Genomic DNA, 111438 nt, shown 5'->3' on the forward strand with positions numbered 1-111438 from the left:
CTCAGGTTGGCCTCGCCCTGGATCACGTTGATCAGGTCGTAGACCACGCGCCGCTCGCAGCCCATGATCAGGTCCAGGTTGCGCAGGCCGACGTCGAAGTCGATCACGGCCGTCTTCTTGCCCGCCAGCGCGAGCCCCGATGCAAAGCTCGCGCTCGTGGTCGTCTTGCCGACGCCGCCCTTGCCCGAGGTCACCACCACAATCTTGGCCATTCGAATCCTTCTCTTCTGTTTCGTTTGTTCAGGTGCGCGCATGCGCGCGGATGGGCGCTTCATTCGATGGCGCTCATCACGATCTTCTTTCCGTCCAGCGAGATCTGCGTCGCCTTGCCCGCGACCTCCGCAGGCAGCGCGACCTCCGCGGTGCGGTAGATGCCCGCGATCGCGACCAGCTGCGCTTCCATGCAGGTGGTGAAGATGCGCGCCTCGGTATTGCCGCGAGCGCCCGCGATCGCCTTGCCCCGCAGCGGCGCGTAGACGTGCACGTTGCCGTCTGCGATCACCTCGGCGCCGAAGCTGACCACGGCGGTCACCACCACGTCACCGCCGCGCGCGTACACCTGCTGGCCCGAACGCAGCGGCTTGTCGATGACCAGCGTGCCATTGGCGGGCACCGGCACCTCGCGCACGATCTGGGGCTGGGGTGCCTCAGCCGGCGGCGGCGCCGGCCGAGGCGTCGGTGAAGGCGGAACCGGCATCACCGTCACCGACAGGCCGGCCGCGCGCGCGGCCGCATTCTGCGCATCGCTCCCGCCGCGCACCGCCACCGGCTGCGTCTGGTGGCGCGCCAGCAGCGCGCGCAGCGCAGGGAAATCGAGACTCGCCGCCGCATCGCTCTGCTCCAGCTGGGACAGATCTATCACGACCGGCTCCTGGTCGAAGAAATCGGGGGAATCGGCGAGCTGGGCGTCCAGCGCCTCGGCCAGCACGCCCAGGTCCGCGGTCTTGAGGATCACGGCGATCAGCGGAAGCGTCGCGCTCTTGAATTCGAAAACCGCTCGGGTGCGCGCGGCGGATGCATCTGCCATGGAAAACGTGGGTGCGAAAAGCGTTGGAGTCTAACGGGGAGTGGCGGGCAACCCGCCGATGCTTCCCGGAAAGATCACGGCGCACAACACTTCTTGCACTGGGTTTCACATTGATTCACCCAAGCAACACCGGCAAGAAGGCGCGCTTGACTCCTACAAACACCCAAGCCGTCTTTTCTCAGACTCACGCGCTTCGGCCCACGCAGGGCTGCTCATCGCTACGCCATGGAACCCATCCTCGACATTCGCTCAGTGCGGCCGGACCTCTACACCTACAGCCTCGGCGCTGCGCCGGCCGCCGAGCTCCAGTGCGGCGACTTCTTCGAAACGGCCGAGCGCTGCCTGCTCGATGCCGGGCAAGGCCTGCATCGCTATTTCGACCAGGTCCAGATTCGCTTCGCCGGGCTCGCGCTGGGCAGCTGCACTGTCGCGCGCATGCTGGAAGATCCGCTGGGCCTGTTTCAGGAGCTCGTGGGAAGCACCCTGCCGGTTTGACCGAAGGGCGCCCGTAGACGCTGAAGGACGGGCTCAGGCGGGACGCGAGCGGTTCAACAGGGCGTACAACAGAATCGCACCGAAGGTCGCGGTGCCGATGCCGCCCAATGCGAACTGACCGAACTTGAGCGTGAAGTCGCCGGTGCCCAGGATCAGCGTGATGGCCGCGACGATCAAATTCCGGTTCTGCGAGAAGTCCACCCGGTTGTCGACCCAGATCTTGGCGCCCGCGACCGCGATCAGGCCGAAGACCACGATGCTCACGCCGCCCATCACCGGCAACGGAATGGCCTGGATCAATGCGCCGAACTTGGGGCTGAAGCCCAGCAGCAGCGCGATCAGCGCCGCCACCACGAAGATCGCCGTGGAATAGATCTTGGTGGCCGCCATCACGCCGATGTTCTCGGCATAGGTGGTGACACCGGTGCCGCCGGCCGCGCCGCTCACCATCGTCGCGATGCCGTCGCCGATGAAGGCGCGCCCCAGGTACGGATTGAGATCGCGCCCCGTCATCGCGCTCACCGCCTTGATGTGGCCCAGGTTCTCGGCCACGAGGATCACAGCAACCGGCGCGATCAGCAGCATGGCGTTCGCCTCGAACACCGGCGCCGCGAACGTCGGCAGGCCGAACCAGGGTGCCGCCGCCAGCGGGCCGAAATCGATCGGCTTGCCCAGGCCCAGCCCGTTGGTGAGCACGGCGTAGATCAGGCTGGCCGCAATCAGTCCCATGAGGATCAGCAGGCGTTGCACCATGCCGCGCGCGTAGACCGCGATCAAGCCCACGCACAGGAAGGTCAGCGCCTGCATCCAGGTGTCGAAGCCGGTCGGCGCCATGTTCTTGATCGGGACGCTCGCCAGGTTGAGCCCGATCACCGCCACCACCGCGCCGGTCACCACCGGCGGCATCAGCCGCTCGATCCAGTGCACCGCGACGTCGTGCTCGATCTCCTCCACCTCGACGCCCCGGATCGGCGCCGACTTGTGGTGCCGCTCGTTGGTGAACGCGACCAGCACCCCGATCAGCACGTAGACCGCGCCGCAGGCGATGATCCCGCCCAGTGCCACGCCGAGGTTGGCGTTCGGCCCCTGGCCGGCGTAGCCGGTGGCCGCGATCACCACCCCGATGAAAGCGAAGCTGGACCCCAGGTAGCTCGGCACCCGGCCGCCGGTGACCAGGAAGAAGATCAGCGTGCCGACGCCGCTCATCAGGATCGCGATGTTCGGGTTGAAGCCCATGAGGATCGGCGCGAGCACGGTCGCGCCGAACATCGCGATCACGTGCTGCACCCCCATCGCGGCCGTCTGCGGCCAGGGCAGTCGCTCGTCGGGCGCCACCACGGCCGTGTTGCCGGCACCCACCTCGCGCCAGCGGGGAAAGTAGGAATCGCTCATGTCTTTGCTCCTCGGTCGTTGTTCTTCGGCCGCCCGGCGGCAGCGCTCGCGTGTCCTCAGTTCTGCGGGATCAGCACCGCCATCGTCAGCCGCGAGACGCAGGTCAGCTCGCCCGCATCGTTGGTCAGGTCGATCTGCCAGACCTGCGTGCTGCGGCCGCGATGCACCGGACGCGCCACGCCCGTGACCCACCCCGAGGTCGTGGCCCTGATGTGGTTGGCGTTGATGTCCAGCCCTACGGCACGGTGGCCTTCCGGCGCCGAGTAGTGCGCGCCGCAGGAGCCCAGCGTCTCCGCGAGCACCACCGACACCCCGCCGTGCAGGATGCCGTAGGGCTGGCGCGTGCGCCCGTCGACCGGCACGCGGCCGCGGATGAAGTCCGGACCGATCTCGAGGAACTCCACGCCCAGCGTTGCGACGGCCGTGTTCTCGTGGCTGCGGGTCAACTCCTCGATCGAGATCTCTTTCTTCCAGATGGCCATTCGCTTGCTCCGATTCGGTTGGTCGTGCCAAAACTATAGCGACTGGTCCTGACACGGCCACGAGCCAAAGGCCGATGCGCCCGGCGGGCGATGCATCTAAGCTCGGCGCCATGAAGCTGACGCGTGCCCGGCGATGGGTCATCGGCTCGGTGATCACGCTGCTCCTGCTGCTGGGCGGCGGGGCATGGATCGCGTGGCGGCTGCTGCCGAGCGACGAGCAACTCGCGGCCCGCGTCAGCGAGAGCTTCGAGCGCGCGAGCGGCATCGGCCTGCGCGTAGGCGGTGCGAGCTGGTCGCTGCGCCCCGCGCCGGTCGTGGTGCTGCGCGACCTGGCCACCGACCAGTCGCGGCCGATCACCGTGCGCCGCGTGGTCCTCCGGCCGCGGCTCGCGGCGCTGTTGCGGCACACCATCGCGATCGAGGCGGTCGACGTCGAAGGCGCCGTGCTCCCGCGGGCCTCGGTGCGCGCCTTCCGGGGGCGCTGGAAAACCGATGAACTCTCCGGCGCCATGCCCTGGATCCCGGCCGACACGCCGATCGAGCGGCTTCGGCTGAACGACGTCGTGTGGATCAATCGCCAGGACATTGCCCTCGCCTATGACGCCGACGTGCGCTTCGATCCCGGCTGGCGTCCGCGTGAGGCGGAACTGCAGCGCCCCGGCGTCTCGCCCACCACTCGCCTGCACCTTGCGCGAGAAGGCAACGAAGACCGCTGGCGCGTGGAGATCGATGCCGGCGGCGGCACGTGGAACGGCGAGGCCGAGCTGCACACCTCTGAACAGGGCCACCTGCGCCTCACCGCGCAGCTGGAACCCCGGGGCGTCGATGTGGGCGAACTCGTGGGCGCCTTCCGCCGCCATCAGGCCGTCCAGGGCCGCTTCAACGGCCGCACCGAAGTGCGCAGCGAGGGCGACGATGTCGGCGAGTTGATGCGACACCTGAACACCCGCACCCGCTTCGTCATGCGGCCCGCGACGATCAAGGGCTTCGACCTGTCGAAGGTGGTCGGCGCACCCAACGCCGCGCGCGGCGGCCAGACGGTGCTCGACGAGCTCACCGGCACCGTCGAGACGCAGACCACCGAAGACGGCATCCTGCTGCGCTACATCGGACTGAAGGCCCGCTCCGGCGTGCTCAGCGCCAGCGGAAGCGCCAGCGTCCTCAACCGCCGCCTCGACGGGGAAATGGCGATCGACCTGGTCGACGGCATGGTGGGCGTGCCGCTCAAGCTGGCCGGCACGCTCGACAACCCCCAGGTGTCGATGACCGGCGGCGCGCTCGCCGGTGCCGCGGTGGGGACGGCCGTGCTCCCCGGCGTGGGCACCGCCATCGGCGCGCGTGTCGGGCAGCAGGTGGAAAAGCTCTTCGGCGGCGACGACGAGAACAAGCCGCCGCGGCGCCCGGCGCCCTCCAAGGCGCGTTGAGCCGGCGCCCCCTCCATCACGCGGGCCTGAACCCCGGCAGTGCATGCATGCGCTGCTTCAAGGCCTCGATGAAAGCCGTCACCCGCGCCGGCCGGTACAGCCCCGGCGGCAGCGCCACGTGGATGCCGATCGGCTCCAGCCACCAGCGCGGCAGCACCCGCTTGAGCCGGCCGGCCTGGATGTCCGCATGGCACATCCAGGGCGCGGCTGCGCCGATGCCGGCGCCGTTGAGGATCGCGCGGTAGCTCGACAGCAGGCTGTCGGTCTTGATGGGCGTGTCCAGCCGCACCATGCGCGAGCGGCCCGAGCTGTCGAGCAGGCGCACGCTGCCTTCCACATAAGGCACCAGGCCCACGCAGGGCAGCATGGGCAGCCGCGCGAGGGTGACCGGGCCGGTGCGCTTGAGCAGGCCCGGCGTGGCGATCAGCACGCGCTCCATCGCGCCGAGGTGGCGGCTCACCAGCCCGGGATCGCGTACCTCGCCCACGCACACCCAGCATTCCGCGCCCGAGGCCGCGAGGTCGACCACGCGATCGGTCAAAGTCAGTTCGATCCGCAGTCCGGGGTGCGCGGCCCGCAGGTCCGTCACGGCGTCCGTCAGGAAGCCGGTGCCGTAGCCCGAAGGTCCGATCACGCGCAAGGTCCCCTCCGGCCGGCTCTGGCCGCCCGAGAGCCGGTGCGACAGGCCCGACCACCGATCGGTCAGGTCGTGCGCCTCGGCCAACAGCGAACGGCCTTCGTCGGTCAGCGAGAAGCTCGCGGTCGTGCGCAGCGCCAGCTTGCAGCCCAGCAGCCGCTCCAGCTCCAGCAGCCGCCGGCTGACCGTCGGCTGCGTGGTGTCGAGCAACCGCGCCGCCTTGCTGAGCGACCCGCTCTCGCCGATGCGGATGAAGGTGGCAAGCAGGTCCAGGCGGTCGTGGGTGTACTTCATGCGCATGACGTATAGCACTTCATCGCTCGATACGTCTACCCGCCGGGGCGCTCTGTTCGTATCGTCCGCGGCATGAACAACACGGCCCCCATCGCCCGCACCGTCGGCGACACGCCCCAGGGCGGCACCGTCCTCGGCTTCTACGCGCCCAAGGGCTCACCGCGCCCGCCGCGCATTGCGCGCGGCGAGGGCATCTTCCTGTGGGATGCCGACGGCCGGCGCTACCTGGACGCGACCGCCGGCGCCGTGGTGGCCAACATCGGCCACGGCAACCCGCGTGTGCTCGCCGCGATGGCGGAGCAGGCCGCGAGGGTCAGTTTTGCCTACCCGCGCTTCTTCGAGAGCGAGCACAACATCGCGCTGGCCGATCGCGTCTGCGCGCTGGCGGGCGAGGGCTTCGACCGCGCCTTCTTCGTCTCGGGCGGCTCGGAGGCCAACGAATCGGCCCTCAAGCTCGCGCGCCAGTACGCGGTGATCACGGGGCAGGGCAGCCGCAGCAAGGTGATCTCGCGCGACCCGAGCTATCACGGCTCCACGCTCGGTGCGCTCGCGGTCACCGGTGATGCGAACACGCTGAACTTGTACGGGCCGATGATCCGCGCGATGCCCAAGGTGCCGGCGCCGCTGTCGTACCGCGTGCCGGAGGGGCACACGGTGGCGTCCCACGAGATGGCGTGCGCCGACGCCCTCGAACAGACGATCCTGCGCGAAGGCCCCGAGACCGTGCTCGCCTTCATCCTCGAGCCCATCGGCGGCCTCTCGACCGGCGCGGTCGTGTCCTCGCCCGCGTACTTCGAGCGTGTGCGGCAGATCTGCGACCGCCACGGCGTGCTCGTCATCTACGACGAGATCATGAGCGGCGCCGGCCGCACCGGCGCCTTCCTCGCCGCGCACCACTGGCCCGCCGCGCGGCCCGACCTGGTCACCCTCGCCAAGGGGCTGGCCGCGGGCTACACGCCGCTGGGCTGCCTGCTGGCGCCCGACCGTATCGTCGACGCGGTGGCCGGCAGCGGCGGCTTCGTGCATGGCCACACCTACTTCACCAACCCACTCTCGTGTGCGGTCGCGCATGCGGTGGTCGACGAGGTGATCCGCCAGGACCTGGTCACGCGGGCGCGCGAACGCGGCGAGCTGCTGATGGCGCGGCTGCGCGACATCGCGGCGCGCTCGCCCATCGTGGGCGACGTGCGCGGCAAGGGACTGCTGACGGCCATCGAGATCGTGGCCGACAAGGCCACGCGGCGGCAGCTGCCCACGTCCTTCAACGCGCCCGCGCGGCTGACCGAGCACGGGCTGAAGCATGGCATCGCGCTCTACAACCGGCGCGCCAATCTCGGCGCCTTCGGCGACTTCCAGATGATCACGCCGCCGCTCACCATCAGCGAGGCCGAGATCGACACGCTGGCCGAGCTGCTCGAGACATCGCTCGCGGATCTTGCCGACGAGATCGCGCGCAAGGGCCTCGCGGCCTGACCTTTTCCCATCCTCCAAAGGCTCACCATGATCCATCGTCTCCTGCAGACCGCGCTGGCCTGCGCCAGCCTCGCCTTCGCCGCTGCCGCGCCCGCGCAGATCGCCGCCAACAAGGGCCCCGTCAAGCTGATCGTGGGCTACCCGGCGGGGGGCTCGGCCGATGTGCAGGCGCGCACCCTGTCCGACAAGCTCGCGGCCGAGCTCGGCACCACCGTGGTGGTCGACAACCGCACCGGGGCCGGTGGCCAGATCGCGGCCGACTACGTGCGCAACGCCGCGCCCGACGGCCTCACCGTGCTGCTGGCCAACATGCACATGATGGTGATGCTGCCCCTGACCTCGAAGTCGGTGCGCTACGACCCGGTGAAGGACTTCAAGGCGGTGGGCCGTGTCGCCAGCTTCTACGAAGGCATCGCCGTGCCCGCCGCGCTGCCGGCCAAGGACGTGAAGCAGTGGCTGGCCATCGCGCGCGCCGATCCGCAGAAGGCCAGCTACGGCGTGCCCGCGCCGGGCAGCGTCGCGCAGTTCATGGGCTACCGCCTCGGTGCCGAAGCCAAGGTCAACCTGGTGGCGGCACCCTATCGCGGCGCGGCGCCGCTGGTGCAGGACCTGCTGGGCGACCAGATCGCTGCCGGCATCACGCCCATCGCCGACCTGGTGGCCTACCAGCAGGCCGGCAAGCTGAAGGTGCTGGCGGTCAACGGCGCGAAACGCGCCGCGCTGCTGCCCGACGTGCCCACGCTCAAGGAGCTGGGCCAGCCGCACTTCGACAACCTCGAATGGACCGGCCTGTTCGTTCCGGCCGGAACGCCCAAGCCCATCGTCGACCAGCTGCATGCGGCGCTCGGCAAGGCGCTGGCCAACAAGGAGGTGCAGGAGCGGCTGCTCAAGCTCAGCAGCGATCCGCATCCGAGCACCGGCGAAGAGCTGAGCCGGCTCATCGAAGACGACCTCAAGCGCTGGGGGCCCGTGGTCAAGGCCTCGGGCTTCACCTCCGAATGAGCAGCCTCCCCCCGCACAAGCCGCTTCATCTCCCCGGGGTCCATGGCTATGCCGACCACAAGAGCGTGGCGGCCGGCGAACTGCTGCGCTTCCACGTCAGCAACGACCGGCCCTGCCAGCTCTCCATCTGCAGGCTGGGCAGCGACGTGGAAGGGCGCAGCGACGACGTGGTGCTGCATCGCTTTGCGCCGATGGCGGCGCGGGTGCAGCCCATTCATCCGGGCTCGTATGTGCATGTCGACAAGGGCTTGCCCGCCGCCCTGCCGTTGCGCGGCCTGACGGTGGAATGCTGGGTCAAGCCGTGGCGTGTCGACGTGCGGCAAGGCCTTGCCGGCCAGTACGATTTTCCTGCGCATTGCGGCTGGGGCCTCTTCATCGAGGCAGGCGGCGCATTGGGCTTTCATCTCGGCGATGGGGGCGCCTTTCGCGCCGATGCGCTGCAGGCCCGGGGCCGCCTGGTTGCGCGGCGCTGGCAGCATGTCGCGGCCACGTGGAACGGCCGCGTCGCCGCGTTGTGGATCGATGGCGCGCCGGCCGGGCAATGGGAGGCCGCGCGGGAAGTGCGGCCCGGGTCCGCACCGCTGCGCCTCGGCGCCGCCGCCATCGATGGCCTGGCCGACCTCTTCGCGGACGCCGACCTGCTGATGCCTGCGCTGTACGACCGCGCGCTGGACGCGGAGGAGATCGCGCAGCGCTTTGCGCAACGCGGCCTGGTCGTTCCCACCGGCCGCTCCGTGCTGGCGTGCTGGCCGCTGCGCGAGGAACGCGGCGCGCTGGTGGCCGATGCGAGCGGCCACCAGCGCACTGGCCGCATCGTCAACCATGCCACCTGGATGATCGTCGGGCCCGCCTTCGAACCCGCCCGGGTCGGCGCCCGCGAAGACACCGAATCGAGCTACGACCCCTTCAGCGATCCCACGCGCGGCCACGGACTGCGGCTGGCCAGCGATGACCTCTACGATTGCCGCTGGGACGCCACGCACGAGTTCCGCGTGCCGGAGGACGCCAGGTCCGGCCTCTACGTCGCTCGCCTGCGCTTCGAGCTCGACGGGCGCGAGGCGGACTACGACATCACGTTCATCGTGCGCAAGCCTGTGCATGCGGCGCCCGCGCCCGTCCTCGTGCTGTGCGCCGTCAACAGCTGGCTGGCCTATGCGAGCACGCCCTTTGCGAAGAACGTGGTGGACGATCCCGTGTGGCCGCGCCGCTCGGCCGGCCTGGAGAGCTGCCACCCGCAGGCACCCGCCTATTGCAGCTACACCTATCACCGCGCCGGCCAGCCCTGCTACCAGGTCGGTCTGCGCATGCCGTGGCCCAACGCGAGCCCCAATGCGCTGTACGACCCCGAGGGCAGCGGCTTCAGCCAATGGGCGCGGCTCGAACGCCGGCTCCATGTGTGGCTGGAGCGCGAGGGCTACGACTTCGATGTCATCGGCGACATCGATCTGCATCGCGACCCGTCGCTGCTCTCGCGCTACCGCACGGTCATCGTCAACGGCCACAGCGAATACTGGTCGACCCCGGCCATCGATGGCCTGGACGACCATCTTCGCCGCGGCGGCAGCGCGATCGTGCTTTCGGGCAACACGATGTACCTGCGCGTGAGCTACGACGAGGACATGAGCGTCATGGAGCAGCGCAAGGTCAACGGCCCTGGCCATGACGAAAGCGTACCGCCGGTGGGCCCGCCCGCGGGCCCCTTCGGCGAGCAGTACCACAGCCAGGACTGGGCGCGCGGCGGCCGGCTCAAGGCTTCGGGCCGCTCGGCGGCCGACATCATCGGCCTCGAAACCGCGGGCTGGGCCTTCGCCGACGGCGAGGACTTCGGCGTCTACCACGTGAGGCAGCCGCGGCACGCCTTGTTCAACGAGCCGCATCCGCTCGGCCTCGCCGAAGGCCAGACCTTCGGCCATGCACCGGACGGCGGGCTGCCGCGCGCGATCGGCCACGAGTGGGATCTCACTGTCGCCACCCTGGCACGCATGACGAAGCAGGTGCCGCCGGGCGCGTCGCTGCCCGAGCCGCAGCGGGGCATCGAGGTGATTGCCCAGGGTCTGCGCCGCGTGCCCGGCCCGCTCGACACCTACCTCGACTGCTTCTCGAACGTCACCGAATCCATCGACGGCCTCTCGGCCGAAATGATCTACTGGGAGCGCCCTCAGGGCGGCCGCGTGTTCCACGCCGGCGCGGTGGGCGCGGCCTGGGTGCTGGGCAGCGACCCGGTCTTCGGCCGTTTGCTGCGCAACGTGCTGTACCGCTTCGGGGTGCAGCCCAGGGAGTGAAGCTCAGCCCGCGAGCAGGGCGCCCAGGCGCTCCACATCGATATTGCCGCCGCTGATCAGCACGCCCACGCGCAGGCCGCGCAGCTGCGCCTTCATCTCGCGCGCCGCCGCGAAGCCCAGGCAGCCAGTAGGCTCCACCACCAGCTTCATGCGCGTGGCGAAGAAGCGCATGGCCTCCACCAGCTGTGCGTCGCTCGCCGTCAGCACGTCGTCGACATCGCGGCGGATGACGGCAAAGGTGTGCTGCCCCAGGTGCTGCGTCTGCGCGCCGTCGGCAATCGTCCTGGGCGTGTCGATGTGGACGATGCTGCCGCTGCGAAAGGACTGCTGCCCGTCGTTGCCCGCCTCGGGCTCCACGCCGTAGAGCTTGCACTGCGGCGCGAGCGCCCGCGTGGCCAGCGCGGAGCCGGAGAGCAGCCCGCCGCCGCCGAGCGGCACGAACAGCGCATCGAGCGGGCCCGCTTCCTCGAACAGCTCCTTCGCCGCCGTGCCCTGGCCGGCCATCACGTCGGGGTGGTCGTAGGGCGGGATCAGCGTCATGCCGTGTTTCTGCGCCAGGTCGCGCCCGATCTGCTCCCGGTCGTCCTTGTAGCGGTCGTAAATCACCACCTGCCCGCCGTAGCCCTTGGTCGCCGCCACCTTCGCGGCTGGCGCATCGTGGGGCATCACGATGGTGGCGGGCATGCCGAGGATGCGCGCCGCCAGCGCGATCGCCTGCGCATGGTTGCCCGAGGAGAAAGCCACCACGCCGCCGCGCCGTTGCTCGTCGTCGAACTTCGCGAGCGCATTGAAGGCACCGCGGAACTTGAAGGCGCCCATGCGCTGCAGGTTCTCGCACTTGAAGAAGAGCTGCGCGCCCAATTCCTCATCGGCGGTGCGCGAGCGCAGGACCGGCGTGCGATGGGCGTGGCCTTCGAGCCGCCGCGCGGCGGCGGCGACATCGTCGTAGGTGGGAAGGTTCAGGGTGCCTGGCATGGCGATGGTTCCTGTGTCCTGGACGGATTGCTATGTGTGGGCGAATCGTCGAAGCCGCCTCGAATCGCCGGCCATTCTATTGAGACGATGGCCTGATCGATTCGCCGCGCGCGTCGTGATTTTTCCCTTGCTGCCCTGTTCGCAGGACGCCGACCTGCCGATACACAAGCATGAGCACGTGGAAGACGCCGGCCATGGGCGCGCCGAACTACCGAATCCTGCAGCGCGAAGGCTGCACGGTCGTGTACGGCCACATGCCGCTGGGTGCCTGGCTGCGCCTGTTGCGCCAGGCCAGCGACCTGCATGTGCTGCATGCCGACGTGGCGCGCATGCTGGGCGCCACCGCCGTCATCGGCCCGGCCGAGGGGCTCGCCCGCATCCGCGAGCAGGAGGCCGCTGCCGCAACCGGGCGGGTGCGCGCGCAGCTGGGGCGCGCCGCGCGCCGGCTGGACGCACAGGCCGTGCGCTGGCTGGCGGCCGGTGAGCAGGGACTGTCGAGCCTGGCGCTCTTCACGTTGCTGACCGGCGTGCGCCCGCCCCACTACGGCGGCAGCGCGCTGGACCTCCCGCGCGACGCCCGGGAGTTCCGGCGCTGCCGCCTGCTGGTGGAACAGGTGCCCTCGCTCGAGCGCCCGCTGCAGCAACTCGCGCGCCGCGTGGCCGACCCCGAACTGGTTTCCTGGGCGGCCCTGGCCGAGACCTGGAAGGACCTCTGCGCCCAGATGGACCATGAATGGCCATCCTGGCGCACACAGGCTGGCCGGGCACCGGGCGTGAACGCGATGCTGGCTTGCTTCCAAGAGGTCGAGACCGATCGCGCCGTGCTCCAGGCCAGCCGAACGACCGCGTCGCTGCCGCTGTCCCATGGTTTGTCGAATCGATTCGCGGGCCCGGGCGATGCGCGCTGGCTGATGTAGCGTCGCGAGGGAATGCGAAGGCCGAGCGCAGAAAGCGCGAAACCTTCGCTCTTCGCGAAGGCAGGGGACGGGCGGCTCCGCTGGCCGCGCATTCGATCGAGTAGATCGGAGGCTTTCTGACGCCGCTGCCGCGATTGCGGAGGTGCGCTGCAGAATCCGGCCCTTTTCAAGAAGAACAAGGGTCGATGTGATGACTACGAGGGGAGGTTCCGAGCCTCAATCGATTCGCACGACCTCCCCATCCTGCGCATCCCCATACACCCGCTCCACCTCCACCGCGCGCCGCACCAGCACCGCGCGCTGATTGACATACCCCTTGTCGGTGATCTCCCCCGCATCGATATCCGGTGGCGATTCCAGCACCAGCGCGCGCACCGGGCATCGCGAGGAGCCCGCGCCCTCGTCGCGCAGGGCGATCATCGTGCGCCGCAATGCGGCCATCAGTTCCTCGCGTGGCCGCTGTGCAGCTTGCGCGCTCGGGAACACCAGCATGCCGACGGCATCGCGGTCATGCCCGGTGATCACCACGTCCTGCACCAGCGGCGCCAGCCGCGACACCAGTTCCACGCGCAGCGTGCCCACCGACACCCAGGTGCCACTTGAGAGCTTGAAGTCCTCGGCCACGCGGCCGTTGAACATCACGCCGCACTCCGGCCGCTGCGCATCGACCAGATAGCCCGCGTCGCCGATGCGGTAGTAGCCCTCTTCGTCGAAGGCCTGCGCGGTCTCGCGCGGCGCGTTGCGGTAGCCGGGAAAGACGGAGACGCCCTTGACGCGCATCTCCAGCTTGTCGCCGCTGGGCACGAACTTCAGCTCTAGCCCCGGCAGCGGCGCGCCGATGCAGCCGGCACCGTCGAGCTTCCAATGGGCCGAGGTGACGGCCGGCGAGGTCTCGGTCGCGCCCCACGAGGTCGTGAGCCACAGCGGCGCAGCCGGCCGCGCGCGCTTGGCCACCGCCTCGAGCCGCTGCCAGGTCGAGGGCGCGAGCGCCGCGGCGGCATAGAAGCACAGCCGCAGGCGCGACAGCACCTCGGCCGCGAGCGCCTCGTCGGCCTCGAGGAAGGGCAGCAGCATGTCGTAGCCGCGCGGCACGTTGAACAGCAAGGTGGGCCGCACCTCGCGCAGGTTGCGCACCGTCTTGTCGATCAGGCCCGGCGCCGGCCGGCCTTCGTCGATGTAGAGCGCGCCTCCACGGCTGAGCACGATGTTGAAGTTGTGGTTCGCGCCGAAGGTGTGGCTCCACGGCAGCCAGTCCACCAGCACGGGCGGCTCCTGGTCCAGGAAGCGCCAGGTCTGCGCGATCATCTGCTGGTTGGCGCACAGCATGCGGTGCGTGTTGATCACCACCTTGGGCCGGCCGGTGGAGCCCGAGGTCAGCAAATACTTGGCGTGGGTGTCGGGCAGGATGGCGTCGAAGGCCTGCATCACGGCCGGCGTTTCTTCGGTGGCCAGCAGTTCGTCGAAAGCGCGCGCGCCGGGATGCGCGTCGGCGTTGCGGCTGAAGACGGTGATGGCGTCGACGCCGCAGCCGGCCAGCACGCCGCCGTAAACCTTCGCGTCCGAGGCATAGATCAGCGCGGGCTCCAGCGCCTGCAGCATGCCGTGCAGCCGCGACGGGTCCTTGGCCATGCGCGAGTAGGCGCTGGAGAGCGAGCAGGCCGTGCGGCCGATGTGCATGGCGGCCAGCATCAGCACCGCATGATCGATCGCGTTGTCCGAGAGGATCACCACCGGCCGATCCTGCGGCACGCCCAGGTCGAGCAGGCCTTGCGCTACCGCGCCGACGGCATGGCGCAGCGCGCGGTAGTCCAGCTTGCGCCAGCCTTCGCTGCTCTCGTCGCGCTCGGCCAGCGCAAGTGCGGCGGGCGTCTCGCGCGCCCAGCGCTCCAGCCATTCGCCGATGCAGCGGGCGTACGGCCGCAGCGCCACGGGCGAGCGCAGCGCAAAGGAACCGTCGTCGAAGTCGATGCGGACCGTGCGGGGCGGGGCGAGCTGGGTCTCGTCGTCGAGGAAGCCGGTGGCTTTCATCGCTGTCTCCTGGCGGTCGAAGGCCGCTTTGTTATTCCAGTGTGCCGGCGGCCGCCTTGGCGCGAATCAGGTCCAGCAGCAAGGTGTCGCGCGTGCGTTCGAGCTCGCTGGTCCGGCGCTCGCCGAGTTCCGCGGCAACGCCTTCGGCGACCCGCTGCCTGAGTTCCGGCGTCATGGACGGCGAACCGAGGTCGTGCCACCAGTCCTCGATCGGCCCGCCGAGGTGCGCCAGCACATGCGCGATGCCGCCGGCGCCACCCGAGAGGTGCAGGTTCATGAAAGGCCCCATCACGGCCCAGCGCAGCCCGGGCCCCTGAGAGATCGCGGCGTCGATGTCGGCCACCGACGCCACGCCCTGCTCGACCAGGTGGAAAGCCTCGCGCCAGAGCGCCGCCTGCAGCCGGTTGGCGATGTGGCCCTTGACCTCGCGCTTCACGTGGATCGGCCGCTTGCCGATGCCGGCATAGAAGGCCATCGTGCGCTCCACGACATCGGCCGAGGTGCGCTCGCCGCCGATCACTTCCACCAGCGGGATCAGGTGCGGCGGATTGAACGGGTGCCCCAGCACCACGCGCTCCGGGTGCGCGCAGCCTGACTGAATGCCGCTGACCGTCAGCCCCGACGAGCTGGAAGCCAGGATGGCGTGCGGCGGCGCCACGGCGTCCATGCGCCGGAACAACTCGATCTTGAAGTCCATGCGCTCGGGGCCGTTTTCCTGCACGAAGTCGGCTTCGCGCACCGCGTCTTCCAGCGACGCATGGAAGCGCAGCCGCGCGGTGGAGGCGCCCTCGGCCAGCCCGGAGCGCTCGAGCGTGGGCCAGTGCTGCGCCACGGCCTCGCGCAGCCGCGCCTCGGCGCCCGGCGAAGGGTCGGTGGCATCGACATCCAGCCCCTGCGCGAGGAACCAGGCGGCCCAGCTGGCGCCGATCACGCCGGTGCCGACCACCGCGACGCGTGCAATGGCGACCCCGCTCACGGCGCGAACTCGGGCTTGGGCAGACCCATGCGCGGCAGGCCCATCATGTCGCGCGCCTCGGCCGGCGTGGCGGGTTCCAGGTCCATCTCGTGCAGGACGCGCACGATCCGCTCGGTCAGCTGCAGGTTGGTGGCGAGCTCGCCATGCCGGTAGTAGAGGTTGTCCTCCAGCCCCACGCGCGCATGGCCGCCCAGCAGCAGGGCACTGATGTTGGCCTCCAGCTGCGAGGGCCCGATGCCGCTGACGCCGAAGATCGCGCCCTTGGGCAGCGTGTCGACCATCATCTGCAGGTGGCGCGGCGAGAAGGGCATCGCGTTCTGGAAGTTGCGGTGCACGTTCATCACCAGGTTGATGAAGTAGGGCGCCTCGTCGAGCCCTTCGTTGATCAGCGTGGTCGTGTCCTGCAGGATGTGGGTGGGGCTGAACACCTCCCACTCGGGCTTGATGCCGCGTGCCTTCATGCCGGCGGCGAGTTCGCGGCCCTTGCCGAGCGGCGTGTCCATCAGGATCTCGCGGCCCTCGAAGCTCAGGTTGAGCGTGGTCGCGTCCAGCGTGCACATCTCGGCGCCCGCATCCATGCCCTTCACGCGCTCCTCGAAGGCGATCTCCCAGCGCCCGCCCGGCAGCGGCTTGACCATGTCGCCATGCACGCCGCCGCCGGTGGAGTTGTTGATCACGATGTCGCAGCCGGCATCGCGGATGCGCTGGTTGATCTCGCGGTACACCGCCGCGTCGCAGGTCGCGCCGTCGTCCGGCCGCCGCGCGTGGATCGCGGCCACGCTGGCGCCGGCCTTCCAGCAGCGCACCACGTCGGCGGCGATCTCGGCCGGCTGGGTGGGAAGATGGGGGTTCTGCGATTTGTGCGCCATGCCGCCCGTGGGGGCGATGGTCACGATCACCTTGCGCTTGGACATCGATCGGTCTCCTTGGATGAGCGCGCTATTATTTTTGGCCGCCGCCGAGCCCACAGTCATCGCGACGACATTTGGTGTCAGGGTTTACGCGGCAGGAGCGTCGATGCACAACAAGCCGAGCCGCAGACAGGGCGCCTCTCTTTCCATCCCCGACCTGCTGCAGCGCTCGGGCTGGTTCCCGCTGCTCGACGCCGCGGCCCAGGCGCGAGTGCTGGACGAAATGCGCGAGCTGCCTGTGGCCGCCGGCAGCGCGCTGTGCCGGCGCGGCGACACGCCGCTGCACTGGTATGGCACGCTCGAAGGGCTGCTCAAGTGGTCCGTCACCGCCGACGACGGGCGCACCGTCACACTGGGCGGCCTCTCGGTCGGCAGCTGGTTCGGCGAGGGCACGCTGCTGCGCGCGCTGCCGCGCTCGGCCGATATCGTCGCGCTGCGCGACAGCCGCGTGGCGCGCCTTCCGGTAGAGACCTTCGAGTGGCTGCACCAGACGCAGCTGAGCTTCAACCACTTCCTGCTGCGCCAACTCAACGAGCGGCTGCACTGGTTCATGGGCAACTACGCGGCGCACCGGCTGCTCGACGCCGACAGCCAGGTGGCGCGGGCACTGGCGGGGCTGTTCCACCCCTGGCTGCACCCAGGCAGCGACGTGCACCTGCAGACCTCGCAGGAGGAAATCGCCAACCTCTCGGGCCTGTCGCGCCAGCGCTGCAACGCAGCGCTCAGCCGGCTGCGCGAGGCGGGGCTGCTGCACATCGAGTACGGCGGCATCACCGTGGTCGACCTCGAAGGCTTGCGGCGCTACGTCGAGTAGCAGGCTTCGACCGTGCCGGCGCGGACGGCAAGCTTCAGTGCTGCTGCTGTTGCGTCTTGCGCAGAGGCTTGGCGCCGGGACTCTGCGGCTGCTCTCCAACGTCGGCAGGGCCCGCGTGCGGTCGGAGCGTGCGCCGCTCGCCGTGTTCTTCTTCGAACCGGCGCATGTATTCGTCGCGCCACCGCTCGGAGTCCGGGTCGCGCTGCGGCCGGTGCATTTCCGGACGGCGGGGGACGGCATGTCTTGGCATCGAAGGTTCCTGGAGGAGCGACTGCCCTCAAGGTAGCGAACGCGCGGTGCGGCGATGTCAGGGTGCCGCGAAAGCGGCCGTGGGAGAACTCGCACGCGCCCCTCTGCGAAAGCTCAGAACTTGTGCGTGAGATGAGGCGGGCCGGCCTCGTCGCCGGTGCTCTCGTCGTCCACGGAGGCGAGCTTGAGGCGGGCGGCTTCGTGCCGTACCTTCAGCTCCGCGTAGCGATCGCGTTGTGCGAGCCTTGCAGGCGTCTGTTGCATGCAGGCAATGTAGAAGCGCGACTCCTCCGCATCCATGCCGAGCAGCACTTCCTGGCCGCGTCCATCGATGGCCAGGGCGCTGCGGCCTTGCAGCTCGGTGCGTTGTGCTTCGGGCATTTCGAGCATGTTCATCATCGGCTCCTCGGACAGGTTGGCTCCAGGCATTCGTAACAGTCTGCCATCGCATTCCGTGCAGCGCGAGGGAGTTGCCGCACTGCCGACGCGGTCACCGCTGACATCGTCGAGCTCATCCATGGACTCGAATCGCGGTCCCCACGCACACAACCAGGAACCATCTGATGCCGACCTCCAGAAAAACCCCCGCCGGCGCCGCTGCCGGAAAGACTGCGGCCAAGTCCGCTGCGCGAAACACCGCCAGTGGCCCTGCGCGTGTGCAGAGCGCCGGCGACGATGCGCTCGCTGCCCACGCCGCAGAGTCGAACGCCATGGCTGCTGCCATGCCGTACAACCCGAACAAGATGCTCGATGCCGGGCGGGAAAACGCCGTGGTGCCGCCCGAAGGCACCACGACGAAGCCACCGTCCGCGCAGGCCGGCGCGAGCACATTGAGCGAGGCGAATGTCTCGCCCAAGACCGGCAAGGGCGCCGCGCCCGGCGAGAACCGCACCGCCGGCTCGCTCGACCGCGTGCGCGTCGATTCGACGGGGCAGGTGCTCACCACCAACCAGGGCGTGCCCATCGCCGACAACCAGAACTCGTTGAAGGCGGGGCTTCGCGGGCCGGCGCTGCTCGAAGACTTCATCCTGCGCGAGAAGATCACCAACTTCGACCACGAGCGCATCCCCGAGCGCATCGTGCACGCGCGCGGCTCGGGCGCCCATGGCCACTTCGAGGCCTACGAGTCGCTCACGGACCTCACGCGCGCCGCCCCGTTCCAGGAAAAGGGCAAGGTCACGCCGGTCTTCGTGCGCTTCTCGACCGTTGCCGGCGAGCGCGGCTCGGTCGACACCGCGCGTGACGTGCGCGGCTTTGCGGTGAAGTTCTATACCGACGAAGGTAACTGGGACCTGGTGGGCAACAACATCCCGGTCTTCTTCATCCAGGACGCGATGAAGTTCCCCGACCTCGTGCACTCCGTCAAGCCGGAGCCGCACCACGCCATGCCGCAGGCGGCCAGCGCACACGACACGTTCTACGACTTCATCTCGCTGTCGCCCGAGTCCACGCACATGATGATGTGGACCATGAGCGACCGCGCCATTCCGCGCAGCTATCGCATGATGGAAGGCTTCGGCGTGCACAGCTTCCGGATGGTGAATGCGGCGGGCGAGAGCCGCTTCGTCAAGTTCCACTGGAAGCCGAAGCTCGGCACGCACTCGCTGGTGTGGGAAGAGGCCGCCAAGATCCAGGGCGCCGATGCCGACTTCCACCGCCGCGACCTGTGGGAAGCCATCGAGGCCGGCGAGTACCCGGAGTGGGAGCTGGGCCTGCAGATCTTCACCGAGCAGGAGGCCGCCAACTGGAGCTTCGACATCCTCGACGCCACCAAGATCGTTCCGGAAGAACTGGTGCCGGTGCGCATCGTCGGGCGCCTGGTGCTCGACCGCAATCCCGACAACTTCTTCGCCGAAACCGAGCAGGTGGCTTTCTGCACCGCGCACGTGGTGCCGGGCATCGACTTCAGCAACGACCCGCTGCTGGCAGGCCGCATCCATTCCTACAAGGACACGCAGATCCTGCGCCTGGGCGGCGCCAACTTCCACGAGATCCCGATCAACTCGCCCGTCGTGCCGGTGCACAACAACCAGCGCGACGGCATCAAGCGCCAGGCCCTGCACCGCGGACGCGTGGCGTACGAGCCCAATTCGCTGGCCGGCGGCTGCCCGTTCCAGGCCGGGGCCAAGGGTTTCGTCTCGTTCCCGGAGCCGATGCAGGGCGACAAGCTGCGCGGCAAGCCGGAGAAGTTCGCCGAGCACTACCAGCAGGCCACGCTGTTCTGGAACAGCCAGACCGAGTGGGAAAAGGCGCACATCGTGGGCGCCTTCCGCTTCGAGCTGTCCAAGTGCACCGTGCCGGCGATCCGGGAGCGCATGGTCTCCAGCCTGGCCAACGTGGCACCGGAACTCGCCGGGCGCGTGGCGGAGGGCCTCGGCATCGCCGTGCCCGCGCCCATGCCGCGGGCCGTGGAACAGCCGCAGGCGTCCGAGGTCGCAAGCTCGCCTGCGCTGTCGCTCACGGCACGGCCCGGCGATGGCGGAATCCGCACGCGCAAGATCGCGCTGCTGGCGGCCGATGGCGTGGACGGCGCCTCGATCGAGGCGCTGCAGGCCGCCCTCGTCGAGGCGGGCGCGATCGCGCGCATCGTCGCGCCGCGCATCGGGCCGGTGCGCACGGCCGAGGGGGGTACGCTCGATGCCGATGCCTCGCTCGAGAACACGCCGCCCGTGCTGTTCGACGCCGTCGTGCTGCCTGATGGGGCAGCGGGTGTCGAGTTGCTGGCACGCGTCGGACAGACCAGCGAATTCGTGGTCAACACCTACCGCCACTGCAAGACGCTGCTGGTGCTGGGTGCCTCGAAGGCGCTGACGGACAAGCTGGGCATGCCGGCCACGCTGCCCACGGGCGAGCCTGATCCGGGCATCCTCTTCGCCGGTGCTGGGGCAGACATGGCGGCGGACTTCATCGCCGCGGTCGCGCGCCACCGTCACCCCGAACGCGACTCCGATCCGCCGCGCTTCTGAGATCGACGCCGCGCGCGCACGCCGCGCCGCTCAGGCCACGCCGTGCGCCTGCAGCAGCGCGTCCCTGAAGGCCAGCGCCGCGCGCGAGGGCGCCGGCGAGCGACGCATCACGCAGACGAAGCCGCAGTCGTAGCGGAACATCGACTTGCGCACCGGCCGCATGCGACCGCCGACCTCGAAGATGCGCCCGTAGTGGTCGGGCAAGAAGCCCAGGAAGCGGCCCGACAGGATCAGCGTGGCGATCGCCTCCTGATCCAGCCCCGTGGCGGCGCGCTTGAGCCCGGCACGGTGGCTGGCCTCCATGTTGGGCGAGTGGTAGCCCAGCCCCGCGAAACGGTGCGCGCGCAGGCCCTTCCAGTCGAGCCCGGCGTTGCGGCCCGTGAAGAGCGGATGGCCAGCGCCGCAATACAGCAGCATCGTCTCGTCGAACAACAGGTCGTAGGCCAGGCTCTCCGAGCGCCGGTGCGCCGGGATGACGCCCACGTGAAGGCTGCCGTCGATCAGTTGCCGCTCGATGGCGTTGATGGTGCCGATCTGTATTTGCAGCGCCACCTCGGGCGCGCGTTCGACGAAGGCGGCGATGGCTTCGCCGACGCGCGCCTTCGGGTTGGTGGCTGTCTTGTCGAACAGCCCGATCTCCAGCTGCCCGCCCATGCGCTGGTGGATGTCGTCCACGCCGCTTCGAAAGGCGTCCACCGCGCTCAGCAGGCGCATCGTCTCCTCGTAGATGCGCTGGCCTTCGACCGTCAGCGCGAAGCCGGCGCGCCCGCGCCGGCACAGCGTGAGGCCGAGGCGCGTCTCCAGGTCCTTGATCTGCCGGCTGATGGTGGAGGTGCCGACGTTGAGTTCCAGCTCGGCCGCCGCCATGCCGCCGCAGTCGGCGACGGCCTTGAACACCTTGAGCATGCGCAGGTCCGATTCGCCGAGCTGGCCGAGCTGACCGGGACGGGATGGGCCGGGCGCGGTGGAAGGGCTGGCAGAGGAGGGCGTCTTTACTTTCATGAATGAGCAAGTGAACGTGGATATTTCAACATTGGACGAAGTATCCGGCCTGCTCAGAATCAATGCCACCTCCCACCGCCGCGCGCGCCCCGCGCCTCCTGCCATGACCCATCTCGCCGCCGACACGCCCGCCCATGCCCCCACGGTCCGCACCGACGCCGCCTGGCTGGACGCCCACTGGATGCCCTTCACCGCCAACCGCCAGTTCAAGGCCGACCCGCGGCTGATCGTCGAGGCCAAGGGCCTGTATTTCACGGACAGCAACGGCCGCAAGATCTTCGACGGCCTGTCGGGGCTCTGGTGCTGCGGCCTGGGCCATGGCCGGCCGGAGATCACCGAGGCGGTGAGCCGCCAGGTTGCGACGCTGGACTACTCGCCCGCCTTCCAGTTCGGCCACCCGCTGTCCTTCGAGCTCGCCAACCGGCTGCGCGAGCTCACGCCGAAAGGCCTCGACTACGTGTTCTTCGCCGGCTCCGGCTCCGAGGCCGCAGACACCTCGCTCAAGATGGCGCGCGCCTACTGGCGCACCAAGGGCCTGGCGGGCAAGACGCGGTTGATCGGCCGCGAGAAGGGCTACCACGGTGTCAACTTCGGCGGCATCTCGGTCGGCGGCATCGCCGGCAATCGCAAGACCTTCGGCCAGGGCCTGGAGGCAGATCACCTGCCGCACACGCAGCTCGCCACGAACGCCTTCTCGCGCGGCGAGCCCGAGCAGGGCGCCGAGCTGGCCGACCGCCTGCTGGACCTGATCGCGCTGCACGACGCGAGCAACATCGCGGCCGTGATCGTCGAGCCCTTCGCGGGCTCGGCCGGCGTCGTGATCCCGCCCAAGGGCTACCTGAAGCGCCTGCGCGAGATCTGCACCGCGAACAACATCCTGCTGATCTTCGACGAGGTCATCACCGGCTTCGGCCGCGCCGCCGCCATGACCGGCGCCGAGGCCTTCGGCGTGACGCCGGACATCATGAACGTCGCCAAGCAGGTCACCAACGGCACCCAGCCGCTGGGCGCCGTGATCGCGAGCAAGGAGATCTACGACACCTTCATGGCCGCCGGCGGTCCCGACTACATGCTGGAGTTCGCGCATGGCTACACCTACTCGGCGCACCCGGTGGCCTGCGCCGCAGGCATTGCTGCGCTGGACGTGCTGGTCAAGGAAGACATGGTCGGCCGGGTGCAGGCGCTCGCGCCGCATTTCGAGGCCGCAGTGCACAGCCTCAAGGGCAGCAAGCATGTGGCCGACATCCGCAACTACGGCCTGGCCGCAGGCCTGACGATCGCCTCGCTGCCCGGCGAGCCGGCGCGCCGGCCCTACGAGATCGCGATGGCTTGCTGGAAGAAGGGCTTCTACGTGCGCTACGGCGGCGACACGATCCAGCTGGCGCCGCCCTTCATTGCGGAGAAGGCGGACATCGATCGGCTGGTCGATGCACTGGCCGACGCGCTGGCCGAGGCGGGCTGATCCCGCTCGAGGCGCAGCCAGGGAAGACTCCCGAAGCGCCCCGCCGCTCGTGACAACACGCGGCGTGCCTCCCCGGCGGCCTCTTCAGGAGCACCCAACCGCCCCTGCGGCCGTCTGACATCCGCCACACGCCGTCAGCCCTGACCGGCGTCGCGCAGTACCATGGCCGCGCCATGGCCTGTCCCTCATGTGGATACGACGTCGACCGCGACTTCGCCTTCTGCCCGAAGTGCGGGACGCGGCTCGTCGCCGCACCGCCGCCGCCCGCGCCGGATTCCGACCGCCGCATGGTCACCGTGATGTTCGCGGACCTGTCGGGCTTCACCGAGCTGGCCGGCACGATGGATGCCGAAGACCTGCGCTCGCTGCAGACCGAGCTCTTCGACCAGATGGCCTCCACCATCCGCCGCTTCGACGGCTTCGTCGAGAAGTTCGTCGGCGACGCGGTCATGGCCGTCTTCGGCGCACCGGTCGCGCACGAGGAAGACCCCGAACGCGCGCTGCGCGCCGCGCTGCTGCTGCACCGCAGGGCCGGGGCACTCGGCGAGCGCTGGCGGGCGCGCACCGGCCGGCCGCTGGCCCTGCACATCGGCATCCACACCGGCGCGGTGGTCGCGGGCCACCTGGGCTCGGAAGGCGATGCCGCCTACGCGGTCACCGGCGACACGGTCAACGCCGCGTCGCGCCTCCAGAGCGCCGCCGGCCCGGGCCAGACCGTGGTCAGCCATGCGACCTGGCAGCTCACCCGGCACGCCTTCGGCTTCGAGCCGCTGGGCGAGCTGACGCTCAAGGGAATCGCCCAGCCGATGGCCGCCTACCAGCTCGAGGCTGCGCTGCATGCCCCGGAGCCGACGCGCGGCCTGCAGGTGCACGGGCTCACCAGCGAGCTGGTCGGCCGTGAATCGGAAATGAACGCACTGGGCCTGGCCTTCGAGCGGATGCACGCGGGGCGGGGAGAACTCGTGCGCATCGTTGCCGAGGCCGGCAGCGGCAAGACCCGGCTGCTCTCGGAGTTCCTGGATCGCCTGCGGGTGCACGGCGGGCTGGAAGATGTGGCCCTGCGCCGCGCCGCCTGCTCCCCCCTCGGCGAGCGCGCCTACGGCGTGCCGGCGGCGCTGCTGCGCGACGCCTGGGGCCTGGACACGAGCGACGCAGACGCCACGGCCCGGCAGAAGATCGCAGCGGCGCTCGCCGCCCTCGGCCTGTCCGAAGCCGAGATGCAGGCGCTCGGCGCCTGCCTGGGGCATGTGCTCGGCCTGGAAGACGAAGACGCGCACACCCGTTACCTCGACCCGGAACAACTCAAGCAGCAGATCTTCTTCGCTGTCCACGCGGTGCTCGAGCGCCAGCTGCAGCAAGTCCCCGTGGTCATGATCGCTGAGGACCTGCATTGGACCGATGCCGCTTCCCTGGAGCTGCTGCGATTCCTGCTGGAGCGGCTGCGCGACCGCCCCTTCATGCTGCTGGTCACGCAGCGCCCGGCGCCCGCCCTGGAAGCCTGGGCCGCAGGCGCGGCGGCGCAGACCGTGCTGCGCCTCGAGCCGCTGTCGGCGCGCCACAGCGACGCCATGCTCGATTCGCTCTTCGGCCCGCGCACCCTGCCGGGTGCCCTGCGGCAGCGCATCGTCGAGCATGCCGGCGGCAATCCGCTCTTCCTCGAAGAGATGGCGCGCGCGCTCATCGCCGATGGCCTGCTGTCACGGTCGCAGGGGCGTTGGATCTACAGCTCCGGCACCGCCACCGTGCAGGTGCCGCAGACCATCAACGGCTTGCTGCTCGGCCGCATCGACCGCCTCGCCGCGTCTGTGCGCGCCGTCTTGCGCGAAGCCGCCGTCATCGGCCCCGAGTTCGACGAGGCCCTGCTGCGCGACGTGGCGAGCGCGCCCGAATCCGTGCCGCACGCGCTGGATGCCCTGGTCGAGTCCGGCCTGCTTGCGGCCCTGCCCGCCGAGGACGGCCGGGAGTTCCGCTTTCGCCAGGGCCTGGTCCAGGAGGTCGCCTACCAGAGCCTGCTGCTGCGCCGCCGCAGCGAGCTGCACACCCGCATCGCCGAGGCGCTGGAGCGGCGCTGCGGCGGGGCGCCCCGGCGGCTCGAGGAACTGCAGGCCCTGGCCCACCATTTCCGCCTGGGCGCCGACAAGGCGCGCGGCGCGCACTACCTGAACGCCGCCGGCGACTGGGCCCGCGGCACCTACGCCAATGCAGACGCCATCCGCGACTACACGCTCGCGCTGGAGACCCTGGCTCCCGGCGAGGGCGCGGACGAGCAGCACCTGGTGGTGCGCGAACGCCTGGCTGACGTGCTCGCGCCCGCCGGCCGCATTGCCGAGGCCACCCAGCACCTGGCGGCCGCCCGCGAGGGCCGGGCGCAGCGCGGCGACCGCATGGCCGAGGCCCGCCTCCTCGGCAAGATCGCCGCCCTGCGCTGGGAGGCCGGCGAGCGCGCCGAGGCCCGCCAGTGCCTGGCCACCGGGCTCGCGCTCGTCGAAGGCGAGGCGCCGCACATCGAGCGCGCCTGGCTCTACCAGCGGATGGGCGAGCTGCTCTTTCGCGATGCCGACAACCGCGGCGCCCTCGAATGGACCCAGCGCGCGCTTGCCCACCTGGAAACGCTCGACGCCGGGCCGGCCATGAATGAGGAAGAGCGCCGCAACGCGCGCACCGCCGCCGCGCTCGCGCTCAACACCCAGGGCGTGGCGCTGGCGCGGCTCGACCGGCTCGACGAGGCCGTCACCCAGCTGGAGCGCAGCGTTGCGGTCGCCCGCGAGGCCGACCTGCCGCAGGCCGAATGCCGCGGGCTGTGCAACCTGGGCGTGCTCTACAGCTCCAGCCACCCTCAGCGCGCCATCGAGGCCTGCGAGCGCGGCCTGGAGACGGCCCGGCGCATCGGCGACCTGGGCCTGCAGTCGCGCCTGTCGGCCAACCTCGCCGTCGCCTACTGCACCCTGACCAGCCGCTGCGACGAGCGCGGCGTGGGCGCCGCCCATGCCGCCATCGAAATCGACCGCAGCACCGGCCAGCTCGACCACCTGGCCGTCTCGCTGGTCGTGCTGGCCCAGATCTACCAGTGCCACGGCGAATCGGCCCGCGCGCTGCGGCACTACCAGGAGGCCCTGGCCCTGGCCGAGAAGAGCGACGAGCCACAGTTACTCTTTCCTTGCTACGAAGGGCTTGCAACCCTCTACCTCGATGCCGATGATGGTGTGCAGGCCGAGCGTTACATGGGGCTCGCCCGGGACATCTGCGATCGCGCGGGCCTCGATCCCGATGCGCTCGTCGTGCTTCCGTTCCTTTGCTGATCACTCTGCAGGAAGGAGTCGCTTCAATGAACTCGACGATGCATCCCGTGGCGCCCGGCGAACTGGCGCCGAACTTCGCCCTCCCGGCCGTCGCCGGCTCCGGCGTCATCTCGCTCGACGACTACCGCGGCCGCAGCCCGCTGTTTCTGTCCTTGATGCTGGGACTGTGGTGCCCCTTTTGCCGCCGCCAGCTGGCGCAGCTCGGCACCTTCGAGGACAGGCTCAAGGGCATCGGCGTCGAGAGCCTGGCGGTGGTTGCCACGGCGCCGGAGAACGCGCGGCTGTACTTCAGGTTCAGGCCAACCAAGGTCCCGCTGGCTGCCGACCCCGATCTTTCCACCCACCGCGCCTACGGCCTGCCCAAGCCGGAGCCCACGCCGGCCATGATGGAGGCGTTGGACACCGTGCGCATCAACCCCTTCGGCGACCTGCCCGAGCCGCTGCCGATCTCGCAGGTCGGCAAGGTGCTGCAGGAGAAGGATGGCTACCAGTACACGCCGGCCGACCAGCACGATGTCGAGAAGCAGTGGCCGCAGCTCAAGGGCCTGTTCATGATCGACCGCACGGGGCGGGTGCGGTGGGCCTACGTGGAGTGCGCGACGGAGGGGCTGGCAGGGCTCGGGAAGATGCCTTCGGAGGAAGAGATCGTGGAAGCAGCGCGGCAGTGCGCGGCTTGAACCCTGGGGCGTACGGTTGTATCGCCCTTGACCAGTATCTTGCATTTATCGCTCCAGGGCGATAAAGTGCGTTTACTGGCCAAGGCCGATAAACACGCACGCCCATGGACTACGCCATCCGGCTCACCGACCAACTCAAACCGCACCTTCAGGCCCTTCGCAAGCAGCGCGGGCTCACCCAGGCCCAGCTCGGGCAGCGTCTGGGCCTCGGCCAGGCGCGCATCGCAGAGATCGAGGCGAAGCCGGGCTTGATCAGCGTTGACCAATTGGTCCAGGTACTCTCCGCGCTCGGCGCAACCCTTGTTCTGCGCGAACTCACTGAAAGTGCCGCGTCCTCAGCCGTGCCGGCCCAGCAGCCGCCAGTGAAGACCTTGGTGAAGGCGACCGGCAAACGACCCTCGGCCCGCGCGCAGACCCCGACCCTCGTCATCCCGCCGAAGAAGGGCTCCTGGTGAGCACCGCCCTCGGCTGCCCGAAGGCATGGCGCCGCTGGGCTGGGACCGGATCGAATGCGAGCCGTTGAGCGATGCGCAAGTGCGCCGGTTGCTCGATGCCGTGCCTTCAGACACGCCGCTGGGCCAGGCCGTGGACGATGAAGACCTGTTCCGCATCTCGCTTGCGGGTGCCCACGAGAAGACGGCGCTGACGCGCATCGACAAGCGATGGTGCCGGCCGCACGGCGCCACGCCGACCACGCACATCTTCAAGCTGCCACTGGGGCTGGTGGGTGGATCGCGGCGCGTCGACCTGTCCGATTCCATCGAGAACGAATGGCTCTGCGCGCAGCTGGTCCGCGAGCTGGGGCTGCCCGTCGCGCCCTGCGAGATCGTGGAGTTCGACGGCCGGAAGGTGCTGGTTGTCGAACGTTTCGATCGTGCGTGGGCCGACGGTGGCAAGTGGATCGCGCGATTGCCTCAGGAAGACTTCTGCCAGGCGCTGGGATATGCCGCCGAAAAAAAATACGAAAAAGATGGCGGGCCCGGCATGGAAGCCTGCCTGAAGCTGCTGGCCGGCAGCGCCGATGCGCAAGTGGACCGGCTCGCGTTCCAGCTGACTCAACTGGCATTCTGGTTGCTGGCTGCGACCGATGGACATGCGAAGAACTACTCGATCTTTCTCGGGCAGGGAGATGCGTACGCGATGACACCGCTCTATGACGTGATCTCGGTGTGGCCGTATGTCGGGGACAGGCCCGATCAGTTTCGATGGCGCAGTGCGGGGCTTGCCATGGCGCTTCGCGCCAAGAACGCCCACTACGCACTTCATACGATTCAGGCAAGGCACTGGCACGGCTTGGCGATGAAGAACGGTGGAGAGGCTGTGTGGGGGGCCATGAATGCGATGGTCCGGGAGGTGGAGCCCGCGATTGCGAAGGTCGAGGCGCGGCTTCCGGCTTCATTTCCGAGGAAGGTCTGGACGCGCATCGTGAAGGGAATGCGAGCGCAGGTTCGGCAGTTTGAAAGCGGGCTGCTCGCAGTGGCCGCCTGAACACAGCGGCAAATGGATGTCGATCCTTCGCCTGCAAGCGCCTCAACCCCAAAGCAAGGCAAGCCGATGTCGCACAAACCCGTGGGATTGATCTATGGGGTCGACGAGACCCCTCCCCTCGGCGTCAACATCTTCAGCGGCCTGCAGCATGTCGGGCTGATGTCGATCTTCCTGGTCTATCCGGTGCTGATCGCGCAAGCGGCCGGCAGCACGGCGGAGGTGGCGGCAGCGATGGTCAGCGCCACGCTCATCGCCATGGCCGTCGGCACGGTGCTGCAGGTGATCACCATCGGGCCCATCGGCTCCGGCTACCTCTGCCAGCCTTCGCCCAGCGTCGTCTACGTCGTTCCGTCGCTGATCGCTGCGCGCAACGGCGACCTGTCGGCCGTCTTCGGCATGACCATCCTGGCGGGCCTCTTCGAAATGGCCTTGGCCCGCGCGCTGCCGCGCCTGCGTTCGCTCTTCACGCCCGAGATCACCGGCCTGGTCGTGCTGCTGGCCGGCATTTCCGTCGGCGTCGTCGGCCTGCGTACCGCACTGGGCAGCGCGCAAGCCAACGTGCAGCCGGCGCAGATCGACCTCTTGCTGGGCCTGGGCACACTGGCCCTGATGGTCGCCCTCGCCGTCTGGGGCCGTGGCGGCATGCGTGTCTTCAGCGTGCTCATCGGCTTGGGCGCCGGCTGCTTGGTCAGCGCGGTCCTCGGCCGGCTCGATGCCCTCGACATGAGCCGGGTGGCGACGGCACCGTTGCTGGCGCTGCCTGCGTGGAGACCGGTCGGCTGGTCTTTCGATGCGACGCTGGTGCTGCCCTTCGTCATCGCGGCGGTGGCCGCCGTGCTGAAGGTGATCGGCAACGTCACGACCGCGCAGAAGGCCAGCCACGCCGGGTGGGTGCGCGCCGACATGCGCTCCATCAGCCGCGGCGTGCTGGCCGACGGGCTGGGCGTGGTCGCGGCCGGATCGCTGGGCGCGCCCGGCATCAACTCGTCGACCGGTGCGGTCGGCCTGGCGACCGCGACCGGCGTGGTCAGCCGGCGCATCGGCTGGTCGGTGGCCGCGATCCTGCTGTTGTTCGCCTTCATGCCGAAGCTGGGCATGCTGTTCAACCTCATCCCGCGGCCGGTGCTCGGGGCAGCGCTGGTGTTCTCGTCGACCTTTATCGTCATCAACGGCTTGCTGATCATGACCTCGCGGCTGCTCGATGCCCGCAAGACATTGGTGATCGGGCTGGCCATCGTGTTCGGCCTGGCGGTTGAAATTTTTCCTGGGCTGGTGATGGTTTTGCCGGCGGCCCTGCGGCCGTCGTTCGGCAATTCGCTGGTGCTGGGCACACTGGTGGGACTGGGGCTGAACCTGCTGTTTCGCATCGGCCTTCGACGCAGTGTGTCGATGACGGTGGCGCCGGGCGCGATCGATCCGGTTGCGCTGGAACAGTTTCTCGACGAGCACGGGGCTGCGTGGGGCGCGCGCAGCGACGTCATCGGGCGCGCCAAGTTCAACCTGGTGCAATCGGTGGAGACCTTGCTGTCGCTGGGCATTGCCTCGGGGCCGCTTGCTATTCAAGCTTCATTCGACGAGTTCAATCTTGACTTGCAGCTGTCGTACGAAGGTGCCGACCTGGAGCTGCCGGAGCAGCGGCCGACGGTGGATGAAATTGTGGATTCGGAGGATGGGGAGCGGAGGCTGGCCGGGTTTCTGTTGCGGAACTTTGCGGATCGGGTGACTTCGCGGCGGTCGGGGGTGCGGGCATTGGTGGCGTTTCACTTTGATCATTAGCTGCGTGGGGGCGCTGGTGCGATGCGTGGCTACGATCGGGAACGCTGGAGCAGCAACCAACCTGAGGGGGTGATCTCGGTGACTACGACGCCGACCTGTGGACCACCGCCGAGTGGATCGACTACGACACGCATTACGGCGTCGACATGACCCGCTCGGAACAATGCACTGACGGTCAGCAGGTTTTCGTCACCCGTTAGAACGAGAGGGAGAGGTTCGCTGGAGATGTGGCGGAGCAAGGCGTGCTCGCTGCGCTTTTGCCGGGTGCGCGACTGAAGTAATTTCGCAGGGTCGTTTTTCACCAGGTGATCGTCATCAAGTGAGGACGATGAGTCTACGGACTAGAGTGCTCATTTGACGCGACGCAGGCCGTCGTCGCCACCAAACGGACCTGTCCGCTACGCAGCGGTTGCTCCCTCTGGCAAAGGCAGGACACTCGCCGCTGACTGCACAGGGCGGTCACGGGTGGCGCAACCAGCGCGAGAGCCAACGGGACGCTGTACGAGGTCAACGGTTGCACACACCATGTGCGCAGCTATCATTCGGCGAACCTGCAGTCCGACTAATCAACCCTCCCTTAAAAAATGTCAGCGCTCGGAAGTCTGTGCTTCTTCAACAACAAGGGAGGCGTCGGGAAGACCACGCTCGCGTGCAATGTCGCGTCATACCTCGCCGAGATGGAGAGGCTCAACGTCCTCCTCGTCGATGCCGACCCGCAGTGCAATGCCACGCAGCTGGTTCTTCCAGACGAGACGACAGAGCAACTGTACGAGTCCAGTGCCGGCCTGTCCAACATGGACTCGCTCAAGCAGGTATTACTTCCCTTACTAAAGGGAGATGCATCGCTCGAAGCGACGCACAAGATCGCTGGGCCGGAAACGAACCGGTTCGGTATCTCGGTGCTGCCGGGGCACCCGCACGTCGCGCTTCTCGAGGATCGCCTGAGTACTAACTGGACACAGTTCATGGGCGCGGATCTAGGCGGTGCGCGCGTATCCAACTGGAACACCCAGCTCCTCAGCCAATTAAAGCCGCAGTACGACCTTATCGTGTACGACGTTGGGCCGAGTCTGGGCGCACTGAATCGATCCATCCTCATCGGCGTCGACTACTTCATGGCGCCTATGGGCTGCGACATCTTCAGCCTCATCGGCATTGAGAACATAGCGAATTGGATCGATCAGTGGCGGCGGTACTACGATCAAGCCTACGCCCAGGTGACCTCGCGACACGAGGCCACGCTTCAGGACTACGCTGGGCAGGTGCGCACTACGTCGGGTGTGATGGCGCGGTTCGTCGGCTATACGGTGCAGCAGTACATCACCAAGACAATTCGTGACGAAAAGCGAGCGACCGGCGCATACGAGGCCATTTTGGCGAAGATCCCAAAGGAGATCTTGGACAGCCTTGGTCCGTTCATAGCTCCGCCGCTCACCGTCAACGACGTGCGACTTGGCGACGTGCCGCACATGTTCAGCCTCGTCCCTCTGGCTCAGTCCGCACATACACCAATCCACAAGTTGACGCGACGTGAAGGGCTGTCGGGTGGACAATATCAGCAGCAGCGGCAGTATCAGGAGTTCATCCGTGCGCTGGCGGAGTCGCTCATGCGAAACCTGCGCCGTAGCGCGGAGCTTCGGCATGATTGAGTGGCCAACTGACCTAGTGCGGGACATCGCCGCCCGACGTTCGGTGCTTTTCTTGGGGGCCGGGGTCTCGCGGAATGCGGAAAGCGCGCAGGGAGTGCATCCGCGTGAGTGGAAGGACTTTCTCCGCCATCTGGCGTCGTTGATGATCGATGCGACGCAGCGCGCTGAAGTGGAGCAGTGCGTCACCGATGCAGATTTGCTCACCGCGTGCGAGCTGTGCCGCAAATACTTGTCGCCTCCCGTCTTCAAGACTGAGATGCTCAAGGAGTTCTCGGGTAATGGTTACCGGCCTGCGAAGATCCACGACGATCTGAGTCTGGTGGATTCGCGTTTGGTGATGACGACCAACTTCGACAAGCTATACGAGAATCGGGCAAATCAGCTCCAGGACAATACCGTCATCGTTAAGAACTACTACGACAAAGACGTCGCAGACGTGTTCCGCCGTCAAGATCGAGTCGTTCTGAAGGTGCATGGCACCATTGACGTACCCGATCAGACCATCTTCACCCGTAGTCAGTACGCCCTAGCGCGGCGCGATTACGGCCATTTCTACCAGCTCCTGCGGGGACTGTTTGTCACTCACACGTTTGTATTCCTCGGCGCATCGATGCGGGATCCGGACATGCAGCTGCTGCTAGAAGATCACGCGTATCGCTTTGAAGGTGCACGCCCCCATTACATCGCAATGCCACAGAACTCGGTGCGCGCGGGCACGCTGCGGGTTATGGAGGAGACGATGAACCTTCAGGCGCTGCAATATGACCCCGCGCACAATCACCAAGCGCTCGCCTCGTCCGTTGCCGCGCTCGTGCCGCTGGTCGAAGCGGCTCGGGAGGAAATCGCGGGGACTGCCGGGTGGTGACGATGGCCACGCTACTTGCGGTCGGGGCGGAGCGAGCGCCCGTTGAGTGGAAGGCATCCGCCTCGACCGCGGACTCTCGGCTGCATCAGCTCGCGCCCTACATTGGGAAGCTCAAGCCGGTCATTGCGCGACAGCTGCTGCTCGAGTTCACCGACCCTGATGACGTAGTCCTGGACTGCTTCTCGGGTTCGGGTACGGTGCCTCTCGAGGCGGCGATCCTCGGACGACGTGTGCTGGCGTTCGACTCGAATCCGTACGCGGTAACGCTCACGAGGGCGAAGCTGGAGGCCCCAGGATCGCTTCAGGCCGCGAATGAGCAACTGGCGGTGAGACTCGCCGGGGCGAAGCTCAGACCACGTTACGCCGAGGACTCCGTCCCGAACTGGGTAAGCAAGTTCTTTCATCCGGAGACGCTACAGGACGCCCTGCGTTTTGCGGATGAGTGTTTGGAGCAGGACGATCCGTTTTTGCTCGCCTGTCTCCTCAGCATCCTGCATCATCAACGGCCCGGGTTTCTCTCGTATCCGAGTAGTCACCTAGTCCCGTATCTCCGAGATCGGAAGTACCCGCGCACCCAATATCCGGAAATGTATGCGGAACGCGCGCTGCGGCCGCGGCTAGAGGCCAAGCTGCAGCGAACGTACAAGGCCGGCGGTGTGATCGAGCGCGATCGAGTGCTCCAAGTCGGCCGGGTGGACGTAGCTGCATTGTCACTCGACCGCGAGGTGGACGCGATTGTGACGAGCCCTCCGTACATGAATGCACTGGACTACGTCCGAGACAACAGACTTCGGATGTGGTTCCTTGATCGCAGCACCGCCGACTACTCGCCGGAGCCGACAGAGAAGCAGGGTCAGTCCGACGCAATCACGGCGGCTTTCGCCAGCAACGCGCTGAAGTACCTGCGATCTGGTGGGCACTGCGTACTGATCATCGGCGAAACGGTGCTTCGCAAGCGCGTGACGACGCATCCCGCTGAGCGGATGTTCGCAAAGCTTGTCGCGGAATACCCGACGCTTCAAGTCAAGCAGGTCATCGAAGACGAGATCCCGGACGTTCGGCGCTCGCGGAGGACGGGAGCTGCCACCAAGCGTGAACTCATCCTCGTGCTGAAGAAGGCATGAGGAGACGACGAGCGCCCTTCGCGCGGGTACGGTGTGGCGCGTCGAAAACGCTGTGCCTGCGCGAGAGGCGGACGGGCCGCCATGGTCCCTTTGCATGATCAAGCCAATAAAGACCTAGTCCATGATTGCGCCGAGCCGCTCGCCGGCGCCGTCGACGTTTGCGACAAAACCCTCCCCCCGATGTGTGAATCGAGGAGCGTGATGCGCTTTGTCGGTCAAGGAATGCGAAGCCGCGCTGCTGCGCGTTGCGATAAAGAGCTGCTGCTTGCCAGATGCTCGGATATCGCGCACCGACAGCGAAGTTCCGAAGGTGCGCGCTAGATCTTTACAACACGGTATGCCAGCGGAAGGCCTCGAGCCTGCTGAAGATTTTGCAGAAAGTCTGAAGCCCCTTCAGATAGGGGAGACCTGCCAACGGCGATCAAGGTGACGGTCTTCCGGTCAGGGTTTGGCATCCGATGCGAGTACTCTAGCAACTGGCCAATCGCCTGACGCAACACACTCCTCGGCGAAAGATCCGACTTGATTTCGTAAAGAAAAATGCTCTCGCCTGTCTCGACTAGGACATCAATGTAGTCCTGTTCTCGCACAACACGCGCATCAGGATTCTCGTTCTGCAACTCCCACATTAACTGGGCTTGCATCTTGGCGTGCTCGGGCGAGACTTCACGCGCGGCACTCCCTTTCCGAATAAAAGACCGAATAGTAGGTGGTAACTCGCAGCCCGCACGGGTGTGACTGTTGACTCCCGAAGGTGAGGGAGCGACCTTGTAGAGCTGGTAACGATTCAGCTGCAGAATCGGGTCCCCTGCTTGGGCATAGGCCTCAGGGGGGAATTGCGTGAGGTTTTCGACCTTGAACCGCACGTTGAGAATGTGTGACGCCCATCGCGCATTGCCAAGTGCAGCAGGTTCACCCCCCACTGCGGCAATCTCATTCTGCATTGTCGCGAGCCAGCCTGCTTGCCTAAACGCGTACACAGCCGCATCGGCTTGTTGATCGTCCAGAGCCTCTGCTTCGCGTATGTACGCTACGTATCGCCGGCGCTTGTTGGAATCAACGGTAAACAAGGTCAGGTCGACCGGCTGGAGGGTTTTAACTAAAGCCTTCCTACTCTTGCTAACGCCTTGAATAAATGCGTAACGCCAACCATTGATTGTCCACTCATTCCGAAACAACCAATCTTCATGACCAAAGCCGTTGATGCTGTTGTAGGTTTTGCTGTGCTCCTGCGTAGCCGCTTCGCCCGTGGGATGGTGCCAGCCGGCTGAGTTGTATGAGATTCTTGTGATACGTTCGAGAGTGACTTCATCGGGCCCCTTAAGCTCGCCGGGCCCAACTCCCCCTTGCGGGTTCCGGTCGCGCTGATGGTCATCATCAGGATTCGACCCGGCCTTGGAGTTTTGATCCCCGTCATCCGCCGCAAGGTTCATCGGAAGCTGGATCCCGCGCGCGTTCGCTGACGCGCGAACTATTTCGATCTCCTTCTGTACCAGCATCCGGAGAGCTTCCGAGCTGCCATCAAATGGTCCGTCTATAGAACTTTGCTCGTCGCTGCTCGGTGGGCGCGCCGATGCCACCTTCTTCAAGTAAAAGTCGCTCCTCCTTACGCGGACGACGCGCCCTATGTCCCGAGGCAGGCCCGGAATCCAGAACGATGTTTGGCCCGAAGGCGGGTTGCCCGATGGAGGGTCTGTCGTAAGCCCAGGAAAAAGTGACGAGATCGCCCGTACTAGGCTGTCATGGTTCATAGCTGAAGCATAGGCGGTGCGCGAAAATTTTCTCGTCGGGGAAAACCTCGGCGAACTGGATCATGCGGCGCAGGTTCTTATCGCTGAAACCGCTACCGTGCTCGGCGCTCAATTGTCGTGACAGCGTTACGACAATCTGCTCGCCGTACTCCGCACGATCCCCGCCAAGCACCTCGGTGCGAATGCGTTGCCCGACGCGCCAATACAGCAGCGTCAGCGTTGCATTGGCCGTCGTGGCAACGTGAAGACGAGCGTCCGCGATCAGGCTTCGTATGTCGTCAACAAGCGCCTGCGCGCCAATTGGTTTTTGCGACTTTCGCGAGACAGGCGACTTGCGGGTTGCCATCGGGTCAGCTCGCAAAGCAAACAGAGCGGCTTGATGCATGCCCTGCGTCTTCCCTTGTCTCAGAACCAACTCTGGATTTCTCATGCTCCGGCTCGATTCCCTCGTTGTCGGCCGGGGAGGGTAGCGCATTTTTCCTGCTGCATCCCCTCTTGGTCACACCCCCAACAACTCCTCCAACACCTTCGGCTCCGCCAACAACCCCGCCGAAGGCCCCTGCCTGACAATCTTCCCCTTCTCCATCACCACAGCCTGCTCGGTGTGCCCCAGCACCTTCCGCCAGTCCCGATCCACGATCAGCGTCGCAATCCCCGTAGCCCGGATATCCGCAATCACTCGCCAGATCTCCGCCACGATCAGCGGCGCCAGCCCTTCAGTCGCCTCATCCAGAATCAGCAACCGCGGATTCGTCATCAACGCCCGCCCGATCGAAAGCATCTGCTGCTCCCCACCCGACAGCTGCTGCCCGCCATGCGACAGCCGCTCCGTCAGCCGTGGAAACGTCGTCATCACCCGGTCGAAGGTCCACTCCCGCTTGCCATCGATCCCGGCCCGCGCGCTCATCACCAGGTTCTCGCGCACCGAGAGATTGGGAAAAATCCCGCGGCCTTCGGGCACATACCCGATGCCGCGACGCGCCATCTTCTCGGGCGCCCATCCGGTGACGTCATTGCCGTCGAGCTTCACCCGCCCCGACGCAGGCCGCACATAGCCCATCAGCGATCGGATCAGCGTGGTCTTCCCCATGCCGTTGCGCCCGAGCAAGCCCACGGAGGTCGCTGACGGCAGCGAGACATCCACGCCGCGCAGGATGTGGCTGTCGCCGTAGTAGGTGTTCAGCCCTTCGATCTGCAGCATCTCAATGGTCCTCGCCCAGGTAGGCCGTGCGCACTTCAGGATTCACGCGGATCGACGCCGGGTCGCCGGTTGCAATCACGGTGCCGTTGACCATCACGGTGATGCGGTCGGCAATGCGGAACACCGCATCCATGTCGTGCTCCACCAGCAGGATCGCGTGCGTGGCCTTCAGGTTCGCGAGCAGGGCCAGCATGCGCTCGGTCTCTTCCGCGCCCATGCCGGCCAGCGGCTCGTCGAGCAGCAGCACGCGCGGCTTGGTGGCCAGGCACATCGCGACCTCGAGCTGGCGCTTGGCACCGTGGCTCAAGGTGCCGGCGATACGGCCGGCGACGGACGAGAGGCCGGCGGCTTCCAATGCCTCGCGCGCGGCGCCGTTGCTGTAGTCGCAGCTCTGTGAGGCCTGCCAGATGGCCCACGGCTTCGGCGCCGCGGCCTGCGCCGCGAGGCGGCAGTTCTCCAGCACGGTGAACTCCGGAAAGATCGTGGTGCGCTGGTAGCTGCGCCCCACGCCCGCCAGCGCGCGGCGGAACTGCGCGCGCCGGGTGATGTCCTCGCCGTCGAGGGTGATGCGCCCGTCGGAGGCAGCGATCTCCCCCGAGAGCATGTTGATCAGCGTGGACTTGCCCGCACCGTTGGTGCCGATCACCGCATGCACTTCGCCGCGATGCAGGTCCAGCGTCACCTTGTTGACCGCGACCAGGCCGCCAAAGCGGCGCGTGAGCGCCTCGACCTCCAGCAACTTCGTCATTGCAATCCCTTCGCGTCGGCTACGGTGCCATTCGTCTTCGGAGCGGCCGTGCGACTCATGCCGCAGCCTCCTTCTTCGGCATCACGCGCACGCGCAGCCCGACGATGCCCTTGGGCAGCAGTGCGACGAAGGCGATGATGGCCAGGCCCAGCGTCAACTGCCAGTGGTCGGCGAGCGGGCCGACGATGGCATGTGTGGACAGCAGCTCCTTCAGCAGCGTGAAGGCCACCGCGCCGATCACGGCGCCGCGCAGGTGGCCGAGGCCGCCCAGGATGATCATCAGCAGCACCTCGCCCGAGTTGTGCCAGGCCAGCAGCTCGGGGTTGACCACGCCATCGCGCGACGCCACGAGAAAGCCCGCCAGCCCGGCAAGCGCACCCGCAATCACGAAGGCCGCAAGCTTGTACCCGTACACCGGAAAACCCGCCGCGCGCATGCGCTGCTCGTTGACGCGAATGCCGGCCAGCGCGGCGCCGAAGCGCGATCGGCGGATCAGCGCCAGCAGGCCGTAGGTGAAGACCAGCGCACCGAGCACGAAGTAGAACTGCACCTTGCTGTTCTCCATGTCCAGCGCACCCAGCGCCGGGCGGATGTACATGTAGATGCCGTCGCTGCCGCCACCCAATGCGGTGTCGTGGAAGACGAAGAAGGCCATCTGCGCGAAGGCCAGCGTGACCATGATGAAGTACACGCCGCGGGTGCGCAGGCTCAAGGCGCCGGTCACCAGCGCATAGCCGGCCGCGCAGCCCATGGCGAGCGGCAGCAGCATGGCGATCGATCCGCCTTCCTTGCCCGAGCCGAGCACGGTGGCATAGGCGCCGATGCCGTAGAAGGCCGCATGGCCCAGGCTCACCAGCCCGGTCATGCCGACGAGCAGTTCGAGGCTCAGCGCGAAGATCGCGAGGATCATCACCTTGACCACCAGGTCACCAAGATAAGGGCCGAGGAAAGGACCGAGCGCCGCGAGCGCGATGGCACACAGGAGCGGCAGGTAGTGCGAAAAGTTTTTCATGTCAGGTCTTGCGCCCCATCAAACCTTCAGGGCGCCAGATCAGGATGATCGCCATCAGCACGTACACGCCGATGCCGCTCAGTTCGGCGAAGAACACCTTGCCGAAGGTATCGACGAAGCCCACCAGCAGCGACGCGACCAGCGCACCGGTGATGGAGCCGATGCCGCCGATCACCACCACGACGAAGCAGATGATCAGCACGCTCGCACCCATGTTCGGATACACCGACGACATGGGCGCCGCGATCATTCCCGCCAACGCGGCCAGCGCCACGCCGGCCGCGAAGACGATGCGGTAGAGCCGGCGAATGTCGATGCCCAGCCCACGCACCATGTCGCGGTTGCTGGCACCGGCGCGAATCATCATGCCCAGCCGCGTGCGGTTGACCACGTAGTACAGCCCGATCGCGAGCACGATGCAGGCGGCCGATGCAAAGAGCCGGTACCACGGGTAGCTCATGAGGTCGCCGAGCGCGAAGCTGCCGCTCAGCCAGGGCGGCACGGGCACGCCGTGCACGTCGTTGCCCACGAGGATCGAACGCAGCTCCTCGAAGACGAGGATCAGGCCGTAGGTCATCAGCACCTGCTGCAAATGATCGCGCTGGTAGAGGTAGCTGAAGAAGGCCCACTCCAGCAGGTAGCCGAAGAGCGCGGTCAGCACCACGCCCGCCAGCAGCATCAGGATGAACTGGTCACCGAAGAGCGGCGCGAGCGCGAACGCCATGTACGCGCCGACCATGTAGAAACTGCCGTGGGCCAGGTTGATCACGCCCATGATGCCGAAGATCAGCGTCAGTCCGGAGGCCACCAGGAACAACAGAAGCCCGTACTGAACCGAGTTCAGGCATTGGACGAGAAAGGTACCGAAGTCCACGACAGGTCATCACTTTCAGGGTTGCAGTCCGATCACATCTTGCAGCCGCGTGCCGGGTCGGCGAGACCCTTCACGGCGACGTTGACGACCTTGTTCTCCTTGCCGTCGACCTTGCGCAGGTAGACGTCCTGCACCGGGTTGTGCGACTTGCCGACGGTGAAGGTGCCGCGCGGGCTGTCGATCTTCGCCTTCTCGATGGCGCTTGCGAACTCGGCCTTCTTGGTGATGTCGCCCTTGGTTGCGTTCAGGCCGATGGCCAGCATCTGCGCGGCGTCGTAGCCCTGCACCGCGTACACGTCGGGCTGCAGCTTGAACATCTTGGCGTAGTCGGTGCGGAACTTGTTGTCGCGCGGGGTGTTGAGGCCGTCGGCATAGTGCAGCGTGGTGAGCATGCCTTGGGCCGCGTCGCCCTGCGCATCGAGCGTGCCGTCGGTCAGGAAGCCGGGGCCGTAGAGCGGGATGGTCTTGTTGAGGCCCGCCGCCGCATAGTCCTTGACGAACTTCACCGCGCCGCCGCCGGCGAAGAAGGAATACACCGCGTCGGGCTTGGCCGCCGCGATCTCGGTCAGCAGTGCCTGGAACTCGACGTTGGGGAAGGGAACGGTCAGCTGCTTGAGCACCTTGCCGCCGCCCTTCTCGAAGCCTTCCTTGAAGCCGGCCACCGACTCGTCGCCGGCCGCGTATTTCCAGGTGATGGTCATCGCGGTCTTCTTGCCCTGCTTGGCCGCGACCTCGCCCATCGCGTAGGCGGGCTGCCAGTTCGAGAACGAGCTGCGGAAGATGTTCTGCGCGCACATCGGGCCGGTCACGGCATCGGCGCCGGCATTGGGCACGATGAGCACGGTGCCGCTTTCCTTGGCGGCCTTGGCCATCGCCATCGCGACGCCGGAGTGCACGGTGCCGACGATGACATCGACGTTGTCGCGCTTGATGAGCTTGTTGACGTTGTCGGTGGCCTTGGCCGGGTCGGACTCGTCGTCGACCTTGATGTATTCGATCTCGCGGCCGCCGAGCTTGCCGCCGTGCTCCTCGACATTGAGCCTGAAGCCGTTCTCGATGGCCGTGCCGAGCGCGGCGTAGGTGCCGCTGAAGGGCAGCATCAGGCCGACCTTGAGCTTGCCCTGCTGGGCGTGGCCCAGCGTGGCGATGCAGGCCAGCGCGAGGGCGGTGAGCGTGCTGCGTGCTGTGGTGCGGGTGGTCATGGAGATCTCCTGTCGTCGTTGATGAATGAAACGGTCGCAACTATCGCCTTTTCGGGCTGGTCGCGATGCGGGGAATGCCCGCAGTCGGGGAGTTCCACCAGTGCGGTGCCAGGCACGCGCTCGGCGATGCCGCGGATCTGCGCGAGTGTGCCGTACTCGTCGTCGATGCCCTGGATGGCGAGAACGGGGCAGCGGATGGAGTCGAGCTCGGCCTCGATGTTCCATTGCCTGAAGGGCGGATGCAGCCAAATGCGGTTCCAGCCCCAGAAGGCCGAGTCGACGTCGTCGTGGTAGCGGCCCAGCTTCTTCGGCAGGTCGGTCCCGAGGTAGGCCAGCCGGGCCTGCTCGATGTTGGCCACGGTGACGTCCTCGACGAAGATGTGCGGCGCCAGCACCACCAGGCCGGCCACGCGCTCCGGGAACCGCGCCGCGTACAGCAGCGAGATCGACGCGCCGTCGCTGTGGCCGAAGAGCCAGGGCTTCTCCTGCAAGCCGATGGCGTCGAAGAAGGCCGGCAGCACCTCGTGGGCCTGGCGGTGCATGAAGTCGACGTCCCAGGTCTCCTCCGGCCCGCGCGGCGTCGAGCGCCCGTAGCCGGGGCGCGAGAACACCAGGCCGCGGAAGCCGCCTGCGTCGCACAGGCGTTGGGGAAAGTCCTTCCACATCGCGATCGAGCCGAGGCCTTCGTGCAGGAAGACGAGGAGCGGGGCGTCGGTGCGCTCCGGGGCGATGCGCAGGTATTCGACGCGCACATCTTTCCCCCGCCAGCGGATGGCGGCGAATTCGGAGCCCGTGCTCACGGTTTCGCCGCCGGGCCGCCCCAAGGCGAAAGGCGCCCCCTCGGGGGGCAGAGAGGACACGAAGTGCCGAACGTGGGGGTCATGATCTCTCCCGCTCGCGCAGCCGGAAGCGCTGGATCTTGCCGGTGGCCGTCTTCGGCAGCTCCTCCACGAACTCGATGAAGCGCGGGTATTTGTACGGTGCGAGGCGCTCCTTCACGAAGGCCTTGAGTTCCTCGTCCGTCACGTGCTGGCCCGCCTTGCGCACCACGTAGGCCTTGGTCTTGGTCAGCCCGTCGGCGTCTTCCTTGCCGATCACCGCGGCCTCGAGCACGGCGGGGTGCTGCATCAGCGTGGCCTCGACCTCGAAGGGCGAGACGTAGATGCCGCTGACCTTGAGCATGTCGTCGCTGCGGCCCGCATAGGTGTAGTAGCCGTCGGCGTCGCGCGAGTACTTGTCGCCGCTCTTGGTCCAGCCTTCGCGGAAAGTCTCGGCGCTTTTCTCGGGGTTGCCCCAGTACATCACCGCCGTGCTCGGCCCCTTGATGTAGAGGTCGCCCACCTCGCCGACGCCGACGGGCTTGCCGTCCTCGCCGCGCAGCTCGATCTCGTAGCCCTCGACCGGGCGGCCCGTGGTGCCGTAGCGGATGTCGCCGGGCCGGTTGGAGATGAAGATGTGCAGCATCTCGGTGGAGCCGATGCCGTCGATGATCTCGCAGCCGAAGTGCTGCTTGAAGCGCTGCGCCAGCTCGCCCGGCAGCGCCTCGCCGGCCGAGGAGCACATGCGCAGCGACACCTGCTCGCGCGCCGGCAGGCTGGGGGAAGCGAGCATGCCGGCGAAGCCGGTCGGGGCGCCGAAGAAGACGGTGGGCTTGTGCTCGGAGGTCCAGCGCTTGAAGGTCGCATCGGGCGTCGGCCGCTCCGCCATCAGCAGCACGGTCGCGCCCACCGACAGCGGGAAGGTCAGCCCGTTGCCCAGCCCGTAGGCAAAGTAGAGCTTGGCCGCAGAGAAGCAGACGTCGTCTTCGGTCAGTCCCAGCACCGGCTTGCCGTAGAGCTCGGCCGTCCACCACGGGTTGCCGTGCGTATGCACCGTGCCCTTGGGCTTGCCGGTGGAGCCGGAGGAGTAGAGCCAGAAGGCATGGTCCTGCGGCGTAGTCGCGGCAGGCTCCGCCAGCGGTTCGTGCGCGGCGAGCGCCGCCTCGAATTCCTGCGCGCCCTCGGGCACCGCGCCGGCAGGCTGCGACACGAACAGTGCCTTGAGCGCATGCGAGCCCTTGCGTTGCGCATCCTGCAGCACCGGCAGCAGCGCGCCCGACACCAGCGCGGCCTTGGCGTCGCTGTTGGCCAGCATGTAGGCGTAGTCGTCAGAAGTCAGCAGCGTGTTGACGGCCACGGGCACGATGCCGGCATAGAGGCTGCCGAGAAAGCTCACCGGCCAGTCGCTGCTGTCGTGCATCAGCAGCAGCACGCGGTCTGCAGGCTTCACGCCCGCGGCGAGCAGCGCAGCGGCAAGCCGGCGCGCGCGCTCTTCCAGCTGGCCGTAGGGCAGGGCGCCGCGGTCGTCGACGTACGCGATCTTCTGCGCGCGGCCGCGGTTGAGGGCGAACAGGTGTTCGGCGAAATTGAATCGGGCGGGCAGGCTCATCGTGTTCTCTCCTCAAGTCCTGTGTTCTGGATCAAGCCTGGGGTTGCAAGCCCAACTGCGCCAGCACGCCGGGGCTGGCCTGGATGGCGGCGCGGCGGTGATAGAAGTCGAGCGCGCGCAGCCCGCCCAGCTCGGCGCCGCCGCCCGCGCGGCCCGGACCGCCGTGCATCGAATGCGGCATCACGTTGCCATGGCCGGTGTGGGCCTGCGCCACGTCCGGCGTGATCACATGCACGCGGCCGTGGCTGGCGGCCAGCTGCACCGCGGCCTGGCCCAGCGTGGCTTCGTCGGCGCCATAGAGCGAGGTCACCAGCGAACCGTGGCCGCGATGCGCGAGCGCGACCGCGTGGTCGAGGTCGCGATAGGGCAGCAAGGTGGCGACCGGGCCGAAGACCTCCACGTCGTGCACCTGCTGCGCTGCATCGGCATCGCGCGCGCCCAGCAGCACCGGGCCGATGCAGGCCGCCACCGCGGGATCGGCATCGACCAGTGGCGCCTGGCTGCCGTCGTACAACACGCCGGCCTGGGCCTTGAGGGCGTCCAGGCCCTCGCGCACCGCGTTCAGCTGCGCGCGGCTCACCAGCGAGCCCATGCGCACGGACTCGTTGCGGGGATTGCCGACGGTGATTCCGGCGAGCTTCGCGCCGATCGCCTCGGCCGCTGCGTCGTACAAGGCCTGAGGCACCAGCACGCGGCGGATCGCGGTGCATTTCTGGCCCGCCTTGACCGTCATCTCGCGCACCACCTCGCGCACCAGCAGCTTGAAGGCCTCGCTGTCGGGCGCGGCGTCGGGCAGCAGCAGGGCGGAGTTGAGGCTGTCGGCCTCGATGTTCACGCGCACGGAGCGCTGCGCCACCGCGGGATGCGACCGGATCACCGCGCCGGTATCGGCCGAGCCGGTGAAGGAGACCAGGTCGAAGCCCTGCAGCTGGTCCATCAGCCCCGCCGAACTGCCGCAGACGATCGACAGCGCGCCGGCCGGCAGCACGCCGGCCTCGACCACGTCGCGCACCATGCGCTGGGTGAGCCAGGCGGTGGCCGTGGCGGGCTTCACGATCACCGGCACGCCGGAGAGCAGCGCGGGTGCCGCCTTCTCCCACAGGCCCCACGACGGAAAGTTGAAGGCGTTGATGAAGAGGGCGACGCCGCGCGTCGGCACCTGCAGGTGCTGCGACTGGAACACGGGCTCCTTGCCCAGCTTGACCGCGTCGCCGTCGCGCAGCGCATGCACGTCGCCCAGTGCATCGCCCCACTTGGCGTACTGGCCGACCGTGAAGATCGCGCCGTCGATGTCCACGGCGGAATCGTTCTTCACCGTGCCGGCGTTGGCGGTGGCGATCTCGTAATAGGCATCGCGGTTGGCCTGCAGCACCTTCACGACCGCGGCCAGCAGGCCGGCGCGCTGCCGGTACGTCAGCGCACGCAGGGCCGCGCCGCCGGTTTCACGCGCGAAGCCGAAGGCCTCTGCCAGGTCCAGCCCGCCCGCGTCGACGCGAACCAGCTCGGTGCCCAGCACCGGATCGAAGAGCGGCGTTCCGGCGCCGTTGCCCGCCTGCCAGCGGCCGGCGACATAGTTGGAAAGAAGTTCGGGCATGTCATTGACTCCGGTATTCATTCGGGGAACACCGCGGAGCCGGCTTTGCCGGGCCGCTGGTGTTGCCCCCGGTGAGGGGGTGGGCGGCTACACGAAGTGAGCCAACCTGGGGGAGAGCGTCATTTATTGAATTGAATTTGTCCCTCGGGCAGGAGATAGAGCACGAGGGCGCGTCCCTGAGCGACGGTCGGGTGATGCGCAGATCCCGGCGGGTAGACGCACCAGCCCGCCGTCCGGCCGTCGAAGGTCGCGTCGCCTTCCAGCGGCATGATGAGGTCGACCTCGCCGTTCGGATGCGTGTGGTGCGGCCCCTCGATGTCCTTCATGTCCACCACATCGACCGAGAAGCGGTGCAGCTCGTCGGCCGCCTTGAACACGCGGCCGTACTTGATGCCGCCCCCCTCGCGGTCGCACAGCCAGCCTTCGGCAACGCCGTCGATGCAGGCCTGCTTCAGCTGCTCGTAGCTCTCGCTGCCCACGCCATGCACGGTGTTGAGCCAGCGGTCGAGCTCGGCATCGAGCGGCCGGCCGGCGATTTGCGAGGTCACGTCGGCGACGATCTGGTGGAAGCTTTCCTTGGACATCGTGGTGGGCTCATTCAGGGTGGGAAGGAAAACGAAACTTGCGGCAAACGGCTGCGTGCAGTATCTTGCCTGTGCATGAACCATAAGCACTGACCCCGTAGGTGTCAAGCAATATAGTGCATCTTTGGTGTTTACCCGAATACGACCGGACCGCGCAGCGGAAGGAACGACATGAATGACCGAGCCGAGGCGGTGCTGAGCGCATCCGCCGATGCGGCCCCGCAAGCCGAGGAAGCGAAGAACCCGCTGTTGGTGGCCTTGGGGGAACGCGTACGCAACCTGCGTGCGCGCCGGGGCCTCACGCGCAAGGCGGTGGCGCAGGCAGCCGAGGTGTCGGAGCGCCACCTGGCCAATCTCGAATACGGCATCGGCAATGCCTCCATCCTGGTGCTGCAGCAAGTGGCGACCGCGCTGCATTGCTCGCTGGCAGAGCTGGTGGGCGACGTGACGACCAGCTCGCCCGAATGGCTGCTCATCCGCGAGCTGCTGGAGCGCCGCGGCGAGGCCGACCTGCGGCGCGCCCGCATCGCCCTGGGCGAACTGCTGGGCACCGCGGCCGGCGACCCCGCCCGCCATCGCCGCATCGCGCTGGTCGGTCTGCGCGGTGCGGGCAAATCGACCCTCGGCCAGATGCTCGCGGACGATCTCGACGTGCCCTTCATCGAGCTGAGCCGCGAGATCGAGAAGCTCGCCGGCTGCAGCGTGCGCGAGATCCACGACCTCTACGGCACCAACGCCTACCGCCGCTACGAGCGCCGGGCGCTGGAAGAGGCGATCCAGATCTACAGCGAGGTGGTGATCGCCACGCCCGGCGGCATCGTCTCCGACCCCGCCACCTTCAACGAGCTGCTGTCGCACTGCACCACCGTCTGGCTCCAGGCTGCGCCCGAGGAGCACATGGGCCGCGTCGCCGCGCAGGGCGACACGCGCCCGATGGCGGCCAGCAAGGAAGCCATGGACGACCTGCGCCGCATCCTCGCCGGCCGGGCGGCCTTCTATTCCAAGGCCGACCTCAGCGTGGACACCGGCGGGCAGGACCTGGCGCAGAGTTTCCATGCCCTGCGCACGACGGTGCGGGAGGCGATGAGCCGGGGCTGAAAGGCCAGGGCGCCGGCGTAATCGGACTACTTTGTAAAAAAGTCGCCAGCAACTTGACTCGCCTGCAAACATGCATGATGATGCATGTCGCGCTGACCGCTAACTGCACTATTGTTCATTGACCCCAGGCACCCAGGAGACCGCGACATGACCGAGACCGCTGCCCACCCCGCCCACGTCGACTACCGCACCGACCCGACCCAATACCGCCACTGGAAGCTCAGCGTCGAGGGCTCCGTGGCCCGCCTGTCGCTGGACATCGCGGAAGACGGCGGCATCCGCCCCGGCTACAAACTCAAGCTCAACAGCTACGACCTGGGCGTGGACATCGAGCTGCACGACGCGCTCAACCGCGTGCGCTTCGAACATCCGCAAGTGCGCTCGGTCATCGTCACCAGCGCCAAGGACCGCATCTTCTGCTCCGGCGCCAACATCTTCATGCTGGGTGTCTCCAGCCACGCCTGGAAGGTGAACTTCTGCAAGTTCACCAACGAGACGCGCAACGGCATCGAAGACTCGTCGAAGCACTCGGGCCTCAAGTTCATCGCCGCCGTCAACGGCGCCTGCGCGGGCGGCGGCTACGAGCTGGCGCTGGCCTGCGACGAGATCGTGCTGGTGGACGACCGCTCCTCTTCCGTCTCGCTGCCCGAGGTGCCGCTGCTGGGCGTGCTGCCCGGCACCGGCGGCCTGACCCGCGTCACCGACAAGCGCCACGTGCGCCATGACCTGGCCGACATCTTCTGCACCAGCGTCGAAGGCGTGCGCGGGCAGCGTGCGGTCGAATGGCGCCTGGTCGATGCCATCGCCAAGCCCGCGCAGTTCGGCGCCGCCGTGCAGGAACGCGCCGCCAAGCTGGCCGAGGCCAGCGAGCGCCCGGCCGACGCCAAGGGCGTGACCCTGACCCGCATCGAGCGCGAGGACGGCCCCGACAGCATCCGTTATGAGTTCGTCACGGTCGAGATCGACCGCGCCCGCCGCACCGCCACCTTGACCGTCAAGGCACCGAGCGGCGCGCAGCCCACCGACATCGCCGCCATCGAGGCCGCGGGCGCCGCCTGGTGGCCGCTCGCGATGGCCCGCCAGCTCGACGACGCCATCCTCAACCTGCGCACCAACGAGCTCGACATCGGCACCTGGCTGCTCAAGACCGAGGGCGATGCCCAGGCCGTGCTCGCCAGCGACCAGACCCTGCTCGGGAACAAGGACCACTGGCTGGTTCGCGAGACCATCGGTGCGCTGCGCCGCACACTGGCGCGCCTGGACGTCTCCTCGCGCAGCCTGTTCGCGCTGATCGAGTCCGGCTCATGCTTCGCAGGCACGTTGGCAGAGCTGGCCTTTGCCGCCGACCGCGCCTACATGCTGGCCCTGCCCGACGCGTCCGAGCAGGCACCCAAGCTGGTGCTGGACGAGTTCAACTTCGGCTTCTTCCCGATGGTGAATGACCAGAGCCGCCTGCAGCGCCGCTTCTATGAAGAGACCGCGCCGCTCGAGGCCGCCCGCGCTGCCGCCGGCAAGCCGCTCGATGCCGACGAAGCGCTCAAGCTCGGCCTGGTCACCGCCGCGCCCGACGACATCGACTGGGACGACGAGATCCGCATCGCCATCGAGGAGCGCGCCGCCATGTCGCCCGATGCGCTCACCGGGCTCGAGGCCAACCTGCGCTTCGCCAGCCAGGAAAACATGCTGACCCGCATCTTCGGCCGGCTCACCGCCTGGCAGAACTGGATCTTCAACCGCCCGAACGCCGTCGGCGAGAAGGGCGCGCTGAAGGTCTACGGCACCGGCGAGAAAGCCGGCTTCGACCTCAACCGCGTGTGACCAAGACCACCCCCAGGTTGGCCCACTTCGTGTGGCCGCCCACCCCCTCGCCGGGGGCAACACCAGCGGCCCGGGAAAGCCGGTTCCGCGGTGTTCCCCGAACAGGCTGCGCTTCGCTCGCCACGGAAGGCGATTCCAGGTTCCCGACCCCATCCGACAAAGGACTGTCATGAGCACGATCAACTACAGCGAGAAGATCCCCAACAACGTCAACCTCGGCGAAGACCGCACGCTGCAGCGCGCGCTCGAAGGCTGGCAGCCCAACTTCATCAACTGGTGGGACGACGTCGGCCCGGACGACTCCACGAACTACGAGGTCTACCTGCGCACGGCCGTCAGCGTCGACCCGCAAGGGTGGGCCCAGTTCGGCCACGTGAAGATGCGCGACTACCGTTGGGGCATCTTCCTGAATCCCGGCGACGCCAACCGCGAGATCCACTTCGGCGACCACAAGGGCGAGAAGGCCTGGCAGGACGTGCCCGGCGAGCACCGCGCCAACCTGCGCCGCATCATCGTCACGCAGGGCGACACCGAGCCCGCATCGGTCGAGCAGCAGCGCCATCTCGGCCTGACCTGCCCGAGCCAGTACGACCTGCGCAACCTGTTCCAGGTCAACGTCGAGGAAGGCCGCCACCTGTGGGCCATGGTCTACCTGCTGCACAAGTATTTCGGCCGCGACGGACGCGAAGAGGCCGAGGCGCTGCTGCAACGCGAGTCCGGCGACCAGGACAACCCGCGCATCCTCGGCGCCTTCAACGAGAAGACGCCGGACTGGCTGGCCTTCTTCATGTTCACCTACTTCACCGACCGTGACGGCAAGTTCCAGCTGTCGGCGCTGGCCGAGAGCGCCTTCGACCCGCTGGCGCGCACCACGAAGTTCATGCTGACCGAGGAAGCGCACCACATGTTCGTGGGCGAAAGCGGCGTCTCGCGCGTGCTCGCACGCACGGCGCAGGTGATGAACGAGCTCAAGACCGACGACCCGCAGAAGGTGCGCGCGGCCGGCGCCATCGACCTGGGCACCATCCAGCGCTATTTGAACTTCCACTACAGCGTCACCATCGACCTGTTCGGCGCCGACCAGTCGAGCAATGCCGCCATCTTCTACAGCTCGGGCCTCAAGGGCCGCTACGAAGAAGGCAAGCGCACCGACGACCACGTGCTCAAGGGCCAGACCTACAAGGTGCTCGAGGTCCAGAACGGCCACCTGGTCGAGAAGGACGTGCCCATGCTGAACGCGCTCAACGAAGTGCTGCGCGACGACTTCATCAAGGACTCGGTGGCCGGCGTGAGCCGCTGGAACAAGGTGCTGGAGAAGGCCGGCATCCCGACCCGCCTGACGGTTCCGCACAAGGCTTTCAACCGCCAGATCGGCGCGCTGGCCGGCATCAAGATGTCGCCCGATGGCCGCGTGGTGAACGAGGCCGAGTGGGCCGCGAAGAAGAGCGAGTGGCTGCCCACGCCCGAAGACTTCGCTTTCGTGGCATCGTTGATGGGCCGCGTGGTCGACCCCGGCAAGTTCGCGGGCTGGATCGCGCCGCCGGTGATGGGCATCAACCGCCAGCCGGTGGATTTCGAATACGTCCGCTTCGCTTGATTGTTGCTCGCCCCCAGGTTGCCCGGCACTTCGTGTCCGGGCGCCCACCCCCTACCGGGGGCAACACCAGCGGGCCGGCGAAGCCGGTTCCGCGGTGTTTCACGAAGGGGCCGGCGCTTTGCGCGGCCGCGGGGCGGTACAAAGGCCTTGAACGGTGATGACCGCTTGGGCGGAAAGGAGATAAAACATGGACACGGCCACCATCCAAATCGGCGTCATCAAGCAGCACCTGATCGATCCCGAGATCTGCATCCGCTGCAACACCTGCGAGGCCACGTGCCCCGTGAACGCCATCACGCACGACGACCGCAACTACGTGGTGCGTGCCGATGTCTGCAACGGCTGCATGGCCTGCATCTCGCCGTGCCCGACGGGCTCGATCGACAACTGGCGCACCATGCCGGTGGCGCGCGCCTACTCGATCGAGGAGCAGCTCACGTGGGACGAGCTGCCCGCCGAGCTCACGCCCGAGCAGTTGGAAGCCGAGGGCATCGCCTCGTCCGACGAGGTGGTGCTCCAGCCGCAGCCCGCGGCCGCGCCGCAGCCGCCCTCCGGACCCGGCGAGGTGGCTTTCAATTCTGCGCAGTACGGTGCCACCGTGCCGCCCTGGTCGGCCGCGCACGCCTACACCAACCTGTTCCCGCCGAAGAGCCCGACCACTGCCACGGTGGTCGGCAACTTCAACTGCACCGAGGCCGGCTACGAGAACCAGACGCATCACATCGTGCTCGACTTCGGCGCCATGCCTTTCCCGGTGCTGGAGGGGCAGTCGATCGCCATCATCCCGCCGGGCACCGACGCCAACGGCAAGCCGCATTTCGCGCGCCAGTACTCCATCGCGAGCCCGCGCAATGGCGAGCGGCCCGGCTACAACAACGTCTCGCTGACCGTGAAGCGGGTGCTGCAGGACCACCAGGGCAACCCGGTGCGCGGCGTCTGCAGCAACTACGTGTGCGACCTCAAGGTGGGCGACAAGGTGCAGGTCATCGGGCCCTTCGGCACGTCCTTCCTGATGCCCAACCATCCGAAGTCGCACATCGTGATGATCTGCACCGGCACCGGCAGCGCCCCCATGCGCGCGATGACCGAATGGCGCCGCCGCCTGCGCAAGAGCGGGAAGTTCGAGGGCGGCAAGCTGCTGCTCTTCTTCGGCGCGCGCACGCAGCAGGAGCTGCCCTACTTCGGCCCGCTGCAAACCTTGCCGAAGGACTTCATCGACATCAACTTCGCTTTCTCGCGCACGCCTGCCCAGCCCAAGCGCTACGTGCAGGACGCGATGCGCGAGCGCGCCGCCGACCTGGCCGCGCTGCTGAAGGACGGGCAGACCCACTTCTATGTCTGCGGCCTCAAGAGCATGGAAGAGGGAGTGGTGCTCGCGCTGCGCGACGTGGCGGTCGAGGCAGGGCTGGACTGGGACACCATCGGCGCCGCGCTCAAGCGCGAAGGCCGCCTGCACCTCGAGACCTACTAAGCTCGGCGCCATGAAGTTCGCCGAATTCCACACCGGCCAGGTCATCGAGGCCGGGCCCTATGTCGTCACCGAGGCCGAGCTGCTGCAGTTTGCCAGGGCCTATGACCCGCAATGGTTCCACACCGACGGCGAGGCAGCCGTCGCAGGTCCTTTCGGCGGACTGATCGCGAGCGGTTGGCACACCGGCGGCATCGCGATGCGCCTGGTGACCGATGCGGCATTGGCCGGCTCCGAGTCCTTTGCCTCCCCGGGATTGGCCTATGTGAAATGGCCCAACCCTGTGCGGCCCGGCGATGCGCTTCGACTCGTTGCCGATGTGATCGAGGTGCGGCGTTCGGAGAAGCGGCCGACGTTGGGCATCCTGCGGTGGCGGTGGCGGCTGTTCAATCAGCGCGAGCAGCTGGCGCTGGACCTGGAGGCGACGAGCCTGTTCAAGCTCGCGGACTGACAAGGTCTGCGGATGCGGGCCTCGGGCGCGGCCAACGCGGCGCGAACCCGGAGCTCACATGTCATCTGCTCTTCAGCGCCTTTCGCACGCTGGTGCCGGCGTCGTGGATCTGTGCGTGCCACCGGGCGACCAGCGGGTCTTCGATCGCCCATCGCTTGAACGCCAGAAGCGTTGGGCTCGTCGGCAGCGGTACACGGGTGCGCAGCACGCGGACCATGCCTGACGCCGCATGCTGGCGGGCGATGGACTCCGGCGCGATAGAAAGAAGGCCCGTGCGGGCAGCAAGCGCGAGGCCGGTTTCGAAGGCGCGCGTCTCGATGACGGGCTGCACCGGGGGCAAGCCGCCGTCACTGCAGTAACGGTCGAAGGCCTCGCGCGAACTGGTGCGCGTATCCGGCAGCACCCAGCGGTGTCGCATCAGGTCGGCCAACGACAAGGGCGAGCGCGCGGGCGCGTCGGCATCGGCGCCGCAGACGATCACGGTGCGCTCGTCGTAGAGCGGTTCCGCGACGATGTCGTCGTCTCCCGTCGAGTCACCGCGCTTGCGCAGGATGGCGAAGTCCAGCGTACCCCGGCTCACTGCGTCCCACAGATAGGCGCTGCTTTCCTCGACCACGCGCAGCCGTCCGGGCTCAGGCTCGGCACTGCCCGATACGCGGCTCAGCAGCACCGGCAGCAGCGTGTGCATCGCGCGCGCGATGCAGCCCAGGCTGACGGGGCCCCGCTCGCGCTGCGGTGAGACGTCCATGCGCTCGAAACCGCGAAGCACGGCGCGGGCCTGGGAAAGGATGCGCTCGCCCCAAGGCGTTGGACGGCTGCCGCGGCTGGACCGCTCGAAAAGGCGGCCACCGAGCAACTGCTCCGCTTCGGCCAACAGGCGCGACACCGCAGGCTGTGCCAACGCCAAGGTCGCCGCGGCCCGATGCACCGACTTGCCGTCGGCGATCGCGACGATGGCCACCAGATGCCGGCGCTGGATGGCGCGCTGTGTATCCCGCTTGCTTTGAACCATAAGGGTTTTGATATTACTGGATGCCTTGAACATATCGTTTACGGAATCAGGTGAGGCTGTTACCTTGCAGGGCACATCCACTTTGCCCGGTACTTTCCATGCCACGCATTTCCGTTACCAAGCTCGCGCCTGCGCTCGGCGCCGAGGTGTCCGGCATCGACCTGCACCTGCCCATCGACGAAGAAACGCTCTCCGCGCTGAAGGACGCCTGGGCCTCGCACCTGGTGCTGCGCTTTCGCGGTCAGGCGCTCACCGACCCGCAACTGCTCGCCTTCAGCCGCCTGCTCGGTCCGCTCGACCCCCCCGGCCCCAATCCCTACGGCAAGCCCTTCCTCGAGGATTTCCCCGAGATCAACGTCATCTCCAACGTGAAGGTCGGTGGCGCGCCCATCGGCAACCTTGGCGACGGCGAAGCCGTCTGGCATTGCGACATGACCTATGTGGAGGCGCCTCCTCGGGCGGCACTCCTGCACGCGCTGGAGATCCCGTCGAGCGGCGGCGACACCTTCTGGTCGAACATGTACACGGCCTTCGAGACCCTGCCCGACGCGATGAAGAAGCGCATTGCCGGACTGCGCGCGATCCACGATGCCACCTACAACAGCGCCGGCGTCATGCGCAAGGGCATGAGCGAGGTGACCGATCCGCGCAAGGCTCCGGGCGCACAGCACCCGCTCGTCATCAAGCACCCTGACACCGGCCGGGCCGCACTCTACCTGGGCCGTCGTCGCAACAGCTACGTGCTCGGCCTTGAACTGGAAGAGAGCGAGGCGCTTCTCGACGAACTCTGGGCGCACGCATCGCGCCCCGAGTTCACCTTCAGGCAGGTATGGCAGCAGCACGACCTGATCCTCTGGGACAACCGCTGCACGCTGCACCGCCGCGATGCCTTCGACCCGGCGGCGCGCCGCGTGATGCATCGCACCCAGATCAAAGGCACGCCCGTTGCGCCGGCCTTCGAGGCGGCTTGAATGGACTCGCTCAACCTGCCCATCCGCAGCGTCGAGGTCTTCGGCGTCGCCGTGCCGCTGGTCGGCCCCGGCTTCCGCAATGCGTATATCGTCAAGAAGGCGCAGAAGAGCGCAATTGTCCGACTCGTCGCGCAAGACGGCAGCGTCGGCCTCGGCAACATCGATCCCTCACCCGGCTACTCGGTCGAGACCAGCGGCGCCGAGTTCCTGGCTTATGCGAAGGCCAATCCCGGCAAGGTCAACTATGGTTCGGGCGGTGTCGGGAGCGCGGGCCATGTGCCGATGGCGGTCGTGGCGTCGATGATCGGCCTGAAGATGCAGCACGTGCCCTACAAGGGTTCTGGCCCGGCCATTGTCGACCTGATGTCGGGGCAGATCCACGCGATGCTGCTCACCATCCCGGCCGTGATGCCTTTCATACAGCAAGGCAGCCTGCGCGCACTGGCAACCTCGGGCGCGCGGCGCTCGCCGGCGCTGCCTGACCTGCCGACGATGGAAGAGGTCGGTGTCAAGGGATTCGAGTACGAGCCGTGGTACGGCTACTTCGTGCCAGCCGGAACGCCGCCCGCCATCCAGAAGAAGTTGCACGACGCGGTCGACAAGGCCCTGCAGGACCCGGCCATCGTCTCGAAGCTGCGTGAGCAGGGCCTGGAGGTGAAGCGCATGTCGCAACAACAGTTCGTCGACATCGTGGTGCGCGATACGGCGGCCTGGAGTGCAAAGATCAAGGCACTGGGGCTGCGCGCCGACTAGAAAAGATGTCGGGAGCGGCGCAGGGCGAGCGCCCTTCAAATGAAGATGCTGCGCTACTCGCCGTCCGACAAGCGAATGCCCTTGAGCAGCTGCCGCATCGACTCACTCACTTCTTCCTTGCTCGGCTGTGCCGGGCGTCCGTTGGCAATCAACCTCTCGACGAGCGCAAGCATGGCCTGTCCGTCGAAGGGCTTGACCAGAAAGGCGTCGTAGTCCCCGAAGGTGCGCCTGACGATGTCCTCGTCGGTGCCGCTCATGATCACGAAAGGGATGTTGCACAAGGATGAAGAGCGGCGCACGGCCTCGCCCAACTCGCCCCCGTTCATGATGGGCATCATGAAGTCCGAAAGGATCAGCGACGGCGGCTCGTCCTGCAGCAGTTCAAGCGCGGCCTTTCCGTTCGATGCCGAGGCCACGCGGTAGCCCTCGGCAATGAGCAAAAGCTGCAGTATCTCTGCGTGGCCGTATTCATCCTCGACGATCAGAATCAGCTTCATGGAGCGACCCTTCACTCGAGCGCCCGAGGCGGGCTGGTGTCCAGCAAGGACAGATGCACGTCGACCGAGCCACGGCTGGCTTGCGTGCCACGCACCTTCGAGATGAAGACGGTGCGCCCTTGGGCATGTTTCTCCCCGGGAGGCGGCTCGAAGGCGAAGGCATTGTCGAACCAGCCGACCACGCCGTCGGCCAGCGGTGTGTTGGCAGCCGTGGCAAGCGCTGCCGGGTCGATGGTGAAAAGCGAGGTGGTTTCCCGCTGCTTCAGCTCCATCAAGAGGCGGCCGAGAAAACGGTAGCCACGCTCCTGGAACGCCAGGGTGTCGGCCAGGCCTGCCAGCCCATCGACGACCACGCGCCGAACCTTCAGCTCGTCGACGAGCCGAAGCAGCTTGTGTCCCATCTCGTCCATTGATTCGTCCTCGTGCCCAAAATGTTCGATCGTCAGAGCGCCGGAGTCGACCGCCTCCCCCACCGCGAGGCCCAGCTCTGCGCCCATGCGACGCAGATCGCCCGGGAGCTCAGTGCAGGACAGCAGCAAGCCCGGGGACGCGGAGGTGGATGCTGCTGCGAATGCGAGGGCGAACGTCGTCTTGCCGGCCCCACTATGGCCGACAACCACGGAGCTGCTGCCCGAAAGAAGCCCGCCGGCTCGTAGGATCGTGTCGAGGGCTGGCAATCCCGTCGAAGTGGCCTCGCTTCCAAGCTTTGCCTGGGCATCTCCCATGGGCAGGCTCTCGAGCCTCGGGAAGAACTGCAATCCGCGCGAAGTGATGCAGAACGTGTGCTTGCCCCGGATGATCTGGCTGCCGCGGAACTTGCGGACCTGGAGGCGGCGCTCTGCACGCCAGTGAAACCCGTGGTCCTCGAAAGAGAGGATGCCGTCGACCATCGTCTGCTCGGCGCTCAGCACGCTGCCGTTGCCGCTCGTGAGCACCAGGCAGGTGCAGGACATCGTGCTCACGAGGCTCTGCAGCCCGTGGACGAACTGGCGCACGGAGTCATCGGCCCCGGAACCTTCGCCTCCGGCCACCAGGCCGTCGATGACCAGCAGACCAGGGCGGTGGCGTACGAGTTCGCCACGCAACAATTCGATCACTGCCTTCAGGCCGCCGGTCTCGAGCTCGCGGTAGCCGCTCACATAAAAGACTCTGGCGTTGACCTCCCGATGGTTGAAGAAGGTCTGCTGCTCCATGTGTTGCACCATGCGCGCATGCGATTCCGCGAGCATGGTCACATACAAGGTACGCGAGTCTCGTCCTGCGAGCGTGTACGCGATCTGGTTCGCCAGGGTCGTCTTGCCCACCCCCGGCGGTCCTTCGAAGATGTACACGCCGCCTTCGAACAGCCCGCCATTGAGAATCTCGTCCAGACCCTGGATAGCGGTAGGCAGTCTTTTCATCATCAGAAGCGATCGTGGTCGAAGTCCGGCCCGATTCTAGGCCGCTGACCAGGGCGCATGGAGCTCAGCCGCTGCGCTGTGACGAGGCCTGCGTCCCGGCAGCCCGGGCCTTCCCCATCAGCACGAGCGCGATCCCCCCGAGAATGGCGATCGAGCAGAACATCAACCGCGTCGTGATCGCCTCGGACAGGAAGATCACCCCGGCAAACGCCGCGATCGGCGGCACCGACAACTGCACCGTGGCCGCCCGCATCGCCGAAAGTCCCGGCAGGGCCGCGTACCAGATCACGTAGCCGATGCCCGAGGTCAGCGCGCCCGAGGCCACCGCCAGCGCGATGCCGGCCGCATCGGCATGCGCCCTGCCGGCAAGCAGCAGGCTCAGCGCCAGCGCCATCGGCGCCGCCCGCGCGAAGTTGCGCGCCGTCGCGGCCAGCGGGTCGGCCACGCCGCGCCCGCGCAGCGAATACACGCCCCAGGCCACGCCCGCGACCGCCATCAGCGACGCGCCCAGCGCCGGCGGCGCGCTCACGCCTGGGGAGACCAGGTAGACCAGGCCGGCAACCGCCAGCACGAAGCCCGACCACGCGACCGGCCCGAACATCTCGCCCGCGCGCAGGCCGGCGCCGAGCATCGTCAGCTGCACCGCGCCGAACAGGATCAGCGCCCCCGTGCCGGCCGGCAGGCTGAGGTAGGCGAAGGAAAAGAAGGCGACATACGCGAACAGCATCGCGGCCGCCAGCCAGTCCGCGCGCCCGGCCGCGTCGGGTCGAGCGCGCAGGCGCACCACCAGCGCGAGCGTCAGCGCGCCCGCCACCAACCGGATGCTGCCGAAACTCGCCGCGTCGATGCCCCCTTGCTGCAGCGCCATGCGGCACAGCAGCGAATTGGCCGCGAAGGCGAGCATCGCGGCCACGGTGAGCAGGATGACCCGCAGGCCGGGCCGGCCTGCGAGCGGCTCAGGCATGCACGGCCACCAGCACCGCCGCACCGGCGAGCAGCGCAAAGCCCAGCGGCGCGCTGATGCGCCGGCCCCACGGCAGGTTCTTCTCGGCCGCCATCAGCGCAGCCAGCAGCAGCATCCAGCCCAGGCTGCCGGTGCCCAGCGCGAACATCAGCAGCATCAGCGCCCAGCAGCAGCCCACGCAGAACACGCCGTGCTGCGCGCCCAGCGCGAAGGCCTGGCGCGCCGGGGCCGGCCCGCGCCAGTGCTCGATGACGAAGCCCAGCGGCGTGCGGCATTTGTCCAGGCACTGGTGCTTGAGCCGGCTGAACTGGAAGGCGCCGGCCAGCCCGAGGGTTGCGGCGCCGATGAGCCAGCCGTGCCAGGCCAGCGTCGGCGAGCGTGCGAGCAACGCGAGGATCAGCTCGTGCAGCCCGTGGGCCAGCAGCCCGAACACGCCCCACACTGCCATGTAGCCGAGGCCGAGCAGCGCCAGCAGCCGCCCATGGTCCGGCCGCCGTGCCGTCATGCGGTCGAATACGTCGAACAGGGGCAGGGTGGTGGGCAGCATCATGGCCGCGGTCATGAGGACCCAGGCCAGGGCGTAAAGCAGCGCCGGCACCAGCAGCTCCCCGCCGGGAAGGGCACGGCAGAGAAAAGCCGCGGGGCCCGACGCCACCCAGTCGCCATGCTCCAGGTAGCGGCCGTAGGGGCTGCGTGCCCAGGCCCACAGCGCCAGCCAGGCCAGCCCGACGAGCGCCACGAACAACAGAAGGAACACCCGCCGATGGCGCGTGCCGCCGTGGCGCGGCGGGGCAGGCCGCGCGGTGCCCCCAGGGGCATGCATCGCATCACCGCTTCAGGCGTCGAAGACAAAGGTGCTTTGCAGCGCGTTGTGATTCTTGATGTCCAGGTCGATGCCTAAAGCGGCATTCTTCGAGCGATACACCGGCGCCTTGCCGACGAAGACCGGCGCGCCCGGCACGGTGGAGAACACGGTGTCCGACAGCACCGTCTGCCCGCCGGTTGCGCCGCGGTAGGGCTCGAGCTCGGCGTAGTAGTTGGTACCGATCTTGAGGGTGCCCTTGCCCTCGTTCACATGGAAGCCGATGGGCGCCCGCTCCACCGACACCACCGTGCCGATCAGTTGGGCCAGGTCGGCGATCGGCCCGCCGGCCTTTCCGGTGTAGACCTTGAGCAGCGCTTCTTCCTGCGCCTTGGAGGCGTTGTCGTCCACGTAGATCGCGGCGGTCCAGTTGCCTTGGAGGATGTTGCCGGGCACGTGCGCCACCGCCGCGATGGTGTTGCCACCGACGTCGACGCCATCGATCGTTCCGGTGTCGATGCGCCAGGCGACGATGGTGTCGCAGGTGCCGTTGTCCGGGTCCTCGCCGATCCAGCAGGGGCACAGCACGTTGCAGTTGCAGACCTCGAGCAGGCGACCTTCCAGGTGATAGCTCATGCCAACCTCCGTTGAAGCTTCACTGACAGGGACCTTGTCGCCGCGAATGGCGGCAAGAGGGAAGCCGATGCTACGCGCCGCGGACGGACGCGTCCATGTGCCAAATGGCCAGGTCTTCAGCGCCTGTCGAGCAGGCGCCTGAGCAGGTCCTCGAGCTGGTCGGCGTCCACCGGCTTGGTCAGGTGCGCGAAAAAGCCTGCATCGAAGCTCAGCTGGCGGTCGCGCTCCTGTCCGTAGCCGGTGATCGCGATCAACGGCGGCGGGTTCGCGACCTCGGCGCGCACCCGCTCGGCCACCTGCAGCCCGCTCAGCCCGGGCAGCCCGATGTCGAGCAGCACCAGGTCGGGCGCCAGCCGCTTGATGGCGTCCAGCGCCGTCGGGCCATCGTGCCGTACCGAGGCGCGGCAGCCCAGCAGCTCCATCAGCTCGGCCATGGTGTCGGCCGAATCCCGGTTGTCGTCCACCACCAGCACCATCGGACGGCCATCGACCGGGGCGCCGTCCGCCGGCTCCCGGGCGACGATGACCGGCGGCGCCGACAACGGCAGCCGCACCACGAATTCGCTTCCTCCGCCCGGCACGCCCCTGCTGTAGGCGGCCACGTCCCCGCCCTGCAGGGTCACCAGCTGCTGGACCAGGCTCAGCCCGAGTCCCAGCCCGCCCTGCTGTCGGGCGACGTCCTGCTCGCCCTGCTCGAACAGGTTGAAGATGCGCGCGATGTCCTGCTCCGGGATGCCCGGGCCGTCGTCGCGCACGGCGAGCACCGCCAGCCCGCCCTCGCGGCCGGCGCGGACCTGCACATGGCCGCCGGCGGGCGTGAACTTGATGGCGTTGCCCAGCAGGTTGCACAGCACCTGGATCAGGCGGGCGCGATCGCCGGTGACCCACAGCGGCGCCTCGTCCACCTCGGGCCGCACCTCCTGGGACTTGGCCTCGGCGGCGGGCGCCGTCGCCTCCATCGCCTCCGCCACCACCTCCTTCAGATCGACCGGCTTCGCTTCCAGCCGGATCTTTCCGCTGGTGATGCGGCCGATGTCGAGCAGATCGTCCACCAGCCGCACCATCTGCTTGAGCTGGCGTGCGATCGTGTCGTGCGCCAGGCGCAAGGTGCGGCTCTCCAGCTTCTCGCGCGACATCAGCGCCAGCGCGTTCGAGATCGGCGCCAGCGGGTTGCGCAGCTCGTGGCCCAGCATGGCCAGGAAGGTGCTGATGCGCCGGCCCTCGTCTTCCAGCGAACTGACGCGGCGCTGCTCGGTGAGGTCGCGCGTCAGCTTGGCGAAGCCGCGCAACGTGCCGCTTTCGTCGTGCACGGCCGTGATCACCACGCCGGCCCAGAAGCGGCTGCCGTCCTTGCGCACACGCCAGCCTTCGTCCTGGAACCGCCCATCCCGGCGTGCGATGCGCAGCTCCTCGTCGGGCCAGCCGGTGGCCTGAGCCTCGGGCGGGTAGAAGGTCGAGAAATGCCGGCCGATAATCTCGTGCGCCTCGTAGCCCTTGAAGCGCCTTGCGCCGACGTTCCAGCTCACCACGTGGCCGGTGGCGTCGAGCATGAAGATCGCATAGTCCTTGACGCCCTCCACCAGCAGCCGGAAGCGCTCCTCGCTCATGCGCAGCTGCTCTTCCTCGCGGCGGCGTTCGGTGATGTCGCGGGTGATCTTGGAGAAGCCGCGGAACGTTCCGTCGGCGTCGATCAGCCGCGTGATGACGACATTGGCCCAGAAGCGGGTGCCGTCCTTGCGCACGCGCCAGCCTTCGTCCTCGAAGCGCCCGGTCTCGCGCGCCACCCTCAGCTCGTAGTCGGGCCAGCCGCGCTGGAGTTGCTCGGGTGGATAGAACAGCGAGAAATGGCGCCCGATCACTTCGTGCGCCTCGTAGCCCTTGATCTTGCGGGCGCCGGTATTCCAGCTGCGAATCGCCCCACTCGGGTCCAGGAGGAAGATCGCGTAGTCGCCCACCGCGTCGACCATCAGCCGGAAGTCCGCGTCGCCTGGCTCGGTCAGTGCCGGTGGCGGCGCGGCAGGCGGGAGTGGAACTTCGTGGGCATCTGCCATGCTGTGGGTCGATAGAGCCGATGGCCGTACCCGCCAGGCGGCTGGCACGATGTCGTGGGAACCGGCGCCTCCTCTGCGGGAGATGCGCCGGGACGGAATTGCGCGAAGTCTAGCGGCGACTTGCGACGGCTGCAGTCGGACAGATTCCCGGATTCTTCGCTGCCTGCGCGCCTGGCCCGGGCGATGAGCTTCCGCGGCGTGTCCCCGCCGCGGCCTCGGATAGCATTCGCGCAAGCGCCCCGTCGCCTCCGTGGACTTTCGTCCGGGACGGCGGGCCGCAACGAGGACCTGCGCTTGGGCACCGAAGACGCTTTCGCCGAACTGGGTTTGGCATCCGGCGCGAGTGAGCGCGAAGTCAAGGCGGCGTGGCGCCGGCTGGCCTCCCGATGGCACCCGGACCGCAACGCCAGCGCCGACGCCGTGGCCAGGATGCAGCGCATCAACCAGGCCTTCGAGGAGATCCGCCGCGCTGGTTTCGAGGCCGCTCCCGAAGCGCCGGGCGCCCCTGCCGACGCACCCGCTTCGGCAGGCGGCTCCAGCCCGGCCTTCGACGAGCACGAGGGCGATTCGGCTGCGTTCACCGAGGACGCCAGCGCGCCTCGGCAACGGCGGCCCATCCACCGCAAGGTGAAGTTGACGCTCGAAGAAGCCGCTGCCGGCTGCATCAAGGTGCTGCGGGGCAAGGTCACCGAGACCTGCCGGACTTGCGCGGGCGCGGGCCACCAGGTGCTCGGCGGGCACTGCGTGCGATGCGGCGGCTCGGGCGCCGTGCCCAAGCGTTCCTTCTTCGGCTGGCCGACGGGCCTGGTCGAATGCGAGGCCTGCCTCGGCGGCGGGATCGCAAGGCAGCCATGCGCGGCTTGCAGCAGCACCGGGAAGTCGGCCCCGCGCAGCTACCAGCTCAAGGTGCGCATCCCGCCTGGCGTGCGCCACGGCGATCTGCTCCACGTCGACGGCCGGCGGCTGCGCCCCGAGCGGCTTCCGGCCGATCTCGAGATCCGCGTCGAGCTGCTGGACCACCCCTTCTTCAAGCTCGACGACGAGGGAACCCTGCACTGCGAAGTCCCGGTCGATGGCTTCGCCTGGATCGCCGGCAGGAAGCTCCAGGTGCCGACCCTCGCCGGCCTGCAGCCCCTGCAGCCAAGCCGCGGCCAGCTGTCCTACTGCCTGGAGGGCCGGGGATTTCCGCTGGAGCGCGGCGGCGCGTGCGGCGACCAGTGGATCACGCTGGTGCCGGTGTTCCCCGAGCAGCTCAGCATCGACCAGCAGATCCTGCTCGACCAGCTTTGCGCCACCACCGCCAGTGCCGCCGAGGCCGCGGATGACCGGCTGCAGGCGTGGCAACGAGGCCTGCGCGCGTGGGAGCGCGGGCTGGGCTGACCTGCACGATCGCTTCGCTCAGCCCTTGCGCACGAGAGGACAGGTCGATTTTTCAAGCGGCTGGAAGGCCTCCGCCGCCGGGATGACCGCCAGCCGCTTGTAGTAGTCCCACGGGTACTTCGATTCGGCGGGGGTCTTCACCTGCATCAGATACATGTCGTGCACCATCCGGCCATCCTCGCGGATGCGGCCGTTCTTGGCGAAGAAGTCGTTGATGGGCGTAGCCTTCATCTTCGCCATGACCGTGCCGGTCGCGTCGGTGCCGGCGTCCCGCACGGCCCGCAGGTAGTGCATCGTCGACGAATAGTTGGCCGCATGGATCGCGGTGGGCATCTTCTTCATGCGCTCGAAGAAGCGGCGCGACCACTGGCGGGTCTCGTCGTTGCTGTCCCAGTAGAAGGCCTCGGTCAGCATCACGCCCTGCGCGGCCTTCAGCCCGACGCCGTGGATGTCGGTGATGAACACCGCGAGGCCGGCCAGGTTCTGCCTGGCCGGGTCGATGCCGAATTCCTGCGCCGACTTGATTGCGTTGATGGTGTCGCTGCCGCCGTTGGCCAGGCCGATGATCTTCGCGCCCGAGCCCTTGGCCGCCACCATGAAAGACGAGAAGTCGCTCGCGTTGAACGGGTGGCGCGAGGTCCCCACGACCTTGCCGCCGGCCGCCGTCACGACCTCCGTCACGTCGCGCTCGATCTGCTGGCCGAAAGCGTAGTCGGCGGTCAGGAAGTACCAGCTGTCACCGCCCTTCTTCACGATCGCGCGAGCGGTGCCATTGGCCATCGCATAGGTGTCCCATGCGTAGTGAATACTGTTGGGCGTGCAGCTCTCGTTGGTGAGGCGCAGCGCACCGGCGCCGTTGACGATGGCGATGCGGTTCTTCTGCTTCGCCATGTCGACCGCCGCAAGGGCGACGGCCGAGTTGGTGAGGTCGGTGATCATGTCCACCTTCTGCACGTCGAACCACTCGCGCGCCTTGTTGGCGGCGATGTCGGCCTTGTTCTGGTGGTCGACCTCCAGCACCTCGATGGGCTTGCCGAGCACCTGGCTGCCGAAGTCTTCGACGGCCATCTTCACCGCCATGGCCGAGCCGCGGCCCGAGAGCTCCGACAGCACGCCGCCCATGTCGGTGATGACGCCGATGCGCACCACGCCGTCGGAAATGGCGTCGCCCTGCGCCTGCGCGATCGAGGCGATGGCCAGGGCGGCCGCGCCGCATGCTCCTGCAAGTCTGTTCACGATGATGTCTCCTTCGTTGTGGTGCGGCGCGCGGCCGCTCGAATGGCCTTGGCAGGCCCTCAGATCACGTTGCGGGTCAGGCCCCCGTCCACGCAGATGTTCTGGCCCGTGATGTAGCTGGCATGCACCGAGGCGAGGAAGGCGCACAACCCGCCGAAGTCCTCGGCGGTGCCCAGCCGCTGCATCGGAATGCTGCGGGCCATGTCCTCGCGCACCGCGGCTTCGTCCTGGCCGGTGCGCTTGCGGCGATCGGCGATCACGCGCTGCAGCGCGCCCGTGTCCATCAGCCCCGGCAACAAGCCGTTGACCGTGATGCCGTGCGGCGCTACTTCTCTCGCCAGCGAGCCCATCGCGCCGGTGAGCCCCACCCGCAGGCTGTTGGAAAGAGCCATGTTCGGATAGAGCTCCTTCACCACGAAGGAGGTGATGTTGAGGATGCGCCCGAAGTGCGCCGCTCGCATCGCGGGCAGGAACGCGCGCACCACTTCCAGTGGGCCGATCACGTTGGTCTCGTGGCTGGTCCGCCAGGCGGCGAGCTGCGTTTCCTCGAAAGGCGCGGCCGGCGGGCCACCGGCATTGGTGACCACGATCGACGGCATGCCGATGCGCGAGACGGCTTCGATCAGCCGTGCCCGCTGGTGTTCGTCGCCGATGTCGCCGGGCACGAACTGCGCCTGTGCCGGCAGGCCGCGCGCGGTCGCTTCGCCGTGGGCGGCATCGCGCCCGTTGAGCAGCACGTGCACGCCCGCCTCGGCGAGCGCACGCGCGCAGGCCAGGCCCAGCCCGCGGGTGCCGCCGAGCACCAGCGCCGTCCTGCCCGCAATGCCGAGGTCCATGGCGAGTCTTTCTAGAAGGGGCAGGACGGGTCGAACTTCGGGTTGCGCTTCTCGCGCAGCGAGGCGATGCCTTCCTGCACGTCCGGCCCCGAGAAGCCCATGAACTCGAGCGCCAGCGAGCTGTCGAAGGTGGGCCCGGCCAGGCGCAGCCAGTTGTTGAGCGCGTACTTGGTCCAGCGGATGGCGGTCTGCGAGCCGGCGGCCAGCTTCTCGGCCACCTCGAAGGCTTTCGCCACCAGCTGGTCCTCGGGCACCGCCAGCGACACCAGGCCGATGCGCTCCGCCTCTTCGCCGGACACCGCCTCGCACAACATCAGGTAGTACTTCGCTTTCGCCATGCCGCACAGCAGCGGCCAGACGATGGCGGCGTGGTCGCCGGCCGCCACGCCCAGGCGCGTGTGGCCGTCGATGATGCGCGCCGTGGTGCTGGCGATCGACACGTCGGCCAGCAGGCCCGCGACCAGCCCGGCGCCGACGGCCGGGCCATGCATCGCCGAGACCACCGGCTTGGAGCAGTTGATCACGTTGTAGACCAGGTCGCGCGCCTCGCGCCAGACGCGGGCGCGCACGTTGAAGTCGTTCGCCATGTCCTCCACCAGGCCCAGGTCGCCGCCGGCGGAGAAGCCCTTGCCCTCGCCGCGGATCAGCGCCACGCGGGTGGCCGGGTCCTTGTCGATGTCGCTCCAGATGGAGGCCAGCTCGCGGTGCAGGTTGTGGTCGGCGGTGGAGAGCTTCTTGTTGGCGCTCTGCGAGGCGCCCATCACTACCTCGAGGATGCCGTTGGAATGGGGCTTGAGCGTGAGCGCGCTGTAGTGCGCGTAGGGAGTTTCGTTGGCCATGTTCAAAGTCCTTGTTCGACCGGAAAGAAGCTCAGATCTTCTTCCTTCCGGCCCAGTAGGGTTCCTTCAGCAGGTTCTTCTGGATCTTGCCGATCGGCGTCTTGGGAAAGCCTTCGACGAAGCGCACCAGCCGTGGCCGCTTGTGGCGCGCGAGCTTCTGCTCGCACTGCGCCACCACGCGCGCTTCGTCCAGCGTGCAGCCGGGCTTGAGCTGCAGGTAGGCCGCCGGCACCTCGCCCCACTTGGCATCGGGAATGCCGAAGACCGCGCACTCCGCCACCTCGCTCAGCTCGTAGAGCACCTGCTCGATCTCTTTCGGATAGACGTTCTCGCCGCCGGAGATCAGCATGTCCTTGGCACGGTCGATCAGCGTGACGAAGCCTTCGGCGTCCATCACGCCGATGTCGCCCGACAGGCCCCAGCCGTTGCCGAGGCGGAAGAACTCCGCGGTCTGCTGCGGCTCGCCGTAGTAGCCGATCATCAGGTTGTCGCCGCGCGAGGCCACCTCGCCCAGCTCGCCCGCGGCAGCGGGCGTGCCGTCGGGGCGCAGCACCGCCACGTCCACGTTGTAGGGCTGGCGCCCCACGCTGCCCAGCTTGTCATGCGCACGCTGCCAGGGGAGGGCAGCGATCACGCCCATTTCCGACTGGCCGTAGATCTGCGTCAGGCGCAGTTGCGGCAGCTTGCGCATGAGCTCCACCTGCACCCAGTCGGGCATGGGCGCGCCGGCAAACGAAAGCTTGGTCCAGCTCTGGAGCTGGCGTTGCTCCAGGTCGGGCAGCATGGCCAGTGCGTTGGCCTGCGTCGGCACCATGAAGGTGGCGGTGATGCGTTCGGCCTCCACCGCGTCGATGAAGGCCTGCGGCGACCACGGCGTGACGAAGACCGTCGTGGCGCCGACCAGGATGGCCGGCTGGAACATGATGTTGAGGGCGGCCACGTGAAACAGCGGTGTGACGATCGCGACCACGTCGCTCGCCTCCAGGTGCTCTTCGACCACCACGGTGTGGGCCGTGATGGCACGCGCGCGATGGTTCATCAGCACGCCCTTGGGATGGCCGGTGGTGCCGCCGGTGTAGGTCATGCAGAAGGGATCGCGCTCGTCGATGTCGACCTCGGGCGGCATCGACGGCTGGCCGTCGATGAAGCCTTCGAATGCGATCGCGCCCGGCACCTCCGCGTTGCCGCCGCCGCCGATCGCGACGAAGTGCTGGATCTCCGGACACGACGCCCGCGCTGCTGCCACCTTGTCGGCGAACTGCGCGTCGTAGATCAGCACCCGCGTCTCGGATTTGGCCAGCACGTAGCCCAGCTCCTCCGGCGCGTAGAGGATCGAGATGTTGTTGAGCACGCAGCCCGAGCGCGCCACGCCGAAGAACACGGCGCCGTAGGCCGGCAGGTTGCGGCAGAGCATAGACACGGTCGCGCCGCGGGGCAGGCCCAGCCCGAGCACCGCGTGCGCGACCCGGTCGGCCAGCGCGTCGAGATCGCGGTAGGGCAGGCGCTCGCTGCCCTGCGGCCCGCGCAGGACGATGGCCGGCTTGTCCGGGAATCGGTGCGCCGAGCGGCGCAGCATGTCTCCTGTCAGCATTTCCAAGCCTTTACGAAACGCGGAAAATGTTTTCGATTAGCGTAAATGTGAAGGAGCGCCGATGTCAATCCGAGGACAACCCGCATCCCGCCATCCCGTACAGTCGCCCCCGATGAGCACCTCCGCATTGCCCGCCCGCCTGAAGCGACCGGGCGCCAGCACCGCCCCGAAGGCCGGCGTGCAGTCGGTGGAGAACGGCCTCGACCTCATGCTGATCGTGGCCCACCACCGCCGCCCGATGAAGATCACCGACATCGCCGAGCAGGCCGGCATCGCGCCCAGCAAGGCGCACCGCTACCTCGTGAGCTTCGTCCGGACCGGCTTCCTGGCGCAGGACCCGGAGACCGGCCTGTACGGCATGGGTCCGGTGGCGCTGGAGTTCAGCCTTTCCTGCCTCGCGACGCTCGAGCCGGTCTCGCTCGCCACGCGCGCAGCCGAGCGCCTGTGCGCGTCGCTGGGCCACACGGTGGCGGTTTCGGTCTGGGGCAGCTTCGGGCCGACGGTGGTGCGCTGGGAACAGCCGGCGCGGCCGGTGATGGTCAACATCGGACTCGGCTCGGTCTTCCCGCTCTACCGCTCGGCCACGGGGCGGGTGTTCGCGGCCTTCCTGCAGCCCGAGCAGATGGAGGCCTACCAGGCCTCCTCGGCCAATCGCGAGCAGCCCGCCGAGACCGATGAAACCATCGACCAGGTGCGCGAGCGCGGCATGGCGCGCGCCATGGGCGACTTCATGGCCGGCATGAGCGCCTTCGCGGCGCCGGTGCTCGACGACCGGGGGCGCCTGGTGCTCGCGATCACCGTGCTCGGCTACAAGGCGGGCTTCGACCACCGCTGGAACGGCCCGGTCGCGCAGGCGCTGCGCGAGGCGGCGCAGGCCCTGTCACGCACGCTGGGCCACCAGCACGAGCGGCTGGCGCTCGGCTGAGGTGCCAAGCCCGGCACACGCGTGCGAACCGGCGGCCCTTCAGCTCGCGCTGCCCTCGCGCGCCGGGGCGAGCGCGGCCGCGACGCGCAGCACCTTCTCGAGCTGTTCCACCGTGTAGGGCTTCTGCAGCCAGAAGGTGCCGGGCGCGAGCCGGGGCGGGCGCGGCAGGCCGGTCGCGAAGATCACCGGAAAGCCGCCTTGCCGCTGCAGCTTCTGCGCCAGCTCGACGCCCGAGAGCGCCGGCAGGTTGATGTCGGCCATCAGCACGTCGAAGGCGCCGTCGAGAAAGCGGTTGATGGCCACCTCCGCGCTCTTCACCCCCGTGGCCCAGTGCCCGAGTGTCTGCAGCAGCTCCAGCGTGACGGCCAGCATGTCGGCGTCGTCCTCGACCACCAGGATGCGCAACTTGCGCGTCGCTGCCGGCATGCGGCCGCCGCCGGTGCCATGGGTCAGCTCGGCGCGCCGCTGCCCGATCCAGTCGAACAGGCAACGCCGGAACTCCGCATGCCATGCCGGATGGGAGAGGGCGTGGTCCGCGCATTCCAGCGTCTGCACGTGCAGCGAGCGCGCCTGCGCGAAGGCCGCCGCGTAGTTCTCGATGACGGGGTGCGGCACCATGTCGTCGCTGCCCGACGCGACCAGCAGCACGTCGCCCCGGAAGGCGGTACAGGCAGCCAGCGCCCGGTTGTCCTTGGCGCGCAGCCGCAGCAGCCGGTAGGCGGCGAGGTCTTCCTTGTCGAGTGCCTCCTTGGGCGTGGTCCAGCCGGCGTCGCGATAGATCGCCGGTGCCCGCAGCGCGAGCCAGCGCACCGGGCGCAGGGTGCTGGCGAACGCGGCGAGGTAGGCCCCGTAGCTGACCGCCACCATGCCGATCGCATCGCGATCGACTTCCGGGTCGGCGGCCAGCGCGTCGTAGGCGGCCAGCACATCCTGCAAATTGTCTTCGCGGCTCACCGTCGCCCGCTCGGCCGGCGACCATCCGGCGTTCGGCAAGTCGACGAGCCGGCAGACCCAGCCCTGCGCGCGCAGGTCGCTCGCAAGGGCGCTGTAGCGCTCGCGGTGGTCGTCGTCCCACCCGGGCACCAGCAGCGCGCCCGGTTTGCGGGCGGTGGTCGAAGAAGCCGGGCTTTCCATGTTCTGAGGGTGATTTGAGACCTTGGCGCGCACGGACGATGCCGTCGTACCGGCCTGCGTCCCGTCAGCAGCGACCGCGTGCAGGTGCCCGCCGATGGCCCGGTGGCCCGTCTCTACAATGCGGGCCCTTTCCCTGCCCCGACCCGCGCGCCATGGACATCGTCGTCAACGAAGAACTCAAAGCCTACATCGACCCGCTGACGCCGGAGGAGTACGAAGCACTGGAGCGCAGCCTGCTGGCCGAAGGCTGCCGCGATGCGCTGGTGCTGTGGGGCGACGTGCTGGTGGACGGCCACAACCGCTACGGCATCTGCCGCAAGCACTCCCTTCCCTTCCAGACGGTGCAGAACACGCGCTTCCGCTCCCTGGAGGACGTGCATCTGTGGATGATCGACCAGCACCTGGGCCGCCGCAGCATCTCCGACTTCCAGCGCGGCGTGCTGGCGCTGCGCAAGAAGGAGATCGTGGCCGAGCGGCGCGCCCGCGCGGCGGCCGGCCCGGCGCCGGCACCCGACATGCCGGCGAACGCAGCGCCGGCCGAGGCCCTCGACAGCGCTGCCCCGCCCGCGCCGCTCGACAGCCGCGAGGCCGTGGCCAGGGCAGCCCGCCTGAGCAGCAGCCAGGTGGTGATGATCGAGAAGATCCACAAGCAGGCCGCGCCCGAGTTGGTCGCGGCAGTCAAGTCGGGCGCCATCTCCATCAACGCCGCGGCCGCCGTCGCCACCTTGCCCGCCGAGGAGCAGGTCGCCGCCGTGGTCGCCGGCAAGGACGAGCTCAAGCAAGCCGCCAGGCGCGTGCGCGAATCGAAGCGCAAGCCGCGCGACGCATCTGCCGATGCGCCGCAGGAGGGCGCGCAGCCCGGAGACGACGAACTCTCGTCCCTGCGCCATCGCGTGGCCGAGCTCACGGCCGAGAACCAGGCGCTGCGCCGGCAACTGGCCGCGCTTCAGGCGTCGAGCCATGCCGGAGAAGGGGCCGAGCTGCCGGCGCCCTTCTAGCCTCTTGAAAGGGGCTAGTACCGGACCGTCACGCCGGCCTTGATGCCCTTGTTGGCCTTCCCGTCCGAATGGGCGCCGGCGGAGAAGGAGACATCGCCGCCCGTGCTGGCGCCGAGCGAGTAGTTCGGGCGCGCCCCGGAGGTGTCCACGCCGCCGTAGGCGCCGCTGCCGTCCTTGCGCTGCAGGCCCAGCGTTCCGCCGTTGGCGGTCGCTGCCTTCTCGGTGGGGGACAGGTTGGGGCTCACGTAGATCGCGCCCTCGTCGCTGCTTTCGAGCGGGAGCTTCGGCGTTTGCGCAAGGGCGGCCGCGCAGCAGGCGGCCAGGGCGAGCGATGTCAGGAGGGGCTTGTGCATGAAGACAGAAGACAAGTCGTCTGGCAAACCGACCACCTTAGCGAACGCAGCGCGGCGGGACAAGCGTTGCCGCCGCCGACGCGGCGATCCGGCCGCTGCCACGCGGCTTCGAGGCGACAGAAATGTTTTTACATGTAGCTGCGGCGACCTAGGCTTGCAGCTCCGTCTTGCGCTCGATGATCCGCGACACCAGCCCGTACTCCACCGCTTCCTGAGCCGACAGCCAGCGGTCGCGCTCGATGTCGGTCATTACCGCCTCGAGGGACTTGCCGGTCTCGCGCGCGATCGTCCTCGCGACGCGCTCGCGGGCCTTGAGGATCTCCTGCGCGTGGATCGCGATGTCGCTCGCCGGCCCGCCGGCGCCACCGCTGGGTTGGTGGATCAGGAAGCGCGTGTTCGGCAAGCAGAACCGCCGCTCGCGCGGTACTGCCAGGTAGAGGTGCGTGGCGGCACTGCCTACCCAGCCGGTGCCGATCATGCGCACCGGTGCCGCGATGAAGCGCACCACGTCGTGGATCGTGTCGCCCGATTCCAGGTGCCCGCCCGGCGAACTCACCAGGATGTCGATGGGTGCGTCGCTGTCGGCGTCGAGTGCGATCAGCCGGCGCGTCACGTCACGGGCCGAGGCGTCGCTGATGGCGCCGAAGATCAGCAGCGTGCGCGACTTGAAGGCCTTTTCCTCGAGGTAGGAACTGCTGCGCGGCTCCCCGGTCGGGGTGTCCGGCGCTTCGTCGGGGGTTTCCATGTGTCGGTGCTCCTTGGCTGGCTGAGGTGCCATGATGAACAGGCAGCTTACCTCCGCATCGCGAGTCGCGTGAATGCGGGATCGCCACCACGCACGCATCTCTCCACAATCGAGCCCAGGGATCGCATCTCGCCAGGCTGTCACACACCGGTCCCCGCACGTGCCACCGCCGCGCGTGCTCCGCTTGATGTCAGGGAGCCAGGAAGAAGCGCTGCAAGGCTTCGGCCGTGGGGCCGGGCGCTTCCTCTGGAAAGAAGTGGCCTGCATCGACGGCGTGGCCTTGCACGTCGTCGCTCCACGCACGCCACAACGCGAGCGGCCCGCCTTCACGCGTGTACCAGGTGTCGAGCGCGCCTCCCGCGCCCCACAGGGCCAGCACCGGGCAGCCGATGCGGCGACCGGCACCCAGGTCCGCCTGGTCGTGCTCGCGGTCCAGGGTGGCCGCGGCGCGGTACTCCTCGCAAATGGCGTGCACGTGCGCCGGGTCTCGAAGCGCATCGATATACGCCGATCGCACCTCCGCCCCGAAAGCGCCGGCCGGCGAGCCCCAGCCGCCAAGCGCGTCATCGACCACCGCGTCGGGCGCTGCGGCCAGCAGGCGTTCCGGTAGCGGCGCGGGCTGCGCCAGCAGCGACCAGGGCCAGTAGCCCAGCACGAGCCTCGCATCGGCATGGGCCCACACCGCCTCCGTCGGCAGGATGTCCAGCACCGCGAGGCGCTGCACGCGCTTCGGATGATCGAGCGCCAGCCGGTAGGCAACGCGCCCGCCACGGTCGTGGCCCGCGACCGAGAAGCGCCGGAAGCCGAGGGCTTCCATCACCCTCGCCATGTCGCGTGCCATCGCGCGCTTCGAGTACGGCGCGTGGTCGGGCGCCGTGGGCGGGCATCCGCTGCTCCCATAGCCGCGCAGGTCGGCGCAGACGACGGTGAAGTTGCGCGCGAGCAGCGGCGCGATGTCACGCCACATCAGGTGCGTCTGCGGGAAACCGTGCAGCAGCAACAGCGGCGGCCCGGAGCCGGCGTGGCGTACGAAGATGCGGGTTTCGCCGGCGTCGATCTCGAGCGCGTCGAACCCGTCCATCGCATCAGCGCGTGCGGCGCGCTCCGCTGTCCTCGATGGGCTGGCCATCTTCCTTGGCGAATGGAGAGATCTTGCCGACCGGCAAGATCTCCAGCACTTCCTCCGAGGGTCGGCAGAGCTTGGTGCCCAGCGGCGTCGCGACGATGGGCCGGTTCAGCAGGATCGGGTGCTGCGCGATGAAGTCGAGCAGCTGGTCATCGGTCCATTTCGGGTTGCCGAGGTCCAGCTCTGCATAGGGCGTTCCCTTCTCGCGCAGCAACGCCCGCAGGGGCTGGCCCGTCGCGGCCGCGATCTCGCGCATCTGCTCGCGGGTCGGCGGTGTCTTCAGGTATTCGATCACGGTGGGCTCGATGCCCGCGTGACGCAGGAGCGCGAGCGTGTTGCGTGAGGTGCCGCAGGCGGGGTTGTGATAGATGGTGACTTCGGACATGGGTGCATTCTGGCGCTGCTGCGGGGCCTTGAGCTGGAAAACTTGCCGCCATCCACTTGGATGGTGCTAAGATGGCGCATGCCCCGAAAAAGCGCTTCCCTTGCCGCCTCCCCCAAGCCGGCCGACGAAAAGATCACCATCAACGTCGGTTGCGTGGACCTCGGCCAGATCGATCTGCTGGTGCAGGAAGGCTTCTACGCCAACCGCACCGACCTCATCCGCACCGCGATACGCAACCAGTTGGCCACCCAGGTCGATGTCGTGCGCCAGGTCGTGGCGAGCAAATCGCTGGTGCTCGGCATCCAGCACTACGACGCAGCCACCCTGGAGGCCATTGAGGCGGCCGGGCAGAAGTTGCAGATACGCGTGCTCGGCCTGGCCGTGATCGCGGCCGACGTCACGCCGGCGCTAGCGCTGGCTGCCATCGAATCCATCACGGTCCTGGGCGCGCTTCACGCGAGTCCTGCCGTCAAGGCGGCGCTCGCCGCGCGCATCCGCTGAACACCCCACCGAACGCACCTACTCGAAAGACCCCCATGAGTTTCGATCTCAAGCACCTGATGGCAGAAGCAACCCGGCTCACGCGCGCCGGAGACTTGCGCGCGGCGACCGCCGCGATCCAGGCCGCGCTGCACGGCGCCGAACGCGCGCAGCCGATGCCCGAGGAGACAGGCGCGGTGATCGACGTCGAGGCCAGGCACGTGCCCGACAGCCCGCCGCCTCGCAGCGTCGACGATGCACCTGTTGCGTACGACGATGTCGCCGTTCCCGGCCGCTTCATTGCCGGCAGTTTTGCCGACGCGTCAGGCCGTCGCGACTACAAGCTCTACATCCCGCCCGAGGCGGGCCGGCGCCCGCTGCCGCTGGTCGTGATGCTGCACGGCTGCACCCAGGACCCGGACGATTTCGCGGCCGGCACGGCAATGAACGCAGCCGCACTGGCGCAGGGCTTCTTCGTGCTGTACCCGGCGCAGTCGCGCCAGGCCAATCCGCAGGCGTGCTGGAACTGGTTCAAGCACAACCACCAGAAGCGAGGTCGCGGAGAACCGGCGCTGCTGGCGGGAATGACCCGGGCAGTGATGGCGCAGTACACGATCGATCCGCAGCGCGTCTATGTGGCGGGACTCTCGGCGGGCGGGGCAATGGCCGCGATCCTCGGCGAGGCCTATCCCGACCTGTACGCAGCCGTCGGCGTCCACTCCGGGCTCGCCGCCGGTGTTGCAACCGACCTGCCGGCGGCGCTGATGGCGATGAAGAGCGGCGGGGTCATGCAGGGCGGTGTTGCCAGCGGCATGCCCACCATCGTCTTCCATGGCGACGCCGATGCGACTGTTCATGCGAGCAATGGCGAACAGGTCATTGCGGCCAGCGTTGGAAATACGGCCACGGTCGAGGTCCAGCATCTGAATGCCAAGGGCGCCCGCGCCTCGACGCGCCGCTTGCACCGATCCGCCGACGGGCGGGTACTTGCCGAGCACTGGACGGTGCACGGGGCGCCTCACGCGTGGGCCGGCGGCAGCGCCAAGGGCTCCTACACCGATGCCCGCGGACCGGATGCGAGCGCGGAGATGCTGCGCTTCTTTTTCGAGCGTCCGCGCAAGCCGGCGCACTGAGCCGGGCGTGGAGCCATAGCGGGCCGTCGGCCGAAGGGGGTCGGCCGCAATCTCTTCACGATGGCTCGAACGCCTGAAAGTGGGGCGGCTGGTCCAGGGCCAGCGCATCGAAGAAGGCGCGCACGCTGGAGGGGTCGCTGAAGTAGTTGAAGTGCGTGGCCTCCTGGCCCTCGGCCAGCCAGAAGCTCGAGCCTCCCCGCCGTCCCGCGCCCCCGTCCATGGAAGCGGTCTGCACCACCAGATCGCTTTCGGACCAGGCGGCACCCCCGGTCTCCAGGGCTGCCAGCCAAGGTGCATTGCCAAAGCCCCACACGTTTCCGGCCATCACGCGCAGATCGCCCGGCAGGGGCTCGACCGGGCTGTTGAGCCATTGAATCAGCGGAGCGTCGGGCAACAGCGAGGCGATGCCCGGAACCCTCGAGGGGCTGGTGCGGGCGCGGGCCGCTTCCACGAGGAAGGCCTCGAAGGCAGGCTGAACGGAGATGTGCCCAAGCCGCAGGGCGTTCCTGAACAGCGACATCCAGACGTCGAGGCCCCCTTCGTCGATGCCGATGCCCTTCGCAGGGCAGGCCACGCGCACCATCCGATCGATGCTGAAGTGTTTGTCGCGCACGATTCTTCCCAGTTCCAGCAGGGCACGGCGGTCGGCCGCATGGCCATCGGCGGAGAAAAAGGTCGAAGCGGCACGCTCTGTCTCGTGGGGCTGCGCGGCAGCGCGGGCCAGCACTTCGGCCAGTAGCCCGCCGCTCGAATGCGTCGCCAGATGCACGGGCGCCGACGCTGGCAGCGCCTTGGCGAGCGTGAGCGCCGCAGCGACAGGGCTGCCGCCAAGCGTCGGATATTCGAACGCATACACGCGGTCGTGGTACGCGCGGAACAGGTCGAGGCGCTTCTGGTGATTCGCGGTCCACAACGCGCCAAACGTGCTGGCCGTGTCGAGGAAGACTCCGTGGACGAAGACCAGGGTCGGACCGCCGCTCGAGAATTCGCTTGCCAGCGAACCGGCGGGTGGGTGCCCCCTGAGTGCCACCAGCGATCGGGGCTGCAACTCGTACAGCGCCGGGGGGACCTGCGCATCCAGACGAAGCATCAGCTCGCCCACCGTAGCGCTCGGGTCATTCGCGGCGCGGCCGAGGATCTGGATGCGCGAGATAGGCAACGATGGTTGCGCAAGGTCGTTGCGCTCCGTCTCTGCGCTGCTCTGGCGGAGAAGCAACCCGGCGGCGTTCGAAGGGTGCAGAGTCAACGTGACGCCATCGGAGGTCTCGATCGTGACCACGTCCTCGCCCGGGACTGCGGACGCCAATTGCCCCGAGGAAGAGGGAGGCGCTGGATCCGAGCTCTCCGCCGGCTCGCCCATATCGGGTACGTATCGCGCACGGCCTTCCTCTGCGGCACGCGCCAGCAGCAGTTCGCGAAGTGCCTGCCCCCGAAGCCCTGTGAGCTCCATGTAGCGGGCTGCCAGGCCTGCAACCACGGCGCATGCGAATGAAGTCCCGGACATCGTGGTGTAGCGGGCCGGCGGCAATACCGCACCTTCGGAGCCGCCACTCGTACCTGCACCTGCGGCAACCAGCACTTTTGCGCCGGGCGCCCAGAGATCGGGGCCCTCCTTCTGCAGCTTGCCGTTCCGTTTCACTGCGCCACGGTTGCTGAACTCGAGCGGCCTTCCGTCCTCATCCAGGGCGCCCACTGCGAGCACCTCGGGCATCGAGGCCGGAAAGTTCACCGGCTCCTGCGAGCCCTCGTTCCCGGCCGCTGCCACCACCAGGATGTTCTGGGCCGTGATCAGGCCCAGCGCGCGAGCCATCGCTTCATCCCATGTACCCATGCCAAGCGGCACGCACAGGATGTGCGCACGTTCTTCGGCCGGCACGCTCAGAATCGAGTCGAGCGCCACGAGCACCGTGCTGGTCGCGCCGCTGCCCTGCGCGTCCAGTGCCGCATAGGACTGCAGCCGCGCCCCCGTCGAAATGCCGACGAAGCGCCCTGCGATGATGCTCGCGACAGCCGTGCCATGGCCGTGCGGGTCCGCGACCGCGCCCTCGATGACCGAGTGCTGAAGCTCGGGATGCATGGCATCGACGCCCGTGCCGAGGATCGCCACCCGCACCCCAGTGCCGAAGTTTTCGCGCAAGCGCCGCTCGGGAAGCCCGAGCCACACCGGCCAGTTCGACGCCGGCGCAAGGCCTTCTCGTGCGTGGTCGGCGAGCACCTCGATCGGCGCGCCCGACTGCAGTTCCTCGGCCACGCCGGCCAACTGCTTGTCCTTGCGTGCCAGCGGCGCCAGCGCACGGAGCACGCTGGAGCGGTCGCCGTGCAGGATCTGCAGAAGCAGGCGACGGTCGAACAGCACGCGGCGCGCACCCTCTGCGCCACGTGCAGCAATCGCGTGCTGCAGCAGATGGTCGCGCAGATAGGCCGGCGGCAGCAGCGGAGTGCCGTTGCGGGGTGCGAGTTCGCCCACGATCGCTTCATGGGCCGCGCGCACCTTGTCGCGGTAGGCACTCTGCAGAAACTGCGACACAGCCGGATGCAGCGTGGCCGAACTGCCATCCGGCGTGCGGCATTGCCAGGCGAGTTGCACCGCGAGCGCTTCGCTGCCGGTCGGCCGGTCGGGATAGCCGGGGCGGCGCGCGGACATCACGATGAGCCCGTCGCGCTCGGCCGAAGTCAGCTGGCCCAGCACCTTCATGCTCAGCGCGCCGTAGTTCGACTCCGGGCGCTCGGTGTCGCGGCGCGGCCAGCGCCGGATGCCGCGCAGCCAGCCGGCGCCCACGATGGGCACCAGCGAAGGCACACCCTGATGCACCGGCCACAGCTCGGCAGCGTCTGTTCTTGCCACGCCCATCTGCACCAGATGGGCCTGCGCCTCGCTCGCTTCCAGGTGACCGACGTCGACGTCCCTGTTGCGTTGCATGCGCACGTCGATGCACGTGTCGCCGCCGACCCGCCCCTTCGCGCCGAAGCGCACCACGAGCCGCTGCAGGTGGGCCGCTGCGGGCTCGGCGGGCGGATCGGTGTCGAACCAGATTCCTCCGCCGAAGCGGGACCGTACCGAAGGCCGCCGCAGCACATTGCCGAGAAGCGTACGCACGCCCGCGCCCGGCATCGCGCGCAGGCGCAGTACGCCGCCCGGTGTCAACGCGAGCACGCGTTGCGCCAGCCGGTCCTCGAGAACGGGCCTGGGCACCAGGCCTTCCATGAGCGGCGGGAAATTGCGAAGCGCACCCAGCTCGGCCGCGGCGCCTTGCAAAGGCACCCCGCCGCGCTCGGGGCCCGCCATCGGCGCACCCCCGCGCAGTGCGCGAAGGCGGCGCGAGAGCTCGAGGAAGGAACGCGCGGAGGCCGGCAGAAACTCGGTGCCGCGCGGGTCCCGGAGCAGGGCGCTGAAGCTGGCCAGCTTGACGCCGCTCTTCGCCTCGACGAAGCGCCGGATCGCCTCGCGCGACTCCGCCATGGCGCTGCTGGCCTGGCGCTGCTCCTCGCCCGACAGCGACCCGTGCAGCCATTCGCGCAGGCCGGGCACGAAGTCGAACACCATGTCCTGCGCTGCACTGCCCGGCGGCGAAACGCGCACCAGCAGCCCCGACAGCAATACCTCGGCAGCCGGGGCCAGCGAGCGTCGGCCCGGCAGCGAGTGCAGCAGCAGGCGCATCACCGGCAGGGTGATCCACGTTCCGGCCAGCAAGCGCAGCAGGGCGAAAGCCTGCGCCGATGCGATCGCGCGAAAGCGCAGCACGCGTTCGCGTGCGGCCTCGGGCGTGGGGGCGGGGGCGCCCGTCGTGCCCGTGGACGGTGCAGCCAGCGGCGCCACCATTTCCGCGGCGTCCTCGAGCGACACGGCGGCATGCTGAAGCAGGCGCGGCGACATGACGAAGTCGGCCCAGGCGCCCAGCGCGGGCGCGTCCAGCGAGAGCATCGGCACGGCGTCCAGGCCCCCTCGATCGCGGAAGCCGCCATGCCACACATCGAGCCGCTGGAGCAAGCGATTGACGCTGCCGCGTTCACGCGCGCGGACCAGCTCGGGCGCCTCGCCGAGCGCGGTGAAGCCCCAGGCCTTCGGCGGCAGCATCTGCACAATGGCCATCACCGAGCGCGAGCCGAGGTCGCGCACGAACTTGCGCAGCACTTTCCCTTCCCAGTGCGCAGACGCGCCGTGTGTCAGCACGAGCGCCAGCAGCGGCCGTTGCGATTGCAGCATCGCGCGCGGTGCGCATGGCATGCCGGAGGGCGACTCCACATTCACCGCACCTGCCTTGATCGACCAGCGCCACAGCCGCACCTGGCCGAAAGCGCCGTGGCGCGCGAGCAGGTTGCGCAACTCGATCAGCGTGTCCTCGAAGGCAAGCATCGCCTCATCGCGCTCGGCAAGCAGCACCACGTCGAACCAGCGCTCCGCCACCGGCCGCAACACCGGCACCAGCGCATGGGCGCGGGTACCGAACGCCGCGCCGGCCAGCAGTTCCGCGCAGGCTTGCGCGCTGGCCTCGGCGGTGGCCTGGGTGTCGACCACGCGCCGATTGGCCGATGGCCGTTTGCGCAGGAAGGGCTTCAGCGCCCGTTCGATCGCAGCCCGGCCCGGCAAGGCGTCGGCCACCGGGACCTGCACGCGGCGCGCGCTGAGCTGCTCTTCTCCCTCCTTGCCCGGTTGCGCCACGAACAGCGAAGTGCTGCCGCCGAACTGCTGCGGCATGCCGTCGCGCTCGGCGCGGTCGCCGCCGTGGGGGTGACGGTCTGCCGAAGAAGCCTTCTTCGCTGGGGGCGTTCCGCCCGCGTGCGCACCTGCGTCCGCCGTGGGCAGTTGGCCCGGGGCGCCTGCTGGTGTCGCAGGTACGGGCAGAAGCCGGGCGAGCCACAGCGCGTCGGCACGTTCCAGCGCATCGGCGCCGACGATGTCGGTCCCCAGCAGGCGCAGCGCCTCGGCGAAGCGCCGCCGCCAGTCCGGCGGTCCGGGTTGCAGTGCGGCGGTCTGGGCCATGCGCCGCCTTGCTTCAGTCGAGGCTCTTGAACAGCACGTCGAGGATGCGGTCCTGCTCTTCCTTCGACAGGGCCTGGCGCTGCGGGCTCAGGTATTGCGCATTGAGCAGCTGGTCGGTGGCCAGCGCACCTTGCTCGCGGCGGCTGAGGAACTCGTTGAGCAGGCCCTGCATCTGGGGGTCGCTTGCCATGGCCGGCAGATGGGCGCGCACGATACTGGCGAGCTGGGTCTCGTCCGGATCGGGCAAGGTGCACTGCACGCAGCGGCGAAGGAAGGGCGCCGGAAAATCGCGCTCGCCGTTGCTCGTCATCACGATGAACGGGTATTCGCTGAAACTGACCACGCCCTTGTGCACCGTCACCGGCGTGCCCTCGATGGAGCGCACCGCAACCTCGGGCTGGCGCGCGGCCACGCGCTGCAACTCGGCAATGCTGAACGAACCGGTGTCGAGCACGCCCAGCAGGTCGTTGGGCAGGTCGATGTCGCTCTTGTCGATCTCGTCGATGAGCAGCGCGCGCGGTGCATCGGCAGCGGCGAGCGCGCTGCCGAGCGGCCCGAGCGTGACGAAGGCGCCAAGCTCGTCGGAGTCGTTCGCGGCGGCGGCGGTGGTTGCGTTCCTGGCGGTCTTCTGCTTCGGCAGCCCGGCCGTGGGCGTGGCAGCCGAGCGTGCCTGCTGCTGCTGAATCTGCTGCAATCGCGCCAGCGCGTCATAGCGATAGAGGCCCTCCTGCAGCGCCGAGCGCGAGTTGATGGGCCAGACCAGCACCTCGCCCAGCCCGAGCTGTTGCGCCACCGAGTACACCAGCGAGCTCTTGCCGGTGCCCGGCTTGCCGGTGATCAGCAGCGGCCGGCGCAGGTGCAGCGCGACGTTGACCGCGTCGCGGACCTCGTCGGTCGCTCGAAAGGTGCTCGCAATCACGGCGCGTCGGCGCGGCCCGGGCTGGCGCCAGGGCGGGGGCGCGGGCAGCTTCACCTTGCTCTTCGCAGGCTTGGCGTCCGGGTCGTAGATCTTCCAGGTGGCCATGTCGGTCCTTGTTGCGTGGGTCGGCTCAGGTCGGCGCTGCGCCCAGGGTCTGGAAGCGCTGGGTCTGTGCATACGGGTTGCGGTCGGGCTCGTCGAGGAACAGCACCAGCTCCGGCAGCTTGCTGCCGCTGCGCGCCTGGCAGAGCGCTTCGGGCAGCTTGTTCAGGCGCTGGCCGGCAAGCCAGTCGCGCACCGTGGCCTTGAAGGCGGCGGCGTCGGCCGGCTCGGCGCCGGGCCACAGCATGTAGGGTTCGCCGTCGATCAGCTGCTTGAAGAACTTCTCGAGATTGCGGCCTCTCTGCGCGGGACTCGGCGGCAGGTAGACGAGGCCCAGCACGTGCGCCTCGTCCTCGCCGGCCGCGGGTTGCTCGTCGTCGAAGCGGCAGTGCAGCCTTGCGCTGGCTCGGGCCCGCTCCTGGGCCTGCCGGCCGCGCTGCTGCCAGAGTGCCGGCTGCAGCTTCGATTGCTTGCCCTGCAGCCGGTCCTTCCAGCGCCAGCAGATCGGCCACACCGCGTCCAGACCCACGCGCTGCAGCGCCGCGCCGGTCTCCGCCGGGCTGCCGGTGAGCTCGCCCATGTCGATGCTGTAGCTCAGCCATTCGCGCTGCCCGCACAGCAGCAGGAACGGGGCCAGCAGCTCCACGCGCACCGGCCGGACCTCGCCGGCCTGGACATGGTTGATGAGCGTGTTGAGCTGCTCGCCCATCGGCCCTGCGAGCGCCAGCTCCGCGCCGGGCTCGATGACGGACTCGCGCAGCAGCCAGTACCGCTGCACCGAAGGCTCCGGGGCATTGGCCGGGAGTTCGAGCTCGACGTAGATCACCACCGAACCCTTCGGCAGATCGGCGGTGGGCTGCACGGCGGCCAGCAGTGGCGCCATCAGCGGATCGGCGCGAAGGTCGGCATCAAGCCGCGCCGCGGCGTCCACCGAGCGCGCGGAAGCACCGGGCTCGGCCGCCTGCTTCATCGCCATCAGCATCAGGCGCAGCAGGGCGGCGTGGGAACGGCCCTGGTTTCGCGCCATGTCGCGGTTCATGTCGAGCGACCACAGCAGCAGCTCGCGCAGTTCGGCGAACTGCGGCGGGTGGCGCGCGTCTTCGTTGACCAGGTGCCGCGCGAACTCGGTCCACTGGGGCAAGCTGAGGCCGAGCGCGGCCAGGCCGGGAACCCATTGCCGCACCACCTTCACGCGGTCCCAGGCGTCGCGCAGGAGGTCGGGCTCGGGGGCATCGGGCGCGGCCCGTTCGATCCTGCTCGCCAGCGCCTCGAGGGTGTCGTCGCGGATGGCCTTGGCCAGTGCGGCCGGTGTCTCGCCGGTCGATGCGAGGTCCAGCCACAGGTGGCGAAACAGCACCTCCGAGAGCCCGGCCCGCCTGGCGTGCGCCGCCATGGCCTTGTCGTCGGCGCCCGAGCCGGAGCGGCTGGACCACTGGTCGCCAGAGCCTTGCGTCCACTCGAAGCGCACCGGCCGCGAGGCCAGGTTCTCGACCCGCTCCATCAGCATCGTGTCGAGCGGTCGCGGGAGCGGCGGCCAATCGATGGCCTTCAAGACGTCGAGGGCCATGCTGGCCAGGGTGGGCTCGAAGGGATTCGCCGAAGCGATGGCGGCAGCCGTGGACGCGAAGTAGAAGTGCTGCCGGCGCGGGGTCTTGCCGGTCCCGCTCAATTGCACATTGCCGGGCCGGTCGCTGATCACCTGGGCGCAGCTGTCGATCACGCCGAGCTGGAGCGCGGGCATCCGCGCGTTCCGCAGGTGCTGCAGCAGGGAGTCGAGGTCCCACGATTGCAGGTTCTCCAGGTCCTCCGTGTCCTGCGTCAGCAGGTAGCGCTGCCGGTTGTTCATCACGCCATGGCCGATCCACAGCAGCAGCAGGAGGTCGGCCGGCTGGCTGCGGGCGACCTTGCCCAGCGACGTGCGCAGCGACGCTGCGTCGGCACGGTGGGCTTCGGCGCCGTTGAGCAGCCGCGGGCGCAGGGTGTCGATACGGGCCGCCTCCTCCGAGCCCGGCACGGCACTCACGTTCAGCAGCAGTTCGACCTCTGCCCGGTCGCGCAGCCATTCGGTCCACTCGAGGGCCCGGCGCGACACCGGCGCCTTGAAGTCGAGGCTGTTGCGCTTGCCGGCCGTCGCTGCGTGGCATTCGACCGCGACGATCCACGCCAGGACGGAGGCCACGCCTCATCCGCCTTTCAGGAAGTCGGCGATGGCGGGCCAGACCTGCATGCGGTTGTCGAAATAGGCGCCGTGCGCTTCGGGAAAGGGCGCACCGTTGTCGACCGGCAGGTCCAGCACCTTGCCCTTGAACACCCCTGCGGCCGGGTAGCCGAGGATGTCGTTCTCGTCGTAGATGTTGAGCCAGCGCTCCGGAAAGAAGTCGGGCAGTCCGGAGCCCAGCACGCGAGAGGCCAGCGCGTCGATCTCGTAGAAGAAGGCCGCCTGCGAACCGACCGTGATCAGCACATCCACCGGACGCTTTTCCAAGGCCAGCCAGTCGACCGCGGCGATGCCGCCCAGGCTGTGCGCCAGCAGCACCCGCGCGCCGGTCTTCGCGACGTTGAGGCCGATGAAGTCGCGCAGCGTCGAACCGCGCGCCTGGTAGCGCAGGATGTCGCCGACCACCGGACTGGTGAGGTCGGTGAGGCTGCCGCGCCGCCGGCGGCCGTAGGCCGTCATGCGCTCGAGCAGCCAGTCCTTGATGCCCGCCGGCGGGCCTCCCAGCGGCGGCAGCAGCGCATCGGCCAGTGCATCGCGCATGGCGACGGCGAGTGTCGGCAGGTTCAGTTCGCGCAGGCGGGCCTGCAGGGCGGCCACCAGCGCGCGTGCCACGAGCGGGCTGGCGGCGGCCTCCGACAGCGTGAGCGCGCCGACCACGGTCTGCCATTCCACATCCGCGAGCACGGTTTCGATGAAGAGCGCCCACTGCCCGCGCAGGCCGGCGTTGGACAAGAGCCCCTCCACGGCCGCATCGTCGCGCAGCGCGCCGATGCGCGCCCAGATGGCCGGGCCGGGCGGCGCACCGAGGTAGGCCTCGTCGGGCGCCACGCGGAGTTCGATCAGCGGATCATCGGCCAGCAGCGTCCAGCGGGCGCGCTGCTGCGCATCGAGCGAGGGCGTCGGGTCGCCCGTGCGCACATAGCTCGGCACCGACGCCCCGTGCTTGTTGAGCGCGGCGCCGAAGGCATCGCCCCAGGGACAGGGCTCGATCTTCCAGCCTGGAAGGTACTCGGCCGCTTGTGCCTGCAACAGCTTCATCGACTCGGCGAGGCCTTGTTGACGGACGCCGGTGCCATGGATGAACAGCAGGGTCGATGTCATGCGAGGCGCCCTCCAACATTGAGTTGGACGCATGCTCAGGCCTGGGCTGCGCGGCTGTCAACCCTAATGTGGGGGAGCACCCGTCGATAGCGCCTAGTCGATCCAGGGACCTCCCAGCATGGCTTGGATATAGGCGGCGACCTTCACCAGGTCCTCGTCGGACAGCGGGATCGGCGGTGCGTCGACCAGGTGCTCGGCGACCATGTGCAGCTTTGCCGATGCATTGGGCTGCTCGTGGAGCAGCACTGCGATTGCCGTGGTCTGCGCGACCGCTCGCAACTCGAGCGCACGCAGGCGTGCATCGACTTCTTCCATTTCCATTGAGCCTTCCTCCCTGGAGGTGCAAGTTGAGGAAACTCGATTCTGCTTCCAAAAGCAGGCGCGTCGTGCCGCGGGTCCGGCGGCGCGGGGGGAAGTGCCAGGGTCCGATGCAGATCAGGGCAGGCGTTGACAGCGCAGATCAATCATGTAGCATCCTTATTGGCATACCAATTCGGAATGCATTTGATGGGAACCGCTATGGATGCACGCACGTCTTCCCCCGTCCTGCAGGTGCAGGGCGTGGACATTCGCTACGGCGGAAACCTGGTGGTTTCCGGCGCGTCCTTCGACGTCAGCGAGGGCGAGTTCGTGACGCTGCTCGGCCCGAGCGGCAGCGGCAAGACATCGCTGCTGAGGACGATCGCCGGCTTCATGCCCGCCAGTGCCGGGCAGATCCGGCTGCGCGGCGAGCCGATGGAGAAAGTCCCTGCCTACCAGCGCGATGTCGGGCTGGTGTTCCAGAACTACGGCCTGTTTCCTCACATGACGGTGGAGGGCAACCTCAGTTTCGGGCCGCGCATGATGAAGGTGCCGGCGGCCGAGATCGAAGTGCGCGTTGCCGAGGTCCTCGCGCAGGTCCGGCTCGAGCGGCTGCGGGAGCGCTATCCCCATGAGCTCTCCGGCGGCCAGCAGCAGCGCGTCGCCATCGCGAGGGCGCTGGCGATGCGGCCCTCGCTGTTGCTCCTGGACGAGCCGATGTCCAACCTGGACGCGAGGCTGCGCTCCGAGATGCGGGTGGAACTGCTCGTGTTGCTGAAGCGCCTCAAGATGACCGCCGTGGCCGTGACCCACAACCAGGAGGAGGCGCTCGGCATGTCGGACCGCATCGTGGTCATGGCCGAGGGCGGCATCCGCCAGGTGGGGACACCGGCAGACATCTACCTGCACCCCGCGGATGCCTTCGTGGCCAACTTCGTCGGCGATGCCAATGTCGTCGAAGCCCGGCACGTGGGCTTCGCACCCGACGGCGACTCGCTGTACCGCTGCGCCGACGGAATGGTGATCCGGGGCACCGCCGCCGGGGCGCACCAAGGGCAGACCACGCGGCTTCTGATCCGGCCGGAACTGATCGAGGTCGACGCCACGGGCCAGCAGGCCGGCGACGATTCCATGAGCGGACTGGCCGCTCATATCGTGAGCACGGCGTACATGGGCGCCTTCACGGAAATCCGCGCGCGGGTGGGCGCGGAGCGGCTCCTGGTCAAGCTGCCTGCAGGGGTGCGTGCGCCGGTATTCGAAGCGGGCCAGCCGGTCCTGATGCGGTGGGCGCCCGAGGCCGTGAAGGTGCTGCAATGAGCGCCGCCCGGCCGCCCGAAGGGGCCCGCGCCACAGTGCGCGGCATGGAGGTTGCCTCATGAGCACGACGGCAACCCCGGTCGTCCCCGTCCACACGGGCAACGGCCCACCCGACGAAGTGCCATCGGTCCGCGTGCCAAGGGCCGCGGGCTCGCTGCAGAGATGGCTGCTGCTCGCGCCTGCGTTGCTCGTGCTCGGCGTATTCGCCATCGCGCTGCTCGACCTGCTGAACTGGAGCTTCTACAGCGGCGGCAAGCTCGGCGCTGCGCCCAGCGGCGACATGGGGTGGGGTACCTACACCCGCATCCTGGGCGATCCGCTCTACATGGGCGCCATTCTTGCCACGGTCCGCCTGTCCGCGGTCTCGACGGTGTGCAGCCTCGCGCTCGGCCTGCCGGTGGCCTACTGGATCGTGCGAACCGGATCGAGCCGCGTCCGGGCGTTGCTCATCATCCTGGTGGCCGTCCCCTTCATGACGAGCCTGATCGTGCGTCTTTATGCGCTGCTGCTGATGCTGGGCAACAGCGGGCTGCTGAACACCTTGTTCCAGGCGATGGGCTGGATCGCGGACAACGACTTCGTCGCACTGGTGCGCAACGAGGTCGGCGTTTCCATCGGGCTGACCTATTTCGTGCTGCCCTTCGTCATCTTCACGCTGGCCGGCAGCTTTCGCCGGTATGACCGCACGCTGGAGGATGCCGCGCAGAACCTCGGTGCGGACGAAGTGGTGACCTTCGTTCGCATCACGCTCCCGCTGCTGGCGCCCGGGATCCTTGCTGCCTGCACGCTGGCCTTCGTGCTGGCGGGTACGGCCTTCGCCACGCCGCTGATCCTCGGCGGCAGCGCCGTGCGGATGGTGGCGAACGTCATCTACGACCAGGCGCTGTTCGCGCAGAACATGCCCGTGGCCGCCGCGCTGAGCGTGCTGGCCCTGTTGTTCACGATCGCCTGCCTCTACGCGGCCGGGCGCTTGTCCCACCGGAGAAAGCATGCGTAAACACCGCAACCGCGCCCACCGCGCTCGCCGTTCGCTGGCCTTCGTCGCCGTCTGGGCGCTGCGTGCCGCCGCATTCGGCCTGCTGTTCCTTCCCATCCTGCTGGTGATCCTGCTTTCCTTTTCGGGCGATGCCTACACCACGCTGCCACCGCAGAGCTATTCGCTGCGCTGGTACGCGAATGCGATCTCGCGCGGCGAGTTCGTCGAGAGCTTCATGACGAGCGTGCAGGTCGCAGCGCTCGCCACGCCGCTGTCGGTGATGATCGGGACGCTGGCCGCCTACGGCCTGTGGAAGTACCCGCGTCCCGGCGCGCGCGCATTGGAGTCCTTGCTGATGGCGCCGATCCTGCTGCCGCTGGTGGTGACCGGGCTGGCCCTGCTGGTGTTCTTCAACCGGGGCTATCTCTACACGGGGCTGTGGAGCATCGTGCTGGCGCACGTGATCGTCACCTTCCCCTACAGCTTTCGATCGGTGCTGGCGGTGCTCGCGCGCTACGACAGGCAGCTCGACGAGGCCGCCGCATCGCTGCGCGTGCATCCGGCGACGGCCTTCTGGCACGTGACCCTTCCCATGATCCGGCCGGGCCTTTTCGCCGGCGCGCTGTTCGCGTTCGTGATGTCCTTCGACGACTTCGCCACCACGATCTTCCTGATCACGCCTGGAACGAAGACGCTGCCGATCGCCATCTACCAGTACATGGAATTCAATCTCGATCCCACCGTGTCGGCGGTCTCCGCCATGCTGGTGCTGCTGTCGGTCGTCGGCGTACTCGTGATCGACAAGGTCCTGGGCATGGATCGGTTCGTCGGCCTGCGCGCATGAGACCCGTTGAAAAACCTCCGAGACAAGTACAAGGAAAGAGTGAATGGAAAAAGCGAACCCCACACCGCTCGACGGACCTTTCGTATGGACCGGCGCTGCGCTGGCCACGGCCGAAGGCTGGCGCTCGGTCCTGAGCCCCGACGAGGCTGCCTCCCTGAAGCGGGCTGCCCGCGCGGTCATTGCAAGTGGCAAGCCCTTGGAAGCGATGCGGCGCGACGACTTCCAGGTGCCGCAGCTGCAGGCGCGCTGGCTGCGGATCAGCCGCGAGCTCGAGCACGGGCACGGCTTCGTCCTGGTCCGTGGCGTGCCCGTGGAAGACCTGTCGGACGAAGAATGCAAGTTCCTGTTCTGGGGCATCGGACTGCAGCTGGGCGTGCCGCTGTCGCAGAGTCGCCTGCAGAACTACATCGCCGAAGTCAAGGACATCGGCGAGAAGATGGGGCAGGCCACCACGCGCGCCTACCGCGCGGGCGGGCCGCTGCGCTTTCATACCGATCAATGCGATGCACTCGCCCTGCTGTGCCTTCGCGAGCCGATCTCCGGCGGCCACAGCCGCGTGGTGAGTTCGGCGGCCATTCACAACGAGATCATCCGCCGCAGGCCCGACCTGCTGCCGGTTCTGTATGCGCCTTTCTGCTTCAGCCGCCAGGGCGAGGAAGTGGAGGGCGAGGAACCGTGGTACGAGCGGCCGGTCTTCGACCGGGGCGTGGACGGCAGCTTCACCAGCCTGTTCTCGCTGTCCTTCATCGAAAGCGCGCAGCGGCTGCCCGAGGTGCCGCGGCTCACCGCGATGCAGCGCGAGGCGCTGGAGCTGGTCGCGCAGCTGGCCGATGAACTGAGCACGACGATCGAGCTGCGCAAGGGAGACATGCAGTTCTTCAACAACCATGTCGTGTATCACTCGCGCACCGACTACCAGGACCACGATGACCTCGCGAGGAGGCGCACGCAGCTGCGGCTCTGGCTGGCCACGCCCGACAGCCGCCCCTTGCCCGACGGCGCGAGCGTGTTCTTCGGCTCCACGCAGCCCGGGGCGGTGCGCGGCGGCATCAAGCCGCCGTCCGGACGGCGCTTCGCCTTTGCAGACTGGCGCAGCGCAGGCTGGACGGACGCCGACCTTCGCACGTTCAGGGGCGGCCATGCTGCATGAGCGCGCAGTGGACTTCGGCCGGGAAGAGGGCCGGGGTTTTCAAGATAGACTTGCTGCGGCCCCCCTCCCGAACTCACCGCAGCCAGTCAGTCGTGCACGCATCATGAGCAAATCCACGGAAGCCGATCGTGTCTTCAACGGCATCGTCACCGACATCCTCGCCGGCGCGATCCGCCCGCGGGAGCGGCTTTCCGAGCGCGAGCTGGTGTCGCGTTTCAAGGTGAGCCGCACGCCGGTGCGCGAGGCCACCAAGCGGCTGCTGGAGCGTGGATTCATCGAGACCGGCCCGCGCGGCGTGGCCGTCGTCGTGGATGTCAGCTCGGAGGAACTGCGCCAGCTCTACGCGTTGCGGCTGCAACTGGAGAGCACCGCGGCGCGCGAGATCGTCGCGAACATCACGCCGCCGGAAATCGTCGCGCTGAAGCAGATCAACAAGGAATTCAAGCAGGCGCTGGAGCAGCGCGACCTCGTGAGGATGCTCGAGGTCCGCGCCGACTTCCACGCTCTGCTCGGCAGGGCCACGCGCAACCGCTGGCTTGGGGAAGTGCTGGTGATGTTGCGCGACAAGGCGTACGTCGTCCGCCACTACCACTGGCAGGATTTCCATCGCGCCTCCGCGACACTGGACATCCACAACCAGATGATCAAGGCGCTCGAGGCCAGGGACACCGAGCTGTTCGTGCAACTGGTCTGCCAGCAGATCAGTGCGGCGATCGCCACCTACGAGAACCGGCTGCAGGCGCCGTCATGGAGCGCTTCGGCCAACGCCGCGCCGGTGGTGGCCAAGACGCCCCGGCCCGCGCAGCCGCCCGGCCGCGCCACCTCGAAGACAGTGAAGCCGAAGCCTGCCGGCAAGCCGGCGCGCGGCAAGGCCATCGCCTGACTTCAACGGGGGCGAGCGCAACCGTCTCGACCCCCCGCCGCTCACAGGGCGGCGATCGCCTGGAACTCGATCAGCAGACCGGGGTCCGCCAGGTGGTTCACTTCCACGATCGTGCTGGTGGGCAGCCGGTCCTTGAAGAACTCCATGCGCGCCGCGACGATCTCCTTGAACTGCCGCACATCCGTGGTGTAGACCACGATCGAGACGATGTCCTCGAGCGTGCCGCCCGCGGCTTCCAGCACGGTGCGCATGTTCCGGATGCACTGGCGCGTCTGCTCGGCCATGTCGCCCGGCCCCACGAGCTTGCCGTCGCCGTCGCGCGCCAGCTGGCCCGACAGGAAGAACAGGGACGAAGGCTTGTCGACGCGAATGTAGTGGTGGTAGACGGTCTTGCGCACATTGGCCAGGCCGGGGGGATCTCCGCGTGTGATTTCGCTCATGGTGTCCAGTCCTTTCTTGGGTTGATGATTCAGTTCGCGTCGATCCAGCGGACCACGCGGTCGAGCTGTGGGTCGGGCCGCCTCGGAACGGGGCGCTCCGGGTTGGCGTAGCCCACGTTGATCACGCCGACCACATGGGCCCCGGGCGCGTCCAGCCCGACGAGCGCGGCGACCTCGGGAGACTCCGCCAGCGCGCCGGTGGTGAGCAGGGATCCGACCCCCGCATCCGCGAGCGACAGCAGGAAGTTCTGAACGGCGGCGGCCGTGGCGAAGTCCTCCTCCCCGGGCACCACCCTCGGGTTGTCCAGCGCCGGGACGCAGGCGACCACCACGTTCACCGGCGCGTCCTTGGCGCGCTGGGCCGCGCGCGCCACGTCCCGTTGCGTGCGCAGTGCCGCGGCCTCATAGGCGCCGACCAGTCTGTGGCGCGCTTCGCGGGTGATCACGAAGAAGCGCCAGGGCGCAGTGCGGTGATGGTTGGGCGCCAGCACGGCGTGGGCCAGCGCACGCTCGATGACGGGGCGGGGCACGGGCTCGTCCACGTAGGCGTAGACAGAGCGGCGGCGCTGGGCAAGCTCGCCGAAGGGGGTGGGCGCGGGCCCGGCGGGATTGACAGAAGCGTTCATGATGTTCAGGATACTCAAATGGTATGCCAATAATACATACCATATTCCGAACCGTCCACTTCACAACGAGGACCCCGCCATGAAACTGCACGCTTGCCTCGGACGATCCGCCTTCGCGATCGCCGCCTTCACCGCGCTCCATGCCGCAGCACAGACCCGCGAGGTCGTGCTGGCCACCTGGGGAGGAACCTGGGGCAAGGCCATTGCCGAACAGGCGATCGCGCCCTTCGAGAAAGCGACCGGCGTGAAGGTGAAGGTCATCTCGGGCGTGTCGCTCGCCAACATCCAGATGATCTCGGCCCAGCGGGCCAGCCCCAAGATCGACCTCGTGATGGCGACGTCGCAGGACGCCGTCACCGCCTACGACGACGGCCTGCTCGCAACGCTGGACCCGAAGGAAATTCCTGTGCTGGCCACCTTGCCGGCCAGCGGCTTGCGGCGCGACGCCAACGGCGCGGTCAAGTTCGCCGGCATGTGGGTCTACCCCTACGGCATCGTCTACCGGACCGACAAGGTCAAGACCGAGATCAAGTGCTGGAAGGACCTCTGGCGCCCCGACCTGCGCAACAAGGTCGGCGTCTCGTCCCCCAAGTACATGAACGGCTACTTCCTGCTGATGGCGAACAAGCTCGCCGGCGGTACCGAGGCGGACGTGAAGCCCGGCCTGGAGCTGGTGAAGACGATGGGCCAGAACCTGGTGGCCGTGGTGGACGATTCCGCCGGGCAGCAGCGCCTTCTGGCCCAGCAGGAAGTCTGGGCCGTGCCCATGGTGTCGAGCCCTGCCTACAAGATGATCGACGAGGGCGTGCCTGCGAAGTTCGCGATCCCCTGCGAAGGCGCGCCTGCCGGCATGGATGTCGTGGCGCTCGTGAAGAACGGGCCCAATGCCGCGGACGCCAGGAAGTTCATCGACTTCTACCTGAGCCCGGAAACGATCGCCAATGTCACGCGTGAACTGAAGATCACGCCGGTCAACCGCAACGCGAAGATCAGCCCCGAGCATGCCAAGTACACGCTGGCGGACGCGGAGTTCCAGAAGCTGATCGTGTTCGACGAGCAGGCGACCGCGGCCGGCCGCGGCAAGTGGCAGGACGCGTGGGACCGCGAGATCGCTCCCCTGACGCGGCGCTGAGCTCCGCCATGCCCCACATCACGGCCAACGGCGTGCGCACCTTCTACCGCACGCTCGGGCAAGGCCCCGCCCTTTTGCTGATCGCCGGGAACGGCATGGACCACACGGCGTTCGACGAGCAGTTGCCGGTGTTTGCAGAGCACTTTCGCTGCATCGTGTACGACCTGCGCGGCATCGGCTCGAGCGAGGTGCCTGCATCCGGCTATACGCCCCGCGAGATGGCCGAGGATGCGCTGGCGCTGCTGTCGGCGCTGGAGATCGAGCAGGCGCACATCGCGGGTTACTCGCTCGGCGGTGCCATCGCCCAGGAGATGGCGCTCGCGCAGCCGCAGCGCGTGCTGTCGTTGTCGCTGTATTCGAGCTACGAGCGGCCGCTGCCCTACATGCGGCTGCGCTACGACATCCTGATCAAGGTGGTCGAGGAAACGACGCCGGAGCTCTGGGCCATGTACAGCGCGTTCTCCGCTTTCGGGCCGGAGTTCATCAATGCGCACGAGCGCGCCTTGCGCAACGAGATCGCCAAGCGGATCGACCGGTGGGAGCAGGGCGACGCGCCCTCGCGCATCGGGCTTGCAGGGCACTACCGGGCGATCCTGGCGCACGACACCGCCGAGCGGCTGTGCGACATCCGTTGTCCGGCCTGGATCGCCGTCGGCTCCGCCGATGCAGTGACGCCGGCCTGGCACTCGCAGCGCATGCACCAGTTGATCGCCGGTTCCACGCTCAGCGTCTTCCCCGGCAAGCCGCATCGGATCCTGAACTTCGAAGCCGAGGAGTTCACTCGCGACGCACTGGCGTTCCTGTTGAAGCACAAGAATGCGGCTTGACTGGTATACCATTGCGGCATATATTTCAGTACCGATCCACAACGCAGATTGAAATACCCATGGACAAGATCATCATTTCATCGGACTCCCACGTGTTCGAACCGACCGACCTCTGGAAGAACACGCTCGGCAGCCGCTTCGGCGACAACCTGCCGCAGGGCGTTTCCAATTTCGAGGGCCACGAAGGCAACTTCTTCTATGTCGGGCGTCCGGGCGAGGCGGCGCGGCTGGAAGAGCTGGTTTCCGACGACGGCAAGGACCGCCGGCTCGACGACCTGGCCAAGGCCGGCTCCGATCCCGTCTACCGGCTCGAGCTCATGGACAAGGACGGCATCTACGCCGAAGTCCTGAACCCGACATGGGGCCTGTGGATTCCCCGCATGGCCGACGGGGCCGCGCGCAACGCCTGCGCCGAGGTCTTCAACGACTGGATCCAGGAGTACTGCTCGCAGAACCTGAAGCGCCTGCTGGCCGTCGCGATGATCCCGATCGTCGATGTCGACTGGGCCGTGAAGGAGCTCGATCGCGTCGTCAAGCGCGGCGCCCGCGCCATCATGATCGGCACCAACCCGGTCGACGGCGCCGCTCCGTACCGCGACCGCAAGTACGACAAGTTCTGGGCCGCCGCCCAGGAGGCCGAACTGCCGGTCACCCTGCACATCGTCACCGGGCGCGTGCGCGACCCGTTCACCTACCACGGCGACAAGGAGCGCGAAAACATTCCGGCGAGCTTCCTCGACCTGTTCTACGAGGTGCAGCCCGCGCTGGCCAACGAATTCATCTTCGGCGGCATCTTCGATCGCTTCCCGCGCCTCAAGATCTTCCTGTCCGAGTACGACGCGTCGTGGCTGCCGATCCTGAAGTACCGCCTCAACCGCGTCCAGACCTTCCCCGGCTTCGATCACCTGGAAAAGAAGCCGGCGAGCCGCTACGTCGAGGAAAACATCTACGCCGGCATCATCAACGACCCGCTGGCCGCGAAGCTGCGCAACGAGATCGGCATCGACCGGATCATGTGGGGCTCGGACTTCCCGCACCCGCCCTGCCCCTATCCCAACACCACGCAGAACATCGATCGCATCCTCAACGAGCTTTCGCCGGAGGACCGCTTCAAGGTGGTGGCGGGCAACGCGGCCAAGCTGTTCAAGATCGATCTGTAGGCGCCACCATGAGAAGGATCCTGGAGATCGCCGGCTGCACGCTGATCGACGGCACCGGGCGCGCGCCGGTGCCCGACGCCACGCTGCGCGTCGTCGATGGCCGCATCGCTGCCGTATGGCGCAATGGCGAGCGCCCGGCCGACCAGCAGGGGCCGGCCGAACAGGTGGTCCAGGCGCGGGGCAAGACCGTGATCCCGGGCCTCATCGACGCGCACTGCCACATCTCCTACGGCGAGGGCAAGACCGCAGAGGAAGTCGACATCTACGGCGGCCCCGAGTGGGCCGCGGTGCGCGCCGTGTGGAATGCGCAGAAGGTGCTGCAAAGCGGCGTGACGAGCTTCTGCGACCCAGGCTCCACCTGGAACGTGGCGGTCAGCTGCCGCGACGCCATCAACAACGGGATGTTCGACGGCCCGCGCATCTTCGCGGCCGGGCGGCACATCTGCGCCGACGGCGGTTTCGCGGATTATTTCCCCAGCTGGCTCGGCATGCCGGTCTCCGCCGAAGGCGTGCTGTGCCCGACCCGCGACGAGATGCGGCAGGAAGTGCGCCGCCAGGTCAAGAACCGGGTGGACCTCGTCAAGATCAGCGGCGACAGCCAGGCGCAGGACACGCGCCTCGATGCCGGGCCCTGCTTCTCGGACGACGAACTGTCGTGCATCGTCGACACCGCCCATGCCCTTGGCCGCAAGGTCACCATCCATTCGCGTTACGCGAAGACCGTGGCGGCAGCCGCGCGCGCAGGCGTGGACTGGGTCATTCACGCGTCCTACATGGACCCTGCCGACATCGGACTCCTGCTGGACCGGCAGGTGCCCATCTGCGCCACGATGACCTACACGGCCAACATCGTGCAGCACGGGCGCGACGTGGGCGTCGATCCCAACTACATCGAAGTCAAGAAGCGCGAGCTCGATGCGCTCGTCGAGGTCCACCGCAAGGCCATCGAGGCGGGCGTGCCGATGATGGCCGGTTCGGAAGCAGGCTTTGCCGTGACCCCCTACGGCCAATGGCATGCGCGCGAGATCGAGCTGATGGTGGAGCTTTTGGGCATGAAGCCGCTCGACGCCATCACGGCAGGCACTTTCAACAACGCGAAGGCCTTCGGCTGGGAGCAGGAGGTGGGCAGCCTGCAGCCCGGGCGCTGGGCCGACCTGCTGGTGCTGGACGGCGACCCGCTGGCCGACATTCGCATGTTGAGCGACCGCAAGCGCATTGCTGCGGTCTACAAGGGCGGCGAACTCGTGCCGCGGGCAGATTCGCTGCCCACCCGCCGCCGCATGGGCCACGAGCGATCACTCGCGGTTTCGAGCATTCCGCTGAACAGGTGAGTCGAATGGAAGTCATCGAATCAAGCGCCACCCGCGTCGAGGCAGAAGCCGGCGACTGGCTGGAAGCCACAGTCTGCGAGGCCGTGAGGCTCACGCCCGACACCCTGCTGCTGCGCCTCAGGTCCGCCACTGGCGACCCGCTGCCGCCTCATGAGCCGGGCGCGCACGTGGCGCTCAGGTGCGGCGAAGGCGTGGTCCGCCACTACTCGCTCACGGGGGCTCGCCAGCATCCGGGCCTGTACGAACTGGGCATCAAGCGCGCGGAAAACAGCCAGGGGGGAAGCCAATGGGTGTTCGACCACGTCGCTGTCGGGTCCCGGTTGTTCATCTCGCGGCCACGCAACCACTTCCCGCTGGTCGAAGGGACGGGGCGGTTCCTGTTCTTCAGCGGGGGCATCGGCGCAACGCCGGTCATCTCCATGCTGTACGACCTGCAGGCCCGGGGCATCCGGGCGCGCCTGGTGCACATGTGCCGCTCGCGCGAAGACCTGGGCTTCCAGTCGTGGCTGTCGGAACTGGCAGCCTTCCATGACGTGCACCTCCACTTCGACGCCGACGCGGGACTGTTCGATCTGCAGGCGGAGCTGGGCCGCGCGCATGCCGACGCCCACGTGTACTGCTGCGGCCCGACCGGCATGATGGATGCGGTGCGCCGGCACGGCGAAGCCGCGGGCCGCGCCGAACGCTTCCACTTCGAGTACTTCGCGCCACCGCAGGTGGAGCGTGACGAAGCGCAGGACGGCGAGTTCACGGTGGTGCAGGGCAGCACCGGCCGCAGGATCGCGGTGCCCAAGACCAAGACCATGCTGGCGGCCCTGCGCGAGGCCGGTATCGCGATGAAGAGCGAGTGCGAGTACGGCGTCTGCGGCTGGTGCGCCGTCGGCGTGAAGGAGGGCGTCCCTGCCCACTTCGATTCCTACCTGACCGCCGCGGAGAAGGAGGCCAACAAGCTGGTCCTTCCCTGCGTGTCGCGTTGCACCAGCGCAAGCATCACGCTCGACATCTAGCGTCATTCACAACCAGAACCAGGAGCTCCCTTGAGACTCGCCACCTTTTCTCTTCGTTCGTCGCCCGAGCGGCAGCTTGTCGGTGTCTTGCGCGGTGACCGCCTGCTCGAAGTCGACGCGCCGTCCATGAAGGCCTTGCTCGGCCGTGGCCGCGACGCACTGGATGCGCTCGCGAGCCGGGTCGATCGCCTGCCCGGTCCGGGGCATGCCCTCCAGGATGTCCGTTTCCTGCCGCCCGTTCCCGATGCCGACAAGTTTCTCTGTGTCGGCAAGAACTACCGCACACACCTCGAGGAACTCAAGAGGACGGACCTGATCAAGGAGCTGCCGAGCGAGCCGACCGGCTTCGTGAAACTCAACGACGCACTCACCGGCCACGACGCCGAGGTGGTGCGCCCCGCCTCGGTCACGCGCCTGGACTACGAACCCGAGATGGTCTTCGTCATCGGCAAACCCGCACACGACGTCAAGGCGGACGACGCGATGTCCTATGTGGCGGGCATCACCCTCCTCAACGACCTCACCTGCCGCGACACGCAGAAGCGGGAAGTCGCGTCGGGTTCGCGCTTCTGGACGGCCAAGAACGCGCCGGGCTTCGGTCCGCTGGGGCCGTTCATCATCACGATGGACGAAGTGCCCGATCCGTATGACATCTGGGTCACCTGCAGCGTGAACGGCGAACAGCGCATGCGCGTCAACACCAGCGAGCAGATCTGGAAGCTGTCGCGGATCATCGAGCACTTCTCGCGCCTGGTGCCGCTGGTGCCCGGCGACATGTTTTCCACCGGTGCCCCGGGCGGGGTCGCTGTGGGCAAGGCCAATGCCGAGGACCTGTTCCTGAAGCCGGGAGACGTCGTCGAATGCGCCTTCGAGGCGCCGGCGATGGTCCTGCGCAACCGCATCGTGGCGCCATGAGTGCCGATCGCCACGCGTCCACCCTTGCTTCGCGCCGGACATTCATCGCTGCGGCGGCGGCGACACTGGGCACCGCATCGTCCCTGGCGCGAGCACAGCAGGGCTTTCCCGCCCGTCCGGTGACACTGCTCGTGCCCTTTCCTCCAGGGGGCGGTGCCGATACCCTGTCGCGCATTCTGGCAGTGCCGCTCGGAAAGGCCTGGCATCAGTCGGTCGTGGTCGACAACCGGCCCGGTGCGAGCGGCAAGATCGGCGCCTCCGCCGTGGCCCGCGCACCGGCCGACGGCCACATGCTGCTGATGGCGTCGACCGGTGCGATCGACGAGAGCAATTCCACCGCGCTGGCACCCGTGGCGCTCGTGTCTGCATCCCCCTACGTCGCCGTGGTGCATCCGAAGCTCGGAATCGACAACGTCCGGGACTTGATCGCGCGCGCAAAGGCCGAGCCTGGCAAGCTGGCCTTCGGATCGTCGGGCGAAGGATCAGCGTCCCAGCTCACGGTCGAGCTGTTCAAGCAAATGACGGGCACCGACATGTTGCACGTGCCCTATAAAGGCACAGGGCAAGCAGTGACGGACCTGCTGGCCGGCACCATCCAGCTGATGTTTGCACCAGGCCAGGCGGTGCTGCCTCATGTCGCATCGGGCAAGCTGGTGGCCATTGCCGTCACGAGTCCGCAGCGCGCCCGTGCTGTGCCGACGCTGCCGACCATCGCGGAGTCGGGGGTGCCGGGCTATGCGGCGTCCGGATGGTTTGGCCTTTTTGCGCCGGCGGCCACGCCCCAGGCCGTCATCCGCCGTGTTGCGGACGACGTGGACGTGCTGATGCAGCGGTCGGACATCGCCGATGCCATGCTCAAGGTGGGTGCAGAGCCCTCGCGCGGCACTCCGGCGCAGTTCGCCCGCTTTGTCCAGGAGGAGCTGGCGAAATGGAGTCGCCTGGAAGCCCGGATGGCAGGGAGCCAGAAGTCACGTTGAAGGCACACGGCACTCATGCACCCGACCCGGAAAAAGCAGAAACAACTGGATCGACGGCACAGAGTGGATCGGTTTGTGCTGTCTCACCCATAACGTCACGATGATCGGAACACCATGCAAATCGATTTCACCCGCCGTGCTCTCCTTGCAATCGGCGCAACGCTGCCCCTGGGCCTCGCGCATGCGCAGGAGGAGGCCATGCTGCGACTGGTCGTCCCCTTCGCCGCCGGTTCCACCATCGACGCGCTGGCACGGCTTATTGCCAACAAGCTGCCGGAGGTCTCCAGGCACAAGGTCGTCGTGGTGGACAACCGGCCGGGCGCGGCGGGCATCCTCGGCACGACCTACGTCGCCAAGGCCAAGCCGGATGGCAAGACCTTCCTGATCCAGGCGAACGGCCTGACGACGACGCCGGCGGTGCGCAGCGATCTTCCCTACGACCTGCAGAAGCACCTGGCGCCGCTGACGCTCGTGGGCCTGGCTCCCTATGGACTCGTGGTGCCGGGCGACTCGAAATTCCAGACCCTGGCCGAGATGTTCAGCGCGGCGCGCGCGTCCAGGCAGCCGATTCCGTTCGGCACCAGCGGTCCGGGCAGCCAGAGCGAGTTCGTCCTCGCCCAGATCGCCAAGGCGGCGAAGGTGGAGTTCCTCAAGGTGCCGTTCAAGGGGCAGGCCGACATCATGCTGGCGGTCATGGGCGGGCACGTCCAGATGGCCATGATCAACATGCCCTCGGCCGTCAAGCAGGCGAGCGATCGAAAGGTCAGGATCCTCGCGACCATGACGGACAAGCGGACCCCCTCCACGCCCGACGTGCCGACGCTGACCGAGGCCGGCATTCCAGGCATCAACGAAAGCGCCTGGTACGGCCTGTTGACCACCGCCGGCACGCCGGCACCGGTGGTGGAGGCGCTGAGCAAGGACCTGCTCAACGTGCTGGGCCTGCCGGACGTGCGCGCGAAGCTCACGGAGCTCGGCATCGATATCGTGGCGAGCACGCCGGCGCAGTTCAGCGACCGCATCGCCGGCGAGCTCGGCCGCTACCAGGCCATCGCCAAGGAAGAGAACATCAAGGCCGAATAGACAGGACACTGGAGACCCCCATGAACGCAGTAATCAACGCGAACCGCAACGCCAGCAAGGTGGCGATCATCGACCTCACGGATCTGCGCAGCCCCGACCTCGCAAGGCGCAAGCGGCTGGGGGAGGAGATCGCGCAAGCCTGCAGCGAGGTCGGCTTCTTCTACATCGTGAACCATGGCATCCCGAAGGCGAAGGTCGAGCGCATGTTCGAGATCGCAAGGCAGTTCTTCGCCTTGACCGGCGAGCAGAAGCAGCAGCTCTCGATGGCGAACAACAATTCCTACCGCGGCTACCTGCCGATGAAGACCACCGGCAACGATCCGACGATGAAAGGCCTGCTGCTGGAAGCCTTCCATGCGTGGCAGGAGCACGCGCCGGGGGACCCCGGCCTGGCGGCAGGAAAGCCGTTGCACGGCGTCAACGTGTGGCCCGCGCAGCTGCCCGGGATGCACGAGGAGGTGATGGACTACGCGGGCATGGTGACGTTGCTTGCGCGCGACCTGCTCGCCATCGCGGCACTCGGCATCGGCCTGCCGGAGGACACCTTCCTCAGGCACTTCGAGCAGCCCCTGTCGCTGCTGCGCCTCATCCACTATCCGCCCCAGGAGCCCTCGGAGACCGAAGGCCGCTTCGGCACGCGTCCGCACACCGACAACTGCGCCTTCACCATCCTGGCCCAGGACGACACCGGCGGCCTGGAGATCATGGGCGAGGAGGGCGAATGGGTGGGCGTGCCGCCGGTCGCGGACAGCTACGTCATCAACCTCGGCGAGGTGATGAAGATCTGGACGAACGGGATGTTCATGGCAACGCCGCACCGCGTCATCAATCGCTCGGGCAAGGAGCGCTACTCGATTCCGTTCTTCATGAATCCGACGCACGATGCGCTGGTCCGCCCACTCCTGGAGGATGCCGGAACAGGCAAGGCGGAGCCGGTGTTCCACACGACCGTCGGCATCGAGGAGGGGCTCACCAGCAGCGAGATCCTCATGCGCCTGTACAAGAGGATCTGGCCTTCTCTCGACGGCCAGCGGGTCGACTGAACCCGCTGGTGATCGCCACGCGCAGGAGCCCTCTTGCGCTGTGGCAGGCCGGCGAGGTCCAGCGCAGGCTCCAGGCGGGCGGAAGGTCGGTGCGGCTCTCGCTGGTCACGACGACCGGCGACCGCATCCTCGACCGCGCCCTCGACAAAGTCGGCGGCAAGGGGCTCTTCCTCAAGGAGATCGAGCAGGCCCTGCTCCAGGGCGATGCCGATCTCGCGGTTCATTCGCTGAAGGACGTGCCGATGGTGCTGCCGGCGGGCTTCACGCTGGCCGCCGTGTTGGCCCGCGAAGATCCCCGGGACGCGTTGGTCGCGAGGGACGGGCAAGTGCTCGCCGAGCTGCCCGCGGGCGCGCGTATCGGCACCTCGAGCCTGCGCCGCGCCATGATGCTGCGCCGCATGCGCCCCGATCTGCAGATCTCTTTCATCCGGGGCAACGTCGAGGGACGCCTTGCCAGACTGGCGTCCGGTGAGTTCGCCGCCATCGTGCTCGCACTGGCCGGGCTGCGACGCCTGGGCCTCGAGCAACGCGTCACGGAGGTGTTCGACGTCTCGCGCATGCTGCCTGCCGTCGGGCAGGGTGCGATTGCCATCGAAACCCGCAGCGGCCGATCCGATCTGCAGGAGATCCTGGCGCCGATGAACGACCGCGCCACCGAGCTCTGCGTATCCGCGGAGCGGGCCGTGGGACGGCACATGGATGCAGGCTGCTCGCAGCCCTTCGCCGCCTTCGCGCGCCTGAGTGCCGGCGTCATGCAGCTCGAAGCCGCGCATCAGGGCGCCGGCGATGCGGAGCCGGTGTTCGCCAGTGCCAGCGCGCCCGTCAGCCAGGTGGAGCAGGCGCTCAGGCTGGGCGAAGAGGTCGCTGCCAGGCTTCGCGAGGCCTGAACGGCGGACCCCTTCTTCTATCGCCAGCGCACCACGCCGGCGGTGACGGACTGGGGCCGCTTGAACAGCTCGCGCTCGGGGTCCCTGTAGCCGACCTGCAGCACCCCGACCACGCGGCCGCCTTCGATGCCGGCGGCCTGTTCCACCTCGTCGGAAAGCTGCAGCGGGGACGAGCTCATGGCGCAGGAGAGCTGCATGGAGGTGAGGGCCAGCATCAGGTTCTGCGTGGCCGCCGCGGTCGCGAACTCCTCTTCGAGCGGGCGCACTCGCGGGTGGCTGGTGTCGGGGACGCACCCGATCACCACCATCACGGGTGCATCGAAAGCACGGCACCGCGCACGGCCCGGGTGCCAGCCGATGCGCACCGCCGCCTTCTCGTAGGCGGTGGCCAATTCGGCGCGAGCGCTGCCGCGGAACACCGTGAAGCGCCAGGGCCGCGTGTGGTAGTGGCTGGGCGCAAGCACGGCCAGTTGCAGGGCGCGCTCGAGCAGATGCCGAGGCACGTCCTGGTCCAGGTAGAAATAAACGGAACGCCGCTGCCGGGCGATGTCTTCGAATGCGCACGACAGGTCGACGCGGCTGGCGGGTTCCTCGAGGTCGATGGTCATCGGATGTTCCTTGTTCGGCGACGGGAGAAGGATTTAAGAATACCTTCAAGGTATACCAAAAGTCAAGAACGTGCCCGCGAGGCATTGACGTGAATTTGTGTGTGGACCAAAATGGCATACCATTAAGGCAGAAAAGAAGGCCGCGCGATGAACATCAGTCCGATCGAGGGTGCTTGCGTCTGGGACCGCCGTTCCGTCCGGCCCGACGACCTGGTCATGCAGATTCCTCCGGACTGCGTCGACGAAGCCTTGCAGGCCCTGCGCGCCGTCGGAGCGCAAGGACTGCAGCTCCGTCAGGTGGACCGCGCGAGCTTCCCGCTGCCGCGTTTCGCCGAATGGCTGCTGCAGGCGCGCCGCGAGCTCGAAGGGGGGCGCGGCCTCCTGCTGCTGCGCGGCCTCGGCATCGAGGGCCTGACGCAGGAAGAGGTCCGGATCCTGTACTGGGGCCTCTGCGTTCACCTCGGCATCCCGCTTTCGCAGAGCCGCAATGGCGAGTTCGTCGGCGAGGTGCGGGACATCGGCGTCAAAAAAGGCCAGGCGGACTCCCGTGCCTACCGAACGGGCGGTGCGCTGCGCTTCCACATGGACCGCTGCGACCTGCTGGGCCTGCTGTGCGTGCGCGAGGCCCGCAGCGGCGGCTTGAGCATGGCGGTCAGCTCGGCGGCAGTGCACAACGAAGTGCTGCGACGCCGCCCGGACCTCATGGAGACGCTTTATCAGCCCTTCTACTTCAGCCGCCAGTCCGAGCAGGTGGAGGGCGAACGGCCCTTGTACGCCGGCTCGATCTACGCCGTGGTGGACGGCAAGTTCATGAGCCAGTTCTCGCTGACGTATATCGAATCGGCACAGCGTTACGCGGAAGTCCCGCGCCTGACGCCCGCGCAGGAGGAGGCGATCCGCCTGGTGGCCTCGGTGGCCGAAGAGCTCTGCGTCACGTTCCAGATGCAGCCGGGCGACATCCAGCTCCTGAACAACCACGTCATGTACCACGCCCGCACGACCTACGAAGACCACGCGGACCCGGCCAGAAAGAGGCTTCTGCTGCGGGTGTGGCTCGCCACGCCCGACAGTCGCCGCCTTCCGGCCGAGCGCGAAGAGGTCTGGGGCAGCACGGAGCCCGGCCATGTGCGGGGCGGCGTGACGCCTCCCGCCGGCCCGCGCTTCGCATTCGAGGACTGGGCCAGCGCAGGCGGATCCGACCCACTACATACCCCACCACTGGAGCCCTCATGGAAATCCTGAAGCAACCCATTCGACATCCGAGCGCCTGGAAAGGCAGCGACTTCCGTTCGAAGGATGACATCACGCTGCACTTCGAGGCGGAGCATCTCGAAGAGATCGATCGAACCCTCAAAGCCGCGGTGCAGGCCGGCCTGCGGCTGGAGACGCTCGAGCGCCAGCACTTCGAGCTGCCGCGCACGGCCGCGCTGCTGCAAGCCACCCGCGACGAGCTTCGCCTGGGCCGCGGCATCGTGATCCTGCGCGGCATCGACGCGAGCCGCTACAGCGTGCCCGAACTCGAGATGATCTACTGGGGCATCGGCACTCACCTGGGCGTGGGCGTGTCGCAGAGCGTGCTCGGCGACCGCCTGGGCCATGTCCAGGACAAGACTGCAACCGATCCTCACGCACGTGCCTACCGCAACAAGCAGGAACTGACGCCGCACACCGACACGTCGGACATCGTCGGGCTGATGTGCGTACGCACCGCGCGCGAAGGCGGGATCTCCATCGCGTCGAGCGTGGCGGCGGTGCACAACGCGCTGCTCGCGCAGTTCCCCGAGTACCTCGAGCCGCTGTACGAGGGCTTCCCGTACCACCGCCGCGGTGAGAACCTGCCCGGCGAGGCGGCGATCACGCCGCACCGGATTCCTGTGTTCTCCTATGTGGAGGGGCAGTTGAGCTGCCGGTACACGCGTTCGTACATCGAGACTGCCGCGCGCGAGGGCGGTGCCCCGCTGAGCCAGCTGCAGGTCGACGCGCTCAACTGCCTTGAGCGCCTCACCTACGAATTCGCCTTCGAGTTCCAGCTCGATCCAGGCGAGATCTACCTGCTCAACAACTACACCGTGCTCCACGCGCGCACGGCATTCGAGAACTGGCCCGAGCCGGAAAAGGCAAGGCTGCTCCTGCGCCTGTGGCTGACAGCGGACGACTGGCGACCGCTCGACCCGCGCATCAACGCCACCCGCAGCGGAATCGCGGCGCAAGAAGGCAAGCTGCCATCCTTCGAGCGCTCCTTCGGCTCCGGCCGCATCGCGACCCAGCGCAGCTGAATTCAGGCACCGAAGTTCATCCAGGAAAGGAAGTTCGTATGAAGATGAAGCGTCTCCTGAGCGCCGCTGTCGTGGCTGCGGCAGGCATCGTGTTGGCCAGCGCGCCCTCGGTTGCGCCGGCCCAGACCTATCCCACCAAGACCGTGACGATCATCAACCCGTTCGCCGCGGGCGGATCGTTGGACGTCATGGCGCGCCTGCTTGCCGATCAGCTGACGCAAAGCCTTGGCCAGCCAGTCATCGTGGAGAACCGCGCGGGCGCAGGCAGCACGATCGGCACGGGCATGGTGGCACGCGCGCGGCCCGACGGCTACACCTTGCTCATCACCGCCGCCAACATCGTCTCGGCGCCGGCGCTGGGCACCCCGGTCAACTACGACTGGAAGAAGGACTTCGCGCCCGTCACACTGCTGGGCAACATCGCGCAGGTGCTGGCAGTGCCCGAGGACTTGCCGGCAAAGAACCTGAAGGAATTCGTTGCCCTTGCGAAGTCGACGAAGGGCGGGTTGAGCATCGGGTCTCTCGGCCCGGGCAGCGGCAGCCACATCAACGGCAAGCGCCTCGAGGAGGCCACCGGCGTTGCGCTCACGGACATCCCGTTCAAGGGCATGGCCGAAACGATGACCGCGCTTGCCGGAGGGCACATCCAGCTCGCCTTCGGGAACCTGCCCGAGGTGCTCACGTACCAGCGCGGGGGCCGCGTCCGGCCCATCGCCATCGCGATGCCGACCCGCTCCGAACTCGCGCCCGGCCTGCCGACCGTGGCCGAGTCCGGCTACCCGAACGTGGCCATCGTGCCGTGGTACGGCGTTCTGGCTCCTGCGGGAACGCCGCCGGATGTGGTGGCGAAACTGCAGCGGTCCTTCGCCGCGGCGCTTGCGCAGCCTGCGCTCGCCGCGCGTCTGAAGGACATGGCGATCACCCCCATCGGCAGCTCCCCGGAGGAATTCCGCCGAGTGCTTGAAGAAGACCACGCCATGTACGTCAAGATCGGCAAGGAAATGGGGGTCACCCTCAAGTAGCGCGCCAGAACTCCGCTATGCGCCGGCCACGATCACGTGTGCCTGGATCTTGCCGGCCACGGGGCCTTCGCCGTGGCGGCGCGCAATTTCTTCCGTCGCACGGTCCGTCGCGAGTTGAAGCAGGCCGGCATCGAGTGCCTCGATCTCGTTGCGCAGCGGCGTTCCCTGGCAATAGGCGGTGGCCGCGTCGCGGGCCGAGGGCGCGCGGCTCTCCTCCTGCCGCGTCTCGATGTCGATCCCGGTGAAGCCTGCACGCCTCAAGTCCTCGCGGATCTGGTCGACATCGTGATAGCCGTGCGGCGTGCGCGCGAGGAACCGCGGAGGCGCGTGCGGAAACACCGCGGCCACCGCATCGGTCACCTCGTCGGCAAAGGCGTTCTCTTCGATCCGGTCCCACACACTGAAGACGAGGCGCCCGCCAGGCCGCAACACGCGGCGCGCCTCGGCGTAACCGGCGACCCGGTCGGGAAAAAACATCGCGCCGAACTGGCAGCAAACGATGTCGAACGCGGCATCTTCGAACGGCAGGTGGAGCGCGTCCGCCTGCCGCCACTCGATACGGCGGTCGGCCCCCTGCCGGCCGGCGGCATAGTCGAGCATGGGCTGGTTGAGATCGGTCACCACGTAGCGCGCGTCCGGCCCGAGTCTTGGCGCAAGCGCGCGCGTGACCACGCCGCTCCCTGCCGCCGTCTCGAGCACCGAGCCAGGCGAGAAGCTGGCGACGAGCTCTGCCGTGCTGGCGCCATAGACCTCGAAGATCAGCGGGACCATCAGCGTGTCGTAGAGCTTCGGGATCGAGCCTGCGAACACCTTGTCGATTTCAGCCATGAGACCTCCTCGGAAACTTCGCCGGTCGCGGCGTCCTCGCCAATGTAGAAGGGCGCGCGTGCCAGCGCAACACCGCTCAGGGCCGCCGTACCTCCACCCGTTGGCGTGACCAGTACGGACCGTCGAGCCGGTCCAGCCGCACTTCGCCACCCGTCGAAGGCGCATGCACGAAGCGGTTCTCGCCCACGTAGATGCCCGCGTGCGTGGGCCGGCCGCCGCCGAACAGCACCAGGTCCCCGGTGCGCAGCGCATCGAACGCGACCGGCTCCCCGAAATCGGCAAGCCGTGCCACGGTGCGAGGCGTCGCCAGCCCGGCACTCTGGCGGTACACGAAGCCGATGAGCCCGCTGCAATCGAAGCCGCCGTCCACCGTGTTGCCCCCGTACCGGTAGGGCGTGCCGACCAGTCCCATGGCATGGATGGCGGCGTCCCTCGATTGTTCGGCGGAGATCAGCGATGCGCGCGAACGGCCCGGCGCGAGCGGTGGCGTGCTGCCGCAAGCCGCAATCAACAGGCAGGTGAAGAGGACGGTCGATCTGCGCAGGGTCTGCATGGCCGAGGATGGTAGTTGCTCAGGCCGTGCCCGCGGTGCGCGCGACGATCTCGAACTGCTGGCGCAGCCAGCGATGGGCCGGGTCGTGGTGCCTCCGCTCGTGCCAGAACATCGAGGTGCTTACGTCCTCCAGTGCAAGCGGCGGCTCCAGCACCTGCAACTGCCAGACTGCCGCGAAGTGCCGCGCAATCCGCTCGGGCAGCGTGGCCAGCAGGTCCGACTGCGCGACCAGGCCCGGCGAGACCAGCGTGGAGGACACGCGTGCACCGATGGTCCGCACCAGCCCCGCGCGTTCCAGCGCCTCGTCGACCACGGCCTCGAGCGTGGACCCGCCCGTGCCGCCCAGCGCATAGAACACGTGCGGGTACCCCACGTACTGCGCCCGGCTCAGCCGTCCCTGCACCTCGGGGTGGCCGACTGCGGCAATGACCCGCATGGGCTGGCGCATGAGCGGCGTGAAGCGCAGGCCCGGCGGCGCATTGCGGATGAAGGCAACCAGGAGGTCGACGCTGCCCTCCTCGAGTTCGTTTCGCACGCGCGCCAGGTCGGGCGGCTGCAGGGTGAGCTGCACGCCGGGCGCGAGTCGCCGCACCTGCGCGATCAGCGAGGGCATGAGCAGGTAGCCCAGTGTCTCGCTGGCCGAGATGCGGAAGCGCTCGGTCGCCGTCGCGGGATCGAACTCTGCACGGTCCGCCACGGCTTGGTCGACGAGGTTGAGCGCCTGCTGGAATCGGTCCGCCAGCTGCCGCGCGCGAGGCGTGGCCACCATGCCTTTTTCGGTACGCACCAGCAGCGGGTCAGCGAAGAGGGTGCGAAGGCGCGCCAGCGTTGCGCTCATCGCAGGCTGCGTGATGCCCATGCGCTCGGCCGCGCGCGTCACGTGGCCCTCCGCCACCAGGGCGACGACGCAACGCAACAAGTAGACGTCGAGATGGCGGGCTTGCATCGCTACGGATTATCCGCGTGCCCGCATGGCGATGCAGGCGGCCATACAGCCGGTGGCATGTCCGCATGCCAGGCCGGCGATGGCGGCCATGGCCACCGCTGACCACAATCATTGCAAAGCCCAAGGAGACACGATGAAGTCATTTGCCATTCATGCCATGCTCGCCGGCAGCCTGCTGGCCGTCGGCCAGACGGCGCTCGCGCAGCAGGCCGGCGACAGCTACCCCTCCAAGCCCGTGCGCATCGTGTTCGGGTTCCCGGCCGGCAGCGCGACCGACGTGGCGGCACGGCGGGTGGCCGCCAAGCTCAGCGCCGAGCTGGGCCAGTCCTTCTACGTCGACAACCGGCCTGGCGCCAACGGCAACATCGGTGGCGAGGCCGCAGCCAAGGCCCCGCCCGACGGCTACACGCTGCTGGCCGCGACCGTCAGCGAGATGGCGATCAACAAGCCTGCCGGCGTGCGCACGCGCCTCGACCCGGCCAATGATTTCATCCCCGTCGGCCTGCTGTTCACGAGCAACCCGGTGCTCGTGTCGAGCAATGCGTCCAAGCTCGAGACCGTCCCCCAGCTCGTCGCGCGCGCCAAGGCGCGGCCGGGCGAGGTGAACTGGGCAGTGGTCAACACCTTCCAGCAGGTGTTCGTCGCTTCTTTCGAGAAGGCGGCAGGCGTGAAGCTCAACGTCGTGCCCTACAAGGGCACGGCCTTCGCGATGACCGACGTGGTCGGCGGCCAGCTCGACGGCATGGTCGGCTACCCGGCCGAAGCCATGGGCCAGACCTCCGCCGGCCGTGCCAAGGCGCTGGGCCTGGGCGGCACGCAGCGCAATCCCTACATGCCCGAGACGCCCACGCTCGGCGAACTCGGCTATGCCGACATGGACCTGCTGGCCTGGGGAGGCATCTTTGCGCCCGCGGGCACGCCTCGCCCCATCGTCGACAAGCTCAACCACGCACTCCGCAACGCCAACGCCACGCCCGACGTGCGCGAGGCGCTGGCCAAGACAGGCTCGGAGGCCAGGCCCTACTCCGCCGACCAGTTCGCGACCTTCGTGCGCAACGAGATCTCGCGCTGGGACAAGCTCGTGCGCGAGACCGGCGTCAAGGTGGGCGAGTGAGCGCGTCGCCACCCGCCGATCCCCGATATTTTTCCAACCCCGTCCAGAAGGAAGCCGATCGATGACTGCCGCCCAGAAGACCTACGAAATGCCCATCTTGACGCCGACCCCGCAGCAGATGCAGTCCCGCGTGGCCCGCTTCAAGAACTTGCGCTACCCGCCCGACCGCTACCCCGACAGCCAGCTGCCGGGCCACGTACGCCGCAACTACCTTGTGATCGGGCGCGGTCTCGTCGTCGACGGCGGCAAGGACCCGATGTCGGCGATCGCCATCGACGAGGGCTTCCAGATGTCGTACGTCGAGGCCGAACCCGGCAACGGCCCGAAGCTACACAACCACGACACCAACGAGACCTTCGTCGCCATCAAGGGCCGCTGGCGCGTCATCTGGGGCCTGAACGAAGAGCACTCCGTCGACCTCGACCCGTTGGACGTCTGCTCGATGCCGGCTTACACGCCGCGCCGCTTCATCAACCTCGAGCCCGCTGAGGGCAGCACCCAAGGCCTGCTTCTGGCGGTGCAGCCGGGCAACGCCCCCAACTGCGAGTTCATGTGAGCGCCGCCGAGCGCATCGAATGCAAGGTGGTGCGCACCGCGCGGCGCGGCGTGCCGCTGGCGATCTGGCACCGCGCGGACCTCGACGCGCCGCGACCGCTCGTGCTGATCGGTCACGGCGGCGCCGGCCAAAAGACCTCGCCTGCCGTCGAGCGCGTGGCGCATGCCCTGGTCCGGCAGGCCGGCTTCGTGGCCGCCGCGATCGACGGCCCCGTGCACGGCGACCGCGCGGCAGACGGCGAGGACGCCGAGGCCGTGCGCGACCGCTTCCGCATCCTGTGGGCCGCCGGCGGCAGCGTGGATCCGATGGTGGCCGAGTGGACCGACGCTCTGGATGACCTGTGCGCCATGCCCCTCGTGGACGGGGAGGCGGTCGGCTGGTACGGCCTTTCGATGGGCACGGCCTACGGCCTGCCCGTGGTCGGCCGCACGCCGCGCGTACGCTGCGCCGTGCTCGGGCTCTGGGGCGATTGCCGCCCGCGCGCCGATGAGATCCTGCAGCAGGCCGCGCTCGTGCGGGTGCCCGTTCTGTTCCAGGCCAAGCCCGACGACGAGATCATCACGCTCGCGGGTGCGCGTGCCGTCTTCGCAGCGCTCGGTTCGGCCGACAAACGCCTCACGCTGCATCCGGGCCTGCACACCGAGATCGGCGAGCCGCAGCTGGCCGAGACGGTGGACTTCCTGCAGCGCCAACTGCAGCGGGTACCTGCATGAGCGCTGCCCGGGCGCGCCGAAGCGCCCCCGCCCCCGCCGCAGCCGAAGGCGAAGGCGAAGGCGAAGGCGCGCCGGTACGCGCTGGCGCGGCTGCTTCGGTGCAGCCGCGCTGCCGCATCGGGCAAGCGCCACCGGCACCGCCGGCGACGCTCGTCGAGGCATTGCGCGCCTGTGCGACTGCAAACCTCGCCGACAGCCTGCCGCAGGTGCAGGTCGCCCTGGGCCTCGTGCCGCGCCATGACAAGGCCGGCGTGCTGTGTGGACCGGCGCTCACGGTGCGCGTGGCTGCCGGCGACAACCTGCTGGCCCAGCATGCGATCGACCTCGCGCGGCCGGGCGACGTGATCGTGATCGATGGCGCGGCTCATGCGCAGTGCGCGCTCGTGGGTGAGACCATGGCCCGCTGGGCGCATGCGCGCGGAGTCGCCGGCTTCGTGGTCGACGGCGCCGTGCGCGACCTCGAGCCCCTGCGTCGGGGTCCGCTGCCCATCTATGCGCGCCATGTCTCGCCGCGCGGCCCGGCGCGAACGGGCGCCGGCGAGATCTACGGCGAAGTCTGCGTGGGCGGCGCAGTGGTGCGTGCGGGGGATTTGGTCGTGGGCGACCTCGACGGTGTGGTCTGCGTTCCGCAGACATTGGCCCGGGCCGCCCTGGAGGCCTGCCTGCAACTCGCGGCGCGCGAGCGCGACACCTTCGAGGCGATCCGCCGCGGCACACTCTCGCGTGCCTGGATCGCGCAGGCGCTGCGCGGCGGCGCCGCAAATTGAGTGCACCGTTGCTCAGGCCCCTTCGATCACCCGCAGGTCCCTTTCTGCACCGTCCCCGAGCGCGGCCAGCGCCGCCTGGTATTCGGGGCTGTCATGCGTGGCGAGTGCCTGCTCGACGCTGTCGAACTCGATCAACACCGTGCGTTCTTGCAGGCCGTGCTCATAGACCTTGGCGGGCACGCCGCGCGCCAGGAAGCGCCCGCCGCCGGCGCTGATCGCCGGGCCGGCGAGTTTCGCGTAGGCGGCAAGTTTGTCGGCGTCCTTGACGGCGCGGTATGCACTCACCCAATAGGCTTTTGCCATGATGGTTCATCTCATTGTTGCTGAGCGGACAATATAGCTGGGGCTTGCTCCTGCTACACGCAGGCGTTCGGCCCGGGGCAGAATGAATCCCTTTCAGATGCTGAAGGGCAGCCCGTGAACATCCAGCAACGCAACAACGTCCATGTCCTCGGCGGGGGAGACCGGACGATGATCTTCGCGCATGGGTTCGGCTGCGACCAGAACATGTGGCGCTTCATGGCGCCCAAGTTCGCCGAACGGTTTCGTGTGGTGATCTTCGACCTCGTCGGCTCAGGCCAGTCCGACCTGCACGCCTACGACAAGGCGAAGTATTCGGACCTGCGAGGGTATGCCGACGATGTCCTGGAGATCGTCAAGGAATTCGGCAACGGCCCGGTGCTGTTCGTCGGCCATTCCGTGAGCGCCATGATCGGCGCGCTGGCGGATCTCAAGGCGCCAGGCACCTTTGCCGCGCACATGATGATCGGTCCGTCGCCGTGCTACATCAACGACGGCGACTATGTCGGCGGCTTCACGCGCGAGGACATCGATTCGCTGCTCGACACGCTGGAGAGCAACTACCTCGGATGGGCCAGCAACATGGCGCCCGCCATCATGGGCGTGCCCGAGCGGCCGGAACTGGCGGCCGAGCTCACCGCCAGCTTCTGCCGCACCGACCCGGACATTGCCAAGCAGTTCGCCCGGGTCACGTTCCTGTCGGACAACCGGCGTGACGTGGCCAGGCTGCACACGCCCACGCTCGTGATCCAGTCGTCCGACGATCTCATCGCACCCCTGGCGGTGGGCGAGTACATGCAGCGCACCTTGCCGAATGCGACCTTGCGCGTGGTGAGCAACACCGGCCATTGCCCTCATCTGAGTGCCCCCGGCGCGAGCTGCGATGCCATGGAGGAGTTCCTCGAGGCGCTGGGTCGACCGCAAAGCCAATGAACGCGGCGCTCCCCGAGCCCGGCGATCTCTTCGACCAGGCGCCCTGCGGGTTGCTGGTCACGGCGCTCGACGGCACCATCCTCAAGGTCAATGGCACCTTCTGCGAATGGGTTGGATTCGCGCGCGAAGAGCTCGTCGGCAGCAAGCGCGTGCAGGACCTGTTCACGATGGGCGGGCGCATCTTCCACCACACCCACTGGGCGCCGACCCTGCAGATGCAGGGCTCGCTGGCCGAGGTGAAGTTCGACGTGCGGCATCGCGGCGGCCAAAGCATCCCGATGATTCTCAACGCGCGCCGGCGCAAGCGCGCGGAAGGCGAGTTCGACGAGATCGCCGCCTTCGTCGCCGAAGATCGCAACCGCTACGAGCGTGAGCTGATGAGCGCGCGCAAGAAGGCAGACGCCTTGCTGGAAAAAGAGCGCGAAGCCCAGCACCTGTTGAGGGACCGAGCGCTCTTTGCGGAGCAGATGGTCGGCATCGTGAGCCACGACCTGCGCAATCCGCTGTCGGCCATCCTGATGGGCATCCAGTTGCTGGGCCGGACCGAAGGCGAGCGGCGCGCTCGCGTGCTGGGCCACGTGCGCAATTCGGCCGAGCGAGCCCAGCGCCTGATCGAGGAACTGCTGGACTTCACCAGGGCGCGCGTCGGCCAGGGGCTGGGCGTGACCCTGGGCACCATCGACCTGCATGAGATCACCGCCCAGGTCATCGGCGAGTTGATGCTCGCCTATCCGGACCGGGTCATCACCCATCTCTTGGCCGGATCAGGGGTGTGCATTGCCGACGCGGACCGGCTTGCGCAGCTCATTGGCAATCTCGTCGGCAATGCGGCCACCTACGGCCGT

104 protein-coding genes (2 of these 104 only partly in view) are annotated in these 111438 nt (G+C 68.0%); 53 read left to right on the top strand and 51 right to left on the bottom strand.

Annotation, left to right across the window (positions count from 1 at the left end):
* Positions 1-212 carry the 5' portion of a septum site-determining protein MinD gene (gene minD, locus E5CHR_RS00275; RefSeq protein WP_162572238.1) on the bottom strand. Its footprint begins 604 nt before the window's first position, so 212 of the gene's 816 nt are visible here — the first part of the coding sequence; it begins with the start codon at positions 210-212; its stop codon lies off the left edge, out of view.
* A 59-nt stretch (positions 213-271) separates the two neighbouring features.
* On the bottom strand, positions 272-1027 hold the full coding sequence (gene minC, locus E5CHR_RS00280; RefSeq protein WP_162577831.1) for a septum site-determining protein MinC: 756 nt from the start codon (positions 1025-1027) through the stop codon (positions 272-274).
* Positions 1028-1252: 225 nt separating this feature from the next.
* Between minC and E5CHR_RS00285 the strand changes: the two genes are divergently transcribed.
* Entirely contained in the window at positions 1253-1522 is a 270-nt protein-coding gene (locus E5CHR_RS00285; protein ID WP_162577832.1) for a hypothetical protein, read from the top strand.
* 33 nt (positions 1523-1555) lie between these two features.
* Here the strand turns inward: E5CHR_RS00285 and E5CHR_RS00290 are convergent, their stop codons facing one another.
* On the bottom strand, positions 1556-2914 hold the full coding sequence (locus tag E5CHR_RS00290) for a solute carrier family 23 protein (protein ID WP_162577833.1): 1359 nt from the start codon (positions 2912-2914) through the stop codon (positions 1556-1558).
* Positions 2915-2970: 56 nt separating this feature from the next.
* The gene (locus E5CHR_RS00295) at positions 2971-3396 is read right to left on the bottom strand and encodes a hotdog fold thioesterase (RefSeq protein WP_162577834.1); all 426 of its coding nucleotides are present in this window, start codon (positions 3394-3396) and stop codon (positions 2971-2973) included.
* A 110-nt stretch (positions 3397-3506) separates the two neighbouring features.
* Between E5CHR_RS00295 and E5CHR_RS00300 the strand changes: the two genes are divergently transcribed.
* Positions 3507-4820 (top strand): AsmA-like C-terminal region-containing protein, encoded by a 1314-nt coding sequence (locus E5CHR_RS00300; protein WP_162577835.1) that lies wholly within the window; start codon positions 3507-3509, stop codon positions 4818-4820.
* Positions 4821-4836: 16 nt separating this feature from the next.
* Here the strand turns inward: E5CHR_RS00300 and E5CHR_RS00305 are convergent, their stop codons facing one another.
* A complete protein-coding gene (locus tag E5CHR_RS00305; RefSeq protein ID WP_162583491.1) occupies positions 4837-5751 on the bottom strand; it encodes a LysR family transcriptional regulator in 915 nt (304 codons plus the stop codon).
* Between the two features lie 72 nt (positions 5752-5823).
* Between E5CHR_RS00305 and E5CHR_RS00310 the strand changes: the two genes are divergently transcribed.
* From E5CHR_RS00310 to E5CHR_RS00320, 3 genes are read left to right on the top strand one after another with little or no spacing between them, the layout of a single operon-like run.
* Entirely contained in the window at positions 5824-7224 is a 1401-nt protein-coding gene (locus E5CHR_RS00310) for an aminotransferase family protein (protein ID WP_162577836.1), read from the top strand.
* A 27-nt stretch (positions 7225-7251) separates the two neighbouring features.
* Positions 7252-8226: a Bug family tripartite tricarboxylate transporter substrate binding protein gene (locus tag E5CHR_RS00315; protein ID WP_162577837.1), complete on the top strand. Its 975-nt coding sequence runs from the start codon at positions 7252-7254 to the stop codon at positions 8224-8226.
* Complete coding sequence (locus E5CHR_RS00320) at positions 8223-10508, top strand: LamG domain-containing protein (RefSeq protein ID WP_162577838.1); 2286 nt, start codon at positions 8223-8225, stop codon at positions 10506-10508. Before E5CHR_RS00315 ends, E5CHR_RS00320 begins: the two co-directional genes overlap by 4 nt.
* A gap of 3 nt (positions 10509-10511) precedes the next feature.
* Here E5CHR_RS00320 and E5CHR_RS00325 read toward each other — a convergent pair whose 3' ends face one another.
* On the bottom strand, positions 10512-11483 hold the full coding sequence (locus E5CHR_RS00325) for a threo-3-hydroxy-L-aspartate ammonia-lyase (protein WP_162577839.1): 972 nt from the start codon (positions 11481-11483) through the stop codon (positions 10512-10514).
* 170 nt (positions 11484-11653) lie between these two features.
* On the opposite strand from E5CHR_RS00325, the gene E5CHR_RS00330 reads away from it, so the two are divergent.
* Positions 11654-12400, top strand: a complete 747-nt coding sequence (locus tag E5CHR_RS00330) for a hypothetical protein (protein WP_162577840.1) — start codon at positions 11654-11656, stop codon at positions 12398-12400.
* A gap of 216 nt (positions 12401-12616) precedes the next feature.
* Here the strand turns inward: E5CHR_RS00330 and E5CHR_RS00335 are convergent, their stop codons facing one another.
* Genes E5CHR_RS00335 through E5CHR_RS00345 form a run of 3 tightly spaced genes read right to left on the bottom strand, consistent with a single transcriptional unit; the run spans position 12617 to position 16318 of the window.
* On the bottom strand, positions 12617-14428 hold the full coding sequence (locus E5CHR_RS00335; protein WP_162577841.1) for a feruloyl-CoA synthase: 1812 nt from the start codon (positions 14426-14428) through the stop codon (positions 12617-12619).
* 31 nt (positions 14429-14459) lie between these two features.
* On the bottom strand, positions 14460-15404 hold the full coding sequence (locus tag E5CHR_RS00340) for a 3-hydroxyacyl-CoA dehydrogenase NAD-binding domain-containing protein (RefSeq protein WP_162577842.1): 945 nt from the start codon (positions 15402-15404) through the stop codon (positions 14460-14462).
* The gene (locus E5CHR_RS00345) at positions 15401-16318 is read right to left on the bottom strand and encodes a 3-keto-5-aminohexanoate cleavage protein (RefSeq protein WP_162577843.1); all 918 of its coding nucleotides are present in this window, start codon (positions 16316-16318) and stop codon (positions 15401-15403) included. Before E5CHR_RS00345 ends, E5CHR_RS00340 begins: the two co-directional genes overlap by 4 nt.
* A gap of 103 nt (positions 16319-16421) precedes the next feature.
* Between E5CHR_RS00345 and E5CHR_RS00350 the strand changes: the two genes are divergently transcribed.
* Positions 16422-17129 carry a Crp/Fnr family transcriptional regulator gene (locus E5CHR_RS00350; protein WP_162577844.1) on the top strand — a complete coding sequence of 236 codons (708 nt, stop codon included), beginning with the start codon at positions 16422-16424 and terminating at the stop codon, positions 17127-17129.
* A 34-nt stretch (positions 17130-17163) separates the two neighbouring features.
* On the opposite strand, the gene E5CHR_RS00355 is transcribed toward E5CHR_RS00350, so the two are convergent.
* Both E5CHR_RS00355 and E5CHR_RS00360 read right to left on the bottom strand, forming a co-directional pair.
* Positions 17164-17379, bottom strand: coding sequence for a hypothetical protein (locus E5CHR_RS00355; RefSeq protein WP_162577845.1), 216 nt, complete (start codon positions 17377-17379; stop codon positions 17164-17166).
* Positions 17380-17492: 113 nt separating this feature from the next.
* Positions 17493-17774 (bottom strand): hypothetical protein, encoded by a 282-nt coding sequence (locus E5CHR_RS00360; RefSeq protein WP_162577846.1) that lies wholly within the window; start codon positions 17772-17774, stop codon positions 17493-17495.
* A 167-nt stretch (positions 17775-17941) separates the two neighbouring features.
* On the opposite strand from E5CHR_RS00360, the gene E5CHR_RS00365 reads away from it, so the two are divergent.
* Entirely contained in the window at positions 17942-20344 is a 2403-nt protein-coding gene (locus E5CHR_RS00365) for a catalase (protein ID WP_162577847.1), read from the top strand.
* Between the two features lie 30 nt (positions 20345-20374).
* On the opposite strand, the gene E5CHR_RS00370 is transcribed toward E5CHR_RS00365, so the two are convergent.
* On the bottom strand, positions 20375-21346 hold the full coding sequence (locus E5CHR_RS00370; protein WP_162577848.1) for a LysR family transcriptional regulator: 972 nt from the start codon (positions 21344-21346) through the stop codon (positions 20375-20377).
* 103 nt (positions 21347-21449) lie between these two features.
* On the opposite strand from E5CHR_RS00370, the gene E5CHR_RS00375 reads away from it, so the two are divergent.
* The 9 genes from E5CHR_RS00375 (at position 21450) to E5CHR_RS00415 (ending at position 33686) form a co-directional block, all read left to right on the top strand.
* A complete protein-coding gene (locus E5CHR_RS00375; RefSeq protein ID WP_162577849.1) occupies positions 21450-22808 on the top strand; it encodes an aspartate aminotransferase family protein in 1359 nt (452 codons plus the stop codon).
* A gap of 173 nt (positions 22809-22981) precedes the next feature.
* Positions 22982-26107, top strand: a complete 3126-nt coding sequence (locus tag E5CHR_RS00380) for an adenylate/guanylate cyclase domain-containing protein (protein WP_162577850.1) — start codon at positions 22982-22984, stop codon at positions 26105-26107.
* A gap of 26 nt (positions 26108-26133) precedes the next feature.
* Positions 26134-26784 carry a redoxin domain-containing protein gene (locus tag E5CHR_RS00385; protein ID WP_162577851.1) on the top strand — a complete coding sequence of 217 codons (651 nt, stop codon included), beginning with the start codon at positions 26134-26136 and terminating at the stop codon, positions 26782-26784.
* Positions 26785-26888: 104 nt separating this feature from the next.
* Entirely contained in the window at positions 26889-27239 is a 351-nt protein-coding gene (locus E5CHR_RS00390) for a helix-turn-helix domain-containing protein (RefSeq protein WP_162577852.1), read from the top strand.
* Between the two features lie 25 nt (positions 27240-27264).
* Positions 27265-28272 (top strand): HipA domain-containing protein, encoded by a 1008-nt coding sequence (locus E5CHR_RS00395; RefSeq protein WP_162577853.1) that lies wholly within the window; start codon positions 27265-27267, stop codon positions 28270-28272.
* Between the two features lie 66 nt (positions 28273-28338).
* Positions 28339-30048 carry a uracil-xanthine permease family protein gene (locus E5CHR_RS00400; RefSeq protein ID WP_162577854.1) on the top strand — a complete coding sequence of 570 codons (1710 nt, stop codon included), beginning with the start codon at positions 28339-28341 and terminating at the stop codon, positions 30046-30048.
* Positions 30049-30632: 584 nt separating this feature from the next.
* Positions 30633-31697: a ParA family protein gene (locus E5CHR_RS00405; RefSeq protein WP_162577855.1), complete on the top strand. Its 1065-nt coding sequence runs from the start codon at positions 30633-30635 to the stop codon at positions 31695-31697.
* Positions 31690-32562, top strand: a complete 873-nt coding sequence (locus E5CHR_RS00410) for an SIR2 family protein (RefSeq protein ID WP_162577856.1) — start codon at positions 31690-31692, stop codon at positions 32560-32562. The genes E5CHR_RS00405 and E5CHR_RS00410 overlap by 8 nt, the downstream gene beginning before the upstream one ends.
* A 2-nt stretch (positions 32563-32564) precedes the next feature.
* Positions 32565-33686, top strand: a complete 1122-nt coding sequence (locus E5CHR_RS00415) for a DNA methyltransferase (RefSeq protein ID WP_162577857.1) — start codon at positions 32565-32567, stop codon at positions 33684-33686.
* A 317-nt stretch (positions 33687-34003) separates the two neighbouring features.
* Here E5CHR_RS00415 and E5CHR_RS00420 read toward each other — a convergent pair whose 3' ends face one another.
* The 11 genes from E5CHR_RS00420 to E5CHR_RS00470 all read right to left on the bottom strand — a co-directional run bounded on the left by E5CHR_RS00420 (position 34004) and on the right by E5CHR_RS00470 (position 45079).
* Complete coding sequence (locus tag E5CHR_RS00420; RefSeq protein ID WP_162577858.1) at positions 34004-35275, bottom strand: hypothetical protein; 1272 nt, start codon at positions 35273-35275, stop codon at positions 34004-34006.
* Positions 35276-35426: 151 nt separating this feature from the next.
* Positions 35427-35822, bottom strand: a complete 396-nt coding sequence (locus E5CHR_RS00425) for a DUF1016 N-terminal domain-containing protein (protein ID WP_232061901.1) — start codon at positions 35820-35822, stop codon at positions 35427-35429.
* A gap of 114 nt (positions 35823-35936) precedes the next feature.
* Positions 35937-36638: an ABC transporter ATP-binding protein gene (locus tag E5CHR_RS00430; RefSeq protein WP_162577859.1), complete on the bottom strand. Its 702-nt coding sequence runs from the start codon at positions 36636-36638 to the stop codon at positions 35937-35939.
* A 1-nt stretch (position 36639) separates the two neighbouring features.
* Positions 36640-37386: an ABC transporter ATP-binding protein gene (locus E5CHR_RS00435; RefSeq protein WP_162577860.1), complete on the bottom strand. Its 747-nt coding sequence runs from the start codon at positions 37384-37386 to the stop codon at positions 36640-36642.
* A gap of 55 nt (positions 37387-37441) precedes the next feature.
* The gene (locus tag E5CHR_RS00440; RefSeq protein ID WP_162577861.1) at positions 37442-38398 is read right to left on the bottom strand and encodes a branched-chain amino acid ABC transporter permease; all 957 of its coding nucleotides are present in this window, start codon (positions 38396-38398) and stop codon (positions 37442-37444) included.
* A 1-nt stretch (position 38399) separates the two neighbouring features.
* Positions 38400-39272 (bottom strand): branched-chain amino acid ABC transporter permease, encoded by an 873-nt coding sequence (locus tag E5CHR_RS00445; protein WP_162577862.1) that lies wholly within the window; start codon positions 39270-39272, stop codon positions 38400-38402.
* A gap of 32 nt (positions 39273-39304) precedes the next feature.
* Positions 39305-40474: an ABC transporter substrate-binding protein gene (locus E5CHR_RS00450; RefSeq protein WP_162577863.1), complete on the bottom strand. Its 1170-nt coding sequence runs from the start codon at positions 40472-40474 to the stop codon at positions 39305-39307.
* Entirely contained in the window at positions 40471-41274 is an 804-nt protein-coding gene (locus E5CHR_RS00455) for an alpha/beta fold hydrolase (RefSeq protein WP_162577864.1), read from the bottom strand. Before E5CHR_RS00455 ends, E5CHR_RS00450 begins: the two co-directional genes overlap by 4 nt.
* Before the next feature lie 79 nt (positions 41275-41353).
* Positions 41354-42901 (bottom strand): benzoate-CoA ligase family protein, encoded by a 1548-nt coding sequence (locus tag E5CHR_RS00460; protein WP_162577865.1) that lies wholly within the window; start codon positions 42899-42901, stop codon positions 41354-41356.
* 31 nt (positions 42902-42932) lie between these two features.
* The gene (locus tag E5CHR_RS00465) at positions 42933-44495 is read right to left on the bottom strand and encodes a 3,4-dehydroadipyl-CoA semialdehyde dehydrogenase (protein WP_162577866.1); all 1563 of its coding nucleotides are present in this window, start codon (positions 44493-44495) and stop codon (positions 42933-42935) included.
* A 119-nt stretch (positions 44496-44614) separates the two neighbouring features.
* Positions 44615-45079: a 4-hydroxylaminobenzoate lyase gene (locus E5CHR_RS00470; RefSeq protein WP_162577867.1), complete on the bottom strand. Its 465-nt coding sequence runs from the start codon at positions 45077-45079 to the stop codon at positions 44615-44617.
* Between the two features lie 171 nt (positions 45080-45250).
* Here E5CHR_RS00470 and E5CHR_RS00475 point away from each other — a divergent pair, with 171 nt between their 5' ends.
* From E5CHR_RS00475 to E5CHR_RS00495, 5 genes are all read left to right on the top strand, one after another.
* On the top strand, positions 45251-46177 hold the full coding sequence (locus E5CHR_RS00475; protein ID WP_162577868.1) for a helix-turn-helix transcriptional regulator: 927 nt from the start codon (positions 45251-45253) through the stop codon (positions 46175-46177).
* 147 nt (positions 46178-46324) lie between these two features.
* Positions 46325-47995: a 2,3-epoxybenzoyl-CoA dihydrolase gene (boxC, locus tag E5CHR_RS00480; RefSeq protein WP_162577869.1), complete on the top strand. Its 1671-nt coding sequence runs from the start codon at positions 46325-46327 to the stop codon at positions 47993-47995.
* Positions 47996-48164: 169 nt separating this feature from the next.
* Positions 48165-49592 carry a benzoyl-CoA 2,3-epoxidase subunit BoxB gene (gene boxB, locus E5CHR_RS00485; protein WP_162577870.1) on the top strand — a complete coding sequence of 476 codons (1428 nt, stop codon included), beginning with the start codon at positions 48165-48167 and terminating at the stop codon, positions 49590-49592.
* Between the two features lie 187 nt (positions 49593-49779).
* Complete coding sequence (boxA, locus tag E5CHR_RS00490; protein WP_162577871.1) at positions 49780-51063, top strand: benzoyl-CoA 2,3-epoxidase subunit BoxA; 1284 nt, start codon at positions 49780-49782, stop codon at positions 51061-51063.
* 10 nt (positions 51064-51073) lie between these two features.
* The gene (locus E5CHR_RS00495; protein ID WP_162577872.1) at positions 51074-51511 is read left to right on the top strand and encodes a MaoC family dehydratase; all 438 of its coding nucleotides are present in this window, start codon (positions 51074-51076) and stop codon (positions 51509-51511) included.
* Between the two features lie 61 nt (positions 51512-51572).
* Here E5CHR_RS00495 and E5CHR_RS00500 read toward each other — a convergent pair whose 3' ends face one another.
* A complete protein-coding gene (locus E5CHR_RS00500; RefSeq protein ID WP_162577873.1) occupies positions 51573-52628 on the bottom strand; it encodes a LysR family transcriptional regulator in 1056 nt (351 codons plus the stop codon).
* On the opposite strand from E5CHR_RS00500, the gene E5CHR_RS00505 reads away from it, so the two are divergent.
* Complete coding sequence (locus tag E5CHR_RS00505; RefSeq protein WP_162577874.1) at positions 52622-53494, top strand: TauD/TfdA dioxygenase family protein; 873 nt, start codon at positions 52622-52624, stop codon at positions 53492-53494. The two genes, E5CHR_RS00500 and E5CHR_RS00505, sit on opposite strands and share 7 nt — an antisense overlap.
* Entirely contained in the window at positions 53495-54247 is a 753-nt protein-coding gene (locus tag E5CHR_RS00510; protein WP_162577875.1) for a Bug family tripartite tricarboxylate transporter substrate binding protein, read from the top strand.
* Positions 54248-54300: 53 nt separating this feature from the next.
* Here the strand turns inward: E5CHR_RS00510 and E5CHR_RS00515 are convergent, their stop codons facing one another.
* The 6 genes from E5CHR_RS00515 to E5CHR_RS00540 form a co-directional block, all read right to left on the bottom strand.
* Positions 54301-54744, bottom strand: coding sequence for a response regulator (locus tag E5CHR_RS00515; RefSeq protein WP_162577876.1), 444 nt, complete (start codon positions 54742-54744; stop codon positions 54301-54303).
* 11 nt (positions 54745-54755) lie between these two features.
* A complete protein-coding gene (locus E5CHR_RS00520; RefSeq protein ID WP_162577877.1) occupies positions 54756-56147 on the bottom strand; it encodes an RAD55 family ATPase in 1392 nt (463 codons plus the stop codon).
* A gap of 61 nt (positions 56148-56208) precedes the next feature.
* Entirely contained in the window at positions 56209-57108 is a 900-nt protein-coding gene (locus E5CHR_RS00525; protein WP_162577878.1) for a DMT family transporter, read from the bottom strand.
* Complete coding sequence (locus E5CHR_RS00530) at positions 57101-57931, bottom strand: DUF2182 domain-containing protein (protein WP_162577879.1); 831 nt, start codon at positions 57929-57931, stop codon at positions 57101-57103. The genes E5CHR_RS00525 and E5CHR_RS00530 overlap by 8 nt, the downstream gene beginning before the upstream one ends.
* Before the next feature lie 12 nt (positions 57932-57943).
* Positions 57944-58546 carry a DUF1326 domain-containing protein gene (locus tag E5CHR_RS00535; protein ID WP_162577880.1) on the bottom strand — a complete coding sequence of 201 codons (603 nt, stop codon included), beginning with the start codon at positions 58544-58546 and terminating at the stop codon, positions 57944-57946.
* Between the two features lie 116 nt (positions 58547-58662).
* Positions 58663-60597, bottom strand: coding sequence for a PAS domain-containing hybrid sensor histidine kinase/response regulator (locus E5CHR_RS00540; protein ID WP_197893825.1), 1935 nt, complete (start codon positions 60595-60597; stop codon positions 58663-58665).
* A 294-nt stretch (positions 60598-60891) separates the two neighbouring features.
* Here E5CHR_RS00540 and E5CHR_RS00545 point away from each other — a divergent pair, with 294 nt between their 5' ends.
* Complete coding sequence (locus tag E5CHR_RS00545; RefSeq protein WP_232061902.1) at positions 60892-61977, top strand: DnaJ C-terminal domain-containing protein; 1086 nt, start codon at positions 60892-60894, stop codon at positions 61975-61977.
* An 18-nt stretch (positions 61978-61995) separates the two neighbouring features.
* On the opposite strand, the gene E5CHR_RS00550 is transcribed toward E5CHR_RS00545, so the two are convergent.
* The 4 genes from E5CHR_RS00550 to E5CHR_RS00565 are packed head-to-tail and all read right to left on the bottom strand — an operon-like array spanning position 61996 to position 66479.
* A complete protein-coding gene (locus E5CHR_RS00550; protein WP_162577882.1) occupies positions 61996-63213 on the bottom strand; it encodes an ABC transporter substrate-binding protein in 1218 nt (405 codons plus the stop codon).
* 59 nt (positions 63214-63272) lie between these two features.
* Positions 63273-64049 (bottom strand): SDR family oxidoreductase, encoded by a 777-nt coding sequence (locus E5CHR_RS00555; RefSeq protein ID WP_162577883.1) that lies wholly within the window; start codon positions 64047-64049, stop codon positions 63273-63275.
* Positions 64050-64060: 11 nt separating this feature from the next.
* Positions 64061-64888 carry an enoyl-CoA hydratase/isomerase family protein gene (locus E5CHR_RS00560; RefSeq protein ID WP_162577884.1) on the bottom strand — a complete coding sequence of 276 codons (828 nt, stop codon included), beginning with the start codon at positions 64886-64888 and terminating at the stop codon, positions 64061-64063.
* A 31-nt stretch (positions 64889-64919) separates the two neighbouring features.
* Positions 64920-66479, bottom strand: coding sequence for an AMP-binding protein (locus E5CHR_RS00565; protein ID WP_162577885.1), 1560 nt, complete (start codon positions 66477-66479; stop codon positions 64920-64922).
* Positions 66480-66591: 112 nt separating this feature from the next.
* Between E5CHR_RS00565 and E5CHR_RS00570 the strand changes: the two genes are divergently transcribed.
* Positions 66592-67404 (top strand): IclR family transcriptional regulator, encoded by an 813-nt coding sequence (locus tag E5CHR_RS00570; RefSeq protein WP_162577886.1) that lies wholly within the window; start codon positions 66592-66594, stop codon positions 67402-67404.
* A 39-nt stretch (positions 67405-67443) separates the two neighbouring features.
* Here the strand turns inward: E5CHR_RS00570 and E5CHR_RS00575 are convergent, their stop codons facing one another.
* Positions 67444-68538, bottom strand: a complete 1095-nt coding sequence (locus E5CHR_RS00575; RefSeq protein WP_162577887.1) for a response regulator — start codon at positions 68536-68538, stop codon at positions 67444-67446.
* A gap of 152 nt (positions 68539-68690) precedes the next feature.
* Here E5CHR_RS00575 and E5CHR_RS00580 point away from each other — a divergent pair, with 152 nt between their 5' ends.
* On the top strand, positions 68691-69536 hold the full coding sequence (locus tag E5CHR_RS00580) for a plasmid replication/partition related protein (protein WP_162577888.1): 846 nt from the start codon (positions 68691-68693) through the stop codon (positions 69534-69536).
* Positions 69537-69550: 14 nt separating this feature from the next.
* On the opposite strand, the gene E5CHR_RS00585 is transcribed toward E5CHR_RS00580, so the two are convergent.
* The 4 genes from E5CHR_RS00585 to arsC form a co-directional block, all read right to left on the bottom strand.
* A complete protein-coding gene (locus E5CHR_RS00585) occupies positions 69551-69889 on the bottom strand; it encodes a hypothetical protein (RefSeq protein WP_162577889.1) in 339 nt (112 codons plus the stop codon).
* A 148-nt stretch (positions 69890-70037) separates the two neighbouring features.
* Complete coding sequence (locus E5CHR_RS00590) at positions 70038-70667, bottom strand: ATP-dependent Clp protease proteolytic subunit (RefSeq protein WP_269474035.1); 630 nt, start codon at positions 70665-70667, stop codon at positions 70038-70040.
* 157 nt (positions 70668-70824) lie between these two features.
* Positions 70825-71715 (bottom strand): alpha/beta fold hydrolase, encoded by an 891-nt coding sequence (locus tag E5CHR_RS00595; RefSeq protein WP_162577891.1) that lies wholly within the window; start codon positions 71713-71715, stop codon positions 70825-70827.
* 4 nt (positions 71716-71719) lie between these two features.
* Positions 71720-72145 (bottom strand): arsenate reductase (glutaredoxin), encoded by a 426-nt coding sequence (arsC, locus tag E5CHR_RS00600; RefSeq protein WP_162577892.1) that lies wholly within the window; start codon positions 72143-72145, stop codon positions 71720-71722.
* Positions 72146-72223: 78 nt separating this feature from the next.
* On the opposite strand from arsC, the gene E5CHR_RS00605 reads away from it, so the two are divergent.
* Positions 72224-72646: a CopG family transcriptional regulator gene (locus E5CHR_RS00605; RefSeq protein ID WP_162577893.1), complete on the top strand. Its 423-nt coding sequence runs from the start codon at positions 72224-72226 to the stop codon at positions 72644-72646.
* 35 nt (positions 72647-72681) lie between these two features.
* Positions 72682-73758 (top strand): extracellular catalytic domain type 1 short-chain-length polyhydroxyalkanoate depolymerase, encoded by a 1077-nt coding sequence (locus tag E5CHR_RS00610; RefSeq protein WP_162577894.1) that lies wholly within the window; start codon positions 72682-72684, stop codon positions 73756-73758.
* 55 nt (positions 73759-73813) lie between these two features.
* Here the strand turns inward: E5CHR_RS00610 and E5CHR_RS00615 are convergent, their stop codons facing one another.
* From E5CHR_RS00615 to E5CHR_RS00635, 5 genes are all read right to left on the bottom strand, one after another.
* A complete protein-coding gene (locus tag E5CHR_RS00615) occupies positions 73814-78739 on the bottom strand; it encodes an SAV_2336 N-terminal domain-related protein (protein ID WP_162577895.1) in 4926 nt (1641 codons plus the stop codon).
* A gap of 13 nt (positions 78740-78752) precedes the next feature.
* Complete coding sequence (locus E5CHR_RS00620) at positions 78753-79763, bottom strand: AAA family ATPase (protein WP_162577896.1); 1011 nt, start codon at positions 79761-79763, stop codon at positions 78753-78755.
* A 25-nt stretch (positions 79764-79788) separates the two neighbouring features.
* Positions 79789-81939: a hypothetical protein gene (locus E5CHR_RS00625; RefSeq protein ID WP_162577897.1), complete on the bottom strand. Its 2151-nt coding sequence runs from the start codon at positions 81937-81939 to the stop codon at positions 79789-79791.
* A gap of 3 nt (positions 81940-81942) precedes the next feature.
* Positions 81943-83079, bottom strand: coding sequence for a hypothetical protein (locus E5CHR_RS00630; RefSeq protein WP_162577898.1), 1137 nt, complete (start codon positions 83077-83079; stop codon positions 81943-81945).
* A gap of 93 nt (positions 83080-83172) precedes the next feature.
* Positions 83173-83400: a hypothetical protein gene (locus tag E5CHR_RS00635; protein ID WP_162572317.1), complete on the bottom strand. Its 228-nt coding sequence runs from the start codon at positions 83398-83400 to the stop codon at positions 83173-83175.
* A gap of 186 nt (positions 83401-83586) precedes the next feature.
* Between E5CHR_RS00635 and E5CHR_RS00640 the strand changes: the two genes are divergently transcribed.
* From E5CHR_RS00640 to E5CHR_RS00660, 5 genes are all read left to right on the top strand, one after another.
* On the top strand, positions 83587-84696 hold the full coding sequence (locus tag E5CHR_RS00640; protein WP_232061903.1) for an ABC transporter ATP-binding protein: 1110 nt from the start codon (positions 83587-83589) through the stop codon (positions 84694-84696).
* A 58-nt stretch (positions 84697-84754) separates the two neighbouring features.
* Positions 84755-85693, top strand: coding sequence for an ABC transporter permease (locus E5CHR_RS00645; RefSeq protein ID WP_162577899.1), 939 nt, complete (start codon positions 84755-84757; stop codon positions 85691-85693).
* Complete coding sequence (locus tag E5CHR_RS00650) at positions 85686-86516, top strand: ABC transporter permease (RefSeq protein WP_162577900.1); 831 nt, start codon at positions 85686-85688, stop codon at positions 86514-86516. Before E5CHR_RS00645 ends, E5CHR_RS00650 begins: the two co-directional genes overlap by 8 nt.
* 43 nt (positions 86517-86559) lie before the next feature.
* The gene (locus tag E5CHR_RS00655) at positions 86560-87666 is read left to right on the top strand and encodes a TauD/TfdA family dioxygenase (RefSeq protein WP_162577901.1); all 1107 of its coding nucleotides are present in this window, start codon (positions 86560-86562) and stop codon (positions 87664-87666) included.
* Positions 87667-87769: 103 nt separating this feature from the next.
* Positions 87770-88549, top strand: coding sequence for a GntR family transcriptional regulator (locus E5CHR_RS00660; RefSeq protein WP_162577902.1), 780 nt, complete (start codon positions 87770-87772; stop codon positions 88547-88549).
* A gap of 41 nt (positions 88550-88590) precedes the next feature.
* On the opposite strand, the gene E5CHR_RS00665 is transcribed toward E5CHR_RS00660, so the two are convergent.
* Both E5CHR_RS00665 and E5CHR_RS00670 read right to left on the bottom strand, forming a co-directional pair.
* Positions 88591-88989 carry a RidA family protein gene (locus E5CHR_RS00665; RefSeq protein ID WP_162577903.1) on the bottom strand — a complete coding sequence of 133 codons (399 nt, stop codon included), beginning with the start codon at positions 88987-88989 and terminating at the stop codon, positions 88591-88593.
* Positions 88990-89018: 29 nt separating this feature from the next.
* Positions 89019-89615: a nitroreductase family protein gene (locus tag E5CHR_RS00670; protein ID WP_162577904.1), complete on the bottom strand. Its 597-nt coding sequence runs from the start codon at positions 89613-89615 to the stop codon at positions 89019-89021.
* Positions 89616-89694: 79 nt separating this feature from the next.
* Between E5CHR_RS00670 and E5CHR_RS00675 the strand changes: the two genes are divergently transcribed.
* The 10 genes from E5CHR_RS00675 to hemC all read left to right on the top strand — a co-directional run bounded on the left by E5CHR_RS00675 (position 89695) and on the right by hemC (position 99977).
* Positions 89695-90747: an extracellular solute-binding protein gene (locus E5CHR_RS00675; RefSeq protein ID WP_162577905.1), complete on the top strand. Its 1053-nt coding sequence runs from the start codon at positions 89695-89697 to the stop codon at positions 90745-90747.
* Positions 90748-90755: 8 nt separating this feature from the next.
* A complete protein-coding gene (locus E5CHR_RS00680) occupies positions 90756-91574 on the top strand; it encodes an alpha/beta fold hydrolase (protein WP_162577906.1) in 819 nt (272 codons plus the stop codon).
* Between the two features lie 59 nt (positions 91575-91633).
* The gene (locus E5CHR_RS00685) at positions 91634-92734 is read left to right on the top strand and encodes an amidohydrolase family protein (protein ID WP_162577907.1); all 1101 of its coding nucleotides are present in this window, start codon (positions 91634-91636) and stop codon (positions 92732-92734) included.
* Between the two features lie 8 nt (positions 92735-92742).
* A complete protein-coding gene (locus E5CHR_RS00690; protein ID WP_162577908.1) occupies positions 92743-94065 on the top strand; it encodes a metal-dependent hydrolase family protein in 1323 nt (440 codons plus the stop codon).
* A gap of 5 nt (positions 94066-94070) precedes the next feature.
* Positions 94071-95072, top strand: a complete 1002-nt coding sequence (locus E5CHR_RS00695) for a PDR/VanB family oxidoreductase (protein ID WP_162577909.1) — start codon at positions 94071-94073, stop codon at positions 95070-95072.
* Between the two features lie 30 nt (positions 95073-95102).
* A complete protein-coding gene (locus E5CHR_RS00700; protein WP_162577910.1) occupies positions 95103-95987 on the top strand; it encodes a fumarylacetoacetate hydrolase family protein in 885 nt (294 codons plus the stop codon).
* The gene (locus E5CHR_RS00705) at positions 95984-96964 is read left to right on the top strand and encodes a Bug family tripartite tricarboxylate transporter substrate binding protein (RefSeq protein ID WP_162577911.1); all 981 of its coding nucleotides are present in this window, start codon (positions 95984-95986) and stop codon (positions 96962-96964) included. The genes E5CHR_RS00700 and E5CHR_RS00705 overlap by 4 nt, the downstream gene beginning before the upstream one ends.
* Before the next feature lie 114 nt (positions 96965-97078).
* A complete protein-coding gene (locus E5CHR_RS00710) occupies positions 97079-98047 on the top strand; it encodes a Bug family tripartite tricarboxylate transporter substrate binding protein (RefSeq protein WP_162577912.1) in 969 nt (322 codons plus the stop codon).
* Positions 98048-98067: 20 nt separating this feature from the next.
* A complete protein-coding gene (locus E5CHR_RS00715; RefSeq protein ID WP_162577913.1) occupies positions 98068-99090 on the top strand; it encodes an isopenicillin N synthase family dioxygenase in 1023 nt (340 codons plus the stop codon).
* 8 nt (positions 99091-99098) lie between these two features.
* Positions 99099-99977, top strand: a complete 879-nt coding sequence (hemC, locus tag E5CHR_RS00720; RefSeq protein ID WP_232061904.1) for a hydroxymethylbilane synthase — start codon at positions 99099-99101, stop codon at positions 99975-99977.
* A gap of 17 nt (positions 99978-99994) precedes the next feature.
* On the opposite strand, the gene E5CHR_RS00725 is transcribed toward hemC, so the two are convergent.
* The gene (locus tag E5CHR_RS00725; RefSeq protein WP_162577914.1) at positions 99995-100585 is read right to left on the bottom strand and encodes a nitroreductase family protein; all 591 of its coding nucleotides are present in this window, start codon (positions 100583-100585) and stop codon (positions 99995-99997) included.
* 147 nt (positions 100586-100732) lie between these two features.
* Here E5CHR_RS00725 and E5CHR_RS00730 point away from each other — a divergent pair, with 147 nt between their 5' ends.
* The 3 genes from E5CHR_RS00730 to E5CHR_RS00740 are packed head-to-tail and all read left to right on the top strand — an operon-like array spanning position 100733 to position 103883.
* Positions 100733-101827 (top strand): TauD/TfdA family dioxygenase, encoded by a 1095-nt coding sequence (locus E5CHR_RS00730; protein ID WP_162577915.1) that lies wholly within the window; start codon positions 100733-100735, stop codon positions 101825-101827.
* On the top strand, positions 101815-102861 hold the full coding sequence (locus tag E5CHR_RS00735) for a TauD/TfdA family dioxygenase (protein WP_162577916.1): 1047 nt from the start codon (positions 101815-101817) through the stop codon (positions 102859-102861). Before E5CHR_RS00730 ends, E5CHR_RS00735 begins: the two co-directional genes overlap by 13 nt.
* A 38-nt stretch (positions 102862-102899) precedes the next feature.
* On the top strand, positions 102900-103883 hold the full coding sequence (locus E5CHR_RS00740) for a Bug family tripartite tricarboxylate transporter substrate binding protein (RefSeq protein WP_162577917.1): 984 nt from the start codon (positions 102900-102902) through the stop codon (positions 103881-103883).
* A gap of 15 nt (positions 103884-103898) precedes the next feature.
* Here the strand turns inward: E5CHR_RS00740 and E5CHR_RS00745 are convergent, their stop codons facing one another.
* The 3 genes from E5CHR_RS00745 to E5CHR_RS00755 form a co-directional block, all read right to left on the bottom strand.
* Positions 103899-104711 carry a class I SAM-dependent methyltransferase gene (locus E5CHR_RS00745; RefSeq protein ID WP_162577918.1) on the bottom strand — a complete coding sequence of 271 codons (813 nt, stop codon included), beginning with the start codon at positions 104709-104711 and terminating at the stop codon, positions 103899-103901.
* A 76-nt stretch (positions 104712-104787) separates the two neighbouring features.
* Positions 104788-105264 carry a C40 family peptidase gene (locus tag E5CHR_RS00750; RefSeq protein ID WP_162577919.1) on the bottom strand — a complete coding sequence of 159 codons (477 nt, stop codon included), beginning with the start codon at positions 105262-105264 and terminating at the stop codon, positions 104788-104790.
* 19 nt (positions 105265-105283) lie between these two features.
* A complete protein-coding gene (locus E5CHR_RS00755; RefSeq protein ID WP_162577920.1) occupies positions 105284-106210 on the bottom strand; it encodes a LysR family transcriptional regulator in 927 nt (308 codons plus the stop codon).
* A gap of 133 nt (positions 106211-106343) precedes the next feature.
* Between E5CHR_RS00755 and E5CHR_RS00760 the strand changes: the two genes are divergently transcribed.
* From E5CHR_RS00760 to E5CHR_RS00775, 4 genes are all read left to right on the top strand, one after another.
* A complete protein-coding gene (locus tag E5CHR_RS00760) occupies positions 106344-107324 on the top strand; it encodes a Bug family tripartite tricarboxylate transporter substrate binding protein (protein WP_162577921.1) in 981 nt (326 codons plus the stop codon).
* 61 nt (positions 107325-107385) lie between these two features.
* Entirely contained in the window at positions 107386-107880 is a 495-nt protein-coding gene (locus E5CHR_RS00765) for a cupin domain-containing protein (RefSeq protein ID WP_162577922.1), read from the top strand.
* Positions 107877-108593: a dienelactone hydrolase family protein gene (locus E5CHR_RS00770; protein WP_162577923.1), complete on the top strand. Its 717-nt coding sequence runs from the start codon at positions 107877-107879 to the stop codon at positions 108591-108593. Before E5CHR_RS00765 ends, E5CHR_RS00770 begins: the two co-directional genes overlap by 4 nt.
* Positions 108590-109360: a hypothetical protein gene (locus E5CHR_RS00775; RefSeq protein ID WP_162577924.1), complete on the top strand. Its 771-nt coding sequence runs from the start codon at positions 108590-108592 to the stop codon at positions 109358-109360. The genes E5CHR_RS00770 and E5CHR_RS00775 overlap by 4 nt, the downstream gene beginning before the upstream one ends.
* A gap of 12 nt (positions 109361-109372) precedes the next feature.
* On the opposite strand, the gene E5CHR_RS00780 is transcribed toward E5CHR_RS00775, so the two are convergent.
* Positions 109373-109663 (bottom strand): DUF1330 domain-containing protein, encoded by a 291-nt coding sequence (locus tag E5CHR_RS00780; RefSeq protein WP_162577925.1) that lies wholly within the window; start codon positions 109661-109663, stop codon positions 109373-109375.
* Between the two features lie 114 nt (positions 109664-109777).
* Here E5CHR_RS00780 and E5CHR_RS00785 point away from each other — a divergent pair, with 114 nt between their 5' ends.
* A complete protein-coding gene (locus tag E5CHR_RS00785) occupies positions 109778-110593 on the top strand; it encodes an alpha/beta fold hydrolase (RefSeq protein WP_162577926.1) in 816 nt (271 codons plus the stop codon).
* Positions 110590-111438: the 5' portion of a PAS domain-containing sensor histidine kinase gene (locus E5CHR_RS00790; RefSeq protein ID WP_162577927.1), read on the top strand. It continues 270 nt past the right edge of the window; 849 of the gene's 1119 nt are visible here — the first part of the coding sequence; the start codon lies at positions 110590-110592; its stop codon lies off the right edge, out of view. Before E5CHR_RS00785 ends, E5CHR_RS00790 begins: the two co-directional genes overlap by 4 nt.

The organism is Variovorax sp. PBS-H4 (genome assembly GCF_901827205.1).
Classification (GTDB): domain Bacteria; phylum Pseudomonadota; class Gammaproteobacteria; order Burkholderiales; family Burkholderiaceae_C; genus Variovorax.

Excerpts from the sequence above, each read along its gene's own strand:
- minC (WP_162577831.1), bottom strand. The coding sequence starts at position 1,027 with ATGGCAGATGCATCCGCCGCGCGCACCCGAGCGGTTTTCGAATTCAAG.
- E5CHR_RS00285 (WP_162577832.1), top strand. The coding sequence starts at position 1,253 with ATGGAACCCATCCTCGACATTCGCTCAGTGCGGCCGGACCTCTACACC.
- E5CHR_RS00290 (WP_162577833.1), bottom strand. The coding sequence starts at position 2,914 with ATGAGCGATTCCTACTTTCCCCGCTGGCGCGAGGTGGGTGCCGGCAAC.
- E5CHR_RS00295 (WP_162577834.1), bottom strand. The coding sequence starts at position 3,396 with ATGGCCATCTGGAAGAAAGAGATCTCGATCGAGGAGTTGACCCGCAGC.
- E5CHR_RS00300 (WP_162577835.1), top strand. The coding sequence starts at position 3,507 with ATGAAGCTGACGCGTGCCCGGCGATGGGTCATCGGCTCGGTGATCACG.
- E5CHR_RS00305 (WP_162583491.1), bottom strand. The coding sequence starts at position 5,751 with ATGAAGTACACCCACGACCGCCTGGACCTGCTTGCCACCTTCATCCGC.
- E5CHR_RS00310 (WP_162577836.1), top strand. The coding sequence starts at position 5,824 with ATGAACAACACGGCCCCCATCGCCCGCACCGTCGGCGACACGCCCCAG.
- E5CHR_RS00315 (WP_162577837.1), top strand. The coding sequence starts at position 7,252 with ATGATCCATCGTCTCCTGCAGACCGCGCTGGCCTGCGCCAGCCTCGCC.
- E5CHR_RS00320 (WP_162577838.1), top strand. The coding sequence starts at position 8,223 with ATGAGCAGCCTCCCCCCGCACAAGCCGCTTCATCTCCCCGGGGTCCAT.
- E5CHR_RS00325 (WP_162577839.1), bottom strand. The coding sequence starts at position 11,483 with ATGCCAGGCACCCTGAACCTTCCCACCTACGACGATGTCGCCGCCGCC.
- E5CHR_RS00330 (WP_162577840.1), top strand. The coding sequence starts at position 11,654 with ATGAGCACGTGGAAGACGCCGGCCATGGGCGCGCCGAACTACCGAATC.
- E5CHR_RS00335 (WP_162577841.1), bottom strand. The coding sequence starts at position 14,428 with ATGAAAGCCACCGGCTTCCTCGACGACGAGACCCAGCTCGCCCCGCCC.
- E5CHR_RS00345 (WP_162577843.1), bottom strand. The coding sequence starts at position 16,318 with ATGTCCAAGCGCAAGGTGATCGTGACCATCGCCCCCACGGGCGGCATG.
- E5CHR_RS00350 (WP_162577844.1), top strand. The coding sequence starts at position 16,422 with ATGCACAACAAGCCGAGCCGCAGACAGGGCGCCTCTCTTTCCATCCCC.
- E5CHR_RS00355 (WP_162577845.1), bottom strand. The coding sequence starts at position 17,379 with ATGCCAAGACATGCCGTCCCCCGCCGTCCGGAAATGCACCGGCCGCAG.
- E5CHR_RS00360 (WP_162577846.1), bottom strand. The coding sequence starts at position 17,774 with ATGAACATGCTCGAAATGCCCGAAGCACAACGCACCGAGCTGCAAGGC.
- E5CHR_RS00365 (WP_162577847.1), top strand. The coding sequence starts at position 17,942 with ATGCCGACCTCCAGAAAAACCCCCGCCGGCGCCGCTGCCGGAAAGACT.
- E5CHR_RS00370 (WP_162577848.1), bottom strand. The coding sequence starts at position 21,346 with ATGAAAGTAAAGACGCCCTCCTCTGCCAGCCCTTCCACCGCGCCCGGC.
- E5CHR_RS00375 (WP_162577849.1), top strand. The coding sequence starts at position 21,450 with ATGACCCATCTCGCCGCCGACACGCCCGCCCATGCCCCCACGGTCCGC.
- E5CHR_RS00380 (WP_162577850.1), top strand. The coding sequence starts at position 22,982 with ATGGCCTGTCCCTCATGTGGATACGACGTCGACCGCGACTTCGCCTTC.
- E5CHR_RS00385 (WP_162577851.1), top strand. The coding sequence starts at position 26,134 with ATGAACTCGACGATGCATCCCGTGGCGCCCGGCGAACTGGCGCCGAAC.
- E5CHR_RS00390 (WP_162577852.1), top strand. The coding sequence starts at position 26,889 with ATGGACTACGCCATCCGGCTCACCGACCAACTCAAACCGCACCTTCAG.
- E5CHR_RS00395 (WP_162577853.1), top strand. The coding sequence starts at position 27,265 with ATGGCGCCGCTGGGCTGGGACCGGATCGAATGCGAGCCGTTGAGCGAT.
- E5CHR_RS00400 (WP_162577854.1), top strand. The coding sequence starts at position 28,339 with ATGTCGCACAAACCCGTGGGATTGATCTATGGGGTCGACGAGACCCCT.
- E5CHR_RS00405 (WP_162577855.1), top strand. The coding sequence starts at position 30,633 with ATGTCAGCGCTCGGAAGTCTGTGCTTCTTCAACAACAAGGGAGGCGTC.
- E5CHR_RS00410 (WP_162577856.1), top strand. The coding sequence starts at position 31,690 with ATGATTGAGTGGCCAACTGACCTAGTGCGGGACATCGCCGCCCGACGT.
- E5CHR_RS00415 (WP_162577857.1), top strand. The coding sequence starts at position 32,565 with ATGGCCACGCTACTTGCGGTCGGGGCGGAGCGAGCGCCCGTTGAGTGG.
- E5CHR_RS00425 (WP_232061901.1), bottom strand. The coding sequence starts at position 35,822 with ATGCATCAAGCCGCTCTGTTTGCTTTGCGAGCTGACCCGATGGCAACC.
- E5CHR_RS00430 (WP_162577859.1), bottom strand. The coding sequence starts at position 36,638 with ATGCTGCAGATCGAAGGGCTGAACACCTACTACGGCGACAGCCACATC.
- E5CHR_RS00435 (WP_162577860.1), bottom strand. The coding sequence starts at position 37,386 with ATGACGAAGTTGCTGGAGGTCGAGGCGCTCACGCGCCGCTTTGGCGGC.
- E5CHR_RS00440 (WP_162577861.1), bottom strand. The coding sequence starts at position 38,398 with ATGAAAAACTTTTCGCACTACCTGCCGCTCCTGTGTGCCATCGCGCTC.
- E5CHR_RS00450 (WP_162577863.1), bottom strand. The coding sequence starts at position 40,474 with ATGACCACCCGCACCACAGCACGCAGCACGCTCACCGCCCTCGCGCTG.
- E5CHR_RS00460 (WP_162577865.1), bottom strand. The coding sequence starts at position 42,901 with ATGAGCCTGCCCGCCCGATTCAATTTCGCCGAACACCTGTTCGCCCTC.
- E5CHR_RS00465 (WP_162577866.1), bottom strand. The coding sequence starts at position 44,495 with ATGCCCGAACTTCTTTCCAACTATGTCGCCGGCCGCTGGCAGGCGGGC.
- E5CHR_RS00470 (WP_162577867.1), bottom strand. The coding sequence starts at position 45,079 with ATGTCCAAGGAAAGCTTCCACCAGATCGTCGCCGACGTGACCTCGCAA.
- E5CHR_RS00475 (WP_162577868.1), top strand. The coding sequence starts at position 45,251 with ATGAATGACCGAGCCGAGGCGGTGCTGAGCGCATCCGCCGATGCGGCC.
- boxC (WP_162577869.1), top strand. The coding sequence starts at position 46,325 with ATGACCGAGACCGCTGCCCACCCCGCCCACGTCGACTACCGCACCGAC.
- boxB (WP_162577870.1), top strand. The coding sequence starts at position 48,165 with ATGAGCACGATCAACTACAGCGAGAAGATCCCCAACAACGTCAACCTC.
- boxA (WP_162577871.1), top strand. The coding sequence starts at position 49,780 with ATGGACACGGCCACCATCCAAATCGGCGTCATCAAGCAGCACCTGATC.
- E5CHR_RS00495 (WP_162577872.1), top strand. The coding sequence starts at position 51,074 with ATGAAGTTCGCCGAATTCCACACCGGCCAGGTCATCGAGGCCGGGCCC.
- E5CHR_RS00505 (WP_162577874.1), top strand. The coding sequence starts at position 52,622 with ATGCCACGCATTTCCGTTACCAAGCTCGCGCCTGCGCTCGGCGCCGAG.
- E5CHR_RS00510 (WP_162577875.1), top strand. The coding sequence starts at position 53,495 with ATGGACTCGCTCAACCTGCCCATCCGCAGCGTCGAGGTCTTCGGCGTC.
- E5CHR_RS00515 (WP_162577876.1), bottom strand. The coding sequence starts at position 54,744 with ATGAAGCTGATTCTGATCGTCGAGGATGAATACGGCCACGCAGAGATA.
- E5CHR_RS00520 (WP_162577877.1), bottom strand. The coding sequence starts at position 56,147 with ATGATGAAAAGACTGCCTACCGCTATCCAGGGTCTGGACGAGATTCTC.
- E5CHR_RS00525 (WP_162577878.1), bottom strand. The coding sequence starts at position 57,108 with ATGCCTGAGCCGCTCGCAGGCCGGCCCGGCCTGCGGGTCATCCTGCTC.
- E5CHR_RS00530 (WP_162577879.1), bottom strand. The coding sequence starts at position 57,931 with ATGCATGCCCCTGGGGGCACCGCGCGGCCTGCCCCGCCGCGCCACGGC.
- E5CHR_RS00535 (WP_162577880.1), bottom strand. The coding sequence starts at position 58,546 with ATGAGCTATCACCTGGAAGGTCGCCTGCTCGAGGTCTGCAACTGCAAC.
- E5CHR_RS00540 (WP_197893825.1), bottom strand. The coding sequence starts at position 60,597 with ATGGCAGATGCCCACGAAGTTCCACTCCCGCCTGCCGCGCCGCCACCG.
- E5CHR_RS00555 (WP_162577883.1), bottom strand. The coding sequence starts at position 64,049 with ATGGACCTCGGCATTGCGGGCAGGACGGCGCTGGTGCTCGGCGGCACC.
- E5CHR_RS00560 (WP_162577884.1), bottom strand. The coding sequence starts at position 64,888 with ATGGCCAACGAAACTCCCTACGCGCACTACAGCGCGCTCACGCTCAAG.
- E5CHR_RS00565 (WP_162577885.1), bottom strand. The coding sequence starts at position 66,479 with ATGCTGACAGGAGACATGCTGCGCCGCTCGGCGCACCGATTCCCGGAC.
- E5CHR_RS00570 (WP_162577886.1), top strand. The coding sequence starts at position 66,592 with ATGAGCACCTCCGCATTGCCCGCCCGCCTGAAGCGACCGGGCGCCAGC.
- E5CHR_RS00575 (WP_162577887.1), bottom strand. The coding sequence starts at position 68,538 with ATGGAAAGCCCGGCTTCTTCGACCACCGCCCGCAAACCGGGCGCGCTG.
- E5CHR_RS00580 (WP_162577888.1), top strand. The coding sequence starts at position 68,691 with ATGGACATCGTCGTCAACGAAGAACTCAAAGCCTACATCGACCCGCTG.
- E5CHR_RS00585 (WP_162577889.1), bottom strand. The coding sequence starts at position 69,889 with ATGCACAAGCCCCTCCTGACATCGCTCGCCCTGGCCGCCTGCTGCGCG.
- E5CHR_RS00590 (WP_269474035.1), bottom strand. The coding sequence starts at position 70,667 with ATGGCACCTCAGCCAGCCAAGGAGCACCGACACATGGAAACCCCCGAC.
- E5CHR_RS00595 (WP_162577891.1), bottom strand. The coding sequence starts at position 71,715 with ATGGACGGGTTCGACGCGCTCGAGATCGACGCCGGCGAAACCCGCATC.
- arsC (WP_162577892.1), bottom strand. The coding sequence starts at position 72,145 with ATGTCCGAAGTCACCATCTATCACAACCCCGCCTGCGGCACCTCACGC.
- E5CHR_RS00605 (WP_162577893.1), top strand. The coding sequence starts at position 72,224 with ATGCCCCGAAAAAGCGCTTCCCTTGCCGCCTCCCCCAAGCCGGCCGAC.
- E5CHR_RS00610 (WP_162577894.1), top strand. The coding sequence starts at position 72,682 with ATGAGTTTCGATCTCAAGCACCTGATGGCAGAAGCAACCCGGCTCACG.
- E5CHR_RS00615 (WP_162577895.1), bottom strand. The coding sequence starts at position 78,739 with ATGGCCCAGACCGCCGCACTGCAACCCGGACCGCCGGACTGGCGGCGG.
- E5CHR_RS00620 (WP_162577896.1), bottom strand. The coding sequence starts at position 79,763 with ATGGCCACCTGGAAGATCTACGACCCGGACGCCAAGCCTGCGAAGAGC.
- E5CHR_RS00630 (WP_162577898.1), bottom strand. The coding sequence starts at position 83,079 with ATGACATCGACCCTGCTGTTCATCCATGGCACCGGCGTCCGTCAACAA.
- E5CHR_RS00635 (WP_162572317.1), bottom strand. The coding sequence starts at position 83,400 with ATGGAAATGGAAGAAGTCGATGCACGCCTGCGTGCGCTCGAGTTGCGA.
- E5CHR_RS00640 (WP_232061903.1), top strand. The coding sequence starts at position 83,587 with ATGGGAACCGCTATGGATGCACGCACGTCTTCCCCCGTCCTGCAGGTG.
- E5CHR_RS00645 (WP_162577899.1), top strand. The coding sequence starts at position 84,755 with ATGAGCACGACGGCAACCCCGGTCGTCCCCGTCCACACGGGCAACGGC.
- E5CHR_RS00650 (WP_162577900.1), top strand. The coding sequence starts at position 85,686 with ATGCGTAAACACCGCAACCGCGCCCACCGCGCTCGCCGTTCGCTGGCC.
- E5CHR_RS00655 (WP_162577901.1), top strand. The coding sequence starts at position 86,560 with ATGGAAAAAGCGAACCCCACACCGCTCGACGGACCTTTCGTATGGACC.
- E5CHR_RS00660 (WP_162577902.1), top strand. The coding sequence starts at position 87,770 with ATGAGCAAATCCACGGAAGCCGATCGTGTCTTCAACGGCATCGTCACC.
- E5CHR_RS00665 (WP_162577903.1), bottom strand. The coding sequence starts at position 88,989 with ATGAGCGAAATCACACGCGGAGATCCCCCCGGCCTGGCCAATGTGCGC.
- E5CHR_RS00670 (WP_162577904.1), bottom strand. The coding sequence starts at position 89,615 with ATGAACGCTTCTGTCAATCCCGCCGGGCCCGCGCCCACCCCCTTCGGC.
- E5CHR_RS00675 (WP_162577905.1), top strand. The coding sequence starts at position 89,695 with ATGAAACTGCACGCTTGCCTCGGACGATCCGCCTTCGCGATCGCCGCC.
- E5CHR_RS00680 (WP_162577906.1), top strand. The coding sequence starts at position 90,756 with ATGCCCCACATCACGGCCAACGGCGTGCGCACCTTCTACCGCACGCTC.
- E5CHR_RS00685 (WP_162577907.1), top strand. The coding sequence starts at position 91,634 with ATGGACAAGATCATCATTTCATCGGACTCCCACGTGTTCGAACCGACC.
- E5CHR_RS00690 (WP_162577908.1), top strand. The coding sequence starts at position 92,743 with ATGAGAAGGATCCTGGAGATCGCCGGCTGCACGCTGATCGACGGCACC.
- E5CHR_RS00695 (WP_162577909.1), top strand. The coding sequence starts at position 94,071 with ATGGAAGTCATCGAATCAAGCGCCACCCGCGTCGAGGCAGAAGCCGGC.
- E5CHR_RS00705 (WP_162577911.1), top strand. The coding sequence starts at position 95,984 with ATGAGTGCCGATCGCCACGCGTCCACCCTTGCTTCGCGCCGGACATTC.
- E5CHR_RS00710 (WP_162577912.1), top strand. The coding sequence starts at position 97,079 with ATGCAAATCGATTTCACCCGCCGTGCTCTCCTTGCAATCGGCGCAACG.
- E5CHR_RS00715 (WP_162577913.1), top strand. The coding sequence starts at position 98,068 with ATGAACGCAGTAATCAACGCGAACCGCAACGCCAGCAAGGTGGCGATC.
- E5CHR_RS00725 (WP_162577914.1), bottom strand. The coding sequence starts at position 100,585 with ATGACCATCGACCTCGAGGAACCCGCCAGCCGCGTCGACCTGTCGTGC.
- E5CHR_RS00730 (WP_162577915.1), top strand. The coding sequence starts at position 100,733 with ATGAACATCAGTCCGATCGAGGGTGCTTGCGTCTGGGACCGCCGTTCC.
- E5CHR_RS00735 (WP_162577916.1), top strand. The coding sequence starts at position 101,815 with ATGGAAATCCTGAAGCAACCCATTCGACATCCGAGCGCCTGGAAAGGC.
- E5CHR_RS00740 (WP_162577917.1), top strand. The coding sequence starts at position 102,900 with ATGAAGATGAAGCGTCTCCTGAGCGCCGCTGTCGTGGCTGCGGCAGGC.
- E5CHR_RS00745 (WP_162577918.1), bottom strand. The coding sequence starts at position 104,711 with ATGGCTGAAATCGACAAGGTGTTCGCAGGCTCGATCCCGAAGCTCTAC.
- E5CHR_RS00750 (WP_162577919.1), bottom strand. The coding sequence starts at position 105,264 with ATGCAGACCCTGCGCAGATCGACCGTCCTCTTCACCTGCCTGTTGATT.
- E5CHR_RS00755 (WP_162577920.1), bottom strand. The coding sequence starts at position 106,210 with ATGCAAGCCCGCCATCTCGACGTCTACTTGTTGCGTTGCGTCGTCGCC.
- E5CHR_RS00760 (WP_162577921.1), top strand. The coding sequence starts at position 106,344 with ATGAAGTCATTTGCCATTCATGCCATGCTCGCCGGCAGCCTGCTGGCC.
- E5CHR_RS00765 (WP_162577922.1), top strand. The coding sequence starts at position 107,386 with ATGACTGCCGCCCAGAAGACCTACGAAATGCCCATCTTGACGCCGACC.
- E5CHR_RS00775 (WP_162577924.1), top strand. The coding sequence starts at position 108,590 with ATGAGCGCTGCCCGGGCGCGCCGAAGCGCCCCCGCCCCCGCCGCAGCC.
- E5CHR_RS00780 (WP_162577925.1), bottom strand. The coding sequence starts at position 109,663 with ATGGCAAAAGCCTATTGGGTGAGTGCATACCGCGCCGTCAAGGACGCC.